This window comes from Altererythrobacter sp. C41 (genome assembly GCF_016803135.1).
Lineage (GTDB): Bacteria > Pseudomonadota > Alphaproteobacteria > Sphingomonadales > Sphingomonadaceae > Pelagerythrobacter.
The window spans coordinates 55,623-166,503 of record NZ_JAEVFE010000006.1 but is presented as its reverse complement, the minus strand read 5'-3'; the positions used below and the strand labels follow the sequence as shown (position 1 = coordinate 166,503).

At 67.1% G+C, this 110,881-nt stretch carries 102 protein-coding genes, 1 tRNA gene and 1 pseudogene; 56 read left to right on the top strand and 48 right to left on the bottom strand.

Features of this window, described 5'->3' with window-relative positions:
- Positions 1 to 122: 122 nt before the first annotated feature.
- Complete coding sequence (locus JNO53_RS11935; protein WP_203111395.1) at positions 123 to 1,166, bottom strand: tyrosine-type recombinase/integrase; 1,044 nt, start codon at positions 1,164 to 1,166, stop codon at positions 123 to 125.
- Between the two features lie 227 nt (positions 1,167 to 1,393).
- Positions 1,394 to 1,480: transfer RNA gene (locus tag JNO53_RS11930), tRNA-Leu, on the bottom strand.
- A 163-nt stretch (positions 1,481 to 1,643) separates the two neighbouring features.
- Here JNO53_RS11930 and JNO53_RS11925 point away from each other — a divergent pair.
- Complete coding sequence (locus JNO53_RS11925; RefSeq protein ID WP_203111393.1) at positions 1,644 to 2,606, top strand: NAD(P)H-binding protein; 963 nt, start codon at positions 1,644 to 1,646, stop codon at positions 2,604 to 2,606.
- On the opposite strand, the gene JNO53_RS11920 is transcribed toward JNO53_RS11925, so the two are convergent.
- Together JNO53_RS11920 and JNO53_RS11915 are read right to left on the bottom strand one after the other, a co-directional pair.
- Positions 2,603 to 3,088, bottom strand: a complete 486-nt coding sequence (locus tag JNO53_RS11920; RefSeq protein WP_203111391.1) for an NfeD family protein — start codon at positions 3,086 to 3,088, stop codon at positions 2,603 to 2,605. The two genes, JNO53_RS11925 and JNO53_RS11920, sit on opposite strands and share 4 nt — an antisense overlap.
- A gap of 3 nt (positions 3,089 to 3,091) precedes the next feature.
- A pseudogene (locus tag JNO53_RS11915) lies at positions 3,092 to 4,106 on the bottom strand (SPFH domain-containing protein).
- Positions 4,107 to 4,237: 131 nt separating this feature from the next.
- On the opposite strand from JNO53_RS11915, the gene JNO53_RS11910 reads away from it, so the two are divergent.
- Together JNO53_RS11910 and JNO53_RS11905 are read left to right on the top strand one after the other, a co-directional pair.
- Positions 4,238 to 4,558, top strand: coding sequence for a hypothetical protein (locus JNO53_RS11910; protein ID WP_238401863.1), 321 nt, complete (start codon positions 4,238 to 4,240; stop codon positions 4,556 to 4,558).
- 86 nt (positions 4,559 to 4,644) lie between these two features.
- A complete protein-coding gene (locus JNO53_RS11905; RefSeq protein ID WP_338015348.1) occupies positions 4,645 to 5,061 on the top strand; it encodes a response regulator in 417 nt (138 codons plus the stop codon).
- A 74-nt stretch (positions 5,062 to 5,135) separates the two neighbouring features.
- On the opposite strand, the gene JNO53_RS11900 is transcribed toward JNO53_RS11905, so the two are convergent.
- Positions 5,136 to 6,014 carry a dienelactone hydrolase family protein gene (locus JNO53_RS11900; protein ID WP_203111445.1) on the bottom strand — a complete coding sequence of 293 codons (879 nt, stop codon included), beginning with the start codon at positions 6,012 to 6,014 and terminating at the stop codon, positions 5,136 to 5,138.
- A gap of 132 nt (positions 6,015 to 6,146) precedes the next feature.
- Here JNO53_RS11900 and JNO53_RS11895 point away from each other — a divergent pair, with 132 nt between their 5' ends.
- Complete coding sequence (locus JNO53_RS11895; RefSeq protein ID WP_203111388.1) at positions 6,147 to 7,661, top strand: aldehyde dehydrogenase family protein; 1,515 nt, start codon at positions 6,147 to 6,149, stop codon at positions 7,659 to 7,661.
- 65 nt (positions 7,662 to 7,726) lie between these two features.
- Here the strand turns inward: JNO53_RS11895 and purU are convergent, their stop codons facing one another.
- Complete coding sequence (purU, locus tag JNO53_RS11890; RefSeq protein WP_203111385.1) at positions 7,727 to 8,581, bottom strand: formyltetrahydrofolate deformylase; 855 nt, start codon at positions 8,579 to 8,581, stop codon at positions 7,727 to 7,729.
- Position 8,582: 1 nt separating this feature from the next.
- Entirely contained in the window at positions 8,583 to 9,596 is a 1,014-nt protein-coding gene (locus JNO53_RS11885; RefSeq protein WP_238401862.1) for an NAD(P)H-dependent flavin oxidoreductase, read from the bottom strand.
- 265 nt (positions 9,597 to 9,861) lie between these two features.
- On the opposite strand from JNO53_RS11885, the gene katG reads away from it, so the two are divergent.
- Together katG and JNO53_RS11875 are read left to right on the top strand one after the other, a co-directional pair.
- Positions 9,862 to 12,078 (top strand): catalase/peroxidase HPI, encoded by a 2,217-nt coding sequence (gene katG, locus JNO53_RS11880; protein ID WP_203111382.1) that lies wholly within the window; start codon positions 9,862 to 9,864, stop codon positions 12,076 to 12,078.
- Between the two features lie 156 nt (positions 12,079 to 12,234).
- Positions 12,235 to 14,286 (top strand): S46 family peptidase, encoded by a 2,052-nt coding sequence (locus JNO53_RS11875; RefSeq protein WP_338015347.1) that lies wholly within the window; start codon positions 12,235 to 12,237, stop codon positions 14,284 to 14,286.
- A 34-nt stretch (positions 14,287 to 14,320) separates the two neighbouring features.
- On the opposite strand, the gene purT is transcribed toward JNO53_RS11875, so the two are convergent.
- The 4 genes from purT to JNO53_RS11855 all read right to left on the bottom strand — a co-directional run bounded on the left by purT (position 14,321) and on the right by JNO53_RS11855 (position 18,682).
- Positions 14,321 to 15,487 (bottom strand): formate-dependent phosphoribosylglycinamide formyltransferase, encoded by a 1,167-nt coding sequence (purT, locus tag JNO53_RS11870; protein WP_203111379.1) that lies wholly within the window; start codon positions 15,485 to 15,487, stop codon positions 14,321 to 14,323.
- A gap of 47 nt (positions 15,488 to 15,534) precedes the next feature.
- The gene (locus JNO53_RS11865) at positions 15,535 to 16,446 is read right to left on the bottom strand and encodes a GGDEF domain-containing protein (RefSeq protein ID WP_203111376.1); all 912 of its coding nucleotides are present in this window, start codon (positions 16,444 to 16,446) and stop codon (positions 15,535 to 15,537) included.
- 215 nt (positions 16,447 to 16,661) lie between these two features.
- Positions 16,662 to 17,315 carry a helix-turn-helix domain-containing protein gene (locus JNO53_RS11860; RefSeq protein ID WP_203111366.1) on the bottom strand — a complete coding sequence of 218 codons (654 nt, stop codon included), beginning with the start codon at positions 17,313 to 17,315 and terminating at the stop codon, positions 16,662 to 16,664.
- An 86-nt stretch (positions 17,316 to 17,401) separates the two neighbouring features.
- Complete coding sequence (locus JNO53_RS11855) at positions 17,402 to 18,682, bottom strand: aspartate kinase (RefSeq protein ID WP_238401861.1); 1,281 nt, start codon at positions 18,680 to 18,682, stop codon at positions 17,402 to 17,404.
- A 76-nt stretch (positions 18,683 to 18,758) separates the two neighbouring features.
- Here JNO53_RS11855 and ubiG point away from each other — a divergent pair, with 76 nt between their 5' ends.
- From ubiG to pyk, 11 genes are all read left to right on the top strand, one after another.
- Positions 18,759 to 19,517 (top strand): bifunctional 2-polyprenyl-6-hydroxyphenol methylase/3-demethylubiquinol 3-O-methyltransferase UbiG, encoded by a 759-nt coding sequence (gene ubiG, locus JNO53_RS11850; protein ID WP_203111363.1) that lies wholly within the window; start codon positions 18,759 to 18,761, stop codon positions 19,515 to 19,517.
- 106 nt (positions 19,518 to 19,623) lie between these two features.
- Positions 19,624 to 19,860, top strand: coding sequence for a DUF2312 domain-containing protein (locus tag JNO53_RS11845; protein WP_203111360.1), 237 nt, complete (start codon positions 19,624 to 19,626; stop codon positions 19,858 to 19,860).
- Between the two features lie 80 nt (positions 19,861 to 19,940).
- Positions 19,941 to 20,819 (top strand): SDR family oxidoreductase, encoded by an 879-nt coding sequence (locus tag JNO53_RS11840; protein WP_203111357.1) that lies wholly within the window; start codon positions 19,941 to 19,943, stop codon positions 20,817 to 20,819.
- Positions 20,820 to 20,858: 39 nt separating this feature from the next.
- Complete coding sequence (locus JNO53_RS11835; RefSeq protein ID WP_203111354.1) at positions 20,859 to 21,206, top strand: heavy metal-binding domain-containing protein; 348 nt, start codon at positions 20,859 to 20,861, stop codon at positions 21,204 to 21,206.
- Positions 21,203 to 21,670, top strand: coding sequence for an AAC(3)-I family aminoglycoside N-acetyltransferase (locus JNO53_RS11830; RefSeq protein ID WP_443111178.1), 468 nt, complete (start codon positions 21,203 to 21,205; stop codon positions 21,668 to 21,670). The genes JNO53_RS11835 and JNO53_RS11830 overlap by 4 nt, the downstream gene beginning before the upstream one ends.
- A gap of 102 nt (positions 21,671 to 21,772) precedes the next feature.
- Positions 21,773 to 22,516, top strand: a complete 744-nt coding sequence (locus tag JNO53_RS11825) for a YebC/PmpR family DNA-binding transcriptional regulator (RefSeq protein WP_203111350.1) — start codon at positions 21,773 to 21,775, stop codon at positions 22,514 to 22,516.
- A 100-nt stretch (positions 22,517 to 22,616) separates the two neighbouring features.
- On the top strand, positions 22,617 to 23,087 hold the full coding sequence (gene ruvC / locus JNO53_RS11820) for a crossover junction endodeoxyribonuclease RuvC (protein ID WP_203111348.1): 471 nt from the start codon (positions 22,617 to 22,619) through the stop codon (positions 23,085 to 23,087).
- The gene (locus JNO53_RS11815) at positions 23,087 to 23,401 is read left to right on the top strand and encodes an antibiotic biosynthesis monooxygenase family protein (protein ID WP_203111346.1); all 315 of its coding nucleotides are present in this window, start codon (positions 23,087 to 23,089) and stop codon (positions 23,399 to 23,401) included. The genes ruvC and JNO53_RS11815 overlap by 1 nt, the downstream gene beginning before the upstream one ends.
- Positions 23,398 to 23,745 carry an arsenate reductase gene (locus tag JNO53_RS11810; RefSeq protein WP_203111339.1) on the top strand — a complete coding sequence of 116 codons (348 nt, stop codon included), beginning with the start codon at positions 23,398 to 23,400 and terminating at the stop codon, positions 23,743 to 23,745. Before JNO53_RS11815 ends, JNO53_RS11810 begins: the two co-directional genes overlap by 4 nt.
- Positions 23,724 to 24,782, top strand: a complete 1,059-nt coding sequence (locus JNO53_RS11805; protein ID WP_203111337.1) for a glycerophosphodiester phosphodiesterase family protein — start codon at positions 23,724 to 23,726, stop codon at positions 24,780 to 24,782. The genes JNO53_RS11810 and JNO53_RS11805 overlap by 22 nt, the downstream gene beginning before the upstream one ends.
- A gap of 90 nt (positions 24,783 to 24,872) precedes the next feature.
- Positions 24,873 to 26,327 (top strand): pyruvate kinase, encoded by a 1,455-nt coding sequence (gene pyk / locus JNO53_RS11800; RefSeq protein WP_203111335.1) that lies wholly within the window; start codon positions 24,873 to 24,875, stop codon positions 26,325 to 26,327.
- A 58-nt stretch (positions 26,328 to 26,385) separates the two neighbouring features.
- Here pyk and gltX read toward each other — a convergent pair whose 3' ends face one another.
- From gltX to rpoB, 4 genes are all read right to left on the bottom strand, one after another.
- Positions 26,386 to 27,723 (bottom strand): glutamate--tRNA ligase, encoded by a 1,338-nt coding sequence (gltX, locus tag JNO53_RS11795; protein ID WP_203111332.1) that lies wholly within the window; start codon positions 27,721 to 27,723, stop codon positions 26,386 to 26,388.
- A gap of 27 nt (positions 27,724 to 27,750) precedes the next feature.
- A complete protein-coding gene (locus JNO53_RS11790; RefSeq protein ID WP_203111330.1) occupies positions 27,751 to 28,236 on the bottom strand; it encodes a hypothetical protein in 486 nt (161 codons plus the stop codon).
- Between the two features lie 114 nt (positions 28,237 to 28,350).
- Positions 28,351 to 32,664 carry a DNA-directed RNA polymerase subunit beta' gene (gene rpoC / locus JNO53_RS11785; RefSeq protein WP_203111328.1) on the bottom strand — a complete coding sequence of 1,438 codons (4,314 nt, stop codon included), beginning with the start codon at positions 32,662 to 32,664 and terminating at the stop codon, positions 28,351 to 28,353.
- Positions 32,665 to 32,726: 62 nt separating this feature from the next.
- Entirely contained in the window at positions 32,727 to 36,920 is a 4,194-nt protein-coding gene (gene rpoB / locus JNO53_RS11780) for a DNA-directed RNA polymerase subunit beta (RefSeq protein WP_203111326.1), read from the bottom strand.
- A 389-nt stretch (positions 36,921 to 37,309) separates the two neighbouring features.
- Here rpoB and JNO53_RS11775 point away from each other — a divergent pair, with 389 nt between their 5' ends.
- From JNO53_RS11775 to rplL, 4 genes are all read left to right on the top strand, one after another.
- Positions 37,310 to 37,597 (top strand): hypothetical protein, encoded by a 288-nt coding sequence (locus tag JNO53_RS11775; protein WP_203111324.1) that lies wholly within the window; start codon positions 37,310 to 37,312, stop codon positions 37,595 to 37,597.
- Positions 37,598 to 37,765: 168 nt separating this feature from the next.
- Positions 37,766 to 38,089 carry a hypothetical protein gene (locus JNO53_RS11770; protein ID WP_203111322.1) on the top strand — a complete coding sequence of 108 codons (324 nt, stop codon included), beginning with the start codon at positions 37,766 to 37,768 and terminating at the stop codon, positions 38,087 to 38,089.
- A 314-nt stretch (positions 38,090 to 38,403) separates the two neighbouring features.
- Positions 38,404 to 38,919, top strand: coding sequence for a 50S ribosomal protein L10 (gene rplJ, locus JNO53_RS11765; RefSeq protein ID WP_203111319.1), 516 nt, complete (start codon positions 38,404 to 38,406; stop codon positions 38,917 to 38,919).
- Between the two features lie 90 nt (positions 38,920 to 39,009).
- The gene (gene rplL / locus JNO53_RS11760; protein ID WP_203111315.1) at positions 39,010 to 39,387 is read left to right on the top strand and encodes a 50S ribosomal protein L7/L12; all 378 of its coding nucleotides are present in this window, start codon (positions 39,010 to 39,012) and stop codon (positions 39,385 to 39,387) included.
- A 231-nt stretch (positions 39,388 to 39,618) separates the two neighbouring features.
- Here the strand turns inward: rplL and JNO53_RS11755 are convergent, their stop codons facing one another.
- Positions 39,619 to 40,038 (bottom strand): c-type cytochrome, encoded by a 420-nt coding sequence (locus JNO53_RS11755; RefSeq protein ID WP_238401859.1) that lies wholly within the window; start codon positions 40,036 to 40,038, stop codon positions 39,619 to 39,621.
- Between the two features lie 145 nt (positions 40,039 to 40,183).
- Here JNO53_RS11755 and JNO53_RS11750 point away from each other — a divergent pair, with 145 nt between their 5' ends.
- From JNO53_RS11750 to JNO53_RS11735, 4 genes are all read left to right on the top strand, one after another.
- The gene (locus JNO53_RS11750) at positions 40,184 to 41,590 is read left to right on the top strand and encodes an MATE family efflux transporter (protein ID WP_203111312.1); all 1,407 of its coding nucleotides are present in this window, start codon (positions 40,184 to 40,186) and stop codon (positions 41,588 to 41,590) included.
- Between the two features lie 153 nt (positions 41,591 to 41,743).
- Positions 41,744 to 42,031 (top strand): co-chaperone GroES, encoded by a 288-nt coding sequence (groES, locus tag JNO53_RS11745; RefSeq protein WP_203111309.1) that lies wholly within the window; start codon positions 41,744 to 41,746, stop codon positions 42,029 to 42,031.
- A 53-nt stretch (positions 42,032 to 42,084) separates the two neighbouring features.
- On the top strand, positions 42,085 to 43,725 hold the full coding sequence (gene groL / locus JNO53_RS11740) for a chaperonin GroEL (protein ID WP_203111306.1): 1,641 nt from the start codon (positions 42,085 to 42,087) through the stop codon (positions 43,723 to 43,725).
- Positions 43,726 to 43,906: 181 nt separating this feature from the next.
- Positions 43,907 to 45,874 (top strand): protein-L-isoaspartate(D-aspartate) O-methyltransferase, encoded by a 1,968-nt coding sequence (locus tag JNO53_RS11735; RefSeq protein ID WP_203111303.1) that lies wholly within the window; start codon positions 43,907 to 43,909, stop codon positions 45,872 to 45,874.
- Positions 45,875 to 46,002: 128 nt separating this feature from the next.
- Here the strand turns inward: JNO53_RS11735 and JNO53_RS11730 are convergent, their stop codons facing one another.
- A complete protein-coding gene (locus JNO53_RS11730; protein ID WP_203111300.1) occupies positions 46,003 to 48,219 on the bottom strand; it encodes a DUF305 domain-containing protein in 2,217 nt (738 codons plus the stop codon).
- Between the two features lie 240 nt (positions 48,220 to 48,459).
- Between JNO53_RS11730 and JNO53_RS11725 the strand changes: the two genes are divergently transcribed.
- The 3 genes from JNO53_RS11725 to JNO53_RS11715 all read left to right on the top strand — a co-directional run bounded on the left by JNO53_RS11725 (position 48,460) and on the right by JNO53_RS11715 (position 50,431).
- The gene (locus tag JNO53_RS11725) at positions 48,460 to 48,867 is read left to right on the top strand and encodes a baeRF12 domain-containing protein (protein WP_203111297.1); all 408 of its coding nucleotides are present in this window, start codon (positions 48,460 to 48,462) and stop codon (positions 48,865 to 48,867) included.
- 151 nt (positions 48,868 to 49,018) lie between these two features.
- The gene (locus tag JNO53_RS11720) at positions 49,019 to 50,035 is read left to right on the top strand and encodes a serine hydrolase (RefSeq protein ID WP_203111285.1); all 1,017 of its coding nucleotides are present in this window, start codon (positions 49,019 to 49,021) and stop codon (positions 50,033 to 50,035) included.
- 114 nt (positions 50,036 to 50,149) lie between these two features.
- Positions 50,150 to 50,431, top strand: a complete 282-nt coding sequence (locus JNO53_RS11715; protein WP_238401858.1) for a hypothetical protein — start codon at positions 50,150 to 50,152, stop codon at positions 50,429 to 50,431.
- A 116-nt stretch (positions 50,432 to 50,547) separates the two neighbouring features.
- Here the strand turns inward: JNO53_RS11715 and JNO53_RS11710 are convergent, their stop codons facing one another.
- Positions 50,548 to 50,832, bottom strand: coding sequence for a hypothetical protein (locus JNO53_RS11710; RefSeq protein WP_203111279.1), 285 nt, complete (start codon positions 50,830 to 50,832; stop codon positions 50,548 to 50,550).
- 211 nt (positions 50,833 to 51,043) lie between these two features.
- Between JNO53_RS11710 and polA the strand changes: the two genes are divergently transcribed.
- The 3 genes from polA to JNO53_RS11695 are packed head-to-tail and all read left to right on the top strand — an operon-like array spanning position 51,044 to position 56,305.
- Positions 51,044 to 53,902 (top strand): DNA polymerase I, encoded by a 2,859-nt coding sequence (gene polA / locus JNO53_RS11705; RefSeq protein WP_203111276.1) that lies wholly within the window; start codon positions 51,044 to 51,046, stop codon positions 53,900 to 53,902.
- On the top strand, positions 53,884 to 55,176 hold the full coding sequence (locus JNO53_RS11700) for a sensor histidine kinase (RefSeq protein ID WP_443111177.1): 1,293 nt from the start codon (positions 53,884 to 53,886) through the stop codon (positions 55,174 to 55,176). The genes polA and JNO53_RS11700 overlap by 19 nt, the downstream gene beginning before the upstream one ends.
- A gap of 46 nt (positions 55,177 to 55,222) precedes the next feature.
- A complete protein-coding gene (locus tag JNO53_RS11695) occupies positions 55,223 to 56,305 on the top strand; it encodes a mechanosensitive ion channel family protein (RefSeq protein ID WP_203111273.1) in 1,083 nt (360 codons plus the stop codon).
- Between the two features lie 37 nt (positions 56,306 to 56,342).
- On the opposite strand, the gene JNO53_RS11690 is transcribed toward JNO53_RS11695, so the two are convergent.
- Positions 56,343 to 58,649: a CDC48 family AAA ATPase gene (locus JNO53_RS11690; RefSeq protein WP_203111269.1), complete on the bottom strand. Its 2,307-nt coding sequence runs from the start codon at positions 58,647 to 58,649 to the stop codon at positions 56,343 to 56,345.
- Positions 58,650 to 59,059: 410 nt separating this feature from the next.
- Here JNO53_RS11690 and JNO53_RS11685 point away from each other — a divergent pair, with 410 nt between their 5' ends.
- The 4 genes from JNO53_RS11685 to JNO53_RS11670 are packed head-to-tail and all read left to right on the top strand — an operon-like array spanning position 59,060 to position 61,936.
- Entirely contained in the window at positions 59,060 to 59,767 is a 708-nt protein-coding gene (locus JNO53_RS11685) for a CoA transferase subunit A (RefSeq protein ID WP_203111266.1), read from the top strand.
- Positions 59,764 to 60,552, top strand: coding sequence for a hypothetical protein (locus tag JNO53_RS11680; RefSeq protein WP_203111264.1), 789 nt, complete (start codon positions 59,764 to 59,766; stop codon positions 60,550 to 60,552). Before JNO53_RS11685 ends, JNO53_RS11680 begins: the two co-directional genes overlap by 4 nt.
- 2 nt (positions 60,553 to 60,554) lie before the next feature.
- Complete coding sequence (locus JNO53_RS11675) at positions 60,555 to 61,190, top strand: CoA transferase subunit B (protein WP_203111261.1); 636 nt, start codon at positions 60,555 to 60,557, stop codon at positions 61,188 to 61,190.
- 41 nt (positions 61,191 to 61,231) lie between these two features.
- Positions 61,232 to 61,936 carry a ferritin-like domain-containing protein gene (locus tag JNO53_RS11670; protein WP_203111258.1) on the top strand — a complete coding sequence of 235 codons (705 nt, stop codon included), beginning with the start codon at positions 61,232 to 61,234 and terminating at the stop codon, positions 61,934 to 61,936.
- Here JNO53_RS11670 and metK read toward each other — a convergent pair.
- From metK to hisS, 6 genes are all read right to left on the bottom strand, one after another.
- Positions 61,917 to 63,125 carry a methionine adenosyltransferase gene (metK, locus tag JNO53_RS11665; RefSeq protein WP_203111255.1) on the bottom strand — a complete coding sequence of 403 codons (1,209 nt, stop codon included), beginning with the start codon at positions 63,123 to 63,125 and terminating at the stop codon, positions 61,917 to 61,919. The two genes, JNO53_RS11670 and metK, sit on opposite strands and share 20 nt — an antisense overlap.
- A 48-nt stretch (positions 63,126 to 63,173) precedes the next feature.
- Complete coding sequence (gene lnt, locus JNO53_RS11660) at positions 63,174 to 64,748, bottom strand: apolipoprotein N-acyltransferase (protein WP_203111422.1); 1,575 nt, start codon at positions 64,746 to 64,748, stop codon at positions 63,174 to 63,176.
- A gap of 48 nt (positions 64,749 to 64,796) precedes the next feature.
- Positions 64,797 to 65,465 carry a DUF4167 domain-containing protein gene (locus tag JNO53_RS11655; RefSeq protein WP_203111252.1) on the bottom strand — a complete coding sequence of 223 codons (669 nt, stop codon included), beginning with the start codon at positions 65,463 to 65,465 and terminating at the stop codon, positions 64,797 to 64,799.
- 235 nt (positions 65,466 to 65,700) lie between these two features.
- The gene (prmC, locus tag JNO53_RS11650; protein ID WP_238401856.1) at positions 65,701 to 66,504 is read right to left on the bottom strand and encodes a peptide chain release factor N(5)-glutamine methyltransferase; all 804 of its coding nucleotides are present in this window, start codon (positions 66,502 to 66,504) and stop codon (positions 65,701 to 65,703) included.
- 124 nt (positions 66,505 to 66,628) lie between these two features.
- On the bottom strand, positions 66,629 to 67,699 hold the full coding sequence (gene prfA / locus JNO53_RS11645; protein ID WP_203111247.1) for a peptide chain release factor 1: 1,071 nt from the start codon (positions 67,697 to 67,699) through the stop codon (positions 66,629 to 66,631).
- Positions 67,700 to 67,823: 124 nt separating this feature from the next.
- The gene (hisS, locus tag JNO53_RS11640; RefSeq protein WP_203111420.1) at positions 67,824 to 69,041 is read right to left on the bottom strand and encodes a histidine--tRNA ligase; all 1,218 of its coding nucleotides are present in this window, start codon (positions 69,039 to 69,041) and stop codon (positions 67,824 to 67,826) included.
- Between the two features lie 109 nt (positions 69,042 to 69,150).
- On the opposite strand from hisS, the gene ppa reads away from it, so the two are divergent.
- Positions 69,151 to 69,678, top strand: coding sequence for an inorganic diphosphatase (gene ppa / locus JNO53_RS11635; protein WP_203111244.1), 528 nt, complete (start codon positions 69,151 to 69,153; stop codon positions 69,676 to 69,678).
- Positions 69,679 to 69,768: 90 nt separating this feature from the next.
- Here ppa and JNO53_RS11630 read toward each other — a convergent pair whose 3' ends face one another.
- Positions 69,769 to 71,112, bottom strand: coding sequence for a TldD/PmbA family protein (locus JNO53_RS11630; RefSeq protein ID WP_203111241.1), 1,344 nt, complete (start codon positions 71,110 to 71,112; stop codon positions 69,769 to 69,771).
- Between the two features lie 67 nt (positions 71,113 to 71,179).
- Entirely contained in the window at positions 71,180 to 71,575 is a 396-nt protein-coding gene (locus JNO53_RS11625) for a hypothetical protein (RefSeq protein WP_338015346.1), read from the bottom strand.
- 175 nt (positions 71,576 to 71,750) lie between these two features.
- On the opposite strand from JNO53_RS11625, the gene lptB reads away from it, so the two are divergent.
- The 3 genes from lptB (at position 71,751) to ctrA (ending at position 74,850) form a co-directional block, all read left to right on the top strand.
- Positions 71,751 to 72,539, top strand: coding sequence for an LPS export ABC transporter ATP-binding protein (gene lptB, locus JNO53_RS11620; RefSeq protein WP_203111238.1), 789 nt, complete (start codon positions 71,751 to 71,753; stop codon positions 72,537 to 72,539).
- A 26-nt stretch (positions 72,540 to 72,565) separates the two neighbouring features.
- The gene (gene rpoN, locus JNO53_RS11615; protein WP_203111236.1) at positions 72,566 to 74,026 is read left to right on the top strand and encodes an RNA polymerase factor sigma-54; all 1,461 of its coding nucleotides are present in this window, start codon (positions 72,566 to 72,568) and stop codon (positions 74,024 to 74,026) included.
- A gap of 128 nt (positions 74,027 to 74,154) precedes the next feature.
- The gene (gene ctrA / locus JNO53_RS11610; protein ID WP_203111233.1) at positions 74,155 to 74,850 is read left to right on the top strand and encodes a response regulator transcription factor CtrA; all 696 of its coding nucleotides are present in this window, start codon (positions 74,155 to 74,157) and stop codon (positions 74,848 to 74,850) included.
- A gap of 134 nt (positions 74,851 to 74,984) precedes the next feature.
- Here ctrA and JNO53_RS11605 read toward each other — a convergent pair whose 3' ends face one another.
- Complete coding sequence (locus tag JNO53_RS11605; RefSeq protein ID WP_203111230.1) at positions 74,985 to 75,809, bottom strand: helix-turn-helix domain-containing protein; 825 nt, start codon at positions 75,807 to 75,809, stop codon at positions 74,985 to 74,987.
- 264 nt (positions 75,810 to 76,073) lie between these two features.
- Between JNO53_RS11605 and JNO53_RS11600 the strand changes: the two genes are divergently transcribed.
- The 4 genes from JNO53_RS11600 to JNO53_RS11585 all read left to right on the top strand — a co-directional run bounded on the left by JNO53_RS11600 (position 76,074) and on the right by JNO53_RS11585 (position 78,545).
- A complete protein-coding gene (locus JNO53_RS11600; RefSeq protein WP_203111227.1) occupies positions 76,074 to 76,838 on the top strand; it encodes a sulfite exporter TauE/SafE family protein in 765 nt (254 codons plus the stop codon).
- A 40-nt stretch (positions 76,839 to 76,878) separates the two neighbouring features.
- Positions 76,879 to 77,580 (top strand): tRNA (guanine(46)-N(7))-methyltransferase TrmB, encoded by a 702-nt coding sequence (gene trmB, locus JNO53_RS11595; RefSeq protein ID WP_203111224.1) that lies wholly within the window; start codon positions 76,879 to 76,881, stop codon positions 77,578 to 77,580.
- A gap of 88 nt (positions 77,581 to 77,668) precedes the next feature.
- Complete coding sequence (locus JNO53_RS11590; RefSeq protein WP_203111213.1) at positions 77,669 to 78,058, top strand: DUF6152 family protein; 390 nt, start codon at positions 77,669 to 77,671, stop codon at positions 78,056 to 78,058.
- A 10-nt stretch (positions 78,059 to 78,068) separates the two neighbouring features.
- Positions 78,069 to 78,545 (top strand): hypothetical protein, encoded by a 477-nt coding sequence (locus JNO53_RS11585; RefSeq protein WP_203111209.1) that lies wholly within the window; start codon positions 78,069 to 78,071, stop codon positions 78,543 to 78,545.
- 3 nt (positions 78,546 to 78,548) lie between these two features.
- On the opposite strand, the gene JNO53_RS11580 is transcribed toward JNO53_RS11585, so the two are convergent.
- Positions 78,549 to 80,813: an NADP-dependent malic enzyme gene (locus JNO53_RS11580; protein WP_203111206.1), complete on the bottom strand. Its 2,265-nt coding sequence runs from the start codon at positions 80,811 to 80,813 to the stop codon at positions 78,549 to 78,551.
- Between the two features lie 116 nt (positions 80,814 to 80,929).
- Between JNO53_RS11580 and mutS the strand changes: the two genes are divergently transcribed.
- Genes mutS through JNO53_RS11565 form a run of 3 tightly spaced genes read left to right on the top strand, consistent with a single transcriptional unit; the run spans position 80,930 to position 84,311 of the window.
- Positions 80,930 to 83,536, top strand: a complete 2,607-nt coding sequence (gene mutS / locus JNO53_RS11575) for a DNA mismatch repair protein MutS (protein WP_203111203.1) — start codon at positions 80,930 to 80,932, stop codon at positions 83,534 to 83,536.
- A 27-nt stretch (positions 83,537 to 83,563) separates the two neighbouring features.
- Positions 83,564 to 83,947, top strand: coding sequence for a hypothetical protein (locus tag JNO53_RS11570; protein WP_203111200.1), 384 nt, complete (start codon positions 83,564 to 83,566; stop codon positions 83,945 to 83,947).
- On the top strand, positions 83,925 to 84,311 hold the full coding sequence (locus JNO53_RS11565; protein WP_203111197.1) for a YidH family protein: 387 nt from the start codon (positions 83,925 to 83,927) through the stop codon (positions 84,309 to 84,311). Before JNO53_RS11570 ends, JNO53_RS11565 begins: the two co-directional genes overlap by 23 nt.
- Here JNO53_RS11565 and JNO53_RS11560 read toward each other — a convergent pair whose 3' ends face one another.
- Genes JNO53_RS11560 through gluQRS form a run of 5 tightly spaced genes read right to left on the bottom strand, consistent with a single transcriptional unit; the run spans position 84,312 to position 87,299 of the window.
- Positions 84,312 to 84,650, bottom strand: coding sequence for a hypothetical protein (locus JNO53_RS11560; RefSeq protein ID WP_203111195.1), 339 nt, complete (start codon positions 84,648 to 84,650; stop codon positions 84,312 to 84,314).
- A 53-nt stretch (positions 84,651 to 84,703) separates the two neighbouring features.
- Positions 84,704 to 85,573, bottom strand: a complete 870-nt coding sequence (locus JNO53_RS11555; protein ID WP_203111192.1) for a 3-hydroxybutyryl-CoA dehydrogenase — start codon at positions 85,571 to 85,573, stop codon at positions 84,704 to 84,706.
- Between the two features lie 60 nt (positions 85,574 to 85,633).
- Positions 85,634 to 86,203, bottom strand: coding sequence for a cob(I)yrinic acid a,c-diamide adenosyltransferase (locus tag JNO53_RS11550; protein WP_203111189.1), 570 nt, complete (start codon positions 86,201 to 86,203; stop codon positions 85,634 to 85,636).
- 18 nt (positions 86,204 to 86,221) lie between these two features.
- Positions 86,222 to 86,452 (bottom strand): HIG1 domain-containing protein, encoded by a 231-nt coding sequence (locus JNO53_RS11545; protein ID WP_203111186.1) that lies wholly within the window; start codon positions 86,450 to 86,452, stop codon positions 86,222 to 86,224.
- A gap of 13 nt (positions 86,453 to 86,465) precedes the next feature.
- A complete protein-coding gene (gene gluQRS / locus JNO53_RS11540; RefSeq protein ID WP_203111416.1) occupies positions 86,466 to 87,299 on the bottom strand; it encodes a tRNA glutamyl-Q(34) synthetase GluQRS in 834 nt (277 codons plus the stop codon).
- A 124-nt stretch (positions 87,300 to 87,423) separates the two neighbouring features.
- Here gluQRS and JNO53_RS11535 point away from each other — a divergent pair, with 124 nt between their 5' ends.
- A complete protein-coding gene (locus JNO53_RS11535; protein ID WP_203111183.1) occupies positions 87,424 to 88,029 on the top strand; it encodes an HNH endonuclease in 606 nt (201 codons plus the stop codon).
- Between the two features lie 49 nt (positions 88,030 to 88,078).
- Positions 88,079 to 88,660 (top strand): hypothetical protein, encoded by a 582-nt coding sequence (locus JNO53_RS11530; RefSeq protein ID WP_338015345.1) that lies wholly within the window; start codon positions 88,079 to 88,081, stop codon positions 88,658 to 88,660.
- Between the two features lie 24 nt (positions 88,661 to 88,684).
- Here JNO53_RS11530 and kynU read toward each other — a convergent pair whose 3' ends face one another.
- The 6 genes from kynU to dksA form a co-directional block, all read right to left on the bottom strand.
- Entirely contained in the window at positions 88,685 to 89,902 is a 1,218-nt protein-coding gene (gene kynU / locus JNO53_RS11525; RefSeq protein ID WP_203111180.1) for a kynureninase, read from the bottom strand.
- Positions 89,902 to 90,693, bottom strand: coding sequence for a tryptophan 2,3-dioxygenase (locus JNO53_RS11520; RefSeq protein ID WP_203111177.1), 792 nt, complete (start codon positions 90,691 to 90,693; stop codon positions 89,902 to 89,904). Before JNO53_RS11520 ends, kynU begins: the two co-directional genes overlap by 1 nt.
- A gap of 35 nt (positions 90,694 to 90,728) precedes the next feature.
- Entirely contained in the window at positions 90,729 to 91,145 is a 417-nt protein-coding gene (locus tag JNO53_RS11515; protein ID WP_203111173.1) for a DUF4112 domain-containing protein, read from the bottom strand.
- 17 nt (positions 91,146 to 91,162) lie between these two features.
- Positions 91,163 to 92,635, bottom strand: coding sequence for an ABC transporter substrate-binding protein (locus tag JNO53_RS11510; protein WP_203111170.1), 1,473 nt, complete (start codon positions 92,633 to 92,635; stop codon positions 91,163 to 91,165).
- Positions 92,636 to 92,688: 53 nt separating this feature from the next.
- Entirely contained in the window at positions 92,689 to 93,066 is a 378-nt protein-coding gene (locus JNO53_RS11505; protein ID WP_203111167.1) for a PilZ domain-containing protein, read from the bottom strand.
- Between the two features lie 134 nt (positions 93,067 to 93,200).
- Positions 93,201 to 93,659 carry an RNA polymerase-binding protein DksA gene (gene dksA / locus JNO53_RS11500; protein ID WP_203111159.1) on the bottom strand — a complete coding sequence of 153 codons (459 nt, stop codon included), beginning with the start codon at positions 93,657 to 93,659 and terminating at the stop codon, positions 93,201 to 93,203.
- Positions 93,660 to 93,951: 292 nt separating this feature from the next.
- Between dksA and JNO53_RS11495 the strand changes: the two genes are divergently transcribed.
- Positions 93,952 to 94,281, top strand: a complete 330-nt coding sequence (locus JNO53_RS11495; RefSeq protein WP_203111149.1) for a hypothetical protein — start codon at positions 93,952 to 93,954, stop codon at positions 94,279 to 94,281.
- Here the strand turns inward: JNO53_RS11495 and JNO53_RS11490 are convergent, their stop codons facing one another.
- From JNO53_RS11490 to JNO53_RS11470, 5 genes are all read right to left on the bottom strand, one after another.
- Positions 94,282 to 95,421: a GNAT family N-acetyltransferase gene (locus JNO53_RS11490; RefSeq protein ID WP_203111147.1), complete on the bottom strand. Its 1,140-nt coding sequence runs from the start codon at positions 95,419 to 95,421 to the stop codon at positions 94,282 to 94,284.
- Positions 95,418 to 96,167: a glycerophosphodiester phosphodiesterase family protein gene (locus tag JNO53_RS11485; RefSeq protein WP_338015349.1), complete on the bottom strand. Its 750-nt coding sequence runs from the start codon at positions 96,165 to 96,167 to the stop codon at positions 95,418 to 95,420. Before JNO53_RS11485 ends, JNO53_RS11490 begins: the two co-directional genes overlap by 4 nt.
- 20 nt (positions 96,168 to 96,187) lie before the next feature.
- On the bottom strand, positions 96,188 to 96,646 hold the full coding sequence (locus JNO53_RS11480) for a RidA family protein (RefSeq protein ID WP_203111144.1): 459 nt from the start codon (positions 96,644 to 96,646) through the stop codon (positions 96,188 to 96,190).
- A 230-nt stretch (positions 96,647 to 96,876) separates the two neighbouring features.
- On the bottom strand, positions 96,877 to 97,530 hold the full coding sequence (locus JNO53_RS11475; protein WP_203111142.1) for an HAD family hydrolase: 654 nt from the start codon (positions 97,528 to 97,530) through the stop codon (positions 96,877 to 96,879).
- A complete protein-coding gene (locus JNO53_RS11470; protein WP_203111140.1) occupies positions 97,527 to 97,862 on the bottom strand; it encodes a DUF3572 family protein in 336 nt (111 codons plus the stop codon). Before JNO53_RS11470 ends, JNO53_RS11475 begins: the two co-directional genes overlap by 4 nt.
- Before the next feature lie 19 nt (positions 97,863 to 97,881).
- On the opposite strand from JNO53_RS11470, the gene JNO53_RS11465 reads away from it, so the two are divergent.
- The 6 genes from JNO53_RS11465 to JNO53_RS11440 all read left to right on the top strand — a co-directional run bounded on the left by JNO53_RS11465 (position 97,882) and on the right by JNO53_RS11440 (position 102,882).
- Complete coding sequence (locus JNO53_RS11465) at positions 97,882 to 98,250, top strand: response regulator (protein WP_203111409.1); 369 nt, start codon at positions 97,882 to 97,884, stop codon at positions 98,248 to 98,250.
- 81 nt (positions 98,251 to 98,331) lie between these two features.
- Positions 98,332 to 98,577 (top strand): acyl carrier protein, encoded by a 246-nt coding sequence (locus JNO53_RS11460; RefSeq protein ID WP_203111138.1) that lies wholly within the window; start codon positions 98,332 to 98,334, stop codon positions 98,575 to 98,577.
- A complete protein-coding gene (gene spt / locus JNO53_RS11455; RefSeq protein ID WP_203111136.1) occupies positions 98,574 to 99,830 on the top strand; it encodes a serine palmitoyltransferase in 1,257 nt (418 codons plus the stop codon). Before JNO53_RS11460 ends, spt begins: the two co-directional genes overlap by 4 nt.
- A 62-nt stretch (positions 99,831 to 99,892) precedes the next feature.
- Positions 99,893 to 101,311, top strand: coding sequence for a cadherin repeat domain-containing protein (locus tag JNO53_RS11450; protein WP_203111134.1), 1,419 nt, complete (start codon positions 99,893 to 99,895; stop codon positions 101,309 to 101,311).
- Between the two features lie 121 nt (positions 101,312 to 101,432).
- Positions 101,433 to 102,410 (top strand): GSU2403 family nucleotidyltransferase fold protein, encoded by a 978-nt coding sequence (locus JNO53_RS11445; RefSeq protein ID WP_203111132.1) that lies wholly within the window; start codon positions 101,433 to 101,435, stop codon positions 102,408 to 102,410.
- A 40-nt stretch (positions 102,411 to 102,450) separates the two neighbouring features.
- On the top strand, positions 102,451 to 102,882 hold the full coding sequence (locus JNO53_RS11440) for an OsmC family protein (RefSeq protein ID WP_203111130.1): 432 nt from the start codon (positions 102,451 to 102,453) through the stop codon (positions 102,880 to 102,882).
- 504 nt (positions 102,883 to 103,386) lie between these two features.
- On the opposite strand, the gene JNO53_RS11435 is transcribed toward JNO53_RS11440, so the two are convergent.
- Together JNO53_RS11435 and JNO53_RS11430 are read right to left on the bottom strand one after the other, a co-directional pair.
- A complete protein-coding gene (locus JNO53_RS11435; protein WP_203111128.1) occupies positions 103,387 to 104,970 on the bottom strand; it encodes an amidohydrolase in 1,584 nt (527 codons plus the stop codon).
- A 69-nt stretch (positions 104,971 to 105,039) separates the two neighbouring features.
- Positions 105,040 to 107,883 (bottom strand): TonB-dependent receptor plug domain-containing protein, encoded by a 2,844-nt coding sequence (locus JNO53_RS11430; RefSeq protein WP_203111126.1) that lies wholly within the window; start codon positions 107,881 to 107,883, stop codon positions 105,040 to 105,042.
- 463 nt (positions 107,884 to 108,346) lie between these two features.
- On the opposite strand from JNO53_RS11430, the gene JNO53_RS11425 reads away from it, so the two are divergent.
- Entirely contained in the window at positions 108,347 to 109,744 is a 1,398-nt protein-coding gene (locus tag JNO53_RS11425; protein WP_203111124.1) for an MFS transporter, read from the top strand.
- Here the strand turns inward: JNO53_RS11425 and JNO53_RS11420 are convergent.
- Positions 109,730 to 110,788, bottom strand: a complete 1,059-nt coding sequence (locus JNO53_RS11420) for a LacI family DNA-binding transcriptional regulator (protein ID WP_203111122.1) — start codon at positions 110,786 to 110,788, stop codon at positions 109,730 to 109,732. The genes JNO53_RS11425 and JNO53_RS11420 overlap by 15 nt on opposite strands.
- Between the last annotated feature and the right edge of the window lie 93 nt (positions 110,789 to 110,881).

Below are 110,881 nucleotides of genomic sequence, written 5' to 3'. Positions count from 1 at the left end.
GCCTCCGCTTCCTTCAGCACGCCGATGATCTGCTCTTCCGAAAACCTCTTACGCTTCATCTCGTCCGTCCTTCCATCAGGGCCGGACTCTAATCGAACGTGGAGGAAAATCAGGGGGTCAGGTCACCACTTCCCACTTTCGTTCAGCAGCGTGGAAGCGGTAGTGCGAAGCCCATGAGCGGTGATCTCGCCAGTTCCATAACCCATCCGCCGGAACGCCTGATTGATCGTATTCTCGCTCATCGGGCGACGTGAAGTGTGGAACGCCGGGAACATGAGGCCTTTGGGTCCGGTCAGAGAATGTAGCTCGGCAAAGTAGTCGAGCACCTGGCGTGAAAGAGGGATCGCGTGAGGCCGGCGCATTTTCATGCGTTCGGGCGGAATCGTCCAAACGGCCTTTTCGACATTCACCTCCGACCACTCCGCCCTTCGAAGTTCGCCTGGGCGGGTCATCACGTGTGGCGAAATCTGCATCGCGAGGCGCGTGATCGCATTGCCTGAATAAGCGTCGATCGACCGCAAGAGTTCTCCGAACGCTTCGGGTTCGATGATAGCGCTGTGATGGGTCACCTTTGGTGCGACCAATGCACCGCGCAGGATCGCAGTCGGATCGTTCTCGCCGCGACCGGTCGCCGCGGCATAGCGAAAAACGCGGCTTGCAAATGAACGGCAACGGCGCGCCGTTTCATGCTTCCCTCGCGCCTCGACGCGTTTCAGCGCAGCTAAAACATCGACTGGCGTCAGTTCAGCGATCGGGCGCCGCGAGATCGGGGCTAGTTGCTCAAGAAGCCAATTCGCCTTCGACGTTGTGGCCACCGCACGGCCGTCAGCGACCATCTTGTCGATGTACTCCTTGGCGATCTCGCCAAACGTATTGGCTGCGCTGAACTGAGCAGTGAGCTTCTCCCTCTGGCGCTCTGCCGACGGATCGACGCCGTCTCTGATCTGTTGCCGCGCTTCGTCCCGCTTCCGGCGAGCCTCGGCGAGACCGACTTCAGGATAAACGCCCAACGCAAGGCGCTTCTCCTTACCCGCGTGGCGATACTTCAAGCGCCAGAGCTTGGAGCCGCCCGGCCGGACTTCGATATACAAGCCGCGCTCATCAGCGCGTTTGTATGCACGGCTGCCTGGCTTGAGATTGCGAAGCTCAACATTGGTAAGTGGCATAATCCCTCATCCCGAATCGTTCTCCTTGGACCGGGAAGGCGCCCTGCCAAATCACCCACGGCACGTGGGGGCATCGCCAAAAGTGGGGGCATTGTGCCCCCACCGGTGCCCCCAATTCGGGTAGGATTGCCTGAGATCAGCTCAGACGCCTTCAGACCGGAACAAGCGAAAAATGGCAGAATTCCGCCGTTTTGTCGACCATTTTGGGATGTTGGGAGAAGAACAGATGGTGCCCAGAAGAGGACTCGAACCTCCACGCCCTTGCGAGCGCCGCCACCTGAAGACGGTGCGTCTACCAATTCCGCCATCTGGGCACACTGGCGATCCGGATCGTCGCGGTCCGGTTCGCGGGTAGGGGCGCGCCACTAGCGAAGGGGCGGGGGCCTTGTCAACGATTTCGAGGCGGTTGCGGGACGGGGCGCGTTGAGGCAAGGCGGGGCCAGATTCGCGAAACCGAAAAATGAACGGCACGAGGCAATGGCGGCACACGATCCCCTCAACGACAGGCTGAATGGCAAGCTGGTCGCGATGACCGGCGGCAGCGGCTTCTTCGGCCGGCATGTCGCGCAGGCACTGCTCGAGCGCGGGGCGCGACTGCGGATCGCGAGTCGCCGGCCGCAGAAGGCGTTTTCGCTCAAGCCGCTCGCCCAGCTGGGCCAGATCGAGTTCATGCCGTGCGACGTGCGCGATCCGGACAGCGCGGCCATGGCGGTGCGCGGGGCGGATGCCGTGGTGAACCTCGTCGCGTCGTTCGAAGGCGACCTCAAGAAGCTGATCTGCGGCGGCGCGCGCAATGTAGCCCGGGCCGCACGCGATGCCGGTGCGGGCGCCATGGTCCATATCAGCGCAATCGGTGCCGACGCCGGATCGCCTGCCGAATACGCGCAGGCGAAGGCGCTGAGCGAAGAAGAGGTTCTCGCCGCCTTCCCCGGCGCGACCATCCTGCGCCCATCGCTGCTGTTCGCGGAGGACGAAGGCTTCGTGCAGATGCTCGCCGGGCTGATCTCCACTCTGCCCGTGCTGCCGGTCTTCGCGCCGCAGGCGAAGCTGCAACTCCTGTTCGTGGACGACGCGGCCGATGCGGTTGCGGCAGCGCTGGCCGATCCGGGCAAGCACGGCGGCAAGACCTACGAGATCGCGGGACCCGAGGCGATCGGGATGATGGACCTGCACGAGCGGATCGCCGCGGCGCAGGGGCGCGAGCGGCACTTCATCGCCATGCCCGACGCCCTGTCCGCCCTGTTCGCCGCTCTGCCGGGCACGCCGATGAACGGCGACCAGTGGTGCCTGCTCAAGCAGGGCAATGTGCCTTCGGGCGGGCATCCGGGCCTCGACAAGCTGGGGGTGCAGCCGCGCCCGCTGGGTCTGTTCCTCGATCGGTGGATGGTCCGTTACCGCAAGCACGGTCGCTTTTCTGACCGCACGCGCGGCGCAGTCTAGGCTTCGCGCGGGGGCGGGACCTCTTCCTTCGCCAGCAGCGTCACAGGTTCGACCAGCAGGATCGATCCGTCGCTGCCGATGATGCGCACGCGCGCGCCAACGGCGACGTCGGGACCGCGTGCCAGCCATTCGCTGTCGCCGTGGCGGATGCGTCCGCTGCCCCCGTCGAACGCCTGGGTCACCACGGCGGTCTCCCCCACCAGACGTCCGCCGCGCTTGTTGAGCAGCGGATCGGCGCCGACGATCGGCTTGTCGCGCAGGAAGCGGCGGGCGGAGAAGGCGAAGATCAGCGCGAGGAAGACGAAGTCGATCACTTGCGCGGCGAGCCCGAGATCGAGCAGGTAGGTCAGCGCCCCGGTGACGATCGCCGCGGCGGCGAGCCAGATGAGATAGACCCCGGGCACCAGGAGCTCGAGCGCCGCGAGCGCGAGCCCGAGCGTGATCCAGATCCAGTGGGGATCGAAGCTGTCGAGCCCGTCCACGGGCTACCCCTGGCGCTCGCCGCTGCGCGGCACGCTCGCTCGCGGAACGCGTTCGCGCCGCTGGGGCAGCGGGGTCCCGGTGTCGAGGGGGGGTGTCGTGACCGTGCCGTCCGGCGGGCTCACCGCATCGCGCACGAGTTCACCGATCCCGCCGAGCGAACCGATGAGCTGCGTCGCTTCCACCGGGAACAGGATCGTCTTGGCATTGGGGCTAGTGGCGAACTTGCCGACCGCCTTGGTATATTCCTGCGCGATGAAGTAATTAATCGCGGCATTCCCGCTCTCGGAAATCGCGTCGGAAACCATCTGGGTCGCCCGCGCTTCCGCCTCGGCGGCACGCTCGCGCGCCTCTGCGTCGCGGAAAGCGGCTTCCTTCTTGCCTTCGGCGGACAGGATGGCGCTCTGCTTCTCGCCCTCGGCGCGCAGGATGCGGCTCGCCCGGTCGCCTTCGGCCTCGAGGATTTCGGCGCGCTTGACGCGTTCGGCCTTCATCTGCCGCGCCATCGCCTCGGAAATGTCGAGCGGCGGGCGGATGTCCTTGATCTCGACACGCGTGATCTTCACCCCCCCAGGGCGAGGTCGCATGGTCGACCACGCTGAGCAGCCGGGCGTTGATCTCGTCGCGCTTCGACAGCGTCTCGTCGAGGTCCATCGAGCCCATCACGGTGCGCAGGTTGGTGGTCGTGAGCGCCATGATCGCGGCGTAGAGATTGTGCACCTCGTACGCCGCCTTGCCGGCATCGAGCACCTGGAAGAACACCACCGCGTCGACCCCGACCATGGCGTTGTCCTTCGTGATGATCTCCTGTCCCGGGATGTCGAGCACCTGCTCCATCATGTTCACCTTCCGCCCCACGCGGTCGATGAACGGGACGATCAGGTGCAGGCCGGGCTCGGCCGCCAGAGTGAACTTGCCGAACCGCTCGATCGTGTAGACGAAGCCCTGCTTAACGACGCGCACCGCCATCAGCAGGAATATCACCGCCAGCACCAGCAGCATTATCAGGGCGATACCCATCGATGTCCTTCCCCTCGTTTGCGCTTATCGTATCAGCGGGCCGGACCGGGGCAAGCGAAACCGCAAGGCGCCGTGCCTCCTCCATGCGTTACTTTTCGGCAAGGATTGCGCTCTAGCGTGCCGGCAAAGGTATGAGCTCGGGGGCGCGCGTGATCGAGGTCGAGATCCAGAACGAAACGCACCAGACGCAGGAACGCCTGCGGTTCGCCTCGGTCCCGCGCATCGGCGAAGGTATCCGTCTGCGCGAGCCCGACGGGTGCTGGGCCTCCTACGACGTGCTCGACGTGTGGTATCAGAAGGCCGAGTTCGGCGACGTCTGGATGCCCTACCTCCACGTCTGCATGACGCCAGACGAGCAGCCCGCCGCAGCGCTCCAGCCTGCGCCCCCGTTCTTCGCCGAGCCGCGCTCGCCCGCTTGGGGCGAGGAGGAGGTGCCGCCATTCACGGGCTGATCAAACGCACTCCGCCGCCGGCGAACAAGGCAGGTGAGCCGACCGCACCTCGGCCGGACGCCGAAGCCGCGTCCGCGCAACGGATCGTGGAAGATGCCAAGGCCGCCTACGCCGCCCGGCCCGTCCAGGCACGCGTCCGCCACCGCTGCCTGGTGGTCGACGATTCGCGCATGATCCGCAAGGTGGCCCGCCGTATCGTCGAGGATCTCGGCTTCGAAGCGGCCGAGGCGGAAAACGGCGAGGAAGCGCTTGCCCGGTGCAAGGCGTCAATGCCCGATCTGATCCTGCTCGACTGGAACATGCCGGTGATGAGCGGGATAGAATTCGTCACCCGCCTGCGCGCGCTCCCCGCCGACCACGCGCCGCGCGTGGTGTTCTGCACGTCGAACTCGGATACGGTCGACATTCATCAGGGGATCGAGGCCGGGGCCGACGAATATGTGATCAAGCCTTTCGACGAGGCGGCCCTGCGGGGGAAGCTGCGCAATATCGGGATGGCCTAAGCGGAGCGGCGGCGACCGCATCGTTCCGCCGCCCCCTCACCGGTCCCCACCAAATCATCGAAGGGCCCGGGACGTCAGCCTAAGGCTTGCCGGTAAAGCTCCAGCAGGTTCGTCCACGCACGTTCGGCTTCCGCTTCGACATAGGCGGGGGCATCGGGCACGGTCCAGCCGTGATCGCCGGCATAGACCTCGATCTCGGCCGGGCGGCCCGCCGCCTCGGCGGCTTTGCGCAGGACGTCCTTGGTCTCGGGCGCCTCGGCATCGTCGTCCTGCGCGATCGCGATCAGGTAGCTGGCCTCGGTCCGGTCGAACAAGTTGTGCGGGCTCATCGGATTGTCGCCGCGCACCAGGCCGCCGCCGTGGAAGCTGGCCGCCGCGCGCACCCGCGCGGCCACCGCCGCGGCGGTCCATACGGTGAAAGGCCCGCCCATGCAGTAGCCCTGCGTGCCCACGCCGCGTGCGCTGTCGACCGTTTCCTGCTCGTCGAACCAGGCGACCGCGGCCGTCGCATCGCGCATGATCGCCGCGGCATCGAGCTTCTCGCGCCAGGGGCCGACCTTCTTGAAGCCGCCGTTGGCAGCGAAGTCGGCGAAGTCCTCGAACTGCTGGCCGGCGGCGTCGCGGTAGTAGGGATTGGCGACGAGCACCGCATAGCCCTGCCCTGCCAGGCGGCGGGCCATGTTGCGCTTCGCCTCGCGAATACCGCCGATATCGGGCCAGAACAGGACAGCCGGCGCCGAACCGGAAACCGGGTGGACGAAAAAGCCGTCCATCGTCCCGTCGGCGGTCTCGAAGCTGACGCTCTCTTCCGCGAGCTTCGGCAGGGCCACCCCCTGCGAGTTCGACTCCGCCGGCGTGCACGCAGCCAGCGCGGCCATGCCGCCAAGTGCGCCGAATTGCCGGCGGCTCAGCCCCTCGCGCGCCCAGCGGGCAAGTTTCTCCTCATCGCACATGATCGCGTCTCCCAATCGCCTGTCTCCATGGTGCGCGCGGAGCGCGGGACATGCAAGCTGAACGCGATTGGGTGCCGGCGTGACGCGTGGTAGGTTGCCGACAAGGACTGATTCTCACCGGGAGAGACCTTCATGAACGAACAGACGACGATCAGCCGCGAACAGCTCGAGTATTCGCAGGCCGCCAAGGATTTCCTCGCGCGCAAGCCGCAGCTCTTCATCGGCGGCGAATGGGTGGACAGCACCCACGGCAAGGCGCTCATGGTGGAGGACCCCTCGTGCGGCCGTGCCGTGGCGCAGATCGTCGATGCCTCGGACGCCGATGTCGACCGTGCCGTTTCCGCGGCGCGCATCGCGTTCGACGACGGGCGCTGGTCCGACCTGCCGCCGATGAAGCGCGAGGCGGCGATCCATCAGCTCGCCAACCTGATCCAGCGCGACGCCGACCTGCTTTCCGAGCTGGAGGCGATCGACAACGGCAAGCCCAAGACGATGGCGCGTGCGGTCGACGTCAACGGCGCGATCTCGATGCTGCACTATCACGCCGGCTGGGCGAGCAAGCTGGGCGGCGAGATGATCGAGCCCGCCAACGCGCCGCGCGGGGTGTTCCACAGCTACACCCGGCGCGAGCCGGTCGGCGTGGCGGCGCAGATCGTGCCGTGGAACTTCCCGCTGCTAATGGCGGTGCAGAAGATCGCACCCGCGCTCGCGGCCGGCTGCACGCTGGTGCTCAAACCCGCGGAGCAGACGAGCCTCACCGCGCTCAAGCTGGCCGATCTGGTGGCCGAGGCGGGGTTCCCGGCAGGAACGGTCAACATCGTCACCGGTCTCGGCGAGACGGCGGGCGACCGGCTGGTGCGCCATCCAGATGTCGACAAGGTCGCCTTCACCGGCTCGACCGAAGTGGGCAAGATCATCAACCGCACCGCGACCGACAGCCTCAAGCGCGTCACGCTCGAGCTCGGCGGCAAGAGCCCGGTGATCGTGCTGCCCGACATGGACCCGGCGGTCGCCGCGGGCGGCGCGGCCAATGCGATCTTCTTCAACTCCGGCCAGGTCTGCGTCGCCGGCAGCCGGCTCTACGCCCACCGCGACGTGTTCGACCGGCTGATCGAGGGTATCGCCGAGACTGCCCCGGCTTGGGCCCCGCGCCCGAGCCTCGACCCGCAGGCGCGCATGGGCCCGCTGGTCAGCCACGAGCAGTTCGAGCGCGTCATGGGCTATATCGAGGCGGGCAAGAAGGACGGCGCGAGCGTCGCCATGGGCGGCGATGCGGCGCCTTCGAACGGCGGCTACTACGTCAACCCGACCGTGCTGGTCGACGTGAACCCGAGCATGAGCGTGGTGCAGGAGGAGATCTTCGGCCCCGTCGTCGTCGCGCAGCGGTTCGACGATCTCGACGATGTCGCGAAGCAGGCCAACGATACGCTCTACGGCCTCGGCGCCGGGATCTGGACGCGCGATGTCGGCGCGTTCCACAAGCTCGCCGCGAAGATCAAGTCGGGCACCGTCTGGGGCAATTGCCACTCGATGCTCGACAGCGCCCTGCCCTTCGGCGGCTACAAGCAGTCGGGCATCGGCCGTGAGCTCGGCAGCGAGGGCGTGAAGGCCTATACCGAGCTCAAGACGGTGATGCTACAGCTTTGAGACCGGGCTCCGTCATCCCCGCACCCGCTGGAATGACGGACGGTCGGGCTGATCGGATCCTGAGCCTATCCTTTGAACACCACCGTCCGCGCGCCGTTGAGCAAGACGCGGTCCTCGAGGTGCAACCGCACCCCCTCGGCCAGCACGCGGCTTTCGATGTCGCGGCCCTTGCGGACGAGCTCGTCCGGGCTGTCGGCGTGGGTGATCGGCTCGACGTCCTGATGGATGATCGGGCCTTCGTCGAGATCGGCGGTGACGTAGTGGGCGGTGGCGCCGATCATCTTCACGCCGCGCGCATGGGCCTGGTGATAGGGCCGCGCGCCCTTGAACCCCGGCAGGAATGAGTGGTGGATATTGATGCAGCGCCCCGCGAAATGCGCGGCCTGCTCGTCCGAAAGGATCTGCATGTAGCGCGCGAGGACGATGAGTTCGGCCTGCGTCTCCTCCGCGATCGCGCGGACCTGCGCTTCCTGCGCCGCCTTGGTCTCGGCGGTCACCGGCAGATGGTGGAACGGGATTTCGCCGATATGCGTGTGGCTGATCGCCTCGCGCGGGTGGTTGGAGACGATCGCCACCGGGTCCATCGGCAGCTCCCCGATGCGCCAGCGGTAGAGCAGGTCGGCGAGGCAGTGATCGAACTTGCTGACCATCAGCAGCACGCGGCGCGGCCGGTCGCGGCGGGCGAGCTTCCACTGCATCCCGAACGCGTCGGCGAGCGGGATGAAATCGGTGCGCAGCTCCTCGCGTCCGGTCGCGCCCGGATCGAAGGCGACGCGCATGAAGAAGGCGCCGCCTTCCTGATCGTTGAACTGCTGCGCTTCGAGGATATTGCCGCCGCGCTCGAACAGGAAGCTCGTCACCTGCGCGGTGATGCCGGGCCGGTCGGCGCAGCCGAGCGTGAGGATGAGCGGTTCGACCATGTCAGCGCCGGGTAAGCGCGTCCTCGCATTCCGCCATCAGCGTGGCGACGATCTGCGCGACCGGCTCTTCCTCTTTCACCATGCCTACCGACTGGCCCGCCATCAGGCTCCCGCCCTCGACATCGCCGTCGATCACCGCGCGGCGCAGGGCGCCGGCCCAGTAGTGCTCGATCTGAAGCTGCGCTTCGCCCATCACCACTTCCTCGCGGTCGAGCATGCCGGCGACTTCGATCTGCTTGGCGGTGAACGCCTCGGTGCCCTTGTTCTTGAGCGCGCGCACCGGGATCACCGGGAGGCGCGGGTCGACCTGGACGCTGGCGACCGCATCGCGCGCGCTGGCGCGGAAGAACGCCTTCTTGAACTCGGGATGCGCGATGCTCTCGGTCGCGCAGGCGAAGCGCGTGCCGAGCTGGACGCCCGCCGCGCCCATTTCGAGGTAGCCGGCGATCGCCTGCCCCTTGCCGATCCCGCCGGCGACGAAGACCAGGTGCTCCCCGGCCAGCTCGGGCAGGATCTCCTGCGCCAGCACGCTGGTCGAGACCGGGCCGATATGGCCGCCGGCCTCCATTCCCTCGATCACCAGCGCATCGGCGCCCGAGCGGAGCAGCTTCTTCGCCAGCGCCAGCGTCGGCGCGAAGCAGATCACCTTGGCCGGGTTCGCTCCGCCCTTGATCGCCTCGACGCTACCCTTGGGCGGAATGCCGCCGGCGAGCACGACATGGCCGACGCCGTGCTTGCCGCAAACCTCGATCAGATCGAAGAGCTGCGGGTGCATGGTGATGAGATTCACCCCGAAGGGCCGATCAGTCATCGCCTTGGTCGCCGCGATCTCGGCATCGAGCAACTCGGGCGTCATCGCGCCGCAGGCGATCACGCCGAAGCCGCCCGCGTTGCTGATGGCTGAGACGAGATTGCGCTCGGAAACCCAGCTCATCGCGCCGCACAGGATCGCGGTTTCGCAGCCGAGGAAGTCGGTGCCGCGCTGCATCAGGCGGCGTGTCTTGGGATAGTCCATCGCGGGCGCGCTTAGGCGCACGGCCCCGAGGCGGCAAGAGGGCTCGGCGCGACGGGCGGCGCAGCGGGCGGGAACCCAAGCGCCGCGGACCCGTCGTTCCGACAGGAGAAAGCACGGCCAGATGATCGCTTTCGTCGATGAGGCTGACAGGACTTAATTGCTTTGTCCGATTGTCGTGCGGGCGTAGCCTTCGCCTGCAACGACTCACACGATCGGGACTTCCGGGCAACGAACGGGGCCGGTCGAAAATCAGGAGGATGCCAAAATGGACGCAGCAACTGGTTCGATGTCGGGGGGCGGCTGCCCTTTCAACGGCGACGGCGGGGTCCGGGCCTTGCTCGGGCGCACCAACAAGGACTGGTGGCCCGATGCGCTGCCGCTGGAGATTCTGCTCGTCAACGGCTCACCCGACCCGCTGGGCGAGGATTTCGATTATGCCGAGGCGTTCAACGCGATCGACTATCAGGCGCTGAAGCAAGACCTCACGGCGCTGATGACCGATTCCAAACCCTGGTGGCCGGCGGACTATGGCCACTACGGTCCGTTCTTCATCCGCATGGCCTGGCACGCGGCCGGCACCTATCGCACCGGGGACGGGCGCGGCGGCGCGAGTAGCGGGCAGCAGCGTTTCGCGCCGCTCAACTCCTGGCCCGACAACGGCAACCTCGACAAGGCCCGCCGCCTGCTGTGGCCGGTGAAGCAGAAGTACGGCCGGAACCTGAGCTGGGCCGACCTGTTCATCCTCGCCGGCAATGTCGCGATCGAATCGATGGGCGGCCCGACCCTCGGCTTCGGCGGCGGCCGCAGGGACGTGTTCGAGGCCGAACGCGACATCTACTGGGGCGGCGAGGACCTGTGGGTCAACGAAGGTGTGCCGACGCGTATCCGGCCCGAGGAAGAAGTCGATCTCGAAAGCCCGCTGGCGGCAATCCAGATGGGGCTGATCTACGTCAATCCCGAAGGCCCGGGCGGCGATCCCGATCCGCTCGGCTCCGCGCGCGACATCAAGGTCACGTTCGAGCGCATGGCGATGAATCACGAGGAGACCGTCGCGCTCACGGCCGGCGGACACACGTTCGGCAAGTGCCACGGCGCGGGCGATCCGAGCCTGCTCGACGTTGCGCCCGAGGCGGCCGACATCGCGCTCCAGGGCCTGGGCTGGGCGTCGAGCTACGAAAGCGGCTTCGGCCCGCACGCGATCACCTCGGGTCTGGAGGGGTCATGGACCAACACCCCGACCGAGTGGACGAAGAACTATTTTCGCCTGCTGCTCGACTACGAATACGAGCTGGTGACCTCGCCTGCCGGGGCCAAGCAGTGGCAGCCGATCGACCAGAAGGAAGAGGACATGGCGCCTGACGCGCACGATCCTTCCCGCAAGGTCCCGACGATGATGACCACCGCGGACATGGCGCTCAAGATGGACCCGGAATTCCGCAAGATCAGCGAGAAGTTCCGCGACGATCACGAGGCATTCCAGGATGCCTGGGCCCGCGCCTGGTTCAAGCTGACCCACCGCGACATGGGTCCAAAGTGCCGCTACCTTGGCCCCGAGGTTCCGAACGAAGACATGATCTGGCAGGACCCGATCCCGGCCGGCACGATGCCCTCGCAGGGCGATGTCGCGGCGTTCAAGGCCAAGATCCTCGACGCCGGGTTCTCCATCGGAGAACTTGTCCGGGCGGCGTGGTATTCGGCGTCCACCTTCCGCAAGAGCGATCACCGGGGCGGCGCCAACGGCGCGCGCATCTGCCTCGAACCACAGAAGGGCTGGGCCGCCAACGAACCGGCGCTGCTCGATCGCGTTCTGGCCAAGATCGACGAGCTGCGCGGCGGCCTCTCGATGGCGGACGCGATCGTCCTAGCCGGCACGGCGGCGGTCGAAAAGGCGGCAGGCGATGCCGGGTTCGACGTCGAGGTGCCGTTCACCGGCGGCCGCGGCGATGCGACGCAGGAATGGACCGACGTCGAGAGCTTCGCCCCGCTCGAACCCTTCGCCGATGCGTTCCGCAACTACCTGCGGACCAAGAGCAACGTGCGGACCGAGGAGCTGATGCTCGATCGCGCCTCGCTGCTCGGTCTCTCGACGCCCGAGATGACCGTGTTGCTCGGCGGGCTGCGCGTGCTCGGGGCCAACTTCGAGGATCGCCCGCACGGCGTGTTCACGGACCGCAAGGGCCAGCTCACCAACGACTTCTTCGTCAACCTGCTCGACATGGACACCGTCTGGGAAGTGGTCGACGCGACCGGGGATGAGGAGTTCATCGGCTACGACCGCGGCGGGCGGCAGGAGAAGTGGAAGGCGACCCGCGCCGACCTGATCTTCGGCTCCAATTCGCAGCTTCGCGCCACGGCCGAAGTCTACGCCGAGCGCGGGCACGAGGAAAAGTTCGTGCGCGACTTCGTGAAGGCCTGGACCAAGGTGATGAACGCCGACCGCTGCGATCTCACCTATGCGAAGTATCACCAAAAGGCGGCCTGACCCCTTGAGGCCTGCCTTCGGAGAGCCCCCGGCAGCAATGCCGGGGGCTCTTTCGCATGCGGCGAGATCGCGTTTAGCACGCTGAAAAGGGGCTGGACTTTCGCGGGGTCGAGGCGGACAGAACGCGCCAGTATCGTTCTACAGGGGAGACTGTCCGTGACCCGCCGTACCATCCTGCTCGCCGCCGCTTCGCTCGGCGCCCTGTCCCTTTCCGCCACTCAGGCGAGTGCCGACGAAGGCATGTGGACCTTCGACGGGTTCCCAGCCGAACAGGTCCGCGAAACCTACGGCTGGGCGCCCGATCAGGCCTGGCTCGACAAGGTCCGCAATTCCGCCGTGCGGTTGACCGGCGGCTGCTCGGCCAGCTTCGTTTCGCCCGAAGGCCTGATCCTGACCAACCATCATTGCGTGGCAAGCTGCCTCTACGACAATTCGACCGACGCGATGGACTATCTCGATGCGGGATTCACCGCCTCGCGCCGCGAGGACGAACTGCCCTGCCCCGGCCAGCAGGCCGAAGTCGTGACCGCGATCACCGACGTGACCGCGCAAGTGATGGATGCGATCGGCGAGTCGACCGGAGAGGCGCTGACCAAGGCGCGCGACGCGAAGATCGCCGAACTCGAATCCGCCGGCTGCACGGATCAGGAGACCACGCGCTGCCAGGTCGTGACGCTGTTCGGCGGCGGACAGTACAAGCTCTACACCTACCGCAAGTATTCGGACGTGCGCCTCGCCTGGGCGCCCGAGGACCGCGCGGCAACGTTCGGCGGCGATCCGGACAACTTCAACTTCCCGCGCTACTCGCTCGATGCCTCGTTCCTGCGCGCCTACGAGAATGGCGAGCCGGTCGAGACGCCCAGCCATCTCGACTGGAACCCCCGCGCACCGGAGGAAGGCGAGATCACCTTCGTCGTCGGCAACCCCGGCTCGACGAGCCGCCTGTTCACGCAGAGCCAGCTCGCGTTCGAGCGGGAAGTGCGCCTGCCGGTCACCGTCGCGACGATGAGCGAACTGCGCGGCCGTGTGATCCGCGCGATGGACGAAAGCCCCGATCATGCGCGCGAAGGGCTCGATCTGCTGTTCGGGCTGGAAAACAGCCTCAAGGTCTACATCGGGCGGATGAAGGCGCTCAACGATCCGGCGTTCACCGGCAAGCTCGCCGCGGCGGAACAGGAACTCAAGGCGAAGAGCGCGGGCAATGCCGAGATCGGCGACCCCTGGGGCACGGTCGATCAGGCAATGGACGCCTACCGCGCGCTCTATTTCCCGCTGCGCTTCACCCAGCCTTCGGGCGACCTCTATGGCTATGCGCAGACGCTGGTTTTCGCCGCGCAGGAACGCGCCAAGCCCAATGCCGAGCGCCTGCCCGGCTATACCGACAGCGCGCTGCCGCTGACGCAAAAGCGCCTGCTTGACGAGCGGCCGGTCTATCCCTGGGTCGACGAGCTGATGATGGAATGGAGCCTGTCGAAGGCGCGCGAATATCTCGGCGTGGACGATCCGGATTCGAAGCTGCTGCTGGGCAAGGAAAGCCCCGAGCAGCTTGCCGAGCGGCTGGTGAGCGGCACGCGGCTGGCCGACCCCGCCTATCGCCAGCAGCTCTGGGAAGGCGGGCTCGCTGCGATCGAGGCGTCGGACGACCCGATGATCCAGTACGCGCTCAAGCTCGCGCCGCGCCAGCGTGAGCTCAAGGCGCTGTCCGACGCGCAGTATTCGGGCCCGCTCGCCGCGGCCGGTGCCAGGCTCGCCGATGCGCGCTTCGCCGCCTATGGCGATGCGCTCTATCCCGACGCAACCTTCACGCTGCGCATCAGCTACGGCCAGGTGAAGGGCTGGACCGAGCGCGGAAACGAAGTGCCGATCCGCACCACCATGGGCGGCACGTTCGAGCGCGCGACCGGCAACCCGCCCTTCGACCTCGCGCCGGCCTTCGCGGCGAACGAAGCGAAGATCGACAAGAATACGACCTACGACTTCGTGACCACGAACGACATCATCGGCGGCAATTCGGGCAGTCCGGTGATCGACAAGGCGGGCACGGTGATCGGAACCGCATTCGACGGGAACATCCACTCCCTGGGCGGCAATTACGGCTACGACGGCACCCTCAACCGGACGGTAGCGGTCTCCACCGCGGCCGTGCAGGAAGCGCTCGAGACGATCTATCCCGCGCCCGCGCTGGTGAAGGAACTCGCCGGAGAGTGATTGCGAGAAGGCGGGGCCGCAGCGCCCCGCCCGCTCAGCCGTAGGTGATCCGCACTTTGCCCGCCGCCTCGGCTGCAACGCGGCGCGCGGCATCGGTGTCGCCGGCGCTCGCCAGGGCGACGCCCATGCGGCGATAGGGACGCGAAGTGGGCTTGGCGAAGATCCGCAGGTCGACGGTGCCGCCCGGCACCGCCAGCGCCTCCGCCAGTCCGTCGTAGCCGAGCGCCTCGCTGTCGCGATCGGCCAGGATCACCGCGCTTGCCGAGGGCCGTGCGCGGATCGGCGCCGGGATCGGCAACCCCATGATCGCGCGGGCGTGGAGATCGAACTCGCTGAGGTTCTGGCTCGCCAGCGTGACCATGCCGGTGTCATGCGGGCGCGGGCTGAGCTCGGAGAAGATCACGTCCTCCCCGCGGACGAAGAACTCGACCCCGAAAATGCCGTAGCCACCGAGATCATCGACCACTTTCGCGGCCATGTCCTGCGCGGCCGCCAGCGCGGCGTCGGACATCGCGATCGGCTGCCAGCTTTCCATGTAGTCGCCGCGTTCCTGCCGGTGGCCGATCGGCGGGCAGAACAGCACACCGTCCCTCGTCCGTACGGTCAGCAGCGTGATCTCGTAGTCGAAATCGACGAACTCCTCGACGATCACCCGGCGCCGGTCACCGCGCATACTGGCGACGGCATACTCCCAGGCGGCCTGGAGTCCGGCCGCATCCTCGACCTTGCTCTGGCCTTTGCCGGACGAGGACATGACCGGCTTGATCACGCAGGGAAAGCCGGCATGCGCCGCGCCCGCGTGCACCTCCTCGAGCGATTCGGCATAGCGGTAGCGGGACGTCGCGAGCCCGAGTTCCTCCGCCGCGACATCGCGGATGCGGTCGCGGTTCATGGTGAGCTGGGTCGCGCGGGCGGAGGGGACCACATGGAATCCCTCGGCCTCCAGTTCGATCAGCGTCTCCGTGCGGATCGCCTCGATCTCGGGCACGACATAGTCCGGCCGATGCTTCTCGACCGCCGCGCGCAGCGCCGCGCCATCGAGCATCGAGAAGACCTCGCGCGCGTCGGCAAGCTGCATCGCGGGCGCGTGGTCGTAGGCGTCGCAGGCGACGACATAAGCGCCGAGCCGCTTGGCCGAGATCGTGAACTCGCGCCCGAGCTCGCCCGATCCAAGGAGGAGAATCTTCGCAGTGAAAGCCATGCGCAGCTCTTAGCGGCAATGCGCCGGCGCAGCCAAGACCAACGGTGTCAGGCGCGCAGGCGGCCGCGGTCGGGCAGGTCCTCGTCGGTTTCGATCCGGCCCCGGCCGCGTCCCTTGGCAGCCAGCAGGGCAAGCTCCGCACGCCGCAACGTGTCGTCGGCGGATACGCGCAGTGCGGCCAGTCCGACGCTGGCCGAGAGGCGCGGTTCGTCCGAGAGGCTCGGCGGCGATGCCTCCGTGAGCGCCGCGAGCACCGCTGCGGTGACGCGGTGCCCCGCGGCCAAGTCGTGATCGGGCAGGAGAACGCCGAAGCTCTCGCCGCCGATCCGCGCCACGATATGCTCGTGCCGCAGCGTCCCGCGCAGGAAATCCGCGAAGGCGACCAGTACGCGGTCGCCCGCGCTCGCGCCGTGGCGCAGGTTGATCGCGCGGAAATGGTCGATGTCGAACAGCGCCAGCGTGCCGCCCTGCCCCCGGCGAACGATGTGGCGCAGCATCACCTGGAAGGCGCGGCGATTGGCGAGCCCGGTGAGGGGGTCGGTCAAGGTGGCGGCAAACAGTCGTTCCTCGAGCGCGCGCCGCTCCTCGATCGAACGCATGATGCCGATCGCGCCATAGGCCTGCCCATCGCCGCCGAGCAGCGGACGGAGCTGGAGAGTGAACCAGTTCGTTCTGCCGTCTGCCATGCGCGCAGCGAATTCGAACCAGCCGGTCGCCGAGCCGCCGCGCATGATCACCTCGAGGAAAGCGCGCAGCTTCTCGGCCTGACCCGGCTCGGCAAGGTCAGCGAGGTGCGGCGTGATCAGCATATCCGGGATGGCGAAACCGAGCTGCCCGATCGCCGCGGAGGCGTGAACGACGAAACCTTCGCGATCGACCTTCACGACGATGTCGCGGCCGCCCTCCGCCACCAAGTCGTACAACGCCGCCCCTTCATGAAGGGTGAAGTCTTCTACCATGCGATAACGCCCCGACCTTTGCCCCGTTTGCGTCAATCCACAAATGATGAAGAACAAACGGGAAAGAATTCCCGCATGAATTGCGCCCCATCATTTCTGTTATATAAGTTGTATAACGGAATTAACCTGCGAATCGACTTAGGCTGATATTAACCAAGCCGATGAATTTACGGGAGCCATTTCGCGTATCGCGACGAAGTTTTGCAAAGTCGATCTTACAGCTCGATCATGATCCTGATCTTGGCTGGTTCGGTGCCGAAGGCGCGGGCGATGACCTCACGGCTGCGTGCAAGCACTTCGCGGGCTTCGGTGTTGTCATGCACGTCGGCCAGTTCGTCCTCGGATACACCCAGCACTTCGGCGATCGCGGCGATCCGGCTCTCGATGGGCCGGGCCTTGCCCTTCTCCCAGGCCCAGACGGTGGGCTTGCTCACCTCGAGCCGTTCGCCGAGCTGCGCGAGCGTGAGCCCGCGTTCCTTGCGCAGGCGCTGCAGACGGCTGCCGAAGGATTCGGGCGCCGAGGTGCGCACGCGCTCCAGTTTCAGGCCCGCGTCGCTGCGCAGTTCTGCTGCGGCCAGCGTGCCGGGAGAGATCGGGTCGTCGAAGCGGCAGCCGTAGAGCGCGCCGCTCGCCCAGACCACGCGGGCGGGAGTCACTCCGGCGTGCGGAAAATCGATGTCGATCGCCTCGCCTACTGAAAGTTCTGCCGCGCATTCGAGCAGCAGGCCGGTGGACGAGGCGTTGTGCACCAGGACCGGCAGAATGTCGCCCGATTCGCGCCCTCCGACCGTTTCGAAGCGCAAGGTCCGGCGCGGCGCGCCACGCCGCTCCTCCGGCCGACTGCGCTCCAGATGTGCTTCGATAACCATGTGTGCCGCTCCTTTCGTGAAAAGGAGTCGGCGCTGCCGGTTAAGGAATCGTTAGCCCGGCGGTCTGCCGCACCTAACCGGCCTCGTCAGGCAGCCTCGTCGTTCGCGTCGAGACCGTAGGCGGTGTGCAACACGCGCACCGCAAGCTCGGTCTCGTCCTCATCGATCATGACCGAGACCTTGATCTCGCTGGTCGAGATCGCCTGGATGTTGATCCCGCGCTCGGCGAGCGACTTGAACATCGTCGCCGCGACGCCTGCGTGGCTCTTCATGCCGACGCCGACGACCGAGATCTTCGCCACCTTGCTGTCGGTGATGATGCGATTGAAGCCGATCTCGCCGCGCCGGTCCTCGAGCAGAGCCTGCGCGCGCGCGAGGTCGGTCTGCGGCACGGTGAAGGTCACGTCGGTCTCGCCCTTGTCGCGCCCGACGTTCTGGATGATCATGTCGACGTTGATGCTCGCCTGCGCGAGCGGTTCGAAGATGTGCGCCACCGCGCCCGGCTTGTCGGGCACGCGGGTCAGGATCACCTTGGCTTCGTTCTTGTCGTGCGCGATGCCGGTAACGAGCTGGCGTTCCATATCGCCCTTCTCCACTAGTTCGTTCATTTCCGCTTCCGACACGATCATCGTGCCGGGAAGATCGTCCGCCGGAACCGCGTCGTCGCCGACGAAACTGGAGAGCACCTGGACGCGCACCCCTTCCTTCATCGCGAGCCCGACCGAGCGGGTCTGCAGCACTTTGGCGCCGACGCTCGCGAGCTCCAGCATTTCCTCGTAGGTCACGGCCTTGAGCTTGCGCGCCTTGGCGACGATGCGCGGGTCGGTGGTATAGACCCCGTCGACATCGGTATAGATGTCGCACCGGTCCGCGCCGACCGCCGCCGCGACTGCGACCGCCGAGGTATCCGATCCGCCGCGCCCGAGGGTGGTCACCCGGCCGTCGGCGCCGATTCCCTGGAAGCCGGGAATGACCGCGATCTCGCCCGCCTGCATCGAGGCGATCAGTGCTTCGGAATCGATCGTCTCGATTCGCGCCCTGGCGTGCGCCTCGATCGTGCGCACCGGAAGCTGCCAGCCGAGCCAGCTCCGCGCCTTGGAGCCGAGCGACTGGAGCGTGAGCGCCAGCAGTCCGCTCGTCACCTGCTCGCCCGATGCCACGACCACGTCGTATTCGGCGGGATCGTAGAGCGCGTTCGCCTCGCGGCAGAAGTTGACCAGCCGATCGGTCTCTCCCGCCATGGCGGAAACGACGACGGCAACCTCATGCCCGGCGGCCTGTTGTTTGCGCACGATATTGGCCACGCGCCTGATGCGTTCGGTCCCGGCCATCGAAGTGCCGCCGAATTTCATCACGATACGCGCCAAGTTCCGTGCCTCCCCTGCATTGGTGCCCGTCAGGCGGGCGCTGGTGCCGGTCTGTGCGCGCTGTTAGGGAGGGCGCATGGGCGATGCAACAATATCGGGCGAAACCAATTCTACGGGGGGACAAACCATCCGCCCCGAGGAAGCGGCGCATTTCGGCAGTCTGGCGCGCGACTGGTGGGACCCAAAGGGCTCCTCCGCCATGCTGCACAAGCTCAACCCGGTACGACTCGCCTTCGTGCGCGCGGCGATCGACGCGCACTGGGGCACCGATCCCGAAAGTGTGCGGCCGCTCGCAGGCAGGAGCGCGCTCGACGTCGGCTGCGGCGCGGGCCTGCTGTGCGAGCCTCTCGCCCGGCTCGGCGCGGATGTTACCGGAGTGGACGCCGCGCCGGAGAACACCGCAGCGGCCGCGCAGCATGCCGAGGGCGCCGGGCTCGACATCCGCTACATGGCGGGCGAGATCGCCATGCTCGATATTGGCACGTTCGATCTCGTCACCAGCATGGAAGTGATCGAGCACGTCGCCGACAAGCATGCCTTCGTGATCGCCCTCGCCGAGCGCCTTGTCCCGGGCGGACTGCTGATCCTGTCGACCCCCAACCGCACGCCGCAGTCGCAGCTCCTCCTCGTGCGTGCCGCCGAAGCCTTCGGCACAATCCCGAAAGGCACGCACCACTGGGACGATTTCGTCACGCCAGAGGAACTGCGCGGTCTCCTGGCCGATGCCGGTCTTGCGATGGGCGAGCCGCGCGGGATCGGCTTCTCGCCGGGCAAAGGCCTGCACCTGTCGGCCGATCTGGCGCTCAACTACATCGTCACCGCCACGCGCACCTGATCCGCCGGCGAAGAGAAGGGGAAAACTCCTGCGGCGGGTTCACCGCCGCGGACGGGCTGGCTATCGAGCGCGCCAACCGATTCTCACATCATCCGGAGTTCAAGACATGGCCGAAGCCACCGACGACCGCCTGCGCCTGCTGATCGAGCGCATCGAACGCCTCGAGGAAGAGAAGAAGGGCATCGCCGACGATATCCGCGATGTCTACGCCGAGGCGAAGGCGGTCGGTTACGACGCCAAGATCATGCGCCAGATCGTCCGTCTGCGGAAGATGAAGCCCGACGACCGCGCGGAAATGGAAATGGTGCTCGACACCTACAAGGCGGCGCTCGGGCTGGGCTGATCCGCCATCGCGCCGGAGCGGGGAACGACGCCCCGCTCCCGTCGATTGCTTTCGTGAACACCCCATTCACGGAGCGAACGATGAGCGACCAAACCGAAACCGTCGACAAGGCCTTCGTCGAGGAAACGAACGAAGAACCGAAACTGCCCGGCCACGAAACCGCGATGGACGACAAGCCCGAGTGGGCGCCGCGCTATCGCGGGTCGGGCCGGCTCAAGGGCAAAGTGGCGATCGTCACCGGCGGCGACAGCGGCATCGGCCGCGCCACCGCGGTGCTGTTCGCGCGCGAAGGTGCCAAAGTCGCCATCGCCTACCTCGAGGAAGACGACGACGCGCGCATCACCATCGAGGCGATCGAGCGCGAGGGCAGCGAGGGGCTGTTCCACCGCGGCGACCTTGGCGACCCGAAAGTCTGCAAGGCGCTGGTCGAGAAAGTCATCGACAAGTGGGGTCGGCTCGATGTGCTGGTCAACAACGCAGGCGAGCAGCATCCCGACAAGGAGGTGACCGATATCACCGCCGAACAGCTCCAGCGCACGTTCCAGACCAACATGTTCTCGATGTTCTATCTCGTCCAGGCCGCTCGCCCGCATCTCACGAAAGGCGCGGCGATCGTCAACTGCACGAGCGTGACGATGTACAAGGGCTCGGCCGGACTGCTCGACTATTCGGCGACCAAGGGTGCGATCACCGCTTTCACCCGTTCCCTGAGCGAGAACCTGATCAAGGACGGCATCCGTGTGAACGCTGTCGCGCCTGGGCCGATATGGACTCCGCTCAACCCCTGCGGCGGCGCGCCGCCGGAGAAGATCGAACATTTCGGCGAGGACACGCCGATGGGCCGCCCGGGCCAGCCGAACGAGGTCGCGCCGGCATTCCTGTTCCTTGCCTGCGAGGATTCCTCCTATATGTCGGGGCAGGTCCTGCATCCCAACGGCGGGACTGTTGTTAACGGCTAGGCGTCAACGGTTGAGGAATCGGGAGGGGAGGAACATCGCATGGCAGGGCCCTGGAAGGATGCGCGCGGCATCGTCGTCACCACCACGCACACGATCGAGGGACGGCCGATCCAGGAATATCTCGGCATCGTCACCGGCGAGGTGATCGTGGGCGCGAACCTGTTCCGCGATCTCTTCGCCAATATCCGCGACATCGTCGGCGGCCGCTCCGGCAGCTACGAGCGCATCCTGCGCGACGCGCGCGAGCAGGCAATTCAGGAACTGCAGGCCGAATGCGGCGCGATCGGCGGCAACGCCGTGGTTGGGGTCGACCTCGACTACGAGGTGATCGGCGACACCGGATCGATGCTGATGGTCTCCGCCAGCGGCACCGCGGTGCGCATCTGAGCACGAGCCCGGACTTCTCGGTCGCGCGGCTCGGTCAAGGCGACCTGGCGGGCTTCCGCGCGATGAACCGGTTGTTCGGCGAGGTCTTCGACGACCGCGAGAGCTATGCCGCGCACCCTCCGGACGACGCCTATGCCGAGGCGCTGCTCGCGCGGCCCGACACCGTGCTGCTGGTCGCCGAAGCGGACGGCGAAATGATCGGTGCGCTGGCCGGATACGTCCTGCCCAAGTTCGAGCAGGCGCGCAGCGAGCTCTACATCTACGACCTCGCCGTTGCCGAGAGCTGGCGCCGGCGCGGCGTCGCCAGCGCGCTGATCGAGGAGACGCGCCGCATCGCGCGCGAAACAGGCGCCTGGGTCATCTACGTCCAGGCCGACACCCAGCCCGAGGACGAGCCCGCGATCGCGCTCTACGACAAGCTCGGCACGCGGGAGGAGGTCCTGCACTTCGACATCGCGCCCTGATTGCCCGCTGCCAATTGCCCGTGCGCCCACGCTTCGCTAGGAGCGCGTCACAATGCGGCCCGCACCGCTGGGCCACATGCAGACCAAAATTCCGGGGTTACCATGGCAGGCCATTCCAAATTCAAGAACATCATGCACCGCAAGGGGGCGCAGGATAAGAAGCGCTCCAATCTCTTCTCCAAGCTCAGCCGCGAGATCACCGTCGCTGCGAAGATGGGCACACCCGATCCCGACATGAACCCGCGCCTGCGGCTGGCGATCAACAACGCCAAGGCGCAGTCGATGCCCAAGGACAACATCCAGCGCGCGATCGACAAGGCGAGCGGCGGGGACGACGAGAACTACGAGGAGGTCCGCTACGAGGGCTACGGCCCCGGCGGCGTCGCGCTGATCGTCGAGGCGCTGACCGACAACCGCAACCGCACCGCCACCGCCGTGCGCACCGCGTTCTCGAAGAACGGCGGCAATCTCGGCACCGAAGGCTCGGTCGCGCACGGGTTCGAGCGCAAGGGGCTGATCGAGTATCCGGCGAGCGCGGGCGACGAGGAGAAAGTTCTCGAAGCCGCGATCGAGGCGGGCGCCGACGACGTCGAAAGCGACGAGGGCGGCCACACGATCTGGACCGAGATGGAAGCGCTGCACGAAGTTGCCGGCGCCCTGGAGAAGACGCTGGGCGAGGCCGAGAACGTCAAGCTCGCGTGGAAGCCGAACATCACCGTCGAGATGGACGAGGGCTCGGCCGGCACGCTGCTCAAGCTGGTCGACACGCTCGACGACGACGACGACGTGCAGACCGTGTGGGGCAACTACGAGATTTCGGACGAAGTGATGGAGAAGCTGGGTTGACCCCATTCCCCTCCCGCTTGCGGGAGGGGCCAGGGGTGGGCCCTGGCCGCCCTCTCACCCGCGCCCTGTCCCTCTCGCATAGGCGGGAGGGGCAGGCGGAATGCTGATCCTCGGCCTCGACCCTTCGCTCAGTTGCACCGGCTGGGGCCTGGTCCGGGCGGAGGGCGCGCGGTTGTCGCATGTCGCCAACGGACAGATTCCGACCGACGCGAAGGCGCCGATGGCGGAGCGGCTCGCGGCGCTGCACGCGGCCGTTGCCGAGGTGATCGCGCAGCACCGCCCCAACCGCGCTGCGGCCGAGGAAGTCTTCGCCAACAAGAACCCGCAGTCGACGCTCAAGCTCGCGCAGGCGCGCGGCGCGGTGCTTGCCGCATGCGGCGCAGCGGGGATCGAGGTGTGCGAGCATGCCGCGCGGCTCGTCAAGAAAGCCGTCGTCGGCACGGGCGGCGCCGAGAAGCACCAGATCCAGGCCATGCTCAAGATCCTGCTGCCGGGGGCCGCGATCGCCGGGCCGGACGCGGCCGACGCCCTCGCCGTCGCCATCGCCGATGCACACCTGAAAGGACGCTGATGTTTCTCGTCGTATTCCGCAACCGCAAGCGCGCCGACATCGACTACCCCGCTTACGACGCCGAAGCCGACCGCATGCTCGAACTCGCGCAGGCGCAGCCCGGCTTCCTCTCGTTCAAGAGCTACACCAGCGAGGACGGCGAGGTCATCGCGCTGTCCGAATGGCAGGACGAAGCCTCCGCCCGCGCCTGGGGCCGCGTGGCCGAGCACCGCGTGGTCCAGAACCGCGGCCGCAGCGAGTTCTACGAGAGTTACACGCTGTTCGCCTGCGACGCGCCGCGCATCCACCGGTTCAACAGCAAGGACGCAGCATGAGCATCGAGGTTTACGGCATTCCCAATTGCGACACGGTCAAGAAGGCCCGCCAGTGGCTCGACGCGCGCGGCGTGGACTATGCGTTCCACGACTACAAGAAGGAGGGCGCCGACCCGGAGCGGCTCCGCAAGTGGATCGCGGCCGAAGGCGTGGACACGGTGCTCAACCGGCGCGGGACGACGTTCCGCAAGCTCTCCGACGCGGAGAAGGCGGATGTCGACGAGGCCAAGGCCGTAACGCTGCTGCAACAGCACCCGAGCATGATCAAGCGACCGGTGGTCGAATATCCGGGCGGTCTGCTCGTGGGGTTCAAGGAGGACGAATGGGCCGCAGCTTTTTCCTGAGCGCACTTGCGGCGCTTGCGCTGGCCATGCCGGCGTCCGCGCAGCCCGAGCCCGACGTGCTCGTCATCGCCCATCGCGGGGCGAGCGGCGAGCGGCCCGAGCATACGCTCGCCGCCTATGAACGCGCGATCGATCAGGGCGCCGACTATATCGAGCCCGATCTCGTGGCAACGAAGGACGGCGTGCTCGTCGCCCGGCACGAGAACGAGATTTCCGGCACGACCGACGTGGCCGACCACCCGGAGTTCGCAGACCGGCGGACGACCAAGGAAATCGACGGCCAGCAGGTGACCGGCTGGTTCGTCGAGGATTTCACGCTGGCCGAGCTGCGCACGCTGCGCGCGAAGGAGCGGCTACCCGACCTGCGCCCCGGCAATGCGCGGTTCGACGGGCTCTACCAGGTTCCGACGTTCGCCGAGATCGCCGCGCTGGTGAAGGCGAAGGAGGCGGAGACGGGGCGCCGGATCGGCCTCTATCCCGAACTCAAGCATCCGCACTTCCTGCTGCAAGCCGAGGGGATCGACACGGTCGACCTGCTGCTGCGCGAGCTGGATGCGGCCGGGATCGCCGCCGACGATCCGATCTTCATCCAGAGCTTCGAGATCGCCCCGCTCCGGCGACTGGACGAGCGCAGCGATTACAAGCTGGTGCAACTCGTCGGGGCCGGGGGCGGCCCCGTGGACGAGCCCGCCATGCGCTACAGCGCGATGGTCACCATGGAGGGGATGGCACGGATCGCCGAGTATGCCGATGCCGTGAGCGCGGACATCAGGCTCCTGCTGGAGGAGGATGGCACGCCCAGCGGGCTGGTCACCGCCGCCCATGCCGCGGGACTGAAGGTGCATGCCTGGACGCTTCGGAAGGAGAACGCCTTTCTTCCGCCGCCGCTGCGCCGGGGAGCAGGGGACGGCGCGCGCGGCTGCCCCGAGAAGCTCTGGACTCTGCTGGCGAGAACGGGTGTCGACGGAATCATTGCCGACGATCCCGCCATTGCCGTCGCCGCACGCGCGGGCACGACTTGCGAGCAGCCGGAGTGACGCCAGCGCGCGCGTGCGGGCGATCGCATTCGTATCCACGGCCGCGCTTTCCCTTGTCTTGCCCGGCGCCTCTGGCGTAGCGCAGCATCCATGCAAAAGCTCGATCCGCGCGCCCGCAAGGTCAAGATCCTCGCCACCACCGGCCCCGCCAGCCGCGACCCCGACATGCTGCGGCGGCTGTTCAAGGCCGGCGCGGACGCCTTCCGCGTCAACATGAGCCACGGCGACCACGCGACCCACGCGGAGACGATCCGCGCCATCCGCGCGCTGGAGAAGGAGTTCGCCCGCCCGATCACGGTCTTCTGCGACTTGCAGGGCCCCAAGCTGCGCGTCGGCGAGTTCAAGGACGGGCAGGCGGTGATCCGCCATTCGGGCCATTTCACGCTCGACCGCAATCCCGAGCCCGGCGACGAGACCCGCGTCCACCTGCCGCACCCGGAGCTGTTCGGTCTGCTGGAGAAAGGGCAGCGGCTGCTGATCAACGACGGCAAGATCCGCCTGCGCGTGATCAAGGCGGACGAGAGCGAAATCCTCTGTTCGGCCGAAGTCGGCGGGGTCATCTCCAACCGCAAGGGCGTCAACGTGCCCGACGCCGAAGTGCCGATCCCCGCGCTGACTGAGAAGGATCGCAAGGATCTCGCCTTCGCGGTCGAGCAGGGCGCCGACTGGATCGGCCTGTCGTTCGTGCAGCGGCCCGAAGACCTTGCCGAAGCGCGCAAGCTGATGGGTGGGCACGGCGCGCTCTGCGCCAAGATCGAGAAGCCGATGGCCGTGCGGCGGCTGGACGAAATCGTCGAGCTGGCCGACGGGATCATGGTCGCGCGCGGCGACCTGGGCGTCGAGCTCGAACCGCAGGAAGTGCCGCCGCTGCAGAAGAAGATCGTCAACAAGGCGCGCACCGCGGGCAAGCCGGTGATCGTCGCGACGCAGATGCTCGAATCGATGATCGAGAGCCCTGCGCCGACCCGCGCCGAAGTCTCCGACGTCGCCAATGCGGTCTACGACGGTGCCGACGCGGTCATGCTCAGCGCCGAAACAGCCGCGGGCGAATGGCCCGAGGAAGCGGTGACGATCATGGACAAGATCGCGACCCAGGTGGAGCGCGACGACGCCTATATCGAACGCGTGCGCTTTCTCGAAACGCCGCCCGACCGGACCACCGCCGATGCGCTGGCGCATGCCTGCATGACCATTGCCGACACCGTCGCGATCGAGGCGGTCACGGTCTTCACCGGCACCGGCTCGACCGCGCGGCGCGTCGCGCGCGAGCGGCCGAGCGTGCCGATGCTGGTGCTGACGCCGTCGATGGCCACCGCACGCCGGGTCGCCCTGCTGTGGGGGGCGCACGCCGTGGTCACGAAGGACATCGGCAGCTTCGAGGAGATGATCGCCAAGGGCAAGCGCATGGCCCTGCGCCACGGCTTCGGCCGCGCGGGCAGCAAGCTGATCGCGCTCGCCGGCGTGCCGTTCGGGACGCCCGGCTCGACCAACCTGCTCCATGTCGTGACGCTGGTCGGCAACGAGCTGGAAAAGCACGAGGGATAGGCGCCGGCCTTCCCGTCATCCCAGCGAAAGCTGGGATGACGATCATCCGGAGCCGAGGTTACTCCTTCGCCGCCCGCTCCAGCCGCACGCGCGCCTCGGTCTCACCGATCAGCGGCAGCAGCCCCGCCATGTCCGGTCCGTGGTCCATTCCGGTGAGGGCTTGGCGCAGGGGCAGGAACAGAGCCTTGCCCTTGCGGCCTGTCGCCGCCTTCAGCGCGCCGGTCAGCGCGTGCCAGGGGTCCTCGCCCCATTCGAGCAGCCGCGCCGCTTCGGCGAGATAGGCGCGGTCCTCGTCCGGGAACGGCGGCTGCGCGATCGGCCCCGTCACCAGCCGCCACCATTCGCCGGCATCGCTCACGGTCGCGAGATTGGGCCGCACGGCATGCCAGCCTGCCGCATCCATGCCCTGCGGCAAGCGGTCCGCGACCGCGTCGTAATCGAGCTGGTGGACGATCGCGGTGTTGATCCGCTCCAGCTCGGCCTCGTCGAATTTCGCCGGTGCGCGGCCGAAGGTCGCGAGGTCGAAGGTCTCGACCAGCGTATCGCGGTCCGCGATCGGTTCGACCGGCAGCGAGGTTCCGATCCGCGCGAGCAGCGCGACGAGCGCCTCCGGCTCGATCCCGCGCTCGCGGAAGGCGTCGCAGCCGAGCGAGCCGAGCCGCTTCGACAGCTTGCCCTCGCTCCCCACCAGCAGCGCCTCGTGTGCGAAACGCGGTATCCGGCCATCGTCAGCCAGCGCGTTGAACATCTGGATCTGCACGGCCGTGTTCGAGACGTGGTCCTCGCCGCGCAGCACGTCGGTCACGCCCATGTCGAGATCGTCGACCGCGCTCGGCAGCATGTAGAGCCACGAGCCGTCCGCGCGGCGCACGACGGGATCGGAAAGCTGTGCCGGATCGAATTTCTGCGGCCCCCGAACGCCGTCGTCCCAGGTGATCGGTTCCTGGTGGTCGAGCAGGAAGCGCCAGTGCGGCGCCACGCCCGCCGCCGCCTTGGCCGCGTGGTCGTCCTCGGTCAGTGCCAGCGCCGCACGGTCGTAGACCGGGGGCAGCCCGCGCCCGAGCAGGATCTTGCGCTTGAGATCGAGCTCCTGCGCGGTCTCGTAGCAGCGATAGACCCGGCCCGCCGCGCGCAGCCGCTCGAACGCCGCCTCGTAGCGGTCGAGCCGCGCCGACTGCCGCTCCTCCCCATCGGGATCGAGCCCAAGCCAGGCGAGATCGGCACGGATCGCGTCGACGTATTCCTCCCGGCTGCGCTCGGCGTCGGTGTCGTCGATCCGCAGCAGGAAGCGGCCGCCGGCCTTGCGCGCATGCATCCAGTTATGCAGCGCGGTGCGGATATTGCCGACGTGCAGGCGCCCCGTGGGCGACGGAGCGAAGCGGGTGGTCACGGTCATGCCCGGCCCGATAGCCGAGCCGCGCGCCTATTGCGAGAACAGGGTGACGCTGTGCCCGCCGCCGGTCAGCTCGATGCCGTTCGAAGGCGTCCGCTCCGCCCGCGTCACCGCATCGAGCGCGGCCGCGAGCCGTTGCTTCTCCGGATGAACCGCAATCTCGCAAACCGGCGCATCCGCCGGGCGCTCCGTGGTCAAGGCGCCGTTCCCGTAAGTGTAGGTCCACTCGAGGCCAGCACAGCGCGGATCGTAGAAGATGCTCTCTTCGGTGATCGACAGGGCGATGCCGATCTGCCCGCCGACTTCCGTGCCGTCGATTCCGGCGACCCGGTATTCGCCAACCAGCGAGGCCGGCGCATTCACCGCGGGTGCCGGCGTGTCGCCGTCCGGAGCGCCCGTGGGCGTCGCGACCGCGCCGCTATCGGAGGCAGGCGTGGCAGGCGCGGCAACCTCGTCGGCCTGCTGGCAGGCCGCCAGTGCGGCGGAAGCGGCGAGCATGGTCAGCATTCGGCGCATGTCGGATATCTCCCGTGCGAGTGCGAAACCGCCGCAGGCTAGCGCCGATCGTGCGCACGAAAAAGCCCCGCCGGATCGCTCCGGCGGGGCTTCGTGTCGCTTGGGACGAGTGTCTTATTCCTCGTCGGTCGCCTCACCCTCATCCGACTGCTGCAGGTATTCGCCCGCATCCGCGTCGGTGCCGTGGGTCTCGCCCTCGACCCGCGCCAGCGGATCGTCGCCGATCGCCGCCTCGGGCCCCTGGGCGAGCTCCGCCTCATGCTCTTCGGCAGCCGTCTGCGCTGCGACCAGCGCTTCCTGCTGCTTCTTCCACTGCGCACGCAGCGCAGCGTCGCGGCTGGAGGCGGTGATGCGAACGCGGTTCATCGCCGCGCCGGTGCCGGCGGGGATGAGACGGCCCACGATCACGTTCTCCTTGAGGCCGATCAGCGTGTCCTTCTTCCCTTCGACCGCCGCCTGCGTCAGCACGCGGGTGGTCTCCTGGAACGAAGCGGCCGAGATGAAGCTGCGGGTCTGCAGGCTCGCCTTGGTGATCCCGAGCAGGATCGGCGTGCCGACGGCCGGCTGCTTGCCCTTGGCGAGCTTGCTGTTGACCTCGTTCATTTCCTCGAGGTCCACCTGCTCGCCGGGCAGCAGCGTGGTGTCGCCGCCGTCGGTGATCTCGACCTTCTGCAGCATCTGGCGAACGATCACCTCGATGTGCTTGTCGTTGATCTTCACGCCCTGGAGCCGGTAGACTTCCTGGATCTCGCTGACGAGGTACTCGGCGAGCGCCTCGACCCCGAGAACTTCCAGGATGTCGTGCGGGTTCGGGCTGCCCGAGATCAGGGTGTCGCCCTTCTTGACGAAGTCGCCTTCCTGGACGTCGATCACCTTGGTCTTGGGGATCAGGTACTCGACCGCATCCCCTTCCTCCGGCACGATCGCGATCTTGCGCTTGGCCTTGTATTCGCGGACGAATTCGATCTTGCCGGAGATCTTGGCGATGATCGCGTTGTCCTTCGGCACGCGCGCCTCGAACAGCTCGGCAACACGCGGCAGACCGCCGGTGATGTCGCGCGTCTTGGCCGCTTCACGCGAAGCGCGGGCAAGAATGTCGCCGGCCTCGACCTGCTGACCGTCTTCGACCGAGAGCGTGGTGCCCGGAGCGAGCATGTAGCGCGCCGCCTCGGTTTCCTCGCCCTTCTTGCCGCCTTCCTCGCCCAGCAGGGTGAGGCGCGGACGAAGATCGTCCTTCTTGCGGCTGGTGGTGCGCAGTTCGGTGACGACGCGCTGGGCGATGCCCGTGGCTTCGTCCACGCGCTCTTCCATCGTCTGGCCGTCGACCAGATCCTGGTAACGCACCACGCCCGACTGCTCGGTGATGATCGGCAGGGTGAACGGGTCCCACTCGGCCAGGCGGTCGCCTTCCTTCACCTTGGCGCCGTCCTTGTGCATCAGCACGGTGCCGTAGGGAACCTTGTGGATCTCGCGCTCGCGCCCTTCGGCGTCGATCACCGCCAGCTCGCCGTTGCGGGCGAGGCTGAGGATGCGGCCCTTCTTGTCGGTGATGGTCGGCATGTCGCGATAGACGACCTTGCCGTCCGACACCGCCTCGAGGTGGCTCGTTTCGTTGAGCTGCGCCGCGCCGCCGATGTGGAAGGTCCGCATGGTGAGCTGCGTGCCCGGCTCGCCGATCGACTGCGCCGCGATGACGCCCACGGCCTCGCCGATGTTGACCGGCGTGCCGCGCGCGAGGTCGCGCCCGTAGCAGCACGCGCAAACGCCCTGCTCGGCTTCGCAGACCAGCGGCGAACGGATCTTCGCCACCTGCACTTCGGCTTCCTCGATCGCCTTCACCATCGGCTCGTCGAGCAGCGTGCCCGCCTTGACGATGACTTCGTCGGTCTTGGCGTTGACGAGGTCTTCGGCCACCGTGCGGCCGAGGATGCGCTCACCCAGCGAGGCGATGACCGAACCGCCCTGAACGATCGCGCGCATTTCCAGCGCGTTCTCGGTCTTGCAGTCCTCCTCGACGATCACGCAGTCCTGCGACACGTCGACCAGACGGCGGGTCAGGTAACCCGAGTTCGCCGTCTTGAGCGCGGTGTCGGCCAGACCCTTGCGGGCGCCGTGGGTCGAGTTGAAGTACTCGAGAACGGTCAGGCCTTCCTTGAAGTTGGAGATGATCGGCTGTTCGATGATCTCGCCCGACGGCTTGGCCATCAGGCCGCGCATGCCGGCGAGCTGCTTCATCTGCGCCGGCGAACCACGCGCGCCGGAGTGGCTCATCATGTAGATCGAGTTGATCTGGGTCTCGCGGCCGTCGTCGTCCTTCGCACGCGACTTGATCTTGTCCATCATGGCGTCCGCCACCTGGTCGCCGCAGCGGCTCCAGGCGTCGATCACCTTGTTGTACTTTTCCTGCTGGGTGATCAGACCGTCCTGGTACTGCTGCTCGTAGTCGGCGACGAGCGCCTTCGTTTCGTCGACCAGCTTCTCCTTCTCGTGCGGGATGATCATGTCGTCCTTGCCGAACGAGATGCCCGCCTTGAACGCGTGGCGGAAGCCGAGCGCCATGATCGCGTCGGCGAACAGCACCGTGTCCTTCTGCCCGGTGTGGCGATAGACCTGGTCGATGACGTCGCCGATCTCCTTCTTGGTGAGGAGGCGGTTGACGATGTCGAATGGAACCTTGTGGTTCTTGGGCAGGCATTCGCCGATCAGCATGCGGCCCGGCGTGGTCTCGAAACGCTGCATGACGACGTTGCCGTCCTCGTCCGCCTGCGGAACGCGGCTGACGATCTTCGAGTGCAGCGTGACCGCGCCGACGTGAAGCGCCTGGTGCACTTCGGCCATGTCGGACAGCAGGCGGCCCTCGCCCGGCTCCCCGTCGCGGTCCATCGACAGGTAGTAGAGGCCCAGCACCATGTCCTGCGAAGGCACGATGATCGGCTTGCCGTTGGCGGGCGAGAGGATGTTGTTGGTCGACATCATCAGAACGCGCGCTTCCAGCTGGGCCTCGAGGCTCAGCGGAACGTGCACGGCCATCTGGTCGCCGTCGAAGTCGGCGTTGAACGCGGCGCAGACCAGCGGGTGGAGCTGGATCGCCTTGCCCTCGATCAGCACCGGCTCGAACGCCTGGATGCCGAGGCGGTGGAGCGTCGGCGCGCGGTTCAGGAGGACCGGGTGCTCGCGGATGACTTCATCCAGGATGTCCCAGACTTCCTTGCGCTCCTTCTCGACCCACTTCTTCGCCTGCTTGAGCGTCATGCTCAGGCCCTTGGCGTCGAGGCGGGCGTAGATGAACGGCTTGAACAGCTCGAGCGCCATCTTCTTCGGCAGGCCGCACTGGTGCAGCTTGAGCTCGGGACCGGTCACGATCACCGAACGGCCCGAATAGTCCACGCGCTTGCCGAGCAGGTTCTGGCGGAAGCGGCCCTGCTTGCCCTTGAGCATGTCGGACAGCGACTTCAGCGGACGCTTGTTGGCGCCGGTGATGACGCGGCCACGGCGGCCGTTGTCGAACAGCGCGTCGACCGCTTCCTGCAGCATGCGCTTCTCGTTGCGGACGATGATGTCCGGCGCGCGCAGTTCGATCAGCCGCTTGAGGCGGTTGTTGCGGTTGATGACGCGGCGGTACAGGTCGTTGAGGTCCGACGTCGCGAAGCGGCCGCCGTCGAGCGGCACCAGCGGGCGCAGCTCGGGCGGAATGACCGGAATGACCTCGAGAATCATCCACTCGGGGCGATTGCCCGATTCGATGAAGCTCTCGACGACCTTCAGGCGCTTGATGATCTTCTTCGGCTTGAGCGCGGACTTGGTGGTCTCGAGCTCTTCCAGCAGGTCGGCACGCTCCTGCTCGAGGTCGAGATCCATCAGCATGATCTTGACGGCTTCCGCGCCGATCCCGGCGGTGAAGGCGTCCTCGCCGTACTCGTCCTGCGCATCGAGCAGTTCGTCCTCGGTGAGGAGCTGGAACTTCTCGAGCGGCGTCAGGCCCGGTTCGGTGACGATGTAGGCCTCGAAGTAGAGCACGCGCTCGAGCTGCTTGAGCTGCATGTCGAGCAGCAGGCCGATACGCGACGGCAGGGACTTGAGGAACCAGATGTGCGCGACCGGCGCGGCGAGCTCGATATGGCCCATGCGCTCGCGGCGGACCTTGGTCACGGTCACCTCGACGCCGCACTTCTCGCACACGACGCCCTTGTACTTCATGCGCTTGTACTTGCCGCACAGGCACTCGTAGTCCTTCACCGGACCGAAGATGCGCGCGCAGAACAGGCCGTCACGCTCGGGCTTGAACGTGCGGTAGTTGATCGTCTCGGGCTTCTTGATCTCGCCGAACGACCACGAACGGATGCGCTCGGGGGACGCGATCCCGATCTGGATCTGGTCGAAGGTTTCCGGCTTCGCGAGCTGGTTGGTGAATTTGGTCAGTTCGTTCATGACTTCGTTTCCCTAACGGGTGAATTCGCGGGGCGGTTGGAGGGGGCCGAGGCCCGCCTCCGTCACTCCGCCGCTTCCGGCCACTGGTCCTGGTCGTCTTCCTCGTCGGTCAGCGACTTGAGTTCGACGTTGAGGCCGAGGCTGCGCATTTCCTTCACGAGCACGTTGAAGCTCTCCGGAATGCCGGCTTCGAAGGTGTCGTCGCCCTTGACGATCGCCTCGTAAACCTTGGTCCGGCCGATCACGTCGTCCGACTTCACGGTCAGGATTTCCTGCAGCGTGTAGGCGGCGCCATAGGCCTGGAGCGCCCAGACCTCCATCTCGCCGAAGCGCTGGCCGCCGAACTGCGCCTTGCCGCCCAGCGGCTGCTGGGTGACGAGCGAGTAGGGGCCGATCGAACGGGCGTGGATCTTGTCGTCCACCAGGTGGTGCAGCTTGAGCATGTACATGTGCCCGACGGTCACCTTGCGGTCGAACGCGTCGCCGGTGCGCCCGTCGTAAAGCGTCACCTGGCCCGAGCCGTCGAGCCCGGCGCGTTCGAGCATCCGGGTCACGTCGGCCTCCCGCGCGCCGTCGAACACCGGGGTGCCCATCGGAACGCCCTTGGTCAGGTTGCCCGCAAGCTCGACGATCTCGGCCGGCGAACGCGCGTCGATCTCGTCGTGGTACTGCTCGCCGTAGACGTCCTTCAGCTTCTCGCGGACGGCTTCGGGCGGTTGGCCCGCTTCCGGATCCGGATTGGCCGCACGCCAGTCCTCGAGCGCCGCGGCGACCTGCTGGCCGAGCCCGCGGGCCGCCATGCCGAGGTGCGTCTCGAAGATCTGCCCCACGTTCATGCGCGACGGCACGCCGAGCGGGTTGAGCACCATGTCGACGTACGTGCCGTCTTCCATGAACGGCATGTCTTCGATCGGCAGGACGCGGCTGATGATGCCCTTGTTGCCGTGGCGGCCGGCCATCTTGTCGCCGGTCTGCAGCTTGCGCTTCACCGCGACGAAGACCTTGACCATCTTGAGCACGCCGGGGGCGAGCTCGTCACCGCGCTCGAGCTTCTCCTTGCGGTCCTCGAACTTGTCCTGGATGCCCTTCACCGCCTCGTCGTACTGCGACTTGACGGCTTCGAGCTGCACCTGGCGCCCGTCGTCCGCGACAGCGAACTTGAACCACTCGTGCCGCTCGACCCCGTCGAGCACCTCTTCGGTAATCTCGGTGCCCTTCTTGACGCCCTTGGGCGCGGCCGAAGCGGTCTGGCCGAGCAGCATGTCCTTGAGGCGGTTGTAGGTTGCCCGGTTGAGGATCGCGCGCTCGTCCTGACTGTCCTTGCGCAGGCGCTCGATTTCCTCGTTCTGGATCGCGCGGGTACGGTCGTCGATCTCGATGCCGTGGCGGTTGAACACGCGCACTTCGACGATCGTGCCCGAGACGCCCGGCGGCAGGCGGAGCGAGGTGTCGCGCACGTCGCTCGCCTTCTCGCCGAAGATCGCGCGGAGGAGCTTTTCCTCCGGCGTCATCGGCGATTCACCCTTCGGCGTGATCTTGCCGACCAGGATGTCGCCCGGGTGCACTTCGGCGCCGATGTAGACGATGCCCGCCTCGTCGAGGTTGCGCAGCGCTTCCTCGCCGACGTTGGGGATGTCGCGGGTGATGTCCTCCGGCCCGAGCTTGGTGTCGCGGGCCATGACCTCGAACTCCTCGATGTGGATCGAGGTGAACACGTCGTCCTTGACGATGCGTTCGGAGATCAGGATCGAGTCCTCGTAGTTGTAGCCGTTCCAGGGCATGAACGCGACGAGGCTGTTCTTGCCCAGCGCCAGCTCACCGAGATCGGTCGAGGGACCGTCGGCGATGATGTCGCCCTGCTCGACCACATCGCCCACCTTCACCAGCGGACGCTGGTTGATGCAGGTGTTCTGGTTGGAGCGCTGGAACTTCTGCAGCGTGTAGATGTCGACGCCCGACTGGCCGGGTTCGACATCGCCGATCGCGCGGATCACGATACGGGTCGCATCGACCTGGTCGACCACGCCGCCGCGGGTGGCGGAGATCGCCGCACCCGAATCGCGCGCCACGGTCTCTTCCATGCCGGTGCCGACGAACGGGGCCTCGGCCTTGACCAGCGGCACCGCCTGGCGCTGCATGTTCGAGCCCATCAGCGCGCGGTTGGCGTCGTCGTTCTCAAGGAACGGGATCAGCGAGGCCGCGACCGAGACGAGCTGCTTGGGGCTGACGTCCATCAGCGTGATCTGCTCGCGCGGGAGCATCACGAACTCGCCGTTCTGGCGGGCCGAGACCATCTCCTCGACGAACGAGCCGTCTTCGTTGAGCTCGGCCGATGCCTGCGCAACGGCGTGCTTCTGCTCTTCCATCGCCGACAGGTACGTCACCTCGCTTGTGACCTTGCCGTCGACGACCTTGCGGTACGGCGTCTCGATGAAGCCGTACTTGTTGACGCGGCTGAACGAGGCGAGCGAGTTGATCAGGCCGATGTTCGGGCCTTCCGGCGTCTCGATCGGACAGATGCGGCCGTAGTGCGTCGGGTGAACGTCGCGCACTTCGAAGCCCGCGCGCTCACGCGTGAGACCGCCCGGCCCGAGCGCCGAGACGCGGCGCTTGTGCGTCACTTCGGACAGCGGGTTGGTCTGGTCCATGAACTGGCTGAGCTGGCTGGAGCCGAAGAACTCGCGCACCGCGGCGACCGCGGGCTTCGCGTTGATGAGGTCGTTCGGCATCACGGTCGAGACATCGACCGAGCTCATCCGCTCCTTCACCGCGCGTTCCATGCGCAGCAGGCCGATACGGTACTGGTTCTCGAGCAGCTCGCCGACCGAGCGGACGCGGCGATTGCCGAGGTTGTCGATGTCGTCGACCTCGCCCTTGCCGTCCTTGAGGCCGACCAGTTCCTTGACCACGGCGAGGATGTCTTCCTTGCGCAGCGTGGTCACGGTGTCCTCGGCATCGAGGCCGAGGCGCATGTTGAGCTTGACGCGGCCGACGGCCGAGAGATCGTAGCGCTCGCCGTCGAAGAACAGGCCTTCGAACAGCGCTTCGGCGGTTTCCTTCGTCGGCGGCTCGCCCGGACGCATGACCTTGTAGATCGCCTCGAGGCCTTCCTCGCGGTTCTCGGCCTTGTCGGCCTTGAGCGTGTTGCGGATCCACGGACCGGTGTTGACATCGTCGATGTCGAGCAGCTCGATCCGGTCGACGCCCGCCTTGTCGAGCACTTCGAGGTTTTCGGGGCCGACTTCGTCGCCGGCTTCGATCCAGATGCGGCCGGTCGCCTCGTCGATCATGTCGTTCGCGGCGTAGCGTCCGAGGATTTCCTCGGTCGGGATCAGCAGGTCCTTGAGACCATCCTTCTGCGCCTTGTTGGCGGCGCGCGGGGAGATCTTCTGGTTGGCGGGGAAGACTTCCTCGCCCGTCGCGGCGTCGACCAGCGGGAACGCCGGCTTGGCACCGCGCCACTGCTCGGGGACGAACGGCATCTTCCAGCCTTCGCCCTTCTTGCCGGAGACGCGCTCCCACAGGACGGTGTTGTAGAAATGGTGGAGGATTTCCTCGCTATCGAGGCCCAGCGCGTAAAGCAGCGCCGTCACCGGCAGCTTGCGCTTGCGGTCGATGCGGACGTTGACGATGTCCTTCGCGTCGAACTCGAAATCGAGCCACGAGCCGCGGTAGGGAATGACGCGCGCGGCGAACAGCAGCTTGCCCGAGCTGTGCGTCTTGCCGCGGTCGTGATCGAACAGCACGCCCGGCGACCGGTGCATCTGCGACACGATCACGCGCTCGGTGCCGTTGATGAGGAAGGTGCCGTTCTCGGTCATGAGCGGCATGTCGCCCATGTAGACGTCCTGCTCCTTGATATCGAGCACGGAACGGGTCTCGGTCTCCTGGTCGACTTCGAACACGATCAGGCGCAGCGTGACCTTCATCGGCGCCGCGAAAGTGATGCCGCGCTGGCGGCACTCGGTCGTGTCGTACTTCGGCGGCTCGAGCTCGTAGTGCACGAAGTCGAGTTCGGCGGTGCCGGCGAAGTCGCGGATCGGGAAGACGCTGCGCAGGGTCTTCTCGAGACCCGAGACGTAACCCGTCGCGGGGTCGGAGCGCAGGAACTGTTCGTAGCTCTCGCGCTGGACCTCGATCAGGTTCGGCATCTGCACCACTTCGTGGATGTCGCCGAAAATCTTGCGGATGCGCTTCTTCGCGGTGCCGGTGTTGGCCGGTGCCTTCGCGCCGGTCGCCTTTGCCTTCGTCGCCATGGAGGTGATTCGCCTCTTCGTGTGCTGCGCCGGAGGCTGCGCCGCCGGCATCGTGAAACTCGTGCTCACGCGTGCCCCGGTCGGGGGTCTCATAGCCGGGACGCCAAAAAGCCGCAGCAAATCGCACCCTTACGGGCCTGCTGCAGCTTGATCTGAACGTCGCGAATATGGAATCGCCGCTTCCATCCCTGGCCGTCCCCGCGCATGAACGGACCTTGCTCGAAGCGTGCGGTCGAGGGGGCATGTAGGGTTTCCCCCTGCAACTGTCAACGGAAGCCAAAAATGCTAGCCGGCCTGCAGATGCCACGGCGTGGACATTATTCTGACGAATTCGGGGAACCGAGGCGGATTATGGCAATTATATGGCGAGTAGCGAAAGGAGCCTACTCATGAAAAAGCTCGCATTTGCCGCCCTCCCGCTTGCCCTTGCACTCGGTGCCTGCGGGGATCCCGCAACCGAGACCGACGTGCCGGAAGACACGACGGCGGACACGATGACCAACGATCCCATGGCCGATCCCACCATGACCGACGACACGATGGCCGATCCGACGATGACGGACGACACGATGACGGACGATCCCATGGCGGATGACACCACGACGGGCGATACGACCGACGACACCACGGACGACACGGCGACCCCGACCGAGGAACCCACGACCGATCCGATGTAATCGATCGGTCCACTCCGCCGGAGCTCCGGCCCCCGAGGCCCGCCGATATGGCGGGCCTCTTCGTTCTGCGCCGAGCCAAAGGGACAAAAATCATCATCGGTCTGCCGCAAAATCCGGAACCGGATCGAATTATGGCGATTTTATGGCGACCCAACCGGGAGATTTGAGATGAAGAAGATTGCCCTTTTTGCCGCCATGCCCGCTGCGCTCGCGCTGTCCGCTTGCGGAGAGACTGCAACCGATACGGCCGATGAGACTGCGACGACGGACCAGGCCACGATGGCCGACGAGACTGCGCTGCCGGCCGAAGAAACCACTCCTGCGGGCAGCACCGTCGAGATGAGCGCCGACCAACAGGCCGAGGTGCTTGACGAAAGCGCCGAGAATCTCGAGGAACGCGCCGACCGCGTAGAGGACGTCAGCGAAGCCGAGGCCGATCGTCTCGAACAGCAGGCCGAGGCTCAGCAGGATGCGCGCGATCAGATGGACTGATCGCCGGCGTCCGACGGCGGCTTGACCCGCCCGCACTTTCTGCTAGAGGCCCGCCCCGACCGGCGGGCCTCTTTGCGTTTCGCCGAGTCATCCGTCCGAGACAGCCGGTGCCTGCGACTGAGATCAGTCAGGGCTTAATTTCCGGCCTAGGCGGGGAAACGAGACATACTGCGGGTGCCATGGCCCCCGCTCCGGCGTCACGGCGCCCTCCTTCCCTTGTCAAACGGACTGCCCCGTGCCGGTTAGCGGCGCGGAGCGATGTGAGCCGGCCGCAGGCGCGCCAGTGCGTGCGGTCATATGTGAAGGAGTATGGCATGGATCGTTCGCAGAAAACCGATGCGGTCGCCCAGCTCAATGCGGTCTTCAACGAGGTCGGTGTGGTGGTCGTCACCCGCAACCTCGGCCTGTCGGTGGCGCAGTCCACCGACCTGCGCTCGAAGATGCGCGAAGCCGGTGCGTCCTACAAGGTTGCGAAAAACCGCCTTGCCAAGCTCGCCCTGAAGGAAACCCAGTACGAAGGCCTGGAGGAATATCTCTCCGGTCCGACGGCGCTTGCCTGGTCGGTCGACCCGGTGGCGGCGGCCAAGGCTGCGGTGGACTTCGCCAAGTCGAACGAAAAGCTCGAAATCGTGGGCGGTTCGATGGGCGGGCAGTTGCTCGACGAAGCCGGGATCAAGGCACTCGCCTCGATGCCGTCGCTCGACGAGCTGCGCGGCACACTGGTGGGCCTCGTCAACGCCCCGGCGACCAAGATCGCCCGGGTCGTCAACGAACCCGCCGCCAAGCTCGCTCGCGTCTTCGGTGCCTTCGGCGCCAAGGAAGCGGCGTAAGCGGTTTTCGCGAAAGCGATTTTTCCGGGGCGGCATGCCCCAGCCGATCCCCGTCTGCACGGGGACAAGACTTATCTGGAGTGAAACATCATGGCCGATATCGCCAAGCTTGTTGAAGAACTTTCGAAGCTGACCGTCCTCGAGGCGGCCGAACTCGCCAAGGCGCTGGAAGAAGAGTGGGGCGTTAGCGCCGCCGCTGCCGTCGCCGTTGCCGGCCCCGCCGCCGGTGGTGGCGAAGCTGCTGCCGCCGAAGAGAAGACCGAATTCGACGTCATTCTCACCGGCGACGGTGGCAAGAAGATCCAGGTCATCAAGGAAGTCCGCGCCATCACCGGCCTGGGCCTGACCGAAGCCAAGGCTCTCGTCGAGGGCGCGCCGAAGCCGCTCAAGGAAGGCGTGAACAAGGCCGAAGCCGAAGAGGTCAAGAAGAAGATCGAGGAAGCCGGCGGCACCGTCGAGCTGAAGTAATCGACTTCTCTTCTCGAGAATACGCGAAGGGCGGTGCCGCAAGGCGCCGCCCTTTTCGTTTTGCCAGGATGATCCTCCCCATTTTTCCGCAGGACAAATGGGGAGGTGGCGCCCGCCGCAGGCGGGTGACGGAGGGGCGAAGTCGCGCAAGCCCCCTCCACCACGAGCCGCTTCGCGTCTCGCGGTCCCCCTCCCCATTTGGCTGCGCAAAATGGGGAGGATCATCCCCGCTCAGAGCGTCTTCAGATACTCGATGATCGCGGCCCGTTCGGCCGGATCGCGCACCCCGGGAAAGACCATCTTCGTCCCGGGCACGAGCCCCCGCGGATCCGCGAGATAGGCGTCGAGCGTCGCATCGTCCCACACCAGGCCCGAGGCGCGCATGGCCTTGCTGTAGGCATAAGTCGGCTCATGCGCCGCCGGCGCGCCGTAGACGCCGGCCAGCGAGGGGCCGACCCCGTTGCGTTCCGGAGCGGTCTGGTGGCAGGTCGCGCAGCGGGCGAAAGCCACCGGCCGGTCGCCGGGCGCCGCCTCCACTGCCACCTGATCGGTAGAGGGCGCCGCCGCCGCCTCGCCCTCACGCTCTCCCGATCCGCAGCCTGCCAGCGCGAGCGACAGTGCCACCAGCGCGATTCCCGAACCCCGTTTCAATGCGCATCTCCTTCGCGGCGCCCCTTGCCGCGCCCGGCGGCCGCACGCAAGCTGTGGCACCGAGGACGCGCTTTCCCCGAATTGAGGCCGGCGCGGGCATTTTCGCTTTGCGCGGCCACCCGCCGCCCCTAACCGGGACGGCTTTATGTCCGACGCACGCACCCTTTCGCCCTGGCGCACCGAGATCGGAGCCACGTTCCGGCTCGCGTGGCCGCTCGCGCTCGCCAATCTGCTGCAGATGCTCACCTATGCGGTCGACGTGATCTTCATCGCGCGGCTGGGCGAAGCGCCGCTGGCGGCCTCGGCGATCACGGTGGCGCTGTTCGGGCTCGTGCTCTGGGCGCTCTCCGGGCTCACCGGTGCGGTCGCGCCGCTGATCGCGGAAGAGCTCGGCGCCCGTGCGCCGGCCCTGCGGCCAGTGCGCCGTTCGGTGCGCATGGCCCTGTGGCTCGCGGTGATGAGCGGCGCCGCCGGCATGGGGCTCTGCCTCCTGCTGGAGCCGATCATGCGCGTGACCGGGCAGCAGGAAGAGATCATCGGCCTCGCCAGCGCCTACAATCTCGTGGTCGTCTGGTCGCTGATCCCGATGGTCATCAACAACGTGCTGCGCAACTTCGTATCGGCGCTTGGGCGGCCCGTCTTCGCGACGATCATCACCGCAGGCGGGATCGGGGTGAACGCGCTGGCGAACTACGCGTTCATCTTCGGCAACCTCGGCGCCCCGGAAATGGGCATTCGCGGCGCGGCCGTGGCGACGATCATGACCGGCGTGGCGGTCACGCTGGCCTATATCGTCGCGATCCGCCTCGATCCCCGCCTGCACCGCTATCACATCTTCGGCTTCTGGTGGCGCCCCGACTGGTCGCGGCTGGTGAAGATCGTGCGGGTCGGCACGCCGATCGCGCTGACCATCACCGCGGAGGCCGGCATCTTCGGCGCCGCCGCGTTCCTGATGGGCAATATCGGCACCTCGCAGCTCGCGGCGCACACGGTCGCGCTGCAGATCGCCGCACTGGCGTTCCAGGTACCGTTCGGCATGGGCCAGGCGGCGACGATCCGGGTCGGCTACTTCTTTGGCGCGCGCGACCGCGAGGGCATCATGCGCGCCGGGTGGACCGCGATCGCGATGGGCACGGCCTTCATGATGCTGACCGCGAGCGCGATGATCGCTATCCCCATGCCCCTGCTCGCGATCTACATCGATCCGTGGGCGCCGGAGAACGCCGTGCTGGTCGCCTTCGCCCTGCAGTATCTGATCATCGCCGCCGCGTTCCAGCTGTTCGACGGCGTCCAGGCAGTAGCGGCCGGCGCCTTGCGCGGACTGCAGGACACGCGGGTCCCGATGTGGATCGCGATCTTCAGCTACTGGGTGCCCGGGATGGGCGTGGCGCTGGCGCTTGGCTTCGCCACCCCGCTCCAGGGCAAGGGCGTGTGGATCGGGCTCGCCACCGGGCTGATCGTCGCCGCGCTCCTGCTGGTCTCGCGCTGGCATCGGCGCGACCGGCTGGCGCTCACGATCCGGTCGTCGGCGGCCGTCCCGCAACCGGCCTGACCGTCGCTCCTGCCGCGCACGATTCCGCGAGCGCGATTTTTTGGCCGCGGCCGGTTGACTCGCCCCCGGCGCGTTCACATATGCGCGCCGCTGGCACTCTCACCGCGAGAGTGCCAGAGGTATTCATTCACTCTTAGCAGAGAGGTCACACCAATGGCATTTCGTCCGCTGCACGACCGCGTACTGGTCCGTCGCATCGAAGCCGAAGAAAAGACCGCCGGGGGCATCATCATCCCCGACAACGCCAAGGAAAAGCCGAGCGAGGGCGAGATCGTCGCCGTCGGTTCGGGCGCCAAGGCGGAAGACGGCACGGTCACCCCGCTCGACGTCAAGGCGGGCGATCGCGTGCTGTTCGGCAAGTGGTCCGGCACCGAGGTCAAGCTCGACGGCGAAGACCTGCTGATCATGAAGGAAAGCGACATCATGGGGATCATCTCCTGATCCGCTGATCGCGCCGCTTTCCAACCAACCCACGAATTTCAGGAGAAACATCAATGGCAGCCAAGGACGTAAAGTTCGGCCGTGACGCACGCGAAGGCATCCTGCGCGGCGTCGACACGCTCGCCAACGCGGTGAAGGTCACCCTCGGCCCCAAGGGCCGCAACGTCGTGATCGACAAGAGCTTCGGTGCACCGCGCATCACCAAGGACGGCGTCACCGTCGCCAAGGAAATCGAGCTCAAGGACAAGTTCGAGAACATGGGCGCGCAGATGCTGCGCGAAGTCGCCAGCAAGGCGAACGACGCTGCGGGTGACGGCACCACCACCGCCACCGTGCTCGCCCAGGCGATCGTGCGCGAAGGCATGAAGTCGGTCGCCGCCGGCATGAACCCGATGGACCTCAAGCGCGGCATCGACCTCGCGGTCGGCAAGATCGTCGAGAACCTCAAGGGCCGTTCGAAGGACGTCTCCGGTTCCTCCGAGATCGCCCAGGTCGGCGTGATCTCCGCCAACGGCGACACCGAAGTCGGTGAGAAGATCGCCGAGGCGATGGAGAAGGTCGGCAAGGAAGGCGTGATCACCGTCGAGGAAGCCAAGGGCCTCGAATTCGAACTCGACGTCGTCGAAGGCATGCAGTTCGACCGCGGCTACCTGAGCCCGTACTTCATCACCAACCCGGAGAAGATGACGGTCGAGCTCGAGAACCCGTACATCCTGATCCACGAGAAGAAGCTGTCGAACCTCCAGTCGATGCTGCCGGTGCTCGAAGCCGCGGTCCAGTCGGGCCGTCCGCTGCTGATCATCGCGGAAGACATCGAGGGCGAGGCGCTGGCCACGCTCGTGGTCAACAAGCTGCGCGGCGGCCTCAAGGTCGCGGCGGTCAAGGCGCCGGGCTTCGGCGATCGCCGCAAGGCGATGCTGCAGGACATCGCGATCCTGACCAAGGGCGAGATGATCAGCGAGGATCTCGGCATCAAGCTCGAGAACGTCACGCTGAACATGCTCGGCCAGGCCAAGAAGGTCACCATCGACAAGGACAACACGACCATCGTCGATGGTGCCGGTGACGCCGAGGACATCAAGGCCCGCGTCGGCGAGATCCGCACGCAGATCGACAACACCACCAGCGACTACGACCGCGAGAAGCTGCAGGAGCGTCTCGCCAAGCTCGCCGGCGGCGTTGCCGTGATCAAGGTCGGCGGTGCCACCGAAGTCGAGGTGAAGGAGCGCAAGGACCGCGTCGACGACGCGCTTCACGCGACCCGCGCCGCGGTCGAGGAAGGCATCGTTCCGGGCGGCGGCACCGCGCTGCTCTACGCGACCAAGGTCTTGGCCGATCTCAAGGGCGTCAACGAAGACCAGACCCGCGGCATCGACATCGTCCGCCGCGCGCTGCAGGCGCCGATCCGTCAGATCGCCGAGAACGCCGGTCATGACGGCGCGGTCGTCGCGGGCAAGCTGATCGACGGCAACGACGAGACGCTGGGCTTCAACGCCGCGACCGACACTTACGAGAACCTCGTGAGCGCCGGCGTGATCGACCCGACCAAGGTCGTGCGCACCGCGCTGCAGGATGCGGCTTCGGTCGCCGGCCTGCTGATCACCACCGAAGCGGCGATCAGCGAGAAGCCGGAAGACAAGCCGGCCGCTCCGGCGATGCCCGACATGGGCGGCATGGGCGGCATGGGCTTCTAAGCCCGGCCATCCGGTCACACGACACGAGGGGGCCCGGCGGAGCGATCCGCCGGGCCCTTTCTTTTGCCCCGCGCGGGCACGATCGCGGCCGCACGCCGTTGAGCCGGGGAAGCGATCATCACGACGGGCGGGGCCCGCCCCGATGGCGCCAGGTGCGGGCTTCGCCGGGAAAGGCGCGACTTTGGCCGACCACGAGAAGCAACGCGAAATCATGGTGCAGCGGCAGATCCGTGCCCGCGGCATCACCGGCCAGCCGATCCTGCGGGCCTTCCGCGAAGTGCCGCGCGAACGTTTCGTGCCCGAGGAGATGATCGAGTTCGCCTACGAGGACGGCCCGCTGCCGATCGGCGAGGGGCAGACGATCTCGCAGCCCTACATCGTCGCCAGCATGATCGAGGCGGCCGAGATCGGCTCGAACGACCGCGTGCTCGAAGTGGGTGCCGGGTCGGGCTATGCGGCGGCGGTGCTTTCGCGCATTGCGAGACGCGTCTTCGCCATCGAGCGTCACGCGATCCTCGCCCGGCACGCGCGCGAGCGCGTCGCGGCGCTCGGCTACGACAATCTCGACGTCGTCGCAGGCGATGGAATGCAGGGACTGCCCGACGAAGCGCCGTTCGACGCAATTCTCGTCGCCGCGCGCGGGATCGAGGTACCCAGGGCGCTCGAGCAGCAGCTTGCCGTGGGCGGCCGGCTGATCATCCCGGTCGGCGGCGAGGACGTCCAGCAGCTCCGCTGCGTGGTGCGCACCGCCGAGAACGCCTGGGAGAGCCACGACATCGCTCCCGTTCGCTTCGTGCCGCTGCTGCCCGGCGCGGTCCCGGAAGACGGCACGCGGGCCGCCAGCAACCACCAGCCGGCACGTGCGCGGAGCCTGCCCGAACTGATCGCCGACGCTGCCGTTCCGCTCGGCGACGTCGACGAGCCAGGCTTCGCATCGGCGTTCGACCGTTTCGCCGACCGCCGCGTGGTCATGCTCGGCGAATGCAGCCACGGTACGCACGAGTTCTACGCCGCGCGCGCCGCCGTCACACGCCATTTGGTGGAACGTCACGGCTTCACCGTAGTCGCAGTCGAAGGCGACTGGCCCGATGCCGCCGCCTACGACCGCTATGTCCGCGGCCTACCGCAGCGGGACGACGCACCGATGCCGTTCCGCCGCTTCCCGACGTGGATGTGGCGCAACACCGTCATGCCCGGCTTCCTGCGCGATCTCAGGACGATCAACGAGGGCCGAGGCGAGGACGACCGGATCAGCTTCTACGGGCTCGACATCTACAACATGTCCGGCTCGATCGAGGCGGTGCTCGCCTATCTCGACCAGCACGATCCAGAGGCGGCAGCGGTGGCGCGCGAGCGCTACGGCTGTCTCACCCCGTGGCAGGCCGATCCCGCGACGTACGACCGTGCAGCGCTGCGCAAGGGCTATGCCGAGTGCGAGCAGGCGGTCGTGGCGCAGTGCCGCGATCTACTCGAACGCGCGCTGGGGCAGGACGGCGAAAGCTTCGGCGCGGCGATGAACGCGCGGCTCGTCGCCTCGGCCGAGCGCTACTACCGCGTGATGTATTACGGCGGCGCGGAAAGCTGGAACCTGCGCGACAGCCATATGGCCGAGACGCTCGAACACCTGCTGGAGGCGCGCGGCCCGCGCTCCAAGGCGGTCGTCTGGGCGCACAACAGCCATATCGGCGACGCGCGCGCGACCGAGATGGGCGCGGCACGCGGCGAGCACAACATCGGCCAGCTCGCGCGCGAGAAATGGGGCGAGCAGGTCGCGCTGATCGGCTTCGGCACGCACACCGGCACCGTCTCCGCCGCGACCGACTGGGACGGCGACCGCGAGGTCAAGCGCGTCGTCCCCTCGCGCCGCGACAGCTACGAGCGGCTATGCCACGACAGCAGCGTGGCGCGCTTCCTGCTCGACCTGTCGAGCGATCCCGCGCTGGCCCGGCGCCTTGCCGAACCGCTGCTCGAACGCTTCATCGGCGTGATCTACCGTCCCGAAACCGAGCGCTGGAGCCACTACAGCGAATCCGTCCTGCCCGAGCAGTTCGACGCTTACGTCTGGTTCGACGAGACCCGCGCGCTCGAACCGCTCGCGCGGCACGAACCGCACGACCAGGCGCCGGAGACCTGGCCGTTCGGGGTGTAACGCGGATGGAATCGCGTGCGTCACCCCCCCCGACCCCCTCCTCTAAAGAGGAGGCGGAGAGAGTGTCGCGGAACCTATAAGCCCCCTCCTCTTCAGAGGAGGGGGCTTTGGGGGTGGTGCGGCCGGACCTACCCGCCCTTGCGGCTCGCCTCCACTGCCGCGACGACATCGGCCGGCCAAGTGACCTGCGTCTGCGTCTGCGGATTGAAGACGTCGCCCGGATACTGGGCCGCGGTCGCCGCCGCGATTTCGGCTTCGGTCAGGAACTCGCTCGGCTCCAGCGCGAAGACGTCGAGCCCGCGGGTGATCTCGGTCGCGTAGATGTGGCCCTTGTACCAGTAGGCCGACCAGTAGCCGCCGGTGACGAGCTGGTCCTTGTCGACCGGCCCGCGGTCGAAATAGGCGATCTCGACCGGGTTCTCCGCATCGGTGAAGTCGATCACGCTGATCCCGCCCTGATACCAGGCCTGGACGAAGATATCGCGCCCCGGCACCGGAATGATCGAGCCGTTGTGGGCGACGCAGTTCTCCATGTCGGTCTGCGGCGCGGGCAGCTTGTAGAGGCTCTTGAACGCGAGCTGCCCGTCCTCGATCGCGTAGATCGCGTCGGCACCCCAGTTCTTCGGATCGCCCGCCTGGCAGCGCGGACGGCCCCCCCCGCCCCATTCGTCGGTGAACAGGACCTTGGTGCCGTCGTTGTTGAACGTCGCCGAGTGCCAGTAGGCGAAGCCCTTGTCGGTCACGTCGTCGATCCGCACCGGCTTGAGCGGGTTGGAGATGTCGAGCGTAATGCCGTTGCCCGAGCAGGCGCCGGCGGCGATGTTCTTCGCCGGGAACACGGTGATGTCGTGGCACTGGTCGGTCCGGCTGGTACGCTGGGTGCCCTCGCCGTGGTCGCCGCCGCGCCAGAGCCCCGCGATCTGCCCCTCGGCCGCGAAGACGCGCGGACGGTCGACGATGCGCGCGGCGGCGGGGTTCGCCACCGGGATCTCGATCACGTCGATGGAGAACAGCGCCGTGTCGTCGCCTGCCGTATCGCGGCAGCCCTCGAGCTCGTCCTCCTCGCGCACATAGGACGTGCCCGAGTTGTAGACCACGATCCGCCGCTCGTCGGACGAGACGATCGAATGGGTGTGGCTGCCGCGGCAGGTCTGCACCTGGCCGACCTGCACCGGACGGGCAATGTCGGAAATGTCGAAGATGCGCAGGCCGCGGAAGCGCTCGGGGCTGGTCCGCCCGTCGACGCCCTGCAGGCCGCAGTCGATCCGCCCGCGGCTGTCCTCGACGCTCATGATCAGCAGGTCGCCCACGATCGAGACGTCACCCTGCCCGCCCGGGCACACGGTCGAGCTGACGAGCTGCGGCACGCCGTCCTCGCCGAGGCGGTAGGCGTTGAACCCATGATAGTTGCCGGCGACGAGCAGGTCGCCGGAGAAGGCCATGTCGGTGTTCGCGAACGATAGCAGCGATCCGCGCTCGCCGAACTCCGGCTTGTCCTCCTCGGTCCCTTCCTGATCCTTGTCCGGCGCCTCGTGACCCTCGTGCCCTGCCCCCTCTTCTTCCTTCTCCGGCTTGAGCGGGCGGAGCTGCGCCGGGTTCTCGGGGTCGAAGAAGCCCGCCGGCTTGGGCAGCGCGGCGACGTGGCGCAGGTTGCTGATCGCCTCGCCCGCGTCGCGGAAACCGGCCTTCAGCGCCACGCGCGGATCGGTCGAGAGCCCGGCGAGGACCGTGTTCATCCGGTCGACCTCGGCCTGCTGGTCGTTCACCACCTCGTTGGTGAACTCGAACATCACCGGCTCGTAGGCGGTGCCCGGCTGGTCGTGCAGTTCCTCGACCATGTCGATCGCGCCCATGTGGTGCGGGATCATCAGCTCGAGGAACAGGCGGTCGAACGCGGTGCCGTTCGCGGCGGCAAGCTGCGCCATCTGCTCGGGCGTCGCCATGCCCTTCATCCCGGCGTGATGGTGCGCATGGCCCATGCCGGCCATCGAGACCTGCTGGTTCCGCTCGCGCAGCCACTCGGTCATGAAGCCGATCTCGTCCTTCTGGCTTGCGTCGATGCGCCCGGCGACGGCGACGATATCCGGATTGTTGGTCCGCTCGTCGACCAGCGCCGCCATGTCGACCGCCTGCTGGTGATGGACGATCATGCCCTGCATGAACGTGACGTCCGCGGGGGAGAAGGCGGTATTCGCAAGCTGCGTCGCCTGCTCGGCCGAGAGAGTCTTGGTCGCCTCGCCCGGCGCGCCGGGCTGCACGATCGGCGCCCCTTGCGCCGCGAGCGCACTGGCGGTGGCAAGCAGAGTGGCGGCCAGCGGCAGGCGGGCGAAACGGTATGCGGTCATGATCGTGCGTCCCCTCAAAGGAAAATTCCCCGGCAGGCAAAGGGGACCATCGCGCCGCTCGAGTCAAGATACCGTCCGTCGAGCGATATGCGCGGTTCGTCGGCGGCCCTTTTCCTGGCTCACATACACCCGTCCGTCGCCCGGCTGCGTCGTCCGGTGGCGCCCGCGCGGCAGCGAGACGCGCGGACGGCAACGATCGGGCGGCTCGCCCGTTGGTGACATCGAAAGGAGAGCCGATCCATGAAGTTGCCGCACAAGGCCCATGTCGTGCTGGTGGACGGAGAGAACTTCGTCGTCATGCGGAACAGGGGCCAGCCGTTTGAACCCGACCTCGAGCTGGTCGGCAGACCCGAGCTTTCCCTCACCAACTTCAGCGCCGGGGTGCGCCATCAGGATCCGGGCAGCCAGCAGCCGGAACGCAACGATCTGAACGAACTCGCCCGCGCGGCCGCTGCCGCCGAATGGCTCAATGCCAGAGCGATCGCCGGCGAGATCGACCAGGTGCTGGTGATCGCGGAGCCGAAGAAACTCGGCGAGATGCGGCATCACTATCATAGCGAGCTGGAGAAGCGGCTGGTCGGCGAAATTCCCAAGACGATGATCCACGACACGACCGATCGCATTGCCGAGGCGATCGCCGCCGCCTGACCTACTTCCCCCCACTCGACTCGGGAGGGGCTTTACCGCTGCTGAGCCACCTCTCGTCGCCCGGTCGCTTGCCCGCGGGAATCCGTGCCCGTTAAGTTGTTGGTAACCATGGGAGGGTTACGCAGCCGGCATGGCTTTGGGATCGCGATTCATGAGGGGACTGGCGGGGGCGTTCGCGTTCGGCCTCGCCGTGGTGCAACCGGTCCAGGCGCAGACCCCCAATTTCGAGGCGGCGTTCGACAACGCGCTCGGCACCGAGGCACGTGCGCCGCGCACGTTCCAGGCCGTCTACGAAACCGGGTTCGAGCGGCAGATCGTGCGGCTGGCCGATGGGGCGGACGGCCGCATCGGCGTGGCCGTGCTCGATCTCGCGACGGGGCAGGAGTTCTCGGTCCTCGGCGACCAGCGCTTCCCGATGGCGAGCACCAGCAAGATCGCCATCGCCGCGACCTACATGGAAGGGGTCGAGCAGGGGCGCTGGAGCCTGTCGAGCGAATTTCCGCTGCTCATCCCGGTGCGCTCCGAACCGTTCTCCAGCGTCAAGGCGCCGGTCCGGCGCGGCAAGCACCTGCCGGCAAGCCAGCTCATCGAACTGATGATCACCCGCTCGAGCAATTCGGCGACCGACGCGCTGCTCGCGGCCGTCGGCGGCCCGGATGCGGTGAACGACTGGATGCGCCGCGCGGGGATCGAGGAATTCCAACTCACCCGCGACATCGCCACGCTCGTGCGCGACGATGGGGAGATCGACCCGGCAAGGGCCGTCGACCTGCGCGACAGCGCAACCCCGCGCGCGATGACCGAACTGCTCGCGGGCCTCTACCAGGGACGCTGGCTTTCCAAGAGCAGCCGCCAGGTCATTCTCGGCGCGATGGAGCGGTGCATCACGGGCAAGCGGCGGATTCCCGCCCTGCTGCCGACCGGTGTGTTCGTCGCGCACAAGACCGGATCGCTCAACAATACGTCGAGCGACATCGGCATCGTGCGGACGCCCGACGGGAAAGCTTTCGCCGTGGCCATCTACGTCACGGGCCAGGGAACGCGGCCGGCGCGGGAAAGCAAGATCGCGCAGATCGCGCGGGCCGTCTACGCGGGCTACGACAATCCGCAGGGCGTCACCTGGGCCGAGGCGACCTACGCGACGCAGGCGGAAACGCGGCTTCCCTGATCTCCCGCCTTGGGCCCCGGGGCCCAGTAGGCTGACCATACTGGCCAGGCTGCCCTCCGGAAGCGGGTTTTATCCTGTTCCGGGCGAGACGTTTGGCCTATGGCCTTCCCCGACATGGTGACATCCAGACAGCAGGCCGAACGCGAGTTCCGGCGCATGGTAAAATGGATCGCGCTGGCCGGCGTCCTGATGGTCGTCGCCGCGCTGGTCTATCTCTATATCGTCGGCGCGTGGAGCGTTCACGCGGTGGTGGCGACCATACTGGGCGTGTTCGTCTCGGTGCTTCTCGGCTGCGGCCTCTTCGCCCTGGCCTTTTTCAGCGACAAGAGCGGGCACGATCAGGACGTGACCAGCGCCACTTCGCGGCGCGGCGAACGGGACGACGACGCCGGCTGAGCGTCCGCGGCGGGCGCGATCCTGCTTTCGCAGGGACCGAACCGCAAGCGCCCAAAAAGAAAGGGCAGCGTCTCGCGACGCTGCCCTTCCTCCTTTTCGCTAAACGAAAGCGAAGATCAGTCGGCCTGAGCTTCGGCAGTCGTCTCGTCCTGCACTTCGGCTTCCGCAGCGGCGGCAGCTTCGTCAGCAGCAGCAGCGGCCTCTTCGGTCGCGCCTTCGACGGCGGCACCGGCGTCGGTGGCGGCGTCTTCGACGGCCGCGCCAGCCGCGTCGGCATTGGCTTCGGCGTCGGCAGCGGCGCTATCGACGGTCTGCTCAGCAGCGTCCTGGGTGCCTTCCGAGCAAGCGGCGAGGGTCAGAGCGGCGCCGGCAGCGGCGGCGGCGAGAACGATCTTGCGCATATGTCAGTTTCCTTGAACAGCGAGTGGTTTCATCGGGGCCCCGAAAGGCCGCGACGCGAAGCCCACAAGCATGCAGACTTCAGCCCGCCGCAATAATGGCCATTTTGTGGCGTTGCAAGCGCTTTGACACTTTTAGGCCGCAATTGCGGCAAGCGCCCGGCGTGAACGAAAGCGGCTGACCCGCGGAATTTGCGCTGCTACCACGCCTGCGATGGCAGACAAACAGCATCTCTACCTGGTCGACGGCTCGGCCTATATCTTCCGCGCCTATCACCGGCTTCCGCCGCTCACCGACCCCCAGGGAACGCCGGTGGGCGCGGTCTACGGCTATACGACAATGCTGTGGAAGCTGGCTGACGATCTCGACAAGGCCGATGGTCCGACGCACCTCGCGGTGATTCTCGACAAGGGCTCGACCAGCTTCCGCAACGAGATCTACGACCAGTACAAGGCCAACCGCCCCCCTCCGCCCGAGGACCTGGTGCCGCAGTTCCCGCTGATCCGCGACGCCACCCGCGCGTTCAGCCTGCCGTGCATCGAGGAAGACGGACTGGAAGCCGACGACCTGATCGCCTCCTACGCACGCGAAGCCACCCGGAAGGGGTGGGACGTGACGATCGTCTCTTCCGACAAGGACTTGATGCAGCTCGTCGGCAAGTGCGCCGAGCCCGAGGAGGGCGTGGCCGAAGGCGGCTGCATCGACATGCTCGACACGATGAAGAACCAGCGCATCGGGCCTGACGAGGTGGTCGAGAAGTTCGGCGTCCCGCCCGAACTCGTCGGCGACGTGCTCGCGCTGATGGGCGATTCGGTCGACAACGTGCCCGGCATCTTCGGCGTCGGCCCCAAGACCGCCTCCAAGCTGATCGTCGAGCACGGCAGCCTCACCGCCGCGCTCGACGCTGCGCCGGGGATGAAAAAATCCAAGCTGCAGGAACGGCTGATCGAAGGCCGCGCGATGGCCGAGCTCAGCCGCGTGCTCGTGCAGCTCAAGGAAGACTGCGACCTGCCGATGGCGCTGGAGGAGTTCAAGCTCACGCCGGTGCCGCGCGACCCGCTGGCGGCCTTCCTGGAAAAGCACGGCTTCACCAGCCTGCTGCGGCGGCTCGACGGGGGTAACGGCAGTCCCGATCGGCCGACCAACCTCAACCCGGCAAAACCGGTCAACAAGGGCGCCGAAGCGAGCCCGAACGGCACTCGCCAGCCGCTGCCGGAAATGCCCGAGGTGGACCGGACCGTCTACGAGTGCGTGCAGACGGCCGAACGGCTCGAGCACTGGATCGAACGCGCCTTCGCCGCCGGGCTGGTCGCGATCGACACCGAGACGAGCGCGCTCGATGCCATGCGCGCCGACCTGGCGGGGATCAGCCTCGCGCTCGGACCGAACGATGCCTGCTACATCCCGCTCGCCCACGGCGGGACCGACATGTTCGCCGAGCGGCCCCAGCAGGTGGCGCGCGAGACCGCGCTGACCATGCTGCGCCCGCTGCTCGAAAGCGACGCGGTGCTGAAAGTCGGGCAGAACGTGAAGTACGACCTCAACGTCCTCGCGCGCCATGACATCGCGATGGCGCCGGTCGACGACACGATGATCGTCTCCTTTGCGCTGGATGCGGGGCGCAGCCTCGACGGGATCGGCGGCGGCCACGGGATGGACGAGCTGGCCCAGCGCCACCTCGGCCACACGACGCTGACGTTCAAGGACATCTGCGGCAGCGGCAAGAAGGCGATTCCGTTCGGCGAAGTGCCGCTCGACCGCGCGACCGAATATGCCGCGGAGGACGCCGACGTGACCTGGCGCCTCTACGCCAACCTGCGCCCGCGCCTCGCGACCGAAGGCGGCACCCGGATCTACGAGCGGGTCGACCGCCCGCTGATCCCGGTCGTGGCCCAGATGGAACGGCACGGGATCAAGGTCGACCGCGGGCAGCTCGCCAAGCTGTCGGAGGAGTTCGCGGCCGAGACCGGCCGGCTCGAAGCCGAGATTCATGCGATCGCCGGTGCAGCGTTCACCATCGGCAGCCCCAAGCAGCTCGGCGACGTGCTGTTCGACAAGATGGGCTACAAGGGCGGCCGCAAGGGCAAGAGCGGACAGTATTCGACCGACCAGTCGATCCTGGAGCGGCTTTCCGCGCAAGGAGCGGAGATCGCCGACAAGGTCCTCGAATGGCGCCAGCTCACCAAGCTCAAGTCGACCTATACCGACGCTCTCCAGGCCGCGATCCATCCCGAGACCGGGCGCGTGCACACCAGCTACAGCCTCGTCGGCGCGCAGACCGGGCGGCTCTCCTCGACCGATCCCAACCTGCAGAACATCCCGATCCGCACCGAGATCGGCCGCCAGATCCGCGAGGCCTTCGTGGCCGAAGAAGGCAACGTGCTGCTCGCCGCCGACTATTCGCAGATCGAGCTGCGCCTCGCCGCCCACATGGCCGACGTGCCCGAGCTGAAGCAGGCCTTCGCCAATGGCGAGGACATCCACGCGCGCACCGCCGCCGAGATGTTCGGCGAAGTCACCCGCGACACCCGCGCCAGCGCCAAGACGATCAACTTCGCGATCCTCTACGGCATCAGCCGCTGGGGCCTCGCCGGACGGCTCAAGGTCGAGGCGGACGAGGCGCAGGCGATGATAGACACCTATTTCAAGCGCTTCCCCGGCATCCAGCGCTACATCATGGAGACGCTCGAGACCGTGCGCGAGCGCGGCTATTCGGAGACGCTGTTCGGCCGCAAGACATGGTTCCCGCGGATCGGCTCGAAGAACCAGACCGAGCGCCAGGGCAGCGAGCGGGCGGCGATCAACGCGCCGATCCAGGGGACCAGCGCCGACATCATCAAGCGCGCGATGGCCCGGATGATGCCCGCGCTCGACGCCGCCGGCCTGGGGCATGTGCGCATGCTGCTGCAGGTGCACGACGAACTGGTGTTCGAACTGCCCGCCGGCGACGTCGCCGCAGCATCGCCCGTGATCGAGCGGGTCATGGCCGAAGCCGCCGCGCCCGCCGTGGCGCTCGACGTACCGCTCGGGATCGAGATCGGCACCGGCGCGAGCTGGGGGATGGCCCACTGATCCGCCCCCGCCTTCGCCCGCGGCTGCGCCGCCGCCACTTCGGCAACCTCGCGGTTCTGGGGCTGATCGCCTTCGCGCTGTTCGCCGGACTGTTTCTCGTCTTCCAGACGATCGAGGCGGAGCGCGCCGAGCGCCAGCAAGTCCAGCGGACGAGCGAGATCCTGATGGAGCTGCGCAACATCAACCGCGCGGCGCTCAACGCCGAGACGGGCCAGCGCGGCTATCTGCTGACGCTCGACCGCCGCTATCTCGAACCCTACCTGGTCGGCCGCGAGCAATATGGGCCGACGCTCGACCGCCTGCGCGAACTTGTCGGCCCCGACGCGACCGCACGCCAGCTCGAACTGCTGGACGAGATCGAGAGCCTGACCGAATCGAAATTCGCCGAGATGGCGGAGACGGTCGCGCTGGTCGAACAGCGCCAGGTGATCGAGGCGCGGCGCGGCATCCTCGACGATCGGGGCGCGGAAGTCATGGCGCGCCTGCGCCGGGCGACGCGCGAGATGGAGCAGATCGAGAACCGCATTCTCATCCGCGCCGCAAGCGAGACCGCGCGCGCCGAGGGCCGCGTGCTTCCTCTGCTCGGTGCGGTCCTGCTGATGCTGCTGGTGGCGCTGGTGCTCGGCTATGTCCTCGTCACCCGCGCCGCGCGCGCCGAGGCGGAGGCGGCACAGGCGGCCGCGCTGGGCGAAGCCCGCGACCGCGCCGACCTGCTCGCGCGCGAACTCAACCACCGGGTCAAGAACCTCTTCGCAGTGATCCTCGCGATCGTGCGCATGAGCGCCAAGGACACTCCCGAAGCAAAGCCGGTGATCGAGCGCATTTCCGAACGCATCCATGCCCTGCTGACCGCGCACGAGGTTACGCAGGGCACGCTCGAACGCCCGGTCGCCTCGCTGCGCACGCTGATCGAGACGACGCTGGCGCCCTATCGCTCGGAAAAGCTCCCCGCCGAGATCGAGGGGCCCGAGATCGAGCTGCCCGCCAAACAGGTCACGCCGCTGGGCCTGGTGCTCCACGAGCTGACCACCAACGCGGTGAAGTATGGCGCCTGGAGCAGGGGCGACCTGCTCGAAGTGCGCTGGCGCGAGGTGGACGGATCGGTCGCGATCGAATGGCGCGAACACGGTGACGCCGAGGGGAAGGAGCCCGAACACAAGGGTTTCGGCAGCCTGCTGATGACCAGCGCGGCACGCCAGCTCCGCGGCGAGATCGACCGCCGGTTCGGCAAGGATGGGGTGGAGGTCACGATCACGATCCCGCGTGCCCGGTGATCGCCATCGCTTGCCAGTGAACGGCTGACGCCGTAGCTCGTGGCTGATGCTCGAGCGCTACGATCCGCGGAACTGGACCATCGCCTGGGGCGAAGTGGCGGTGGCCGCCATCGCCGTCGGGGTCGCGATCGCAGTCGCCTTCGTGATCCATCGCCTGGTCTTCGGACTGCTGCTCCGCCTCGCCCGCAGCTCGCAATCGGAGGTCGACGAGCTCCTCTTCGCCCGGCTCGCGCGGCCGATCCGCTGGTCGGTCGTCGCGATTGCGATCGCGGCGGTGGCGCAGACGAACCCCAATATCCAGGCCGTCTGGCGCTGGATGGCGCCGTTCGTCGTTCCCGCGCTCGTCGGCTGGGTCGCGCTCGCGCTGGTGCGCGCCTTCGCCGCCGCGCTGCAGATGCGCAGCGAGCTTTCCGCCGACCCGATCACGGCCCGCAGCCGCCGCACGCGGGTCGCGATCCTCTCGCGCACCGCGGCGTTCCTCATCGTCCTGCTGACGGTGGCGATGATGCTGCTGGCGATCCCCGGCGTGCGCGACGTCGGGGTGACGCTGATGGCCTCGGCCGGGCTCGCCGCGCTGGCGGTCGGTGCGGCGGCGCAGCCCGCGCTCAAGTCGCTCATCGCAGGCCTGCAGATGGCGCTGACCGAGCCGCTGCGGATCGGCGACCTGGTGGTGATCGAGGGTTTCTCCGGCCGGGTCGAGGAAATCCGCATGAGCTTCGTGATCGTGCGCACGTGGGACGAACGCGCGATCATCGTGCCGACCAGCGCCTTCCTCGAGAAGAGCTTCGAGAACTGGTCGCGCGAGAGCGAGCGGCTCACCGGACCGGTCTTCCTCCACCTCGACCCGGCAGCGGACATCGCGCCGATCCGGGCAGAGTTCGAACGCTTCGTCGCCACGCGCGCGGAATGGGACCGACGCACGGCCGAGCTGCTGATGACCGAGGCCTACCCCGAAAGCGTGGAGCTGCGCATCGCGGTGAGCGCGGCGACGATCAGCGACCTGTGGACGCTACGCTGCGCGGTGCGCGAGCACATGCTGCAATGGCTGCGGGTGAACATGCCCGACGCGTTGATCCGCCACCGCCTGGGTGTCGACGATGCGAACGCGGCAGTAAAGGCGAACGACTGAGGGGTCGGCCCCTCCTCTTCCGAGGAGGGGCGCCCATTCAGCCGTGCTTCTTCTCGCGCGTCGATTCGACCATGCCTTCGCTGATGAAGCCGATCGGCATGGCCTCGGCCGCGCGCTTCTTCAGCTCGCCGCGCATCTTGCGGTATTCTTCTTCCATCGCCTGCGTGACCGTCGCGCGCGAATCGCCGAGCGCCTCGGCGAAATCGGCCGCCGTGACCTGTTCGACCTCGCCCCCCACGCGCCGCAGCGCGTTGAGTCCGGCGCGGCGCACGACGTCTTCCAGATCGGCACCGGTGAAGCGGTCGGTCTGGGCCGCGATCGCGGCCAGATCGACGTCGCCGGCGAGCGGCATGCTGGCGGTGTGGATGCCGAGGATCTGAGCGCGCCCCTTCTGATCGGGCGTGCCGACATAGACGAGCTCGTCGAACCGCCCGGGCCGCAGCAGCGCGGGGTCGACCAGCGTGGGCCGGTTGGTCGCGCCGATCACGACGACCGACTGCAGTTCCTCCAGCCCGTCCATCTCGGCCAGGATCGTGTTGACCACGCGCCCGGTGACCTGCGGCTCGCCCTGCCCCGAGCCGCGCGCGGGCACGAGGCTGTCGATCTCGTCGATGAAGATCACGCAGGGCGCGACCGACCGCGCCCGCTGGAACATGCGCGCGATCTGCTGCTCGCTCTCGCCGTACCACTTGGAGAGGAGATCGGAGCTCTTCATCGAGATGAAGTTCGCTTCCGCTTCCTTGGCGACTGCCTTGGCCAGCAGGGTCTTGCCGGTCCCCGGCGGGCCGTAGAGCAGGAAGCCCTTGGCCGGACGGATGCCCAGGCGGCGGAAGGCGTCGGGATTCCTGAGCGGCAGTTCGACCCCTTCCTTCAGCATGTCGATCGCGTCGTCGACGCCGCCGATGTCGTCCCAGCCGACCCGGGGGACCTGGACCATCACCTCGCGCATGGCGGACGGCTGCACGCGCTTGAGCGCGGACAGGAAATCCTCCCGCGTCACCGACAGATCGTCGAGCACCTCGGCCGGGATCGTCCGTTCGTCGAGGTTGAGCCGGGGCATGATCCGCCGGACCGCGTCGATCGCCGCCTCGCGCGCGAGCGCCGCGATGTCGGCGCCGACGAAACCGTGCGTGACCCGGGCCAGCTCGTCGAGATCGACCTTGTCGCCCAGCGGCATGCCGCGGGTGTGGATCGAGAGAATCTCGCGGCGCCCTTTCTCGTCGGGCACGCCGATCACGATCTCGCGGTCGAAACGGCCCGGTCGGCGCAGCGCCTCGTCGATCGCATCGGGCCGGTTGGTGGCGGCGATCACGACGAGGTTGGAGCGCGCCTCCAGCCCGTCCATCAGCGTCAGGAGCTGCGCGACCAGGCGCTTCTCCGCCTCGCCCGCGACTTGCGCGCGCTTGGGCGCGATCGAATCGATCTCGTCGATGAAGACGATCGCCGGCGCGTGCTTGGTCGCTTCCTCGAACACCTCGCGCAGGCGCTTCTCGCTCTCGCCATAGCCGGAGCCCATGATCTCGGGCCCGTTGATGATGAAGAACTGCGCGTCGCTCTCGTTCGCGACCGCCTGCGCCAGCCGCGTCTTGCCGGTGCCCGGCGGGCCGTGGAGGAGCACGCCCTTGGGCGGGTCGACGCCGAGGCGGGTGAAAAGCTCGGGGTAGCGGAGCGGCAACTCGACCATCTCGCGGAGCTGCTGGATCGTGTCGTCCATGCCGCCGACGTCGTCGTAGTTGACCACCGCACGCCCGGTCGGCGCTTCCTCGAACTCGGCGCGCAGCTCGACCTCGGTGTTCTCGTCGATATGGACGATGCCCTTGGGCGCGGTCGAGACGACCGTCAGGCGGATCTGCGTGAGCGCATAGGCCGGGGCGTTGAACATGCGCTGCACTTCGGCGGGCATGTTCTGTACCGGCTGCTGACCGGTCGTGGCGACGAGATCGCCGGCGACCAGCGGCCTTCTGAAGAAGTTGCGCTTCAGCGCCTGGGTCGGCCCCTGCAGGCGCATCTCGCGGCTGGCCGGGGCGAAGATCACGCGCGAGGCCGGGCGCGATTCGGCCGCTGCCACGCGCACGTGCTCGCCCGATCCGCACTCGGCGTTGTTGCGCTGCAGGCCGTCGAGCCGGACCACGTCGAGCGACTGGTCCTCGTCGTAGGCCGCCATGGCGACGGCCGCGGTCGTGCGCTTGCCGTGGATTTCCACCACGTCGCCTTCGGTGATGCCGAGCGCCTGGAATGCGGAACGGGGCAAGCGGGCGATTCCCCGCCCGCTTTCCTCCTGCCGAGCCGCCGCGACCTGGAGCCGGACTGCCTTGTCTTCTACCGCCGCGTCGAGATCGGCCATCCGTCCACTTCTCCCTTCTAGTCCAATGAGGGGTTACCCGCTCCTAGCTAGGGACGGATCACTGCGAGTCAAATGAACGAGGAGGTCATCGGTTGCCGAACGGGGCATCGGCGCGGCCCAAGAAAAAAGGCCCGGTCGCGAGGACCGGGCCTTGAAAGTCTTGGGAGAGGATGCCTGTAAAGGCCCGCCCTATGTGCGCTGCAGCACGCTTTTGTGCAAGTGCGAAAAGCTCATTTCACGATGCAAAATATGCAACGGAGCGTGCTAAGTTGTTCGATTTCATTCCATTCCTGTCATGATCCCGTCACGAACCGGCGCCGCACCGACGGGCACGAATCGCATGTGCAGCGTAACCGGGGGTGACAGCAGATCGCGCTATGCCTAACAGCTTTGCACGATATGGAGGCCTGATGAACAAGCTCTATCCCGATGCCGCCACCGCCCTGGAAGGGGTGCTGAAGGACGACATGCTCATCGCCGCGGGAGGCTTCGGCCTCTGCGGCATCCCCGAACGCCTGATCGACGCCATCCGCGACAGCGGGGTCAAGGGACTGACCTTCTGCAGCAACAATGCCGGGATCGACAACGAGGGGATCGGCAAGCTGCTGCGCACGCGGCAGGTCAAGAAGATGATCTCCTCCTACGTGGGCGAGAACAAGGAATTCGAACGCCAGTTCCTCGCCGGCGAGCTCGAGGTCGAGTTCTGCCCGCAGGGCACCCTGGCCGAGCGCATGCGCGCCGGCGGCGCGGGCATTCCGGGCTTCTACACCCGGACCGGCGTCGGCACGAAAGTCGCCGAGGGGAAGGAAGTGAAGACCTTCGACGGAGAGGACTATATCCTCGAACGCGGCATCTTCGCCGACCTGTCGATCGTCAAGGCGTGGAAGGCCGATGAGACCGGCAACCTCGTGTTCCGCAAGACGGCGCGCAACTTCAACCTCCCCGCGGCGACGTGTGGCAAGGTCTGCGTGGTCGAAGTGGAGGAAGTGGTGCCCGCAGGCAGCCTCGATCCCGACTGCATCCATCTGCCGGGCGTCTTCGTCCAGCGGATGATCGTGGGCGCGCCCTACGACAAGAAGATCGAGTTCCGCACCGTGCGGGAGCGCGAGGCTGCATGACCGTGCGGCGGCTCAAGGCCGCCCTCGCGGCATCGGCGCTCGCCATGATGCTGGGCGGCTGCGTTGCGGCCGCGATTCCGCTCGCCGCCGGCGGTGTCGTTCTCCGGAACGAAGCGCTGGGAGGCGACGAACCGGACTCCGACGAGGCCGGCGATGAGAGAACCGGGAGGGACTCCGGCGCAATCGCGACCGAGGGCGAGCCCTTCACGCCTACCCTCGCGCCGCCCGGCGCATACGAGGCCTTCTTCGCCTATGCGCGCGAACAGGCGTCGCTCGATCCCGTCGCCGCGCCGCGCCATTCGGCGATCCTCGCGGCGCCCGGTTTGCTGCAGCCCGAGACCACGGAATGCTCGGTCCGTCCCTCCGCGGTTCTGGTCGACCTCGACCCTGCATCCGGCGCGCGCGATTTCGCCGCGCTTCCACCCGATCCGGCGCTCGCCCGGGGGCTGCACGCGCTCCGGCTGGAAGGCGTGTTCGTCTTCTGGATCAGCGACGCCTCGGCCGCGGAGGCCGGCACGCTGCGCAAGCGCCTGACCGCTACGGGACTCGATCCCACGACCGACGACGGCATACTGCTCATGCGCCGCGCCGAGGACCGCAAGCAGCTCCGCCGCAAGGAGCTGGCGCAGACCCACTGCCTCGTCGCCATTCTCGGCGACGAGCGAAGCGATTTCGACGAGCTCTACGATTACCTCAAGGACCCCGCTGCCGCCTCCGAACTCGAGGCGCTGATCGGCAGCGGCTGGTTCCTCGCCCCCACACTTCTAAGCACCAAGGAAGGCTGACCATGCCCTGGGACCGCAACCAGATGGCCGCGCGCGCGGCGCAGGAGCTGCAAGACGGATACTACGTGAACCTCGGCATCGGCATTCCGACGCTGGTGGCGAACCATATCCCGGCCGGCATGCACGTCACGCTGCAGAGCGAGAACGGCATGCTCGGCATCGGCCCCTTCCCTTACGAGGACGAAATCGACCCCGACCTGATCAACGCCGGCAAGCAGACGATCAGCGAACTGCCGCACAGCGCCTATTTCGACAGCGCGACGAGCTTCGGTATGATCCGCGGCGGGCATATCGACCTGACCGTGCTCGGCGCGATGGAAGTGGCCGAGAACGGCGACATCGCCAACTGGATGATCCCGGGCAAGATGATCAAGGGCATGGGTGGCGCGATGGACCTCGTCGCCGGCGTGAAGAAGATCATCGTGGTGATGGAGCACACCGCCAAGGACGGCAGTCCCAAGTTCATCCCGCAGTGCACCCTGCCGCTGACCGGGACCAACGTGGTCGACATGATCGTGACCGACCTCGCCGTGTTCCAGCGACCCGACCACGACAGCCCGTTCAAGCTGATCGAACTGGCGCCCGGCGTCAGCGGGGAGGAAGTCGCCGAAAAGACGACCGCGCACTACCTCTCCTGACGCTTCCCACATGCGGCCCGATGTGAGACAATCGGGCCGCTATGTATCCGGGGCACTTCCTGGCGTCGGCCTTCCGTGCTCGTTTCCTCGACGTTCTCGCGTCGATCTACATTTACAACGAGCATCGCGGCTACACCTCGCTCGATCGCGTGCTCGAGGCGGTGCGCGCACGCTGCCCCGACGACGCCGAATTCATCGCCGACGTCGAAAAGCACCGCTCGGACGAGGAAAAGCACTATCGCATGTTCAAGCGGTGGTTCGAGCTGCGCGGCACGATGCCGCTCGAGGTCGATCGTACTTGCGGCCATATCGACCACTTCATCGAGACGGTGTTCGGCTGCACCATCGACGAACTCGATACGGCGCAGATCGTCATGGACGGCGGTCAGTTCGAAAAGCTGTGCCGGGTCATCATGATTACCGAGCGGCGCGGCATGCGGCAGGTCGAGATCCTGCTCGAAAACGTGCACATCCGCTCAGACAGGGCGCTGACACGCATTTTCCAGGTGGTCGAGAAGGACGAACCCGATCACTGGATGCCCTACGATCGCTGGCTGCGCGCCAACGGCCGCCGCCCGAAGCCGCGCTGGCGCGAACTATGGGCCGACTACTGGATCCACAAGTCGCTGATGTTGGTGAAATTGCCGGCCATCTTTGTCGACCGCAACCGCCCGCGCCTCTCTGCCTGGCCCGATGCCGCCGAGCACGGTCCGGCCGGCGGCGGGGCTACGCCAGCGCCGCTTTGAGGTCGTCCACCAGATCGGTGCGTTCCCACGGGAAATGGTCGCCCTCGGCGGCGCGGCCGAAGTGGCCGTAGGCGGCACTCTTGCGGTAGATCGGTTTGTTGAGGCCGAGGTGCACGCGAATGCCGCGCGGGGTCAGCCCGCCGAGCTTGGCGATGGAGCGGATCGCGTCCTCGATGCGGTCGTCCGCGACCGTGCCCGTGCCGTGGGTATCGACATAGAGCGAAAGCGGTTCGGACACGCCGATGGCATAGGCGAGCTGGATCGTGCAGCGCCGCGCGAGGCCCGCCGCGACGATGTTCTTGGCCAGATAGCGGCTGATATAGGCGGCCGAGCGATCGACCTTGGTCGGGTCCTTGCCGCTGAACGCGCCGCCGCCGTGCGGGGCCGCACCGCCGTAGGTGTCGACGATGATCTTGCGGCCGGTAAGGCCCGCGTCGCCATCGGGCCCGCCGATCACGAACGTACCGGTCGGGTTGATGTGCCACTTGGTCTCGTCCGACAGGAAACCTTCGGGAAGGATCTCGCCGACGACCTTCTTCACATAGGTCTTGAGCTCGGCTTCCTTCTCGCCCTCGTCGTACCCTTCGGCATGCTGGGTCGAGACCACGATTGCCGTCGCGGCGACCGGCTTGCCGTCGCGGTAGCGCAGCGTGACCTGGCTCTTGGCGTCGGGCTCCAGGAACGGCGCTGCGCCGCTCTTGCGGTCCTCCGCCAGACGCTGGAGGATCTTGTGGCTGTAGTCGATCGCCGCCGGCATCAGATCGGGCGTCTCGTCGCAGGCGAAGCCGAACATGATGCCCTGGTCGCCCGCGCCTTCATCCTTGTTGCCGCTGGCGTCCACGCCCTGCGCGATATGCGCGCTCTGCCCGTGCAGATAGTTGTCGAAGGTCAGCGTCTGCCAGTGGAAGCCGTCCTGCTCGTAGCCGATCTCGCGCACCGTCTTGCGCACGGCGGCCTCGATCTCCTCCAGCGCACCGTCGATCCACTGGCCGTTCTCGTAGACGCCCTTGCAGCGGAGCTCACCCGCCAGCACCACGCGCTGCGTCGTCGTCAGCGTCTCGCACGCGACGCGCGCTTCCGGATCCTTCGCCAGGAGCAGGTCGACGATCGCGTCGGAGATCTGGTCCGAAACCTTGTCGGGATGTCCCTCGGAAACGCTTTCGGAAGTGAAGAGGTAAGTGCTGCGCATGGGCGAAATTATCCGATATAAAGATAACTTTATGTCCTAAGCAGCGTCCTAGCCGCGTCGCAGCCGCGTGGCAACCAGCGATCCGGCGATCAGCAGCACGGCCCAGCCGAGCGGGAGCCAGTTGCCGAGCCGGGCGAACCAGGTCGGCGCGTGGGCCGGCGGGATCAGCCCGTCGATCCGGTCGGCGCGGTGCATGCCGATGTGCTGGCGGACCACGCCGCGCGCGTCGATCACCGCGCTGATCCCGGTGGTGGTAGAGCGCAGGACCGGCAGCCCTTCCTCGATCGCGCGCATGCGGGCCTGCGCGAGATGCTGCGGAGGACCCCAGGCACCGAACCAGCCGTCGTTCGAGGGATTGAAGATGTAATCGGGCCGATCGCTGCGGTCGGCGACCTGGCCGGAGAAGACGATCTCGTAGCAGATCTGGATGCCAGCCCGGCCCCATTCGCCGAGGTCGAGCGTGCGCGGCCCCGGGCCGGGCCAGAAGTCGATCGTCCCTGCCACGAGCCGCGTCGCGCCGAGCGGTTCGAGCAGCCAGCGCAGCGCCAGGTATTCGCCGAACGGCACGAGATGCGCCTTGTCGTAGCCGCCGACGATCTGCCCCTCGGCATCGATCGCGGTGACCGCGTTGCGGGCGCCGGCGGCGCGGCCGTCCACGATCTCGAGATCGACCGCGCCGGTCAGCAGCACACTGCCCTCACCGATCACCCGGCCGATCCGCCAGCGGGCATAAGCAGGATCGCCCGCGGCGGTCATCTGGTCGTAGTAGCGCTGCGGATAACCGTCGCGCAGGTAGTCGGGCACACCCGACTCGGGCCACAGGACCAGGCGCCGCTCACCTTCCTGTCCCGACGCCCGGGGCGCGGTGAGCCTGGCGATGCGCGCAAACTGCTCCTCGAACTTGGCGGGGTTGTCGAGGTCCTGCTGGCGAATGTCGGGCTGGATCAGCGTGTAGCGCAGCGTGCCCTGCTCGGGCGGTGGCGCAGGCCAGTACATGCCGGCGACGAGCAGCGCCGCGGCGAGCCCGAACGGCACCCAGCGCCGCTCGCGCAGCAGCACGATGAGGAGGAAGCCGACCAGCGCGGCAAGGCCCGAGAGCGCGTAAGTCCCCATCCATGGCAGCAGTGCGGCGAGTCCCGGACGGTCGAACGGGCCGAGAAAGATCAGCCCCAGCGGGTCCCAGGCGTAGCCGGTGAAGACCCAGCTCCGCAGCCATTCGGATACCGTCCAGCCCCCCGCAAACAGGCAGGCCGCGGCGCCGGCGCTCAGCCGGCGGCCGAGCCACCAGGCGAACAGCCCCGCGATCGCCGGATAGACCGCGAGGTACAGCGAGACCAGCGGCACGGCGAACCAGCCGAGCCAGGCGGGCATTTCGGACTGGTAGGTGAAGGCCGTCGCGATCCAGTTGTTCGCGAGGGTGAAGTGCGCGAGGCCGAAAATCCAGCCGCGCAGCAGGGCCGCGCGCCAGGTCGGCGCCGCCAGCGCAAGCATGGCAAAACCGCCGATCGCAAGCAGCGCCAGCGGCCAGAGCTGGAGCGGCGGAAAGCCGGTTGCCGCAACCAGGCCGCAGAGGGCGACCGACAGCTTCGGGTGCACGGCGAACCAATTGCCGATCCGGCCCATACGGCTCATGCCCGTGCCGCCCCGACTACCGTTCCCCGTTCGCGGCGATCAGCCGACCGCCTGCACCGCTTCGCCGTCGCCGGCCGGTTCGGCGGGCTCGGCCGTCTTGCGGGCCCGCGGTGCACGCTTCTTCTTGGGCGCTTCGCCTTCCGAAGAATCGCCGATCGCAGGCGGAAGCGCCGAAGCGTCGATCTCGCCGCCGTCCGTGGTGGGCGACTCGCTGCGCGGCTTGCGCGGCCGGCGCCCCTCGCCCCGGGGCTTGCTGGTGCGCTTGAACGGGTTCTCGGCGGGTTCGTATTCCGAATCCTCCTCGCCCTGCGCTTCGCTTTCCTCGCGCTCGCCGGCATCCGTGCGGCCGTTCGCGTCCTCGCGGCGGCTGCGGACGTTGCGGGGCTGACGGCGGCGGTTATCGCCTTCGTCCTCGCCCTCGTCTTCCTCGTCCTGGTCGCGTTCCTCGTAGCGCTTGCCGCGCTGCTCGTCCTGGCGCGCCTTGTTGTCGGCGAGAACGCGGAAGTAGTGATCGGCGAACTGCAGGTAGTATTCAGCCTGCACGCGGTCGCCGTTGTGCTGGGCGTCCTGCGCCAGCTTCTTGTACTTGTCGAGCAGCTGGGGCGCGTTGCCGCGGGCCCTGCTGTCGATCCGGTTCGACTGGTTGCCGCCGCCCTGCGGGCGATTGCCGCGGCCGCGACGGCGATTGTTATTACGATGATTGTTCAAGGAAATCTCTTCCTCATTCGGGACCGCCCTTACGGCACCATTGCCCGCGCGGTCGCATGACCCCTCCCCGCGTCCGCTCCCGAGCGAATCGCGGGTGTCCCGTCTGCACCTCTACAGGTCTGGTTGCCCGGTCGGTTGCAATTGTCGGAACGAGGCCCAGCCGGGAGGCGAACACGCCGCTAACCGGGAGCCCTTGGGGTAGAGTTAGCTATCGCAGTGCCCTTTGCCAACCCCCCTAGCGCAAAATCAGCGCACGCGACCGTCCAGCGAGATCGCGCCGCAGATCGGTGGAGAATCCGGCTTCCCGCGCGATTTCGGCCACCGGGTCGGCCTGCGACGCGCCGATCTCGAGCACCGCGGCCCCGCCTGGGGCCAACAAGCCCCGCAACTGGGGAATGAGCACGCGATAGTCGTCGAGCCCGTCCGCCCCCGCGAAAAGCGCGCCGGCCGGCTCGTATGCGCGCACCGAGGGGGCGAGGTCCGCCGCTTCCTCGACATAGGGGGGATTGGCGATCACGCGGTCGAACGTGTCGAGGCCGTCATGCCAGCCCGGCGCATGCCAGTCGGCGCGGAGCAGGCGCGCGCGATTTTCGAGGCCCAGCCGGCACGCATTGTCCCCGGCGACCGCAAGCGCCTCGGAGGAGCGGTCGATCCCGACACCGTCCCAAGCCGGCCTTTCCGCCAGAAAACTCAGCAGGAGCGTGCCCGAGCCCACCCCAAGGTCGAGCACGCGGCCGCTCTCCCCCGCGCCCTCCAGCGCCGCGGCAAGCGTCGCCTCGCTGTCAGCGCGCGGGATCAGCACATCGGGCGTGACGCGGAACGGCCGGCCGTAGAATTCCTGCTCGCCGACGATATAGGCCACCGGCTCATGCCCCGCCCGCCGCTCGACCAGCGCCGCGAACCCGGCGGGCGCCGCGTCGCGCATATGCTGCAGCAACAGCTCCGACCGCGAGACGCGGAGCGCATGCGCCATCAGCACCTCGGCATCGAGCCGGGCGGTGTCGAAAGTATCGGCCAGCCGCTCCGCCGCGTTGCGCAAGGCTTCGGCGACAGTGGCTCCCCCACCACCCCCAACCCCCTCCTCTGAAGAGGAGGGGACTATTCCGTCGCGCTCGCTTCTCCCCCTCCTCTTCAGAGGAGGGGGCCGGGGGGTGGTGCGCTCCTCAGCCATCCATCGCAGCGAGGCGCTTCGCCTCGTCTTCGGCGGTGAGGGCGTCGATCAGTTCGGTGAGCCCCGGCCCGGCGAGAACTTCGTCGAGCTTGTGCAGGGTCAGGCCGATCCGGTGATCGGTCACGCGGCCCTGAGGGAAGTTGTACGTGCGGATGCGTTCGGAGCGGTCGCCGCTGCCGACCATGGCCTTGCGCGCCTCGGCCTCGGCCCCCTGCGCCTCCGCGCGTTTCAAGTCGTAGAGCCGAGTGCGCAGGACCTGCATCGCCTTGGCGCGGTTCTTGTGCTGGCTGCGCTCGTCCTGCTGGATCACGACGAGGCCGGTCGGCAGGTGGGTGATGCGCACGGCGCTGTCGGTCGTGTTGACGTGCTGCCCGCCGGCGCCGCTCGCGCGGTAGATGTCGATCTTGAGGTCCTTGTCGTCGATCTCGACGTCGACCTCGCTCGGCTCGGGCAGGACGGCGACGGTCGCCGCCGAGGTGTGGATGCGCCCACCGCTCTCCGTCACCGGCACGCGCTGGACCCGGTGGACGCCCCTTTCGAACTTGAGCCGGGCGAACACGCCCTGGCCCGAGACGTTGGCGACGATCTCCTTGAACCCGCCGATGTCGCTCGCGTTCATCGAGATCGTCTCGACCCGCCAGCCGTTCTCGGCCGCGAAGCGCTCGTACATGCGGAACAGGTCGGCGGCGAACAGCGCCGCCTCGTCCCCGCCGGTGCCGGCGCGGATTTCGAGCATCGCCGGCCGCGCGTCGGCGGCATCGCGCGGCAGCATGGCGACGGAGAGCGCGCGCTCGGCCTCGGGCAAGGCGCTGCGCAGCCGCATGATCTCTTCTTCGGCTAGCGCCTTCATGTCGGGATCGGCGTCGTCGAGCTTCTCCAGCTCCGCCAGCTCGCCGCGCATCGTCCGCACGTCCTCTGCCGCCCGCGCGACCGGCTCGAGCTCGGCATAGTCGCGGCTCGCGGCCACGAACGCCTCGCCCTCGAGCGTGCCCGACGCCAGCCGCGCCTCGAGCTCGGCAAAGCGATGCGCGATCTGGTCGAGACGTTCGGCGGGGATGGTCATGCTACGCGTTCCCCATGCCCGTCATGCTGAACTCGTTTCAGCATCCATCGAGCCTCCGCGGCCGTCTGTGCCGGTGGCGAAATGGACCCTGAAACGAGTTCAGGGTGACGATGAGGAATCAGCATCACAACAGGAGGCTCTCGATCCTCGCCGCGAGTGCATCCTCCGCCCGGACGCTGATCTTCGCGGCGCCCTCGGCGGTGGAGATCGACGCGATCGCCCCGGCGCCCATCTTCACTGCCTTGTCGAAACGCTTGCGGGGGGAACCGCTGGCGACGAGTTCCGCCGAGAATCCCTCGCGCCGGAGCGCGGTCACCGCCTCGACGCCGCGGGCGATCTGCGCATCGTCTTCCACGACCACAACCACATCCGCGACCGGGTCGCCCCGCTCCCCCACCAGCATCGCCAGCCGCTCGATCCCCGCGGCCCAGCCGACTGCCGGCGTCGCGGGTCCGCCCAAACTTTCCATCAGGCCGTCGTAGCGTCCGCCGCCGATCACTGTCCCCTGCGCGCCGAGGCGATCGGTGACGAATTCGAAGGCGGTGTGGCGGTAGTAGTCGAGGCCGCGCACCAGCGAGGGTTCGCGCGTCCACGCGACGCCTGCGGCGTCGAGCCCGGCGGTGACCGCGCCGAAGAAGTCCTGCGCCTCACCGCTCAGGTAATCGTCGATCTTCGGCGCATCGGCGACGAAGGCGCGGTCGCGCGGGTCCTTGCTGTCGAGGATGCGCAGCGGGTTGCGCTCCAGCCGGTCCTGCGAATCCTCGCTCAGCTCCGCGCGGTGGGCGGCGAAGTAGTCGACCAGCGCGGCGCGCCAGGCCTCGCGGCTGTCGCCGTCGCCGAGCGTGTTGAGTTGCAGCGTGACCCCGTCCGCGATGCCGAGCTCTTTCAGGAGCTGGTCGGCCATGGCGAGTAGCTCGACGTCGGCCTGCGGCTCGGCCGCGCCGATCACTTCGGCGTCGAGCTGGTGGAACTGCCGATAGCGGCCCTTCTGCGGCCGTTCGTAGCGGAACAGCGGTCCGTGCGTCGCGACCTTGAGCGGCGCGTATTGCCGCCAGCCGTTCGTCAGATAGGCGCGCGCGATCCCGGCGGTGAACTCGGGCCGCAGGGTCAGCGATTCGCCGCCGCGGTCGTCGAACGAATACATTTCCTTCGAAACCACGTCGGTCGTCTCGCCGAGCGAGCGGGCGAAGACCTCGGTCTTCTCGAACACCGGCATCTCGATCCGGCGGAAGCGGTAGAGCCTGCGCACGCGCTCGAACGTCTCGACCACATGCGCGAAAGCCTCGGCCTCCGGCCCGAAAATGTCCTGCGTTCCACGGATAGCTTGCGGCGTTTTCGACATGGTCCGCGCGATTAGGGCCATGCGCCCCCTTCCGCAATCCTCTCCCCTTCGCTAGAGGCGCCCGCGTGAAGTCCTGGGAGAGGGGCCGACCACACGAACGAGAGAACGCATGCGCATCGACATGGTCCCCGTGGGCGACAACCCGCCCGAAAGCCTGAACGTCATCATCGAAGTCCCGACCGGCGGCGAGCCGGTGAAGTACGAATTCGACAAGGAAAGCGGCGCGCTGTTCGTCGACCGCATCCTGCACACCCCGATGCGCTATCCGGCCAACTACGGCTTCGTGCCGCACACGCTGAGCCCCGACGGCGACCCGCTCGACGCGCTGGTGATCTCGCGCAGCCCGTTCATTCCCGGCTGCGTCGTCCGCGCCCGGCCGATCGGCGTGCTCAACCTCGAGGACGAGCACGGCGGCGACGAGAAGCTGATCTGCGTGCCGATCGACACGACGTTCCCCTATTATTCGGACGTCGCGGAGACCAAGGACCTGCCCTCGATCATCTTCCAGCAGATCGAGCACTTCTTCACCCACTACAAGGATCTGGAGAAGGAGAAGTGGGTTCGCGTCGGCCAGTGGGGCGACGCCGCCGCTGCCAAGCGGATCATCCTCGAATCGATCGAGCGCGCGAAAGGCTGATCCCGGCGAGTCCCCGCGAAGGCGGGGACCTCAGGCTGCCAAGCGGCGATCAGGCGGCCCTAGGTCCTCCGCTGGCGCTCTTATGTGCCGCTAGGTTCCTGCCACCGTCATCCCGTCCACCCGCAGCGTCGGGACATTGACTGCGCGGTGCATCTCCAGGTCGTCGGCCACGCGCAGGGCAGCGAACATGGCGAGCAGGTTGCCGGCGATCGTGAACTCCGCGATCGGCCCGGCGATCTCGCCGTTCACGATGCGATAGCCCGAAGCCCCGCGGCTGTAGTCCCCGGTCACAGGGTTGACGCCCTGCCCGGCCAGTTCGGTGATCAGCACGCCCTCGGCCACGTCCGCCATCAGTTCGGCGCGCGAGACCGGGCCGGCCGGAATGTGCAAGTTGCTGGTCGAAACCCCCGGCGTGCCGCTCCCGCGGGAGGCGTGCCCGGTGGGCGCGAGGCCGAGCTTGTTCGCGCTCGCGACGTCGAGCAACCAGCCACCGAGCACCCCGCGCTCGACCAGCTTGCGCGGCAGGCATCCCAGACCCTCGCCGTCGAACGGGCGCGAGCGCAGGCCGCGCGGCCGGTGCGGATCCTCCACCACCTCGATTCCGTCCGGCAGGATCGCCTCGCCCTCGCGGCCGAGCAGGAAGCTCGATCCGCTGGCGATCGCCGGCCCGGCCATCGCGCCGACGAGGTGCCCGACGAGCGATGCGCCGACGCGCGGGTCGAACAGCACGGGCATCCGCCCGCCCTTCGGTATTTCGGGATTCAGCCGGGCGACGGTCCGTTCGCCCGCCAGCCGGCCGATCTCCTCGGGCGAAGGCAGGTCGGCGAGATGGCGCGCGGTACGCATGGCGTAGTCGCGCTGCATGGCCGAGCCCTGCCCGCCGATCACGACCGCGCTGAGCGAGTGGTGCGTCGCGCCGTAGGCGCGCGCGAAGCCGTGGCTGGTCGCAAGCGCGAAGAGCGAACGGCCGAACGAGGCGGCCCCGCCTTCGCTGTTGGTCACGCCCTCGATCGCGCGCGCGGCATCCTCCGCCGCCAGAGCGCGTTCGCGCAGTGCCTCCGGGCCCGGCTCGCCGCTGTCCTCCAGATCGAGCGCGGGCGCCATGCCGCGGTCGAGCAGCTCCTGCGGGGCGAGGCCGGCGTGCGGGTCTTCGGGCGCGGCGCGGGCCATGGCGACGGCCCGTTCGGCCAGGTCGCTCAGCGCGGCGGGGGCGAAGTCGCTCGTCTCGATCGAGGCCGAGCGCTGGCCGACGAAGACGCGCAGCGCGATCTCCTCGCTCTCCGACCGCTCGACATCCTCGAGCTTGCCGAGGCGGACGGTCACCCCTTCGGACGATTGCGCCCGGGCGGCGGCATCGGCCGCATCGGCACCATGGCGGCGCGCCGCCTCGATCAGCTCTGCACAGCGGGCGAGCGCGGTCTCGCCGTCGATCATCGAACGGTCTCGGGAGTGGTCATGCGCCCCCAGCTAGGGTCCGCGCGGCCCGGCCGCAAGACGAGGTTCAGGCGGCGAGTGCCGCGATCCCCATGAACAGGCCGGTGAGGACCAGGGGCAGGCAGATCGCAAGCACCCACAGCAGCACCTGGTCGCGGCGATAGGCCCCGGCGAGCGAGGGGTCGGCCGCTTCCTCGTCGGAAAGGTCGCGCCAGCGCTTTTCGAACCAGCGGCACGCCGGAATGATGCCTGCAACCAGCGCGACGAGCGCGAGATAGGGCAGAATGGAGGACCCGACTTCCTTGATCGCATGGACCGTTACGAAGATCTGCAGGGCGGTGTAGACGAGCAGCGCGTAGGCGACGTTGTCGCTCATGCCCTTGCGCCAGTCCCGCGCCCGATGCTCGGCGGCGATGTGGCCGTGGCCCTTGTTGTCTTCAGTACGGTGAAGCGCCTTCACCATGCGCTTTCTCCAATGTCCTCTTCCGAAAGAGGAGTATTCCAGAGCAGGCGCCGGCAAGCAAGCACGATTACCGGGCGGTCCATCGCTCCGCTCCGCCGCGCGTCATGCACGAAACCTGCCAATCGGACGCGCGCGGGGGTTTCCTGCGCGCGCTGCGATGCTACATGGCCCATCGATGGACACGCCAGAGCCGATCGCCGGGACCGCGCAGCGCGCGGACGCCACCGCACCGCTGCCGCAGGAAGGCGGGCTGGAGGTGATCTCGATCGCCAAGAGCTACGACAAGCGCGCAGTGCTGACCGACATCTCGCTCACCGTCGGCAAGGGCGAAGTACTCGGCCTGCTCGGCCCCAACGGGGCGGGCAAGACGACCTGTTTCTATTCGATCATGGGGCTGGTGAAGCCGGATGCGGGCCGCATCCTGATGGACGGCGAGGACGTCACCAGCCTGCCGATGTACCGCCGCGCGATCCTGGGCCTCGGCTATCTGCCGCAGGAAACCAGCATCTTCCGCGGCATGACCGTCGAACAGAACATCAACTGCGTGCTCGAGATGGTCGAGCCCGACAAGGAGACCCGGGCGCAGGAGCTGGAGCGGCTGCTCGACGAATTCGGCCTGACCAGGCTGCGCGAGAGCGCCGCGATGGCGCTCTCGGGCGGCGAGCGGCGACGCTGCGAGATCGCCCGCGCGCTGGCGGCCAAGCCATCGATCATGCTGCTCGACGAGCCCTTCGCGGGCATCGATCCGCTTTCCATCAGCGACATCCGCCACCTCGTGCTCGACCTCAAGCAGCGGGGGATCGGGGTGCTGATCACCGACCATAACGTGCGCGAGACGCTCGACATCGTCGACCGCGCCTGCATCATCTACGGCGGCCAGGTGCTGTTCGCCGGGACGCCGGAAGATCTCGTCGCCGACGAGAACGTGCGCCGGCTCTATCTGGGCGAGAGCTTCAGCCTGTGATCCCCCGGCACGTCGCGAGCTGACTTATGGCGCTGGGGCCGCGCCTCGATCTCCGGCAGACGCAGTCGCTGGTGATGACGCCGCAGCTCCAGCAGGCGATCAAGCTGCTGGCGCTGTCGAACCTCGAGATCGAGACTTTCATCGGCGAGGCGCTGGAAGCGAACCCGCTGCTCGAGGCGGGCGAGGTCCAGCGCGAGGACGGCGAGAGGATCGAGCCGGCGGGCGAGGAGCCCGGCGCCGACGCCGCGATGGACGGCGCTTCCGACGGAGAGAGCGCGCTCGACATCGACCCCTCGGCGCTCGATCGCGACCGCGATACCGGCGACGGCGAATGGGGCGCCGCCCACACCTCCGCGCCTTCCGATGACCTCCCCGGCATCGACGAGCGCGGCAGCGGTGGTCCGACGCTCGCCGAACATCTCGAAGAGCAGGTCGGCGCGGCAGCGGGCGACGCACGCGAGGCCTTCGTCGCCCGGCATCTGATCGGTCTGCTCGACGAGGCCGGCTATCTCGCGGCCGACTTGCGCGAGGTGGCGGGCGAGCTCGGCATCCCGCTGGCCGAGGCCGAGCGGGCGCTGGCCGTCGTCCAGTCGCTCGACCCGACCGGCGTCGGCGCGCGGACCTTAGGCGAATGCCTCGCGCTCCAGGCGCAGGAAGCCGACCGCTACGACCCGTGCATGGCGCGGCTGATCGACAATCTCGACCTCGTCGCGCGCGGCGAGTTCGCGCGGCTCAAGCGCATGTGCGACGTCGACGACGAGGATTTCGCCGAGATGCTCGCCGAACTGCGCGGCTACGATCCGAAGCCCGGGTTCCGCTTCGGGGGCGCCGTCGAAAGCGCAGTCGTGCCCGACATCCTCGTCACCCGGGCGAAGGACGGCGGCTGGGACATCGCTCTGAACGAGGACACGCTGCCCCGCCTGGTGGTCAACCGCGCCTACTACCTCGAATTACGGCAGGGCTGCCCGGGCAAGGCCGCGCAGTCATGGCTGGGAGAGAAGCTCGCCGATGCCAACTGGCTGATCCGCGCGCTCGACCAGCGCCAGAAGACGATCCTCAAGACCGCCGCCGAGATCGTGAAGAAGCAGGAAGGTTTCTTCCGCCGCGGCGTCTCCGAGCTGCGGCCGCTCACCCTGCGCGAAGTGGCTGAATCGATCGAGATGCACGAAAGCACGGTCAGCCGCGTTACCAGCAACAAGTACCTGCACTGCGACCGCGGCACGTTCGAGCTCAAGTACTTCTTCACCAGCGGCGTCGGCAGCGCCGACGGCGAAGGGGCGAGCTCGCAAGCGGTCAAGGCGCGGATCAAGGCGCTGATCGATGCCGAGGACGCGAAGAAGATCCTCTCCGACGATACCCTGGTCGACCTGCTGAAGGCAGAGGGGTTCGACATCGCCCGCCGCACCGTCGCCAAGTACCGCGAGGCTATGGGCATCGGCAGTTCGGTCCAGCGCCGGCGCCAGAAGAAGCTCGCCGCAGGCGGGTGAAACAATTGATGCCACTTGGTTTAGAACGTATTAACCTTTTCCATTCATACCTCTTGTGGTTAATATCGGGCTAGAACCTTCGGGCAGCGGCGCGGCCGCGCCGGGCGAGGGTAAAAGGGGGGGTACCCATGCGCGTATTGTTGATCGAGGACGAGCCGACTACGGCGAAGGCCATCGAGCTCATGCTGACGACCGAAGGGTTCAACGTCTATTCGACCGATCTCGGCGAAGAGGGCTTGGATCTCGGCAAGCTTTACGATTACGACATCATCCTGCTCGACCTGAACCTGCCCGACATGCACGGGTACGACGTGCTCAAGAAGCTGCGCGTCGCCAAAGTGCAGACGCCGGTGCTGATCCTGTCGGGCATCTCCGAGATGGACAGCAAGATCCGCAGCTTCGGCTTCGGCGCCGACGACTATGTGACCAAGCCGTTCCACCGTGAAGAGCTGATCGCGCGCATCCATGCGGTGGTCCGCCGCAGCAAGGGTCACAGCCAGTCGGTCATCCGCACGGGCAAGCTGGCGGTCAATCTCGATGCGAAGACGGTCGAGGTCGATGGCGCCCGCGTGCACCTGACGGGCAAGGAATACGCGATGCTCGAGCTGCTTTCGCTGCGCAAGGGCACGACGCTGACCAAGGAAATGTTCCTCAACCACCTTTACGGCGGGATGGACGAGCCCGAGCTCAAGATCATCGACGTGTTCATCTGCAAGCTGCGCAAGAAGCTCAGCCACGCCTGCGCGGGCGAGAACTATATCGAGACGGTCTGGGGCCGCGGCTACGTGCTGCGCGATCCCGAGAGCCAGGCCGAAGCTGCCTGATCGCCTGCAATAGCGGTAGAAGAGGGCCGGCGCGGCGACGCCCCGGCCCTTTTTCGTTCAAAGGGAACCCATTCCCGCCTTTTTGCCCGGCGCATCGAGGTCAGGCTACGTGAATCGGCGCAGGAATGATTCGGTCAACCGATCCGATTGAAATGGGTCGTCGGCAATTTCGGGACACCCTCTCCCGCCCAGATAATCGTTTCCGTCATGGACTGCCGATCCTTCGCGACGGTGTACACCCGGGTCGATACCGGTGCGCCATCTTTCGCGAGCGACATCACCAGTGTGCCCGGCGCAGGCTGGCGCAGTGAAACGCTGTCGACGAATTGCATATTGCCGGTGACGGGCACAGGGACACCGTCCAGCGCCGCTGTCGATTCCGCCCGGCGGATCGAGCCATCGGGATGGACGATCTCGACATGGGTCGTCCATTTCCGGTCGGGCGAAACGCTGAAATCGATGGTCACCCGCTGCGGTCGTTCTTCTGCGGGAATGCGACCTGTGTCGAGCGACCAGCTCCCAAACAGCGGCGATTGGCTGGAGACTTCGACCTGAACGCCTTGCGCTGGTTCAGTCTGATCGATCGAAGTCGATGCCGCAAAGATGAGTCCGGCGGCGGCGAGCGGCAATGATACTAGCATGGCAATCGTTCCTTTCGACCATTCGAACCCCATGGTCCGGGGCTGTTCGAAGGTGTCGGTCCTGGAACCCTGCGACGGTAGATCAATTTTCCTGGTCCAGATTTTCTGGGCGTCCAACAGGCGGGCGAGTTCGCGGCTGCTGCTGACCCCCGTCTTGCGCCGCGCGTCGCGCAGTCGCTCGTTTATCGAGCTTTCCGAACGGCCTAGCTCCGCAGCAATGGATTTGACGGTGTGTCCAGCCGCAAGCAGCCGCAGGATTTCCAGCTCCTTGTCAGTAAGAGTCGCGAACGGACGGCGCGAAAGTTGCGGAGCTGACATGGTTCTTGCTCACCACACGGCCAAGCGAGGGTCCAGAACGATTTTTTTGGAAGGCAGCGACCGGTCTCCCGCTTTCAATGCGAAGCGGAATCCGAATTGATGCCGCTCCGTCGCCACAGGTTGCCGCGTGTCCCCTTCGGAGGCTGACGCGAGACACTGCTTCAAGCCCTTTTCTTTCAGGACGCATAGCGTTTTACCGCTCGCCGGTTCGCCCGGTTCGCCCTAATTGCGCGACCAAGAACGTCGATATGAAGGACGCTCGCGATGGAACTGTTCGGGATCGATCTGACCGGGCTTCTGCCCTTCATCGCGATCGGCTTTGCAGCGCAGCTCATCGATGGCGCGCTCGGCATGGCCTTCGGGGTCATCACCAATACCATGCTGGTCGGCGTGCTCGGCCTGCCGCCCGCGCAGGCCTCGCAGCGGGTCCATGTGGTCGAGTGCTTCACCACCGCCACCAGCGGCATCAGCCACCTGCTCCACGGCAATATCGACAAGCGGCTGTTCTTCCGCCTGCTGATCCCGGGCGTGATCGGCGGGGTGACCGGCGCCTACCTGCTGACCTCGATCGACGCCTCGGTGATCAAGCCCTTCGTGCTCGCCTATCTCGCCGCTATGGGCCTCTACCTGCTGGCTCGCGGGCTGCTCTACCCGCCGAAGATCCGCGAGGCGAAACGCGTCGCCCCGCTCGGGCTGATCGGCGGGTTCCTCGACGCGGCCGGCGGCGGCGGGTGGGGGCCGATCGTGACCTCGAACCTGCTCGTCCAGGGCGCCGAGCCGCGCAAGGTCGTCGGCACGGTGAGCGCGGTCGAATTCTTCCTGACGCTGACGATCTCGGCGACCTTCATCTTCCACCTCGGAATCGCCGACCTTGCCGGGGCGACGCTCGGCCTCCTCATCGGCGGCATCGCCGCAGCCCCGCTGGGCGCGTTCGCCGCGAAGCATTTCAGCCCCAAGCTCATGCTGGTCATGGTCGGTGCCGCGCTGACCGTGACCAGCGCCTACGGGATCTACACGGCGCTTTCCTGACGCCTTTCCCTCCTCGTCGCTCCCCGCTATCGGGCGCGGCATGACCGCGAACAAGCCCGGCGATCCGACCACGCTCAACCGGCTCTACGGCCGCAGCCAGGGCAAGCCGCTGCGCAAGGGGCAGGCCGAACTGGTCGACAAGCTGCTGCCGCAGATCGCGGTGCCGGCCGAAGGACCGGTGACGGCCGAGCGGCTGTTTGGCTATGATCGCCCGCTGCATTTCGAGATCGGCTTCGGCGGCGGCGAGCACCTTGCCTACCGGGCCGACCTGCTGCCCGACCACGGCTTCATCGGCGCCGAACCCTTCATCAACGGCGTCGCGCAGGCGCTCGTCCATGTCCGCGACGGCGGCCTCGCCAACGTGCGCCTGCACCACGGCGATGCGCTGGAAGTGCTCTCGCGCATCCCCGACGGATCGCTGACGATGCTCTACCTGCTCCATCCCGATCCCTGGCCCAAGGCGCGCCATGCCAAGCGACGGATGATGAACGACGGCCCGGTCGAAATGATCGCCGCCAAACTCAAACCCGGCGGCGAATTCCGCTTCGGCACCGACCACCCGGTCTACCTGCGCCACGCGCTGATGGTCATGCGCCGCCATAGCGACGCGTTCGAATGGCTCGTCGAAGGCCCAGAGAGCTGGCAGAACCGCCCGAGCGGCTGGTGCGAGACCCGCTACGAAGCCAAGGCCCGCAACGTCTACGGCCACGAGGTCTGGTACTTCCGCTATCGGCGGCGGTGACTTGCGGCGGCCGGCGAGGCAGCGCAACGCAGCCGGGACACGGCGCCAAATTTCTGCTATCGGTCGGGCGACCGACTGGAGAGAGACTATGCCGGACCTGCGCTCCCTCAAGCTCCTCGCGGCGGCCGCGCTGCTACTTCCCGCGACCGCGATGGCTCATCACGGCTGGAACTGGACCGAGGAGAAGGAAAGCCGCCTCTCGGGCACGATCGTCTCGATCGACCACGGCAATCCGCACGCCAGCCTCAAGCTCCGCAATGCGCAAGGAGTGTGGGAGGTCGATCTCGCCCCGCCATCGGCCTCGGCGAGAGCGGGCTTCGTGAAGGGCGTGGCGAAGCCGGGCGACAAGGCGACGTTCACCGGCCATCGCTCGCGCGACGCCGGCGAGCTGGTGTTCAAGGCCGAGACCATCACCGTCAACGGCAAGACCTACGACGTCTATCCGGACCGGCCCAAGTCGCTGAAACCCGCGGGCTGATCCGCGCACGATGATCGACGCGGCGCTCGCGTGGCTCGAGGTTTCGCCCTTGGCCGAAGCGCTCGCGGCCTCGCGCTACGTCTATCCGCTGGTCAACGCTGCGCACATCCTGGGGCTGGCGACGCTGTTCGGGTCGATCCTCGCGCTCGACCTGAGGCTTCTCGGCGCGTTTCCGGCAATACCGGCGCGGCCCCTCGCGCTCGCCCTTCCCCGCGTGGCCGCCTCCGGCCTGGTGCTCGCGGCGCTGACCGGATTCCTGCTCTTCACGGTCGAGCCGTTCGACTACGCGGCCAACAGCGCCTTCCTTGCGAAAGTGTCGCTGGTCGGCCTCGGCACCGTGCACGCGCTCCTGCTCCACCGCAGCGAGGGCTGGAAGGCTCTCGTCCGCGACGACGCGCCGGTCGGCTGGCGCCTGCGGGCTTCCGCGGCGCTGTCGATCGCTCTGTGGACGGCCGCCATCTTCGCCGGCCGCCTCATCGCCTTCTAACCGTCAGCCCACCACGCCCGCCGCGGCCAGCACGGCCAGGGTCAGCACGTCGGGCGCGATGGCGGTCATCGGGGCGATCTGGACCGGCTTTTCCATGCCGATCAGCATCGGGCCGATCGTCGCGTCGCCGGCCAGTTCGCGCAGCAGCTTGGCCGAGAGATTGGCCGACTGCAGCCCCGGCATGATCAGCACGTTGGCCGGGCCGGACAGGCGGCTGAACGGATAGAGCGCCATGACCTTGGGGTTGAGTGCCGCGTCGGGCGCCATCTCGCCTTCGTATTCGAAATCGGGCTGCTCGGCATCGAGCACGGCGACCGCGTCGCGGATATTGTTCAGCCACTGGCCCGAGGGGTTGCCGAAGGTCGAGTAGGAGAGGAACGCGACGCGCGGTTCGTGGCCCATGCGCCGGGCGACCGCGGCGGTCTCACGCGCGATGTGCGCGAGCTGCTCCGCGGTCGGCCGTTCGTTGATCGTGGTGTCGGCAAGGAAAGTCGTGTGGTTCTTGCCGACCATCATGTGGATCCCGAACGGCACCTGCCCCGGCTTCGGGTCGAGCACCAGGTTCACCTCGCGCGCGGTCTGCGAAAAGGTCCGCGTGAGGCCGGAGATCATCGCATCGCCGTGGCCGAGCGCGACCAGCAGCGCGGCGAAGACGTTGCGGTCCTGGTTGACGATGCGGCGCACGTCGCGCTCGGTCCGCCCTTTGCGCTGGAGCCGCTGGTAGAGATAGTCGACCATGGCCGGAACGAGCTCGGAATCGGCCGAGTTCTGGATCTCCCACTCGTCCGGATCGTCGACCGCCAGCTCGACCAGCTTCTCCCTGACCTTCTCGGTCCGGCCGACGAGCACCGGCGTCCCGTAGCCGAAGTCGCGGAACTGGATCGCAGCGCGCAGCACGATGTCCTCCTCCGCTTCCGCGAACACCACGCGCTTCGGGTTGGCGCGGGCCAGCTCGTAGGTGTTGGTCAGCGCCGAGGTCGTCGGATTGAGCCGCGCCTTCAGCGACATGCGGTAGGCGTCCATGTCCGCGATCGGCGCCAGCGCGACGCCGGTGTCCATCGCCGCCTGCGCCACGGCGGAGGAGACGACTTCCATCAGCCGCGGATCGAACGGTGCGGGAATGATGTAGTCGGTGCCGAAGGCGTGGTTCTTGCCGTAGGCCGCGGCGACCTCGTCCGGCACGCGTTCGCGCGCCAGCTTCGCGATCGCATGCGCCGCGGCGATCTTCATCTCCTCGTTGATCGCGGTCGCCTGCACGTCGAGCGCGCCGCGGAAGATGAAGGGGAAGCCGAGCACGTTGTTGACCTGGTTGGGAAAGTCGCTGCGGCCGGTGGCGATGATCGCGTCGGGGCGCACGGCCTTGGCCTCGTCGGGCATGATCTCCGGCACCGGATTGGCCATCGCGAAGATGATCGGCTGCTGGGCCATTCCGTCGACCCACTCGGGCTTGAGCGCGCCGGCGGCACTGAGGCCGAGGAAGATGTCGGCGCCGACCAGCGCCTCTTCCAGGCTGCGCGCGTCGGTGTCGACCGCATGCGCGCTCTTCCACTGGTCCATCGAATCGGTGCGGCCGCGGTAGATCGGCCCCGAGCGGTCGCAGACGATGACGTGGTCGTGCGGCACGCCGATCGCCTTGATCAGCGCGGTGCAGGCGAGCGCAGAGGCGCCTGCGCCGTTGACCACCATCCGCACGTCCTTGAAATCGCGCCCGGTCAGGTAGCAGGCGTTGATCAGGCCCGCGGCGGCGATGATCGCGGTGCCGTGCTGGTCGTCGTGCATGACCGGGATGTTCATCCGCTCGCGCAGGGCCTGCTCGATGATGAAGCACTCGGGCGCCTTGATGTCCTCAAGATTGATGCCGCCGAAGCTCGGCTCCATCAGCGCGACCGCTTCGATGATCTTGTCCGGGTCTTCGGTGGCGAGCTCGATGTCGATCGAGTCGACGTCGGCGAAGCGCTTGAACAGCACCGCCTTGCCTTCCATCACCGGCTTCGAGGCCAGCGCGCCGAGATTGCCGAGGCCGAGGATCGCGGTGCCGTTGGAAATCACCGCGACGAGGTTCGAACGCGCGGTGTAACGCGCGGCGTTGGCGGGATCTTCGGCGATGGCTTCCACCGGCGCGGCTACGCCCGGGGAATAGGCCAGGCTGAGGTCGCGCTGGGTCGCCATCGGCTTCGACGCGATGATCTCGATCTTACCGGGCCGGATCGTCTCGTGGTAGAAAAGCGCCTCGCGTGCGGTGAAGCCCGCCTGTTTTTCCTCGGCCAAAGTGCGTGTCTCCTGAACTGTGGCGCGACCCTTAACGGCCCAGGCCTGCGAGCGGTAGGGGAAAGGCGCGCCGCTCCCCTTTCCGAATCGCGCGCGGCAACGCTAGGCCCCTGCGCATGGCGGGCAAGTCGACCCCGATGATGGAGCAGTACCACGCGCTCAAGCGCGAGGCCGAAGGGTGTCTGCTGTTCTACCGCATGGGCGACTTCTTCGAGCTGTTCTTCGACGACGCGCGTCAGGCCGCCGCGATCCTCGACATCGCGCTCACAAGCCGCGGCGAGCACGGCGGCGAGGCGGTGCCGATGTGCGGCGTGCCGGCGCATTCGGCCGAAAGCTATCTCGCGCGGCTGATCAAGGCGGGCTGCCGCGTGGCGATCGCGGAGCAGGTCGAGACGCCCGAGGAGGCGAAGAAGCGCGGCGGGTCCAAGACGCTGGTGCGGCGCGACATCGTGCGCTTCGTCACCGCGGGCACGCTGACCGAGGAGGCCTTGCTGGAGCCGCGCCGCGCGAACATGCTCGTCGCGGTCTGCGAGCTGCGCGGCACGATCGGCATTGCGGCGGTCGACATCTCGACCGGGCGGATGGAACTGGAGGAATGCGCACCGGACCGGCTCGGCGCGGCGCTGGCCCGCCTCGGCCCGAGCGAAGTCGTCGCGCCCGAGGACTGGGACGCGCGGCCGGCGGAGGCGATCGAGCGCGCGCGGCAGGACTTCGCCAGCGACGCGGGCGAGGCGCGGCTCAAGGCGGTGCACGGGGTCGCGACGCTCGACGGGTTCGGCGCGTTCACGCGCCCGATGTTGGCGGCCGCGGGCGGGCTGCTCGCCTATCTCGATCACGCCGGGCGCGGCAAGCTTCCGCTGCTCTTGCCTCCCGTGGCGCGCGAAAGCGACTCCGCGATGGCGATGGACGAGGCGACCCGCGCGAGCCTCGAGATCCTCGAGGCCCAGCGCGGCGGGCGGCAGGGAAGCCTGATCGCGGCGATCGACCGCTGCGCGACCGGCGCGGGCGCACGGCAACTCGCGGACGACCTCTCCGCCCCGCTGACCGACCGCGCCGCGATCGAGGCGCGGCTGGCGCTGGTCGGCTGGCTCCATGCCGATCCGCTGCTGCGCGCCGACTTGCGCGAGGTCCTGCGCGCCCTGCCCGACATCGGCCGCGCGCTCGGCCGGATCGTCGCCGGGCGCGGATCCCCACGCGATCTCGGCCAGGTGCGCGACGGTCTGGCCGAGGCGCGGCGGGTTCGCGATTACCTGCAAGGCAAGCCCGACCGTCCCGCCCTGCTCGAACGGCTGCTGCCGGCGATGGGCGGGCACGGCGCGCTGGTCGACCTGCTCCAGCGCGCGCTGGTCCCCGCTCCGCCGACCGAGCGGCAGAACGGCGGGTTCATCGCCGAGGGCTACGACGCGGCGCTCGACGAGCTGCGGCAAACCTCCGGCAATGCCCGCCGCGCGATCGCTGCGCTCGAAGGGCGCTACCGCGAGGATACCGGGATCGCGGCGCTCAAGATCAAGCACAACGGCGTGCTTGGCTATTTCATCGAAGTGCCCGCGAAACACGCCGATGCACTAATGGCCTCCGACAGCGGCTTCACTCACCGCCAGACCATGGCCGGCGCGGTGCGCTTCAATTCGCTCGGCCTGCACGAGGAAGCCGCACGCATCGCCGAGGCCGGCGGTCATGCGCTGGCGGCCGAGGAAGCGCACTTCGAGGAGCTCACCGCCGCGGTGATCGACGCGCGCGAGGCGATCGCGGCGACCGCGGCCGCCCTCGCCCGGCTGGACGTCGCGGCCGGCAACGCCGAGCGCGCCGCCGAGGGCGACTGGTGCCGGCCGGAGATTCTGGAGGATCGCTGCCTCGAGATCGCCGGGGGCCGCCATCCGGTGGTCGAACAGGCGCTGGCGAAAGGCGGCGAGCGCTTCGTCGCCAACGACTGCCGGCTGGACGGCCAGGACCGGCTGTGGCTGATCGGCGGACCGAACATGGGCGGCAAGTCGACCTTCCTGCGGCAGAACGCGCTGATCGTGCTGCTGGGGCAGGCAGGCTGCTTCGTGCCCGCCGCGAGCGCCCGCATCGGGCTGGTCGACCGCCTGTTCAGCCGCGTCGGCGCCTCGGACAACCTCGCGCGCGGGCGCTCGACGTTCATGGTCGAGATGGTCGAGACCGCAGCGATCCTGTCGCAGGCCACGGAGCGGAGCTTCGTGATCCTCGACGAAGTCGGCCGCGGCACGTCCACCTACGACGGTCTCGCACTCGCATGGGCCGTGGTCGAGGCGGTGCACGAGACCAACCGCTGCCGCTGCCTCTTCGCCACGCACTACCACGAGCTGTCCCGCCTCGCGGAGAGCTGCGAGGCGCTGAGTCTCCACCACGTCCGCGCGCGCGAGTGGAAGGGCGATCTGGTGCTGCTGCACGAACTGGCACAGGGGCCTGCGGACCGCAGCTACGGGCTTGCCGTGGCGCGGCTCGCCGGGGTGCCCGACGCGGTCGTGGCGCGTGCGAAGTCGGTTCTCGACCGGCTGGAAAAAGGACGCGCCGAAACCGGCGGTCTCGCCGCAGGGCTTGGCGACCTGCCGCTGTTCGCCGCGGCCAGCGCCGTGCAGGAGGAGCGCCGCGACACCCTGCGCGACCGCTTGCGGGAGCTCGACGTGGACGCCCTCTCCCCGCGCGATGCGCTCGATGCGCTCTACGCGCTCAAGCAGGACGCCGCCTCCACCGAACCTTAAGCATTCGGCGCTATCCGCTCCCGCGCGATGTATTTCGACCCGTTCCGCAACCGATGGGCGGCGCTCGCCCTCGCCGGCCTGATCCTGCTGGCGGCCGCCGCGCTCGTCGGCAGCGAGGACGGCGGCGGGCTGCTCGACCGGGTGGCCGATCGGCAGCGCGCCGAGGCACCGCCGGAACCGGCCGAGCTGCGGGAAGACCTGCCCTCTCCCGAGCTCATCCCGCCCGAGCGTGCGTTCAGCGAGCCGGTCGATCGCGGAAGCTTCACGCCCGAGGCGGAACTGATCGACGATGCGCAGGGGTTCGACACCACGCCGCCCATCGTGCACGAAGGGCCGGACGACGGCCTGATCCTTGAAGCCGGGGAAGAGGCGCCTATGCTCCCCTCCGATGTCGAAGGCCCCGGATCGTAGCGAGCTCGCGGTCGAGCGGACCCAGTATGCCGAAGACCGCAACATCATGGCGATGGAGCGCACCTTCGCCGGGTGGATCCGCACGGCCTTCGCCGCGATCGGCATCGGCATCGGCTTTCACGCACTGTTCGGCGATTTCCAGCCTCCCTGGCTCGCCAAGGCGATCGCGACGTTGTTCATCCTGGCGGGCGCGGCACTCGCCTTCGCCGCCCAGCGGCGGGCCTGCCGAACGCTGGAGCGGCTTCATCCCCACTCGATCGAGCGTGCGTCGTCACCCAATTTCCGGCTGCTGGCCTTCGCCGTCATGCTGGGCTCGACGATCCTGGTCGCGGGCCTCTGGCTGCTCAACGACGGCGATCTCTGACTAGGTGCCGTCCCCGCGCAGGCCGTCCGGCTTGTGCGCCTTGCCATACTTGTCGACGTTGTCGTCGTGGTTCGGCTCGCCGCGGTAGGCGTCCATGTCGATCCGGCCCGAACTTTCCATATCGCGCATGTGGTCGACCACGTCCTGGGTCGAATCGTCCATCAGACCGCTGGAATTATCGTCCTTCTCGCTCTCGGTGGGGCTCCGCTCGGAGGGCTTCATCGCGTCCTCCGCGACGTCCTGCGTCTGCTCGCCGTGATCGTCCTGCTCGGCGTTGTGCGTCTCGGGCGCGAGGTCGGCCTGGCGCTCTTCCTGGCTCTTCACGGGTTTGTCGGCCATGCGAGTTCTCCTTCGCAGAGCCAACGGCCGGTGCGCCCCAGCCGTTCCGCCGTTCAGCGCGTCGGAACCGGCTCTTCGCCCGAATAGTCGTAGAAACCGCGGCCCGTCTTGCGGCCGAGCCAGCCCGCCTCGACGTATTTCACCAGCAGCGGCGCCGGGCGGTACTTGGGATCGCCGGTCGTCTTGTGGAGCACCTGGATGATTTCGAAACAGGTGTCGAGGCCGACGAAATCGGCGAGCTGCAGCGGCCCCATCGGATGGTTGAGGCCGAGCCGGCAGCCCTTGTCGATGTCCTCGATGCTGGCGGTGCCCTGCCCGAGCACGAAGACCGCCTCGTTGAGCATGGGCAGGAGGATGCGGTTGACGACGAAGCCGGGCTCGTCCTGCGAGAGCACGACTTCCTTGCCGAGACGCTCGGCGAAAGCGCGCGTGCGGGCGGTCGTCTCGTCGGAGGTGGCGAGGCCGGGGATGACCTCGATCAGCCCCATCACCGGCACGGGATTGAAGAAATGGAGGCCGATGAAGCGCGCCGGGTCGGGCGACCACTTGGCCATGCGGGTGATCGGGATCGAGCTGGTGTTGCTGGCGAGGATCGCATCCTGCGCCAGGATCTTGCCCGCCGCCTCGAAGATTGCGCGCTTGATCTCCTCGCGCTCGGTCGCGGCTTCGATGATCAGCTCGGCATCCGCCATGGTCTCGTAGCCGGCGACGGGGGTGATCCGCGCCAGCGCGGCCTCCGCTTCGGCGCCCTCGATCTTGCCCTTGCCGACAAGCTTGCCGAGCGTGCGGTCGATCCCGGCCTTCGCCTTCTCGGCCACACTCAGCTCGACATCGGCAAGCAGGACGTCGATCCCGCGCTGCGCGACGGTCTGCGCTATGCCGGAGCCCATCTGGCCCGCTCCGATGATCCCGACCTTTCGCATTCGCAAAACCCTTCGCAGTTGCAGCAGAAGGGGGCTGTTAGCGGCTCGGCGGCACGCTGGCTAGCGGTTGGCGCCGGGCACCCATTTCACGTCGTCCGCGCCGTCCGCATTGAGCGCGCGGGCAAGGACGAAGAGATAGTCCGACAGGCGATTGATGTAGGCCAGCGCCGCGGGATTGGCCGGCTCGCGCTCCGCCAGGGCGGTCATCGCCCGTTCCGCCTCACGCGCCGAGGCGCGGGCGACATGGACGCGGGCCGCCGCTTCGGTGCCGCCGGGGAGCACGAAGCTCCTGAGCGGCTCGAGCCGCGCGTTGATGCGGTCGATCCGGCCTTCCAGCCAGTCGACCTGCGCCTGCACGATCCGCAGCGTCATCTCGGAGGGCGCGAAGTCCTCCCCCGGCGTGGCGAGGTCGGCGCCGAGATCGAACAGGTCGTTCTGGATGCGGTAGATCGTCGCGGCATGGTCGCCGTCCGAGAGCGCGACCGCCGCGAACCCCAGCGCGCTGTTCGCGCTGTCGACTTTGCCGATCGCGGCGATGCGCAGCGAATGCTTGGCCGTGCGCGAACCGTCGACGAGGCCCGTGGTGCCGTCGTCGCCGGTGCGGGTGTAGATCTTGTTGAGCTTGACCACGCGCGGCGCCGGTGCCGCCTAGCTGGAAACGGCGAGCAGGACCGCCACGACCAGCACCGCCAGCGCCTGGTACTTGATGCGCGCGAACATCATCTTGTTCTGCATCAACTGCATCTCGGTCGCGACGCCGGTATCCTCGCGTTCGAGGTCGATCTTGGTGCTCTTGAGGAAGGCGACGATGCCGCGCACCAGTGAATAGACGACCAGTCCCATGAGGACGACGAGGACGATGACGAGCAGTGTGGTCATCTGCGCAATGTAATCACTCGCCGAGGGAAATGCCAGCGGGGAAGCGCCTCGCGCGCAGATCGGCGGCGAGCGCGAGTCCGTCCTCGCCCGCCCGGCGGCGGTCCGCCAGCGAAGGCGAATTGCGGCGCTTGGCCAGCTTGCGGCGGTCCGGGTCGAGCAGCAGCGGGTGATGATGCCAGGTCGGCACCGGCAGGCCGAGCAACGCCTGGAGCAGGCGGTGGACGTGGGTCGCAGCGAACAGGTCGCGCCCGCGCGTCACCAGCGTAACGCCATCCGCCGCATCGTCGAGCGTGGCGGCGAGGTGGTAGCTCGCCGGCGTCTCGCGGTCCTTGCGCACCAGCACCACGTCGCCGAGGCGCGCCGGATCGGCCTGCTGCACGCCGGCGCGCTCGTCGGTCCAGCTCAGCGGGCCGGTGCGCGCGAGAGCCTCTGCCACGTCGAGCCTCCAGGCGACCGGTTCGCTCGTGTCGACGGCGCGGCCCTTGCAGGTTCCGGGATAGACCGGGCCTTCGGGGCCGATGGCCTTCGCCGCCGCGGCGATCTCCGCCCGGGTGCAGGTGCAGGGGTAGAGCAGGCCCTCGCTCCGCAACCGGTCGGCGGCTGCGGCATAGCTCGGCAGCCGCGCCGATTGGGGAACGACCTCGTCCCATTCGAGCCCCAGCCAGGCCAGATCGGCACGGAATTCCTCCGCGAGTTCCGGCCTGCTGCGCGCCCCGTCGATGTCCTCGATCCTGAGCAGGAAACGCCCGCCTTTCTCCCGCGCGATATCGTGTGCGATGATCGCCGAGAAGGCGTGCCCGAGATGCAGCGAGCCGTTCGGGCTGGGAGCGAAGCGGGTGACGGTCAGAGGTTGCCTCCGTGGCGCAAAAGCCGCGACTCGCGGAAAAAGCTTGTGGATTCCGCTCCTGTAACAGTCTTGACGCGTTTTGCGGCAAGTGCTCCCTTCGACGCATCAGGGAGGACACGCGAACGTGTTCAAGGCCGAACTGATCGAACGGGCGGCGCGGTTCAGGAGCGCCGAGGAAGATCCGACACGCAGCTTGTCGGCATGCCCGGCGCTCGTCCTCAACGCCGACTTCACGCCGCTCTCGTACTATCCGCTGAGCCTGTGGCCGTGGCAGACGGCAATCAAGGCGATCTTCCTCGACCGGGTGGACGTAGTCGCGACCTACGAGCGGGAGGTCCATTCGCCCTCGCTCGACATGAAGATCCCGAGCGTGATCGCGCTCAAGCAGTACGTGAAGCATTCGGAATTCCCCGCCTTCACGCGCTTCAACGTGTTCCTGCGCGACCGCTTCGCCTGCCAGTACTGCGGCAGCCCCGAGCATCTGACGTTCGACCACGTCGTGCCCCGCCGCCTGGGCGGCAAGACGACCTGGGAGAACATCATCACCGCCTGCGCCCCCTGCAACATGAAAAAGGGCGGCCGCACGCCCCGCCAGGCGCACATGCCGATCGTCAGCCCGATCCGCCCGACAAGCTGGCAATTGCAGGAACGCGGCAAGGCCTTCCCGCCGAACTACCTCCACGAAACCTGGCGCGACTGGCTCTATTGGGACATCGAGCTGGAGGAGTGAGACCGCGTCGGCAGATCGGCACGATCTGCGCTTTTAGGGGGAGGCAATCGTGATACTTCGAAAACTGACCTGGCTATCGGTGCTTTTGCTCACGGCGCCAGCCGCAGCGCAGGAGCCCCGCAAGGACATCGCGTCGCAGACTGCCCACCGGCCGACCAACCCCGAAATGACCGCGATCTTCGAAGCGGATCAGGCCGCGCGCAAGGGGCCGGACATCGAATGGGTCACCGTTGCCAAAGAGGACGCGGCACGCAGGAAACGCGTCGGTGAACTGCTCGGTGCCGGCGAACTACGTAGTGGAGATGACTTCTACCACGCTGCCTTCGTCTTCCAGCATGGCGGTGAGCCATCGGATTATCTGAAGGCACACGCATTGGCGCTTGTCGCGGTGGCCCGAGGGAAGGAGGAGGCAACCTGGATCGCCGCCGCGACTCTGGACCGCTACCTCATGGCTATCGGGCAGCCGCAAATCTACGGAACCCAGTTCCAGAAGCGAAACGATGGCTGGTCCCAAGAGCCTTTTGCGCGAGAGCTGCTAAGCGACGCCATGCGGGAAGCCTCGCGGGTCCCAACCATCGCGATGCAGGAGGAGCGGCTAGCCGAGCTTACAACGCGCGACGCGGGCGAGTAACCGGTAGCCTAGTCCGCCGAACTGTCAGGTCACGACCGCCCGCTCCCGAAACTCCTCGCGTTGCCATTCGCCGGTTTCGAGCACTTCGGCGAGGTGCTGCGCTGCCTGTGCCACATCCTCGAACGAGACGTAGGCAGGCGCGAAGCCGAGGCGCAGGATATCGGGGTCGCGGAAGTCGCCGATGACGCCGCGGGCGATCAGAGCCTGGCAGATCGCGTAGGCTTCCGGGTGGCGGAAGGAGAGCTGGCTGCCGCGCTGTGCCGGGTCGGTCGGGCTGGCGAGGTCGAGTTCGACGCCGAGGCTGTCGAGGCAGGTGCGGAAGAACTCGGATAAAGCGCGCGATTTCGCCGCCAGACGCTCGATGCCGATTTCGGCGGCCAGCTCTACGCCGCATTCGAGCGCTGCGAGGCCGAGGATTGGGGGGGTGCCGGCGAGCAGGCGGTCCACACCCGGCGCGGGCGCGTAATCGTCAGCGAAGGCGAAGGGCGCGGCGTGCCCCATCCAGCCAGTCAGCGGCTGCTCCAGCGCCTCGTGGTGGCGGCGTGCGGCATAGGCGAAGGCCGGGGCGCCGGGGCCGCCGTTGAGATACTTGTAGCCGCAGCCGACTGCGAAATCGGCGCCGCACGCCTCAAGGTCCACCGGGATCGCGCCGGCGCTGTGCGACAGGTCCCACAGGACCAACGCGCCGGCCTCGTGCGCAGCGCGGGTGAGCGCGGCCATGTCGAAGATCGCGCCGGTCTTGTAATGGACGTGGGTCAGCAGCAGCAGCGCCACGTCGCCGTCCAGCGCCTCGGCGATCCGCTCGCGCGGGGCGAGGCGGCGTTCGGCGAGCCCCCGCGCCTCGAGCCCCGCGATCATGTAGAGATCGGTCGGGAAATTGCCCGGTTCGGATAGCACGACCTTGCGCCCGGGCCGCATGCTGAGCGCGGCCGCGATCAGCTTGAACAGGTTCACCGAAGTGCTGTCGCAGGCGATCACTTCGTCCGGCGCGGCGCCGATCAGCGGGGCGATCTTCCCACCGACGCGCTGCGGCATGCCGATCCAGCCCGCGCTGTTCCAGCTCCGGATCAAACCCTCGCCCCATTCGCCGCGGATCACCCGCGCCATCCGGTCCGGAGTGACTTTCGGCAGCGCTCCCAGCGAGTTGCCATCGAGGTAGATCACTCCCTCGGGCAGATCGAACCGCGCGCGGTATTCGCGCAGCGGATCGGCGGCGTCGAGGGCGCGGGCCTCGGCCAGCATCAGATCGCCGTCCTCACGCTGAGCAGCTCGGGGAAGAACGCCTGCTTCAGCACGCCTTCGAGGTAGGGGACGCCGGGCGTGCCGCCAGTGCCGCGCTTGAAGCCGATGATGCGCTCGACCGTCTTCAGGTGGCCGAAGCGCCAGCGCTGGAAATGGTATTCGAGGTCGACCAGCTTCTCGGCAAGTTCGTAGAGATCCCAGTGTGCCGAAGGGTCGCGATAGATTTCGGCCCAGGCCGCTTCGACCGCGGGTGAGTGCTGCCAGGGGCCCTGGTGGTCGCGGTCGAGCACTTCGTCCGGTATCGCGAAACCGCGCCGGGCGAGCAGGCGGATCGCCTCGGCATAGAGGCTCGGACGGGCAAGTTCGGCGCGCAGTGCATCGGCCACTTCCGGCGTCGCCTCGTGGATCGTCACCATGTCCGGATTGCGCCCGCCGAGGAGGAATTCCATCAGCCGGTACTGCGCCGACTGGAACCCGCTCGAACTGCCGAGGTACGGCCGCACGGTCGAATAGTCGTGCGGCGTCATCGTCGAGAGCACGTCCCAGCTCTGGATCAACTGCCCCTGCGCGCGGGCGACGCGGGCGAGCATCTTGAACGCCGGGCGCAGCGTGTCGGCGGCGATGTGCTCGCGCGCGGACTGAAGCTCGTGCAGGCAGAGCTTGAGCCACAGCTCGCTCGCCTGGTGGACGATGATGAACAGCATCTCGTCGTGCGCGCCCGACACCGGGTGCTGCGCCGCCAGGATGCGGTCGAGATCGAGGTAGGACGAATAGGTGACGTCGCGGGCCATGCGACGTCCCTAGCGCGAAGCGATTGCGAGTGAAACTATCCCTCGATCACGCGGGTCGCCGGATGGTGCTTGTCGAGGTGCTTGCGGACGATCTTCAGGTTACGCGTGTTGGAGCGGAACAGGAGGTCGAAGGCGTCGCCGGCGATGGGAATCGCGCCGATCGCCGTATCGAACGCGACGTTGCCTGCCATGCGCCAGAGCTTCCATTTGGGCATGCCGAGATTGCGCGCTTCCCACACGATGTAGGCGCCCATCGCCGCGGTCACGAGGTCGCCGACCACGGGCACGAGCCCGGCGATCGAGTCGAGCCCGACCGGATAGTTGATCCCGGGAATGCGGAAACTGCGTTCCAGCAGCGTCTCCATCGCCTCGATCCGCTTGCGGACCGAGTGCGGATCGGTGCCGAGGGGCAATTCGACGCCCATCGCGCGGGGTTGCTGGCGCTCGTCCATGCGTTTCTCCTCGTTTCCTAGATGGGACGGAGCGCGAGCGGGAGCAAGGGATGGACGTTCCAGCGGTTTTCCTGGAACCCCTCGATCCCGCCGCGGACCAGCGACCAGCGGATCGGCGCGCCGATCGGGATATAGACGTTGCTCGCGGCGAGCTCGGCCTCGGCCTCGGCGAACAGCGCGGCGCGCACCATCGGGTCGATCTGCGACCGCGCCTCGGCCACGCGCGCGTCGGCTTCGGGCACGCAGAGGCCGGTGTCGAGTTCGCAGTTGAACTGGTTGAGGAACCAGCGCGCGCTGCCGTAGCGGGCCACCCGGTCGACCAGGGTGAGATCGGCCTCGCCCGCGTCCTCTATCCGTTCGAGGCGGATGCCGATCGCGGCCAGGTCCGCCGCCAGCTCGCGGAACAGCAGGCCGGACCCCGGGCCGGGCGGCAGCGCGATGGTCGCCCGGGCGGAGCGTTCCTCGCCCTCCCCCAGCCATGCGGCGACACGCTGCGCGGCCTGCGCGCGGCGTTCCTCCAGCGTCAGGTCGACCCAGCGCTCGTCGATCGTCCCGATGTCGTCGGGCAGGCCCGGGGCGACGATCCGGGTCGTGGGAATCCAGCCCCCGATGTTGAACGGCTGGAGCAGCGTCTCGCGGTCGATCGCCATGGCCACCGCCTCGCGCCGCGCGGCATCGGCGAGCAGGCCCTCGCGCGAATGGACGCGCAAGCCGAACAGGCCGAGCGCCGCGTCGAGCCGGACGGTTCCGCGCGAGAGCGCGCCGACGTCGGCCAGCGGAAGATTGGCGAGCCGGCCGTTGAGCACGAGATCGGCCCCGCCTGATTCGAACGCCGCGACCGCCTGCTCCGCGGGCATCGCGCGCAGGCGAAGCTGGCGAATGCGCTGGCTCCATTCCGGATCGGCGGGCAGGCCGCGCGATTCGGGCGGCCGGGGCCGCAGGACCCACGCCTCGTCGGTGGGATTGGCGGCCATCGGGCCGGTGCCGCGCCCATTGCGGCGCAGCCCGAGCTCCGGCTGGGCGAGGACCTGCAGCAGATCGGGCATCGGGCTCCACAGGCGAATCTCGATCACGCGCCCGGTCATCGCCCGCACTTCCCGGATCTTGGCGAGATCGAGCCCGAGCGAGGTGCCGCTGAGCCGCGCGATCGTCCGCCCCAGTTCGGCGCGGACGTCCTCCGATTCGATGGGCGTGCCGTCCGCCCAGTCCGAATTGCGCAGGCGGAAGATGTAGCTGAGACCATCGTCGGTAACGATCCAGCGCTCGGCGACCGCGGGCACGACGTTGCCGTTGGCATCGAGCGAGACGAGCCCTTCCGCGGTCGCGGCGCGCAAGTGCTGCCCGGCGGGGGAGAGGCGCAGCCCGTCCTCCTCCAGCTCTTCCGGCTGGCCGATGAAGACGACATCGACCAGATCGTCGTCGCCCACGCCGCCGCAGCCGGCGAGCGCGAGGGGCGAGAAAAGGAACAGGGCCAGCGTGCGGAGTCTCATCTCCGCAATGGCCTAGCAAGCAAACCGGGCGAGGTCAGCCGCGAAGAACGGGATCAGAGCTTGCGCAGGCGCGAAGGATCGACCGCACCGTGCAGCGGCATGATCGAGGCGGGTTTGGTAAAGCGCGGCGTGCCCGCGTCGGGCGAGGCAACCTGCGCACGGACGCGGCTGGCGTCGATCTCTTCGGCAAAGGCGATGCCGAAGCGCTTGTCCTGGACCCAGGCGACCGTGCCGTCGACCCAGCCGACATTGCGCAAGTCGACCGAAAGCCGCGCGCCCCGCTCCACCCGCACGTCGCCTTCGGCCATCATGCCGCCTGCGGAAAGGTTGCGGACCTTGACGCGGTGCTCCGCCGCGTCGCCGTCGAGGCGAAGCGATGCGAGCAGGAACAGGCTGTCGCGTGGGACGTGTCTGGTGTCGACGCCGGACATTCGCGGTTTTCCTGCCCTTTCCTCGGTCCAAAAATTCCGCGCCGCCGAGCGACCCGCGGGTCCGAATCGGCTTAGACGCGATTGGCTAAGGAAGCTTTAAGCCTGTTTGCACACCGGCCGAAGCCGGCGCCCGATCAGTCGTCGCGGGAGATCTTCTCGCGCCGCTCGTGCGCTTCCTGGGCCTCGACCGTCATCGTCGCGACCGGCCGCGCGATCAGGCGGCGGATGCCGATCGGATCGCCCGTCACCTCGCAGTAGCCGTACTCACCCGCATCGATCCGGCGCAGCGCCGCATCGATCTTGGCGATCAGCTTGCGCTGCCGGTCGCGGGTGCGCAGTTCGATCCCCCAGTCCGCCTCGCTCGAGGCGCGATCGTTGAGATCGGGCTCGCGGATCGGGCCGTCCTGCAGCGACTGCAACGTCGCCGAGGAAGCATCGAGGATCGACCGTTTCCATTCGAGGAGGAGCTTGCGGAAGAAGTTGACCTGCTGCTCGCTCATGTAAGGCTCGTCTTCGCGCGGCACATAGTCCGCCGCGACCGATTTTCGGGCCTTTTCGAGAACTTCGATGTCGTTGGACATCGCGGACGCCATAGTTGCCTCTCAACCCTGCCGGCCGCGGCCGGCGCTTGTCTGTCGGATCTCCGGCGCATTCCGGCGACCCTGGCCTTCGCGTTGGGCGCGCCTATAGGCGGGGGCAAAAGCACGCACAAGCGACAATCGATGCCGCGCGCTAGCCGCACGAAAATTAAGCCAGGCCTAACGGCGGCCCCTCTCTCGCCCGCGACATCCCCGCCGCGGCGTTAACGGTTTGTTGACCATGAGTGCCGAAAGTCGGCTTCATGGGCGATGGGGGATCGCCGGATTTCTTGGGGGGAACCGACACATGGAACTGATTCCGATCGAGGGCGGCATGGCAATGCCCGCCGATATGGCCGCAGCCGAGATGCTGGTCGCGCGCTGCCTCGCCGCGGCGGCACGCGGCGATCCGGCCGCCTATTTCGATCTCGGCGTCGCCTTTTCGACCGGCAGCCACGGCGCGCCGTGCGACCTGGTCGAGGCGCACAAGTGGTTCAACCTCGCCGCACTGGGCGGGCACGAGGCGGCCGCCGGCTGCCGGGCCGAGGTTTCCGAGGAAATGACCGCCCGCGAGATCGCCGAGGCACAGCGCCGCGCGCGCAACTGGCTCAGCGAAGGCGAGCGCAAGGTAGCCTAGCTAGTCTTTCCGGAACGGCGTCCGCTCGGCCATGAACGAACGGTCGAGCGAGACGCCTTCGCGCTCGCGCTCGAGAAAATCGGCCACCGCGTCGCGGAAGCCGGGATCGGCGATCCAGTGGGCCGACCAGGTCTCGACCGGTTCGTAGCCACGCATGAGCTTGTGCCCGCCCTGCGCGCCGGCCTCGACCCGCGCGAGCCCGCGCTCGATCGCGGCGTCGATCGCCTGGTAGTAGCATAGCTCGAAATGGAGGAAGCGCCGCTCGGTGGTGCAGCCCCAGTAGCGGCCGAACAACGTCGTCCCGCCGATCACGTTGAGCGCGCCGGCGATCGGCACCCCGTCCTCGTAGGCGAAGACCAGCAGGATGCGGTCCGCCATCCGCTCGCCGAGCAGGGTGAAGGCCTCGCGCGTCAGGTAGGGATGCCCCCACTTTCGCGCGCCGGTGTCCTGATAGAAGTCCCAGAACGCGTCCCAGTGCTCCGGCCTGATCGCGTCGCCGGTCAGGTGGCGGATCTCCAGCCCCTCCTGCGCGGCGGCGCGTTCCTTGCGGATCGCCTTGCGCTTGCGCGAGCTCAGCGCGCCGAGGAAGGCCTCGAAGCTGTCGTAGCCGCGGTTCTCCCAATGGAACTGGATGTCGCTCCGCAGCATCCAGCCTGCCTGCTCGAACAGCGCGCGCTGCGCCGGTTCGATGAAAGTGGCGTGGGCCGAGGAGAGCTTGAAATGGCCGCAGACCCATTCGGCCGCGCGCAGGAGCACTTCCGCGTCGCCCGGCGTGGACGCCAGCAGCCGCGGCCCGGTCGCGGGCGTGAACGGGACGGCGATCTGCAGCTTCGGGTAATAGGCCCCGCCCGCGCGCTCGTAGGCATCGGCCCAGGCGTGATCGAACACATATTCGCCCTGGCTGTGCGACTTCACGTAAGTCGGCATGGCGGCGGCGAGCCGGTGGTCCGGCCCGCGCTCGACCACGATCGGCAGCGGCAGCCAGCCCGTTTCGGGCCCGACGCTGCCCGAATCCTCGAGCGCGGTGAGGAAGTCGTAGGAAACGAACGGATTGTCCGTGCCGGCGATCGCGTCCCACTCGGCGCGCGGCAGCGAGCCGACCGACTCGGCGGTGCGCACGCGCGGCTCGCCGTCGCTCACGCCAATCCCTCTCCCTCGGCAATGGGTGCGTCGGCGTGCAGCGCGGCGCGGTCGCGGAGTTCGGGCGAGCGGACGGTCCAGGTCAGGACCGGCAGGCCGCGCTTGCGCTGGCCTTCGGGGAAGCGGCTCGGCAGGTCGCGCACGTCGTAGGCGAGGAAATCGGGCCGCGCGTGCCACAGCGCCGCGTGGCGCCGCCAGAGGCCGGCGAGGCCCCGATCGTCCTCCTCGGTCACGACCAGCCCGCGCACCGTGCGGGGCGCGTGGACCGAGAACCAGCGCGACACGCGCGGGTCGAAGCTCATCACCGCATGCAGCCCCTGATAGCCGTCGAGCGCACGGCGCACGGCAAGGCACAGCGGCGCGACCCGCCGTTCGCGCTTGGACTTGAGCTCGATCAGCACGGGCACCCTGCCCCCGACTTGCGCCAGCGTGCGTTCGAGCGAGGGAATCCGGTCGCTGCTGCCGGAGAGCGCGATCGCCTCGATCTCCGCCAAGGGCCGGCGGATCACCGCGCCGCGCGCGTCGGTCAGCCGGTCGAACTCCCAGTCGTGGAACACCGCAGCGCGCCCGTCGCCGGTGCGCTGCACGTCGCACTCGATCCCGAGCCCGCGCGCCATCGCCTCGGCGAAGGCCGAGGGCGAGTTCTCCGGCACGCCGGGCGAATGGAGCCCGCGGTGGGCATAAGTCCACCGCGCGAGCCATTCGACCCGCCGGGGATCAGGGGCCGGTGCCCGCCATGCGTCGATCGGATTCAGCTTAGAGCACTCTAGTCCCTCACGGCGACGATCGCGTCGACCTCGACCGCTGCGCCGAGCGGAAGCGCCGGCACGCCGACCGCGGCGCGGGCATGACGGCCGGCGTCGCCGAAGACTTCCAGCATCAGGTCCGACACGCCGTTCGCGACCTTGGGCTGATCGGTGAAGTCGCCCGCCGAATTGACGAAGGCGCCGAGCTTGACGATCTGCTCCACCCGGTCGAGCGAGCCGAGCGCGGCCTTGAGCTGCGCGAGGATCATCAGTCCGCAGGCGCGCGCCGCCGCGGCGCCCTGGTCGAGCGCGACGTCCTCGCCCAGGCGCCCGGTCACCAGCTTGCCGTCGATGAACGGCAATTGGCCCGAGACGTGGGCGAGACCGCCCGCGACCACCACCGGCACATAGCTGGCAACCGGCGCCGCGGCCTCCGGCAGCGTGATCCCCAGCTCGGCAAGTTTCGCTTCGATGCTCATGCGTGTTCCCTATCCTGTGTTTCCGAATCGAGGAGCCTCGGCTCCTAGAGATGCTTCGCTCCCGATTGAACCACCTTCCCCTGTCCCGCCATGCTGAAACCTCCGTCCCGTCATGCCGAACCTCCCATCCCGTCATGCTGAACTTGTTTCAGCATCCATCACGCCTCCTTGGGCAGAGGCGCGGGAGGAGGAATGGGCTCTGAAACAAGTTCAGGGTGACGAAAACGAACTCAGGGTGACGATGGCTGGTTGGATACCGAATGAAGTGAGCCCAGTTGGTCCATCAGCCACGGCAGCGCCTCGCCCCAGGTGTCGATTCGGGCGTGGGCGTGGCCGGCGCGGTGCGCGCAGTCGATGTGGGGCGCGAGTTGCGGCTCGCCGCAGAGATGCAGGCGCAGGACCTCCGGCACCGTCTCGGCGGCCGAGCGGTGATGCTGCGGGAGATCGTCGATGAAGATCGCGCGGCTCGGCGCATATTCCTCGACGATGGCCTTGAGCGCTGGCCCCTTGGGCCCCTGATTGGTGAAGACCCGCGCCGCGATCCCGTGATCGGCGAGCTGGCGCGCGCGGCGCTCCTGCCGTTCGTCGTTCAGGTTGGTCAGGATCACCACGTCGGCATGCTCGGTCAGCGCCGTGATCCCCGCGACAGCGCCCTCGATCGGAAGCTGCCGGTCCATCTCGGTGTCGAAGAAGCGGCCGAGCAGGCGCCAGATGTCGCGTTCCCCCACGCTCTCGCCGCTGTCGCGCCAGCGCATGGCTTCGGCGAAGTTGTTGCTGCCGATCGTGAAATCGATCCCCTCGCTCTCGCCGAGCCAGTCGCGGAAGTGCGCCACCATGTGCAGCAGCACTTCGTCGCAGTCGGAGATGATCAGCGGGCGGCTCATTGCGAAAGGCTCCTGTGCGCCTCGATCAGCGTTTCGGGCGTGACGTTCAGCGCGTCGGCCGCGAGGACGAGATCGGGTTCGTGGTTGGCGAGAAATTCGAGAACGGCGGCGAGCACGCTGCGGTCGGTCAGCCGCTCGCGCAGGATCTCGGGCGTGAGCCCGGTCAACGAGAGCAGGCGCTGCGCCCGATCGTCGTCCTGCAGCACCCAGCCGAGCGCGGCGAGCGCCAGCGAATCGGCGTCGCCCGGAGCGTGATCGTTCGTTCGGGTCTCGCGAATAATTGTCAGCGTCCTCCGGGGATCATAAGGCAGGCGAGGCAGCAAGGGGAGCATGCCCGACGTGAGCGAGCCTGTGGCAAAGAGAGTGCTGGTTGTCGAGGACAACGACCTCAACCGGAAACTGTTCTGCGACGTCCTGCGCGCGAACGGTTTCGACGTCGAACCGGTCGCCGACGGCGAGTTCGTGCTCGACGCCGCGCGGGCCTTCGCGCCCGATCTGGTGCTGATGGACATTCAGCTCCCCAACGTCTCCGGGGTCGACCTGATCGCCGCGCTTAAGCGCGAGCGGGGGCTGGCCGAAGTGCCGGTGCTGGCGGTGACCGCCTATGCCGGCAAGGGCGACGAGGACCGCATCCGCGACGCCGGCGCGGCCGACTATCTGGCGAAACCGGTCTCGATCGGGCCCTTCATGGCGGCGGTGCGCCGGCTGGTGCCCGCTTGACAAGCAGGGGCCGGACCCGCTTTGCCGCCGCTTTGACATGACGGGCGCCGCGCCCGCAGTTGCAAGATTGGAACACCGCACATGGATCGCGCCGAAACCGACCAGACCATCCGCCGCCTGATCGAGCCGTTCAACAAGAAGGGCGTCGAAATCGCGGAGGGAACGACCTTCGCCGGCGACCTCGAGTTCGACAGCCTGACGGTGATGGATTTCGTCGCCGCGATCGAGGACGAGTTCGACGTGATCATCTCCATGAACCAGCAGGCCGAGATCGAGACCTACGGGCAGCTCGTCGACGCGGTCCACAAGCTGCAGGCCGACCGGTGAGCGAGGGTATTTCGCAGCCGGACAAGCCCGAAACGCCGGAAGCCGGCGAGTCGCGCGACCTGTTCAGCAAGTTCGACGATCTCATCGCCATGCGCGAAGGGCTGTTGGCGCAGGGCCAGGAAGACCCCTTCAATCTGGTGATGGAGAAAGTCCTCTCCCCCACCCGCGCGATCTGCAACGGGCGCGACACGATCCTGCTCGGAACGTACAATTATATGGGCATGACCTTCGACCCCGACGTGGTCGAGGCGGGCAAGCAGGCGCTCGACGATTTCGGCAGCGGCACGACCGGCAGCCGCGTGCTCAACGGGACGTACCAGGGCCACAAGGAATGCGAGGACGCGCTGCGTGAATTTTACGCCATGGATCACGCCATGGTGTTCTCGACCGGCTACCAGGCCAACCTCGGCATCATCTCCACGATCGCCGGCAAGGGCGACTACATCGTCCTCGACATCGACAGCCATGCGAGCATCTGGGACGGGTGCGCGATGGGCAAGGCGGAAGTCGTGCCGTTCAAGCACAACGACCTCGAGGCGATGGAGAAGCGCCTGCGCCGCATTCCCGAAGGCGCCGGCAAGCTGGTCGTGCTGGAAGGCGTCTATTCGATGCTCGGCGACACCGCGCCGCTCAAGGAAATGGTGGCGGTCGCCAAGAAGTACGGCGCGATGGTGCTGGTCGACGAGGCGCACTCAATGGGCTTCATCGGCGAGCACGGCCGCGGCGTGTGCGAGCAGGCGGGCGTGATCGACGACGTGGATTTCATCATCGGCACGTTCTCCAAGAGCGTCGGCACGGTCGGCGGCTTCTGCGTTTCCAACCACCCGAAGTTCGAGATCATGCGGCTGGTCTGCCGCCCCTACGTCTTCACCGCGAGCCTGCCGCCGAGCGTGGTCGCGACCGCGGCGACGAGCATCCGCAAGCTGATGCGGGGCTCCAACAAGCGCGCCCACCTGTGGGAGAATTCCAAGCGGCTGCACGGCGGCCTCAAGGACCTCGGCTTCGAGCTCGGCACCGAGGAACCGCAAAGCGCGATCGTCGCAGTCATCATGCCCGACCTCGAGCGCGGCGCCGCGATGTGGGAGGCGCTGCTGAAGGAAGGCCTCTACGTCAACTTGGCCCGCCCGCCGGCCACCCCGGCGAACATGACCCTGCTCCGCTGCTCGCTCTGCGCCGAGCACTCGGAAGAGGAAGTCGAGACGATCCTCGGCATGTTCGAGCGTGCGGGGAAGGCTGTGGGTATTATTTCTTGACCTGAAATCGAAGCTGCCATGTAAATACCTGCGCGGATGATCTTCCGCGCAGGGGGTGCTCAATGGTTTCTTCGTCGCTTTCGCGCGCCATGTCGCGCAGCTCATTGGTTCTGGCCGGCGCGTGCCTTGTTTCCGCTTGTGGTGGTAGCGACGGATCATCCCCGACACCCTCGCCATCAAATCGTGCGCCTACATTGAGCGTGGACCGCAATGCTGCGACGATTGCGGAGAATTTGACCGGCACGTTATTCACGCTCCAGGCGGACGATCCCGACGGCGACACGTTGACCTATTCGCTTTCTGGCGAGGATGCGCAGCACTTCGCGGTTGATGCAAACGGGCAGATCGGGTTCCGCAATGCGCCCAATTACGATCTCTTTGCCGATGCCAACCACGACAACAGTTATGTTCTGAGCGCGCACGTTTCCGACGGACGTGGCGGTAGCCGAAGCGTGGAGCTGACAGTTGAAGTTCGGAACGACAAGGAGGCGGTGTCGACGACACTCGCCGCCAACTTCGACGATCCCGGCGTCTTGGTGGTGCCGGTCAACAGACGTGATGAACTCCTGGTGGTGAAATCCGACGGAAGCTTGATCCAGTTCGATATTGGAGGAAGCACACAGACGTTGCTCGGCAACATATTCCTCACGGGCGAGACTGGCCGCGTCCTGTCGGCGATACAGGACCGGGCCTGGATCTTCGTGATGATCACCATCGAAGGACGGGGGACATTTGTCAGGTTCTTCCACGCAACGGATGCCAATGCATCCCGACCCACGCCAATGCTGGCAGACGGGGTGGATAGGAACGCAACCGGTATACTGTTGCTTGCGAACGGGTTTGTCAGCGCGGCGCTCGGCGACCCCACCGGCAGTTCGGCACAGAATGCATCGAGCGGTTTTGGCAAGCTCTTCAGACTCAACTTCGATCCGTATTGTGGCGCTTCGCTTCTTTCGGTCTGTCTGCAATCGGAAGTCGTGGGAGAGGGTATTCACGATCCGGGCGGTGCGGGTTCTTATCGCGGGTTGGCCTTCCTGCTCGATCGGGGGACCATTCATCAGGACGAATTAACCTATTTCGATCCGGAAGCGCGGCCTCTTGATTTCGGCTGGCCTGCTCGCGAAGGCGTGTACGAGCGTTCTGCCAATCCTCCCGCCGATGTGAATGGACCATTTCTTACATTCGAGCGAGGAAGCGGATACGGTCGGTCCACCGGACTTGTCGGTGGTGCGGTCTACACCGGCGTGAATACGAGCCTCAAGGACAAGCTCGTTTTCGCGGAAGCTTCAGGCAAGATCCTGGCCGCACCGGCCAGTTTCATGACCGATGGCGCGTTGCATACCGGGTTCGAGGTGGAAGATCGCTCCGCGGATTTCACTCCTGCAAGCGGCACGATGGGAGTCCCGAAAAGCGTGCTTACCGCGCACGATGGAACCATGTTCATTCTCAATGCTGCGGGTGATCTTTATCGAGTTGAGTAGGAGGCCTTTCGAACCAACGCGCCACGAGAGAGGCGCGGGGGGGACTGGTCAAAAGCTTTGTAATCACATAGTTTATCCCACGATTTCCCATTTTACGAAAAATGTGGGATAAATGGCGGCGATGACGCTCACCCCTTACACCGACGAGCAGGCGCGGGCGCTGGTCAATTTGCGGCAGCGTTACGAGGCTTGGCGCGATGCCGAGCGGGGGTTGCGGGCGCTGCCGTATGACCTGCGGCGCAAGGCGGTGGGCGCGTATGAGTATCTCTACGAGATTCGCGATCGTTCGGGCAACGGCACCAGCCTTTGCCGCTGGGACGAGGAGGCGGAGCGGCGCCTGACGGCGTTCAAGGCGGAGAAGGCGGACGCCAAGGAGCGGCTCGCGAAAGCGCGGGCGCGGCTGGAGGAAGGCGCGCGGCTGGTGCGCGCGCTGCGGGTGCCGATGCTCGCGGCGGCGCCGGGGCCGATCCTGCGCGAGGCGGACTGTCGCGGGTTGCTCGACGGGGCGCTGCTCGTCGTCGGCACGAACTGCCTCGTCGCCTATCAGCAGGAAGCGGTCGCGCGGTTCGACGTAGCCGACGAGACCGAGGACTTCGATCTCGCCTGGGCCGGCGAGGAGCGGCCCGAAGGCGCGCCGGTGTGGGAGCTGCTCAAGGCGGTCGACCCCACTTTCACGGTCAACACCGAGCGCGGATTTCAGGCGCGCAATGCCGATGCCTACGAGGTCGAACTGCTCGTCGCCCCGTCGCGCGCCGACGCCCTCGCCCGGCGCGACCGGCCGCGGCCGATCCCCCTGCCCGAGCAGGAATGGCTGCTGCTCGGCACGCCGATCGACCAGGTCGTCCCCTGCCGCGACGGCAGCGCGGCGCGGATCGTCGCGCCCGACCCGCGCTGGTTCGCGCTGCACAAGCTGTGGCTCGCCGATCAGGCCAAGCGCAACCCGCTCAAGCGGCGCAAGGACCGCGAACAGGGCCTCGCCGTGCTCGATGCCGTGGCTCAGGCGATGCCGCACTATCCGTTGGGGGAGGAATTCTCGCGTGCGATTCCCGCCGAGCTGGCCGATAGCTGGGCGCGGTGGCGCGAACATGCGGAACGCTGACGCCCGCCAGTCGTCTCGATTGTGAAGGAGATCGGAAGCGATGAAGACCACCAATACCGGCAGCGCACGCTACGAGGGACTGGGCAAGGACGGCAAGGGCCATGTCTCGACCGGATCGGGCGCGCTCAAGGACCAGCCCTATGGGTTCGCGACGCGATTCGAAGGCGCGCCGGGCACCAATCCCGAGGAGCTGATCGCGGCAGCGCATGCGAGCTGCTTCACCATGGCGCTGAGCTTCGCGCTGGCGCGCGCCGGGCACACCGCCGGCACGCTCGACACCGAGGCCAAGGTGACGCTGGAGAAGGAAGGCGAAGGCTTCACCGTCACCCGTTCCGACCTGACGCTGACCGGCCGGGTCGACGGCATCGAACGCGAGGAGTTCGAGAAGCTGGCCGCCGAGGCGAAGGCGAACTGCCCGATCTCGAAGCTGCTCAAGGCCGAGATTACGCTGGAGACGACGTTCGAGGGTTAGGGCCGCGTCGCTGCTCGAGGTGATGCTGAGGCGGCAGACCCTACCCGGCCCGTGATGAGCCGGCTCCTCTTAGGGGCTCCTCGAGATCGATGCGTCCTTTGCAAACGATCGCCGCGTAAGAGGGGGTGACCCGGTTTGCGCGGCGCCTCCTCGAACAGCGCCCAGAACAACGCGGATGGCACCGCGCCAGTTCGTACATGGGCCCGAATGGGCATTGGGCGTTGTTCAGCCGCGACGCTTTCGCGGCATCCGTTCCGCGAGCTCGATCCAGACCGGCGCATGGTCGCTGGTCTTCTCCCAGCTTCGCGGGCGCGTATCGACCGCCGCTTTCGTCAGGCGTGCGGCGGCGGGACCATTGAGGAGGAAATGGTCGATCCTGAGGCCTGCGTTGCGCTCGAAAGCGCCGCGCCAGTATTTCCAGAACGTATAGATCCGCTCCCCTGGATGCAGGTGCCGGACGGCGTCGGCCGGTCGAACCGACCCGATCGCGACGCTTGAAGGTCGCTATTTCTCCGGTCGAGTAAGTGTCGGCCACTCGACCCCAAGCTGTTCGAGATACGATCCATACTGCTCCGGATCGTAATAATGCTTTTGCAGCTCGGGCGTGTAGCGCGTTGTGGTTTCCGAGTTCAGCCATGTCGGCGGCGCATCGTCCTGCGCCAGCATCGAGACATAGTTCTGATCCTTCGTCTGCACCTCACGGAAATAGCGTTTCGCCTCCGCCATCAGCTTGGGCCTGGTCAGCAGGTCGACGACCGTCATAGCCATCACCTTGGCGCCGGCCTGCACGCCCTTGTGCGCGATCGGGGTGGCCATCGCGATGGCGTTCGCCCAATTGTGCCCCGGCAGACCAGGGATGTTGGCCGGATAGCGGATGGTGATCGTAGGCACTGTCCAGCTCACGTCCCCGATATCGTCCGACCCGGCCGATTTCGGCTCCTTCGGTGGCGGGCCGAATGCCGCCAGTTCGGTGGGCAATCCGGTCTTCACCGTGGCGCCGACATTTTCCTGCACGGCACGCGCGAACGCCTGGTCGTTGGCGTCCCATTCGGGCAAGCCGACAGCGACGATATTGGCGTGGGCGGCTTCTGCCATCGGCCGGTTGAAATGCTGGGTTGCCGCCACGCCGAGAATCTGCCGGCTGACCGTCGTGTTGGTCATCTTGGCTGCCCCGTCGGCAACGGCATCGGCGGTCGCCAGCATCTCGTTGATGGCCTCGAAATCCATCTCGCGCAGGTAGAACCAGATCTTCGCTTCGGACGGCACCACGTTGGGCTGGTCCCCGCCTTCGCTGATGACGTAATGCGACCGTTGTACGGGGCGAAGGTGCTCGCGCCGCATCTCCCAGCCATCCGCCATCGCGATCACGCCGTCGAGAGCCGATCTTCCCCGCCACGGCGCACCCGCGGCATGCGCACTCTTGCCTTCGAACGTATACTCGACGCTGACCATGCCGGTGCCGTTCGGCCGGCCCCAACTGGTGGCGAGCTGACTGCTGACGTGACTGAAGATCACCGCGTCGACATCCTTGAACACGCCGGCACGGACGAAGCGGGCCTTGCCGCCCAGCAACTCCTCGGCGACGCCGGGCCAGATCACCAGTGTCCCCGGCGTCTGCGTCCGGACCATCCAGTCCTTCACCGCCAGCGCTGCGACGATGTTCATCGCCTGGCCGCTATTATGCCCTTCGCCATGACCCGGAGCACCATCGACCATCGGCTGGTGCCACGGGATACCCGGCGTCTGGCTTGCTTTCGGGATGCCGTCGATGTCGCTTCCCAAGGCGATCACCGGGCCGCCGGTGCCGTTCGTCCACCGCGCCACCCATCCGGTCGGCAGGTCCGCGACATCGCGATCGATCGCAAAGCCATGTTCTTCGAGCAGAGCGGTCAGGAACCGCCCCGTCTCATGCTCCTGGAATCCGATCTCGGCATAGCTGAACAACTGATCGTTGATCACCTGCGACAGCTTCGCCCGCGATTCCACACCGCGCACCACCTCGGCCTTGGCGGCCCGCGGCGGGGTCTGCGAGGCGGCGGGGACGGCGAATGCCAGCGCCCCCGCGATCGTGATGAGGGATCGGATCATGCCTCTGCTCTCCTCGTTCGAGCGGCAAGCGAGAGCGGCTGCCCTCGCTTGCGATTCCATCCTACCGGGTCAGAAGTCCATCTTGACCGTCGCGAAGAAATACCGGCCGACGACGCCGTAGATTCTGTCGTCGCGATAGATCGTCGGCATGTGCGTAGGCATGATGTTGAGGATGTTGTTCACCCCGATGCCAAACTGGTATTTCTCCGTGATATCATATTGCAGGGTCAGGTCGTTGTAGACCTTGGCCGGGATATGCTGCCGCGGATAGGCTTCGTCGGAATCGGTATTCAGCTCGTAGGTGGCGGCGCTGATGAAGCGCGTATTAAGTGCGATGTTGAGGTCGCCGACCCTGTATGCGGTCAGCAAGTTCGCCCGAAACCGGGGATTCTCCCAGGCGCCATCGGACACGACATCGCCTTCGGGGATTCCAGGAGTGGTTTCCGTCACCTTGTCGAGCAGGTAGCTGCCCTTGAACGAGAGGCTGAGGACGCCGCCGCCCACCGGCCGGCGATAAGCCGCCCCGATGTCGATGCCGCGCGCATAGAGCCGCGCCGCGTTCAGCTGGTTCGATTCGACCCGCGTCGCATAATGGGTGGTCGGATCGCGCGTCACCCGCGCGCAATAGGGGTTGTCGATCGTGGGCGCATCCACGCAGAGCCGGATGAGGGTGGCGTAGGAGAACTGGGTGATGACATTCTTGATGTCGATATCCCAATAATCAACCGTCACATCGAGACCGGGCAGGAAACCGGGTTGCAGAATGACGCCGAGCGTCAGGCTGTTCGAGGTTTCCGGCTTGAGATCGGGGTTGCCGCCGGTGACGACCACCGGCCCGATCCTGGGGGTCTCGAAGGGAGTATCGATCCCCAGCGCCTTGCAGTTCGCGGCTCGCGTCTCGGAGGCGTAATACAGCGCCAGCGAACAGGCATCGGTATAAGCCCCGGTGAGCGTCTCGACCTTCGCTTCGTAGAGCTCGCCGAAATTCGGCGTGCGCACGCTGCGTGAGCGGACGCCGCGGAAGCTGATCCCGTCAACCGGCGACCAAATGGCGCCAGCTTTCCAGGCGTGCGTGCTGCCGACAGTGCTGTAATCCGAATAGCGATAGGCGCCCTCGACCTCGAGCCGGCGGGCGAACGGCAGATCGCTCAGGACCGGAATGACCATTTCCCCATAGGCTTCGCTCACATCGAACGACGCGTCGAGTTCCGGATGTTCGGATGGACCGGCGCCGTAGACAAGCTCGCCGGCGAGTGCGAGCGGATCGTCCCGCGTCGTCAGCGTTTCCTTGCGATGCTCGACACCTACGGCGACCGAAACGTCTCCATAAGGAAGTGCGAACAGCGGACCGTTGATATTCGCGCCGTAGACCTGCTGCGTGTTGACCCGCCGCTCGTGCCGATCGGCCATTGCCCATTTGATCTGCGCCTCGGTCGCCGGTTCCGTGCTGAAGATATCGAACGGCACGCAGCCGGCGGCACGAGCTGCCTCGTCGCGGCAAACGGGTTCGCCGGTAACGGGATCGGCAATCGCGTCGCGCGCAGCGATCCAGTGCGATTTCCACGGGACATTCGCTTCGGTGACGTTGTCGGTCACGCGGCCATATTGCCAGAATGCTTCCCATTTGAAACCGGAGCCCAGATCCCCGCCAAGCGAGGCGCCGATGGTATAGCTTTCCCGGTCGTGATCTTCTTCCCGTTCCGGGAAGTTGCCGTAGGTGCGGTCGATATACAGCGACGTGAGGTTGTTATCGATCATCACCTGCCGGACGGAGTCGGGCAGATAGGGGTTGTCCAGCGTGGCGCTGGCGCCGCGTCCACCGGGAACCGGGCCGGAGAAATAGGTGGTCCGGCTGTCGTCACGCCAATAATTGTACGTTCCATCGTACTTCTGCCGCGCATAGGAGAAGTGCGTGCCGAATTCGATGGCGTCGGTGATCTGGTAATCGACCCGCCCCATCAGCGCCAACGACTTCAGGCCGCCGCGGAATTGGTCGCGGTCGCTCAGGTTCCGGCCGTCGCCCCCATCGCACACCGCATATTGGCCGGGGCTGTATTCGATGTCGCAGCGGGATTCGCGGATATTGCCGTTCTCGACCATGTAGCGCTGGCCGTTCAGCCAGTAGGTCGGGACATAGTCATAATAGATCTGCCTGGTGTTCGGGGACAGCACACGATCGGGAATTCCGTCATCGATCCCGGTATTGTCGGGATTTGCCCGGTAGGTCGGCCAATCCCGCCAGTCGAAGCGGTCGGTATAGATCAGGGGATTGGATTGTGAGTAGGTGCCCCCGATCGAGAACGAGCCGCGGCCCCCGGCAAACTTGCCGCCAGTGGCGACGGAGACAAGGTATTTCGCGGCATCGCCTTGCTCCGAAATACCGGCCAGTCCCGAAATGTGGAGGCCTTCGATGTCGCGCTTGGTGATGACATTGACCGCGCCGGTGACCGCGTCCGCCCCGTAAATTGCGGCAGCGCCGCCGGTCACGACCTCGATCCGCTCGATCATGCTTACCGGAATCATGCCGATGTCGACCGCGGAGGATCGTGCCGAACCGGACACGCGACGCTGTCCGTCGATAAGCGTCAGACTGCGATTGGTGCCGAGATTGCGCAGGTTTACCGCCGCGATCCCCGCATCCCAGCCCCGGACGTCGCTGCTGAGATTCTGGTTGGTGCCGAGCGCAGGGTCCAGTTCCAGCGCCTCGATGGCACTGGTTCGGCCGATATCGAGCGCCTGCTCCATGCTGGTGACGCTGACGGGCATGGGCGACTCGAGTTCCGGTCGGGCGATGCGCGACCCGGTCACGACGATCATGTCGCCGGGCGCCACTTGTGACGCGGCATCGGCCGCGAGTCCTTCGTCGGGTGACGACGATGCTTGCTGCGCAAATGCCGGTGAGACGCCCGCCATCAAAAGGGAGATGGCTGATGTCGCGCGGAATAGGCTTGCCTTCGATCCCATTAGTTCCTCCACTAAACCATTGTGTTTGTTATTGAATCTGTATCCGTTTCAAGGTCGCCCCGCCGGATCGCCTAATTGCCGTCAGCCTGATGGCCGACAGCTACGACATGAACGATAGCGTTAATGTAGACCTGCCAGATGACCCAGCGATAGTCAACTTCTTCTTTATCTCTCTGTTTTATGGCATTTTTATGAATATGATCCGCGGGAGAATCGCTCACTGGACAAGAGCTCTGGGCGATTCTACGATAACGATAATGTTATGAGGGAGATGTCGCCGGATGGCCCGTAGCGCAATTGCCCGTTCGTCGTACTTGCACACACGCCTGACAGCGGCTCACCGTTCGATGTCCGGCGCTCGTCCTTGGCCGCCGACGCGGCGGCGCGATGACGGCTCGGCCATCGCACATCGTTGCGGCGCCCAGGCTTCTCGGTCACTGCTCCTCAACCAGGGCGTCGCGACGCGCGCCCCACAAACGCCGCCCGCTCTCGCACGCCGCCAGCAATCGATTGGACCAGCCAGATGACCGACGCCCAGACAGCGACCGCCGACGCGGCACCGATCAAGAAGATGCCGCGCAAAGCCTGGCTTATCATCGGGCTGCTGATGGCATTGCTGGTGCTGAACTATTTCGATCGGCAAACGCTCTCGATCCTCAAGCCAATCATGAAGGCCGAGCTGGCGTTCGACGACGAAGCCTATTCGCTGCTGACCTTCGCGTTCATGCTGCCCTACATCCTCATGTACGTGGTGAGTGGCCGGCTGATCGACCGGTTCGGCACTCGGGCCTCAATGACGGTGTTCGCGATCGGCTGGTCGGTCGCCAATATCGTGTCGGGTCTGTCGCATAACTTCGGGCATCTCGTCGCGTCGCGCGTCCTGATGGGCGCCGCCGAGCCCGGCGCGTTTCCGGTCGTCCAGCGCGCCATTCTGAACTGGGTGCCGATCGAGCGACGCGCGCTGGCGATCAGCATAGCTACGCCGGCCGGCAATATCGGGGCCATCCTCGCACCACCTTTGATCGCCTTGCTGGCGACCGGAATCGGCTGGCGCGCGGCATTCGTAATTCCGGGGGTGATCGGAATCATCGTAGCCATCCTGTGGTGGTTCGCCGACACCCGGCACACTCCGCCCGCTCAGCCGATGGCGGACGCGGCGCCGACCTTGCCCGAGCCGGTCGACGACGGCGACGCATCGGTCCGCGGACTGATGCGCGACAAGAGATTCTGGTCGATCATTGCGGTCCGCATGCTCAGCGATCCGGTCTGGTATTTCTATCTGTTCTGGATTCCCGGTTATCTGCAGGAACGCGTCGGTCTGTCGCTGTCGGAACTCGGGTTGGTCGGCGGCCTGCCATTCATCGCCGCCGTATTGATGTGCATGGTGCTCGGCCGGGTGGTCGACCGATTCACCGAACGCGGGCATGACCCCATCCGGGTCCAGCTTCGCATTTTCGCATTCACTGCCGCGCTGATGCCGTTGGGCGCCATCATCACCATGACCTCCAGCGCCGCCCTGGCGATTGCCATCATCACGATCGTCGTTGTGGTCTGCCAGGCCTGGTTCGTCGGCTATAACGTGCTCCTGGCCGGGCTGTTTTCCGCTCGTGTCAACGCGTCGGCGGTCGGGATTCTCGGCGCGGTCGGCGCCAGTACCTCGCTGATCCTCAACCTGCTCGCCGGATCGATCCTCGAACAGTTCGACTACGTCGCGCTGTTCGTCGGGCTCGCGGTCCTGCACCCGCTGTCGGCGGTGATCCTGATCGTGGTAATCGGGCGCAGCCGGCGCGCGATTTCAGCGCGTGCTTGATGCGCGGATCACGAGTTCCGGCACGATTCGGTCGGTGACGACCCGATCGTCTGCCGTGCCCTGGATCCGGTCGAGTAGCCGGCGCGTGGCGCGGCGGGCGACCTCCTCAAACGGCAGCAGCAGCGTGGAAAGCGGCGGTTCCATAAACCGGGTGAAGGGATGGTTGCCCCAGCCCATGACCAGTACGTCGTCTGGGACGCGGATACCGCGCTCGCGCAGCGCGCGATACAGACCGAGCGCGTAATAGTCGTCGCCGACGACGAAGGCGTCCGGCCGCCGGCCGCGATCCAGCAGATCGCTGGCGACGCGATAGGCATCGTCGGCATGCCACGATTGCGAGACGCGGAACGAGCGCGGCGGCGGAATCAGCGCGAGATTGTTGCGGGGATCGAAGGCCAAACCGTGCCGCTCGAGCGCGTGCCGAAACCCTTCGGTGCGCAGCCGGATGGTTGAAAACGGCATGTCCTCATCAAGCAGCACGATGTCCTTCGCGCCGCGCGCCAGAACCGCCTCCGTGGTGAGCTGGATGCCAGCCTCGTTGTCGGTCGAGTAGAAGTCGACACCCAGCTCGGGCAGCTCGCGGCTGACGAGAACGAGCGGAATGCCCGCCTTGATCACCGGCGTCCAGGCATCGGAGCGTTCCTGCACCGGCGCCGCGATGAGACCGTCCAGGCCGGATCGCAGCGCGCGGTTGATGGCGTCGCGCTCGCGCTCCGCCGATTCGTAGGACAGCAGCAGCAGCACCGTGTAGCCGGCATGCTGCGCCTGCAACTCGACCTCGCTGACGAGGTCGGCGAAGAAGGGATTCGAAATGTTGGCGATGATCACGCCGATCGTCTTGCGCGCGCCGAGGACGAGCGAGCGAGCGTGGACATTGGGCACGTAGCCCAGGCGTTCGGCCTCGGCCTTGATGAGGGCCCGCGTGGCCGGGCTGACGCCCGGCCGATCGTTGAGTGCGCGGGAAACAGTGTTCGCCGTCACGCCGGCGACTTTCGCCAAATCCTGAAGAGTGGGCTGACGCCGCCCCCTGGTTTCGTCAGTCATGCCTACGCCCCTTGATCTGGCTCATGAGTCTAGCGTCCGATGCTCCAGTCGCCAAACATACATTATCGTTATCTCTAAATGGGCTTGATTCCC

Bases quoted from the DNA above. Each gene is read 5' to 3' on its own strand.
- JNO53_RS11565 (WP_203111197.1), top strand. From the start codon at position 83,925: ATGTCGAAGGCCCCGGATCGTAGCGAGCTCGCGGTCGAGCGGACCCAG.
- JNO53_RS11625 (WP_338015346.1), bottom strand. From the start codon at position 71,575: ATGGTGAAGGCGCTTCACCGTACTGAAGACAACAAGGGCCACGGCCAC.
- metK (WP_203111255.1), bottom strand. From the start codon at position 63,125: ATGCGCAGCACTTACCTCTTCACTTCCGAAAGCGTTTCCGAGGGACAT.
- JNO53_RS11475 (WP_203111142.1), bottom strand. From the start codon at position 97,530: ATGAGCCGCCCGCTGATCATCTCCGACTGCGACGAAGTGCTGCTGCAC.
- JNO53_RS11670 (WP_203111258.1), top strand. From the start codon at position 61,232: ATGTATCCGGGGCACTTCCTGGCGTCGGCCTTCCGTGCTCGTTTCCTC.
- rplL (WP_203111315.1), top strand. From the start codon at position 39,010: ATGGCCGATATCGCCAAGCTTGTTGAAGAACTTTCGAAGCTGACCGTC.
- ctrA (WP_203111233.1), top strand. From the start codon at position 74,155: ATGCGCGTATTGTTGATCGAGGACGAGCCGACTACGGCGAAGGCCATC.
- JNO53_RS11720 (WP_203111285.1), top strand. From the start codon at position 49,019: ATGAGGGGACTGGCGGGGGCGTTCGCGTTCGGCCTCGCCGTGGTGCAA.
- JNO53_RS11805 (WP_203111337.1), top strand. From the start codon at position 23,724: ATGGGCCGCAGCTTTTTCCTGAGCGCACTTGCGGCGCTTGCGCTGGCC.
- JNO53_RS11450 (WP_203111134.1), top strand. From the start codon at position 99,893: ATGGTTTCTTCGTCGCTTTCGCGCGCCATGTCGCGCAGCTCATTGGTT.
- trmB (WP_203111224.1), top strand. From the start codon at position 76,879: ATGACCGCGAACAAGCCCGGCGATCCGACCACGCTCAACCGGCTCTAC.
- JNO53_RS11630 (WP_203111241.1), bottom strand. From the start codon at position 71,112: ATGATCGACGGCGAGACCGCGCTCGCCCGCTGTGCAGAGCTGATCGAG.
- hisS (WP_203111420.1), bottom strand. From the start codon at position 69,041: ATGTCGAAAACGCCGCAAGCTATCCGTGGAACGCAGGACATTTTCGGG.
- rpoN (WP_203111236.1), top strand. From the start codon at position 72,566: ATGGCGCTGGGGCCGCGCCTCGATCTCCGGCAGACGCAGTCGCTGGTG.
- JNO53_RS11515 (WP_203111173.1), bottom strand. From the start codon at position 91,145: ATGGACGAGCGCCAGCAACCCCGCGCGATGGGCGTCGAATTGCCCCTC.
- lptB (WP_203111238.1), top strand. From the start codon at position 71,751: ATGGACACGCCAGAGCCGATCGCCGGGACCGCGCAGCGCGCGGACGCC.
- JNO53_RS11675 (WP_203111261.1), top strand. From the start codon at position 60,555: ATGCCCTGGGACCGCAACCAGATGGCCGCGCGCGCGGCGCAGGAGCTG.
- JNO53_RS11825 (WP_203111350.1), top strand. From the start codon at position 21,773: ATGGCAGGCCATTCCAAATTCAAGAACATCATGCACCGCAAGGGGGCG.
- JNO53_RS11770 (WP_203111322.1), top strand. From the start codon at position 37,766: ATGAAGAAGATTGCCCTTTTTGCCGCCATGCCCGCTGCGCTCGCGCTG.
- kynU (WP_203111180.1), bottom strand. From the start codon at position 89,902: ATGCTGGCCGAGGCCCGCGCCCTCGACGCCGCCGATCCGCTGCGCGAA.
- JNO53_RS11835 (WP_203111354.1), top strand. From the start codon at position 20,859: ATGGCAGGGCCCTGGAAGGATGCGCGCGGCATCGTCGTCACCACCACG.
- katG (WP_203111382.1), top strand. From the start codon at position 9,862: ATGGACGCAGCAACTGGTTCGATGTCGGGGGGCGGCTGCCCTTTCAAC.
- pyk (WP_203111335.1), top strand. From the start codon at position 24,873: ATGCAAAAGCTCGATCCGCGCGCCCGCAAGGTCAAGATCCTCGCCACC.
- JNO53_RS11445 (WP_203111132.1), top strand. From the start codon at position 101,433: ATGACGCTCACCCCTTACACCGACGAGCAGGCGCGGGCGCTGGTCAAT.
- JNO53_RS11730 (WP_203111300.1), bottom strand. From the start codon at position 48,219: ATGACCGCATACCGTTTCGCCCGCCTGCCGCTGGCCGCCACTCTGCTT.
- JNO53_RS11505 (WP_203111167.1), bottom strand. From the start codon at position 93,066: ATGTCCGGCGTCGACACCAGACACGTCCCACGCGACAGCCTGTTCCTG.
- groL (WP_203111306.1), top strand. From the start codon at position 42,085: ATGGCAGCCAAGGACGTAAAGTTCGGCCGTGACGCACGCGAAGGCATC.
- JNO53_RS11430 (WP_203111126.1), bottom strand. From the start codon at position 107,883: ATGGCGGGCGTCTCACCGGCATTTGCGCAGCAAGCATCGTCGTCACCC.
- JNO53_RS11845 (WP_203111360.1), top strand. From the start codon at position 19,624: ATGGCCGAAGCCACCGACGACCGCCTGCGCCTGCTGATCGAGCGCATC.
- rpoC (WP_203111328.1), bottom strand. From the start codon at position 32,664: ATGAACGAACTGACCAAATTCACCAACCAGCTCGCGAAGCCGGAAACC.
- JNO53_RS11790 (WP_203111330.1), bottom strand. From the start codon at position 28,236: ATGCGCCGAATGCTGACCATGCTCGCCGCTTCCGCCGCACTGGCGGCC.
- JNO53_RS11885 (WP_238401862.1), bottom strand. From the start codon at position 9,596: ATGGACTATCCCAAGACACGCCGCCTGATGCAGCGCGGCACCGACTTC.
- JNO53_RS11585 (WP_203111209.1), top strand. From the start codon at position 78,069: ATGATCGACGCGGCGCTCGCGTGGCTCGAGGTTTCGCCCTTGGCCGAA.
- JNO53_RS11840 (WP_203111357.1), top strand. From the start codon at position 19,941: ATGAGCGACCAAACCGAAACCGTCGACAAGGCCTTCGTCGAGGAAACG.
- JNO53_RS11865 (WP_203111376.1), bottom strand. From the start codon at position 16,446: ATGGTAGAAGACTTCACCCTTCATGAAGGGGCGGCGTTGTACGACTTG.
- JNO53_RS11520 (WP_203111177.1), bottom strand. From the start codon at position 90,693: ATGGCCCGCGACGTCACCTATTCGTCCTACCTCGATCTCGACCGCATC.
- gltX (WP_203111332.1), bottom strand. From the start codon at position 27,723: ATGACCGTGACCACCCGCTTCGCTCCGTCGCCCACGGGGCGCCTGCAC.
- JNO53_RS11895 (WP_203111388.1), top strand. From the start codon at position 6,147: ATGAACGAACAGACGACGATCAGCCGCGAACAGCTCGAGTATTCGCAG.
- JNO53_RS11680 (WP_203111264.1), top strand. From the start codon at position 59,764: ATGACCGTGCGGCGGCTCAAGGCCGCCCTCGCGGCATCGGCGCTCGCC.
- JNO53_RS11435 (WP_203111128.1), bottom strand. From the start codon at position 104,970: ATGATCCGATCCCTCATCACGATCGCGGGGGCGCTGGCATTCGCCGTC.
- JNO53_RS11810 (WP_203111339.1), top strand. From the start codon at position 23,398: ATGAGCATCGAGGTTTACGGCATTCCCAATTGCGACACGGTCAAGAAG.
- rplJ (WP_203111319.1), top strand. From the start codon at position 38,404: ATGGATCGTTCGCAGAAAACCGATGCGGTCGCCCAGCTCAATGCGGTC.
- dksA (WP_203111159.1), bottom strand. From the start codon at position 93,659: ATGGCGTCCGCGATGTCCAACGACATCGAAGTTCTCGAAAAGGCCCGA.
- JNO53_RS11545 (WP_203111186.1), bottom strand. From the start codon at position 86,452: ATGACCACACTGCTCGTCATCGTCCTCGTCGTCCTCATGGGACTGGTC.
- prfA (WP_203111247.1), bottom strand. From the start codon at position 67,699: ATGACCATCCCCGCCGAACGTCTCGACCAGATCGCGCATCGCTTTGCC.
- JNO53_RS11725 (WP_203111297.1), top strand. From the start codon at position 48,460: ATGAAGTTGCCGCACAAGGCCCATGTCGTGCTGGTGGACGGAGAGAAC.
- JNO53_RS11605 (WP_203111230.1), bottom strand. From the start codon at position 75,809: ATGTCAGCTCCGCAACTTTCGCGCCGTCCGTTCGCGACTCTTACTGAC.
- groES (WP_203111309.1), top strand. From the start codon at position 41,744: ATGGCATTTCGTCCGCTGCACGACCGCGTACTGGTCCGTCGCATCGAA.
- JNO53_RS11570 (WP_203111200.1), top strand. From the start codon at position 83,564: ATGTATTTCGACCCGTTCCGCAACCGATGGGCGGCGCTCGCCCTCGCC.
- JNO53_RS11600 (WP_203111227.1), top strand. From the start codon at position 76,074: ATGGAACTGTTCGGGATCGATCTGACCGGGCTTCTGCCCTTCATCGCG.
- JNO53_RS11695 (WP_203111273.1), top strand. From the start codon at position 55,223: ATGCTCGAGCGCTACGATCCGCGGAACTGGACCATCGCCTGGGGCGAA.
- JNO53_RS11715 (WP_238401858.1), top strand. From the start codon at position 50,150: ATGGTGACATCCAGACAGCAGGCCGAACGCGAGTTCCGGCGCATGGTA.
- polA (WP_203111276.1), top strand. From the start codon at position 51,044: ATGGCAGACAAACAGCATCTCTACCTGGTCGACGGCTCGGCCTATATC.
- JNO53_RS11815 (WP_203111346.1), top strand. From the start codon at position 23,087: ATGTTTCTCGTCGTATTCCGCAACCGCAAGCGCGCCGACATCGACTAC.
- JNO53_RS11510 (WP_203111170.1), bottom strand. From the start codon at position 92,635: ATGAGACTCCGCACGCTGGCCCTGTTCCTTTTCTCGCCCCTCGCGCTC.
- JNO53_RS11775 (WP_203111324.1), top strand. From the start codon at position 37,310: ATGAAAAAGCTCGCATTTGCCGCCCTCCCGCTTGCCCTTGCACTCGGT.
- ubiG (WP_203111363.1), top strand. From the start codon at position 18,759: ATGGGCGATGCAACAATATCGGGCGAAACCAATTCTACGGGGGGACAA.
- JNO53_RS11590 (WP_203111213.1), top strand. From the start codon at position 77,669: ATGCCGGACCTGCGCTCCCTCAAGCTCCTCGCGGCGGCCGCGCTGCTA.
- JNO53_RS11710 (WP_203111279.1), bottom strand. From the start codon at position 50,832: ATGCGCAAGATCGTTCTCGCCGCCGCCGCTGCCGGCGCCGCTCTGACC.
- purU (WP_203111385.1), bottom strand. From the start codon at position 8,581: ATGGTCGAACCGCTCATCCTCACGCTCGGCTGCGCCGACCGGCCCGGC.
- lnt (WP_203111422.1), bottom strand. From the start codon at position 64,748: ATGGGCCGGATCGGCAATTGGTTCGCCGTGCACCCGAAGCTGTCGGTC.
- purT (WP_203111379.1), bottom strand. From the start codon at position 15,487: ATGGCTTTCACTGCGAAGATTCTCCTCCTTGGATCGGGCGAGCTCGGG.
- JNO53_RS11460 (WP_203111138.1), top strand. From the start codon at position 98,332: ATGGATCGCGCCGAAACCGACCAGACCATCCGCCGCCTGATCGAGCCG.
- rpoB (WP_203111326.1), bottom strand. From the start codon at position 36,920: ATGGCGACGAAGGCAAAGGCGACCGGCGCGAAGGCACCGGCCAACACC.
- JNO53_RS11420 (WP_203111122.1), bottom strand. From the start codon at position 110,788: ATGACTGACGAAACCAGGGGGCGGCGTCAGCCCACTCTTCAGGATTTG.
- JNO53_RS11910 (WP_238401863.1), top strand. From the start codon at position 4,238: ATGAGCTCGGGGGCGCGCGTGATCGAGGTCGAGATCCAGAACGAAACG.
- JNO53_RS11470 (WP_203111140.1), bottom strand. From the start codon at position 97,862: ATGCTCCCCTTGCTGCCTCGCCTGCCTTATGATCCCCGGAGGACGCTG.
- JNO53_RS11900 (WP_203111445.1), bottom strand. From the start codon at position 6,014: ATGTGCGATGAGGAGAAACTTGCCCGCTGGGCGCGCGAGGGGCTGAGC.
- JNO53_RS11690 (WP_203111269.1), bottom strand. From the start codon at position 58,649: ATGGCCGATCTCGACGCGGCGGTAGAAGACAAGGCAGTCCGGCTCCAG.
- JNO53_RS11860 (WP_203111366.1), bottom strand. From the start codon at position 17,315: ATGGTTATCGAAGCACATCTGGAGCGCAGTCGGCCGGAGGAGCGGCGT.
- JNO53_RS11480 (WP_203111144.1), bottom strand. From the start codon at position 96,646: ATGAGCATCGAAGCGAAACTTGCCGAGCTGGGGATCACGCTGCCGGAG.
- mutS (WP_203111203.1), top strand. From the start codon at position 80,930: ATGGCGGGCAAGTCGACCCCGATGATGGAGCAGTACCACGCGCTCAAG.
- JNO53_RS11560 (WP_203111195.1), bottom strand. From the start codon at position 84,650: ATGGCCGACAAACCCGTGAAGAGCCAGGAAGAGCGCCAGGCCGACCTC.
- JNO53_RS11495 (WP_203111149.1), top strand. From the start codon at position 93,952: ATGGAACTGATTCCGATCGAGGGCGGCATGGCAATGCCCGCCGATATG.
- JNO53_RS11555 (WP_203111192.1), bottom strand. From the start codon at position 85,573: ATGCGAAAGGTCGGGATCATCGGAGCGGGCCAGATGGGCTCCGGCATA.
- JNO53_RS11685 (WP_203111266.1), top strand. From the start codon at position 59,060: ATGAACAAGCTCTATCCCGATGCCGCCACCGCCCTGGAAGGGGTGCTG.
- ppa (WP_203111244.1), top strand. From the start codon at position 69,151: ATGCGCATCGACATGGTCCCCGTGGGCGACAACCCGCCCGAAAGCCTG.
- JNO53_RS11935 (WP_203111395.1), bottom strand. From the start codon at position 1,166: ATGCCACTTACCAATGTTGAGCTTCGCAATCTCAAGCCAGGCAGCCGT.
- ruvC (WP_203111348.1), top strand. From the start codon at position 22,617: ATGCTGATCCTCGGCCTCGACCCTTCGCTCAGTTGCACCGGCTGGGGC.
- JNO53_RS11440 (WP_203111130.1), top strand. From the start codon at position 102,451: ATGAAGACCACCAATACCGGCAGCGCACGCTACGAGGGACTGGGCAAG.
- JNO53_RS11925 (WP_203111393.1), top strand. From the start codon at position 1,644: ATGGCGGCACACGATCCCCTCAACGACAGGCTGAATGGCAAGCTGGTC.
- JNO53_RS11750 (WP_203111312.1), top strand. From the start codon at position 40,184: ATGTCCGACGCACGCACCCTTTCGCCCTGGCGCACCGAGATCGGAGCC.